Here is a 112,690-nt window from a genome sequence, read left to right as displayed (position 1 = left end):
ATTCTGCTCATCTCCTCGAGTTCTCTATTCCCTGAATTGACGGGGATTACACGGATGATATACTTTTGGGTAACAACGCAACCAGGCACATAAGGAGGGTACGTATGCCGCTGCTTCATCCTCTGTTTATCGATCTGGCCGAACGAACCGCAACCCTTGTCGTTCTGGCCTTCTTTCTCTCTCGCTTTCGTTTCTTCCGTCGCATGCTGCGGCGTACAGATGGACCGCGTGATAAAATTATTACAATCATAGTATGTACACTTATCGGAATTTACGGCACCTATGCAGCCATTCCGATCGAAGGCGCACTTGCAAACTCGCGTGTCATCGGTCCGATTATGGCGGGGCTTCTCGGAGGCCCGCTCGTCGGTACTGTGACCGGACTCTTGGCCGGATTACACCGGTATTCGCTCGGTGGATTTACCGATTTGGCCTGCGCGGTATCCACGACGACAGAAGGACTGCTGGCCGGACTGGTCTATCTCAGATATCATCAGCGCTCTATGCATTGGGGTACAGCCTGGATGGTCGGCTTCATTGCCGAAGGAATACAAATGCTCCTTATTCTCGCCATCGCCACACCTTTTACAGATGCGCTCCGCCTTGTCGAAATTATTGCACTCCCGATGATGCTCGTCAATGCTTCGGCTATCGCTCTGTTTATTATGATCGTACAAGTGGCCAAAGCCGAGGAAGAAAGAATAGGGTCCATGCAGGCGCAGCGCGCGCTGCAAATCGCGGACATTACCCTCCCTATCCTGCGCCAAGGACTCAATGAACAATCCGCCGAAAAAACGGCACAAGTAATCTATAACCAAACAGAAACAGCAGCCGTCGCCATTACCGATAAAGAACGTATTCTCGCACATATCGGAGCCGGCAGCAGCCATCACTACAAAGGCACTCCCCTACAGACGGAAGCAACGCTTGAAGTGCTGCAAACCCAGCGAATGCTATGGGCTCATAATAAGGAAGAAATTGGATGCAGCAGCAAAGACTGCTCGCTTCATTCCGCTATCATTGTGCCTCTAACCAAAAAAGAAGCCACTGTTGGTACCTTAAAGCTTTATTTTGAGCGGCAGCATGAAGTATCCATCGTCCATTGGGAACTGGCACGCGGGCTCGCCCAATTATTCTCTACCCAGCTTGAGATCGCAGATTTAGAACAGCAAGCATCCCTTCTGGCCGATGCGGAAATTCGAGCGCTGCATGCACAGATCAATCCGCATTTTTTGTTTAATGCGCTTAACACTATTTCTTCTTTTATCCGTACAAAACCTGAAACCGCCCGCAGACTGATTGTGAATCTCGCTGAGTTCTTCAGGCGCAATCTTCATCAGGGGGATAGGATGATTACAGTAGAAGAAGAGATGAAGCATGTAGAAGCTTACTTAGAGATCGAGCAGGCCCGGTTTGGCAATAAACTATTGGTAGAAACAGACATTCAACCGGATGCATGGAAACAAGTCATTCCCGGCCTTATTTTGCAGCCTATTGTCGAGAACGCTATTAAACACGGCCTGCTGCCCAAAAAAGAGGGTGGAACCGTACAAATCTATATTGGCAAAGAAAACAACGCTCTTACGATTCGGGTATCTGATAACGGGGTGGGACTCGCATCTCAATCCCCGCCACGTCCTCTATCCGGAATTGGCCTTGCCAACGTCCGGAGCCGCCTTCATGCGCTATATGGCAAGCCATATGACTTAATGATTGGTCCAGGCACGGATGGCGGCACTGTTTGTACGCTTACTATGCCATGGGAAGAAAGGAATGTGTCATAACCTATGCTACGAGTAGTCATTGTGGACGACGAAGCACCAGCTCGCTCTGAGCTGCGTTATTTGCTTGAACAATACGAAGATATTGAAGTAACAGGGGAAGCCACAAATGGTGAGGAAGCATTAGAGATCATCACGGACTTGCAGCCTGATGTCGTATTCCTTGATATTCACCTTCATGATATGGAAGGCATCACCGTTGCCCAGCAATTACAACAAGCAAGCATATCAGCATCGATCGTATATGCTACCGCTTATGATTCATACGCCCTGCAAGCATTCGAGACGGAGGCGACAGATTATCTGCTTAAACCATTCAATGAAGAACGATTGGACAAAACGATCGAACGCCTGCGCAAACGAATCAAAGAAGAGAAGAGTGCATCTCTGTCCCCTTCTCTTCCGCTTGAATCTACGCTGCGCCAAATCGCTGAGACAATAGGGCCTGTGGCCAGATCATTTTCAGCATATACCCGCATTCCTGTGGAAAAAGCAACGAGCGTGGCCTTTGTCAACATCGAAGAAATCGTGTACGCATCGGCTGAGGGCCGTACGGCAAGAATTTTTACCAAGCATGAGAATTATGTAACATCCTTTTCACTGCAGGATTTAGAGAAGAAATTGCCAAGCGACCGCTTTTATCGGATTCATCGTACATACATTGTTAATTTGCATCGTATCATTGAATTTATTCCCTGGTTCAAAGGTGCGGTTCAAGTGCGGATTGATGATGAAGAAGAAACGGTACTCCCTGTAAGTCGTACGCTTGTCAAAGAATTAAAAATTCGTCTTGGATTTTAGACTATCCGGCCGAGAGCGTACCCGATCGCTGTATGCTCTCGGACATATAATGACTCATTTTTAACTGTTCATGTAGTTTTTACTACCGCTTATGTAGAATCACTGGTAGATCATCACCTCACACGGTAGAATAAGTTAAAATTTTAGAAAATTTAAAATGATAAAATTTTAAAACCGTGAAAGAGGGGATTCAATGATGAAAAACCGTATGCTCTCCATACTTATTTGGGGTGCGATTGCAGTTGTCGGCGGGGTATGCTGGGGCTGGCTCGCACTGGTTCGCGGCGAGGAAATTAACGCTGCGTGGCTCTTATTTGCTGCCGTAGCAAGCTACGCCGTCGCTTACCGCTTCTATAGTCGCTTCATCGCTCACAAGGTTTTCAATCTGAACGATAAACGGGCCACACCCGCTGAAGTTCACAATGACGGAAAAGATTATATTCCAACAAACAAATGGGTTGTATTCGGCCATCACTTTGCTGCGATCGCGGGTGCAGGTCCACTGGTCGGCCCAACGCTTGCGGCACAGATGGGGTATCTCCCAAGTACCATCTGGATTGTTGTAGGGGTTATTCTGGCAGGGGCCGTACAGGACTTCATCATTCTTATTGGCTCCATGCGCCGCGATGGAAAAAGTCTCGGGCAAATCGCGAAGGAAGAAATCGGTCCAGTTGGCGGTCTGATTGCCATGGTCGGAATTCTTGCTATTATGATTATTCTTATTGCCGTGCTGGCACTCGTTGTCGTCAACGCACTGGCCGAAAGCCCATGGGGCACCTTCACGATTGCCATGACGATTCCTATCGCAATATTTATGGGTTTCTACATGCGCTATATCCGGCCAGGCCGTGTTGGAGAGACATCCCTTATCGGTTTTGCTCTCATGATGCTTGCTCTCGTGGCCGGACAATGGGTAGCAGAATCACCAACGCTTGCGCCAATGTTTACGTTTAGTCCGGAAGCCTTGGCTATTCTAATGATTATTTACGGCTTTATCGCATCTATTCTTCCTGTGTGGATGCTGCTTGCACCGCGTGACTATCTAAGCTCGTTCCTGAAAATCGGAACCATCGGTCTGCTTGGTATCGGCATTATTCTTACGCTGCCCGATCTGCAAATGCCTGCGGTAACCAAATTCATTGATGGAAGCGGTCCGGTATTTACCGGCAACCTATTCCCGTTCTTATTTATTACAATTGCCTGCGGCTCAATATCCGGCTTCCATGCGCTTGTTTCTAGCGGAACAACACCTAAGCTGATCGCCAAAGAAAGCCACAGCCGCGCGATCGGCTATGGCGGAATGCTGATGGAATCATTCGTAGCCATTATGGCATTGATCGCAGCATCGATCCTAACACCTGGCACGTACTTTGCGATCAACAGTCCGGCCGCTGCCATCGGTGCAGATGCCATGACCGCTGCACGAACGATTACAGAGTGGGGCTTCACCGTTTCCGCTGCCGAATTAACACAGTTGGCAGAGGATGTGGGAGAGAATTCAATTTTATCTCGTACAGGCGGTGCGCCATCACTTGCCGTAGGGATGTCAGTCATCTTCTCTACCATTCTTGGTGGTAAAGCGCTAATGGCGTTCTGGTATCATTTTGCCATTCTCTTTGAAGCCGTCTTTATTCTGACAACCATTGACGCCGGTACGCGTGTTGGTCGTTTCATGGTTAGCGAACTGGTAGGAAACTTCGCTCCGAAGTTCAAAGATACAACCTGGCTGCCGGGCAACATCATCTCTAGTGCCGTTATCAGCCTTGGCTGGGGGTACTTCCTATATGCCGGGGTTATCGATCCGCTCGGCGGGATCAAGACGCTGTGGCCGCTGTTCGGTATCGCCAACCAGATGCTGGCCGCTATTGCACTCGCTGTTGGAACCACCATCATTTTGAAAATGGGCAAAAAAGCGTACGCTTGGGTAACGCTCGTGCCGCTTAGCTGGCTGCTTACGGTTACGATGACAGCCGCCTGGCAGAAGCTGTTTGATCCAGATCCAAAAATCGGCTTCCTCTCCCATGCTTCTGCTTTCTCAAAAGCTGTAGAGCAAGGACAACTGCCTAAAGGCGTAAAAACGATGGAAGCTGCAAAACAAATGATTTTCAACGACCGCGTAGATGCGGTTATGACGGCTATCTTTGTTGGTATTGTTCTTCTGTTGATGCTTGATTGTCTGCGAGTATGGATCAGCATTCTGCGTGGTACGTACCGCGGCTCCCTGCAGGAGGCTCCATTCGTTGAATCCAAAGGCGATGCTTCGGTCTATAGCGGAGGACAATCGCACTCGGCATAATATGTAAGGTAATAAGGAGGGATGAATCATGTGGCGCGACGAAACATGCCCACAGCGCACGTACGTTCCGCCGGAAAAAATCAAGGAAGTGGCTGCTACTCACTCATTAATGCGTCGAGTCCGCTCTACCTTTCGAATGGTATTCGGGATTCCGGATTATGAACGATACCTTGATTACTGGCATGCTGCCCCGCCCAAAGGCGAGCTCACCCCACTGTCAGAAAAGGAATTCTTCCGACAGGCGATCGAGCAACGGTACGGTAGCGGCAAGCCTACACGCTGCTGCTAAGATGTAAACACAAAGAAGACCTGCTACTCTCTTCAAAGATAGCAGGTCTTCTTCATTATACAAGTTCTTCGCTTTTGTGTTCCTCTTTTTCTAATTCCTCCATATGCTTGAGTTCACGGCTGAATTTCCGCTCAATCACATGCCGATCTCCATACACAAGCAGCTTATCTCCATCCTGTACCTTGGCTTCACTCAGACTTCTTCGCACCACCTCATCTCCCCGCTTAATGAACAATACATTCATATCGACTTCATCTTCGAGACAATCCTTGATACTCTTCCCGATTAATTTCGAGTCTTTAAATATATGTATCTCGGTAAACAAATCATCGTCACCGATAAATAGTACGTCCTCAATCGGAAGTTCATGTGTGACATGCACCTTCCGCATATTGGCCTCCATTCTTTTATACAGACGTCTCTCTACACTCTTCAGCTTCATTAGCCCCCATATAACAAGCAGCACTGCGATCACGGTGCCGAGTTGCGGCAAACCTGACCGATTCGCCAGCAGTGCACTGATTGCCGAAATAATGACCGCAAGCGAGAAGGCGCCAAACAGAATGAGAAATGTCCCCAACCGTCGACGAATCGGGTGACGGGCCACCAGTTCTGATTCGCCTGTTGTAAATCCGGTTCCGGTCAGCATAGAAATCGCCTGAAAGCGTGCTATATCCTTATCCAGCCCTGTCATCTTTAATAAAATGGTAGAGATCTCAATAACAAGTGCAATAATAATAAAATACATAAGAATAAAAGCAATGCCCAGCATACTAACCATCTCCGTTTCCTATAACATCCACTGTTTTACCTTTCCCTCATACAATGTTTTAAAACAAAAAAAAGACGGATAGTCCGCCTTATTCTGCATTGATTTTAAGATGCTGCTTATATGGTGCAAAATCGATCTGCTTCTCCGTGAGATGGGCAACCAGAAACTTATGGTCACGGGCTGGCGTCGCCAATATATAGCCCTTAATGACAAGATCGACCGTGATCTGCTGCTCCCCTTCTTCAAGTGCCAACTTACCGATGCGGGCGGCAATACTGCGCCTTGCTACATCACGAAACAGCTGCGGTACAGGGTTAACCAGCTCTTCTAACAGCTCTGTTGTCTCTTTTGTCCACATATGGCGTGTCTCGTTAATATAATGATCCTGCCAGTCCAGATCCGACATGCCATCCTTCTTCGGCATCGATTTCAAAAACTTGCGGAACATAAAAAAGCCGCCAATAAACATTAGAGATATAAGGAGAATCGTCCAGACAACAATAAAAGAACCAAACCATGCTGACATTTCTATAAATCCCCGCTTCCCTTTTTGGCAGTACTTATGATACGATATAATATCGTAATATAAACAACATAGATAAGTTATTTATAGCGCATTATGTTTCGAAAGTAATCCGCCAAAATATACAGATACATCCAGTATAGCATAAAGTATTTCATCCTTACTATATTAGTATCTACAACGTCTACAAGGGAGGAATGTTCCCATGCAATCGCAGCATTTGGAGCACAAAAAGCCGTATCTCGTGCTTTTATTCTATAAATATGTTCACATCGAAAACGCCGAAGAATTTGCCGCTGAACACCTTGCTTTCTGCAAAGAGCTTGGGGTAAAAGGACGCATTATTGTCGCCGAAGAAGGCATCAACGGAACGCTGTCCGGCACAAAAGAACAAACAGACACCTACATGGAAACATTGCGGAAGGATCCGCGTTTTGCTGATGTGTTCTTCAAAATCGACGAATCCGATGAACATACATTTAAAAAAATCTTCGTTCGTCATAAAAAGGAAATCGTAACATGGCGCTTTGATGAGGATGTAAATCCAAACGAAACAACTGGAAACTATCTTAGTCCAAAGGAATTCTATGAACATCTACAACACGACGATGTAGTTGTCATTGACGGACGCAATGATTATGAATATGAACTCGGCCATTTCCGTGGAGCGATTCGTCCTGGCGTGAAGACCTCACGCGAATTCCCACAATGGATTCGCGAGAATTTAAGCCAGTACAAAGATAAAAAGATCCTTACGTATTGTACAGGGGGCATCCGCTGTGAGAAGCTGTCAGGCTTCCTTCTGCAAGAGGGCTTTGAAGACGTGTCTCAGCTTCACGGCGGCATCGTTACCTACGGCAAAGATCCTGAGGTACAAGGTCGTCTGTTCGATGGTAAGTGCTATGTATTCGACGAGCGAATTTCAGTGCCGATTAACCGAACAGAAGAAGACGTGATTATTTCTGAATGTAAACATTGTGGCAAGCCGAGTGACCGTTATATCAATTGTGCAAATCCATGGTGCAATGTACAGCATTTCTGCTGTGAAGAATGCGAGGATGCGCACAAGCGTTCATGTTCTGCAGAATGCGCAGAGCATAAAGACAATCGTTATATAAAAGAGCAGCTTGCCAAACAAGAAACGGCACATGCCGGGTAGTTCATAAGCATAAGAAAGACAGCTCCGCGTGTGAGTCTGTCTTTTTTTGTACAGAAAAATATGAGCGGGACTTTTTCCTTATGATGGCAAGTTTTTGTAATTCTTTATTCTCTTCTACCATGTTTTGGTTTATGATGAATATAGAACATAAGATACAGGCGAAGCACAAAAATATCATTTTTATAGGATGGGAGTGTATTCCCTATGATGATGGGAACCGAAAAGATGCAGGGTCTGCATGATGAATTAATCTCGTTGCATAAAGGATGTCAGCACCTTTATGAAATGTTTAATGAAGAACATACATTGGTTTTAACCAACACTGAAAAAATTGTTGGCTATTGGGAAGGAAAATATGTAAAATTCGGCTTTCGTATCGGTAGCCCGATCCCACATAATACAAATATTTCGCGTACCCTTGACCAAAAGCGAAAAATCAACCGCACTGTAGACCACAAAGATTCGCCATTCGGTTTCGGCTATGCCGCCAATACGATTCCACTCTTTGATGAAAACCATCGTATAATCGGCACGCTTGCCATCGCTATGCCGATTCAAAAACAGGAAATGCTAAAGAGCATGGCATCTGAGCTGATGCAGACAACCGAGCAGACTACCCAGGCTACCGAAGATATTGCAGCAGGGGCAACCGGAATGGCCGATGCAGTAGGTGCTCTATCTGTTAATTCGCAGAAAGCTCAAAACGCTCTGAGTACGGTAGGAAAAGTAATCAATCTGATCAAGCAGGTTGCTGACCAGACCAATCTCCTCGCCTTAAATGCAGCCATTGAAGCGGCTCGTGCAGGCGATGCAGGACGCGGCTTCGCAGTAGTTGCCGATGAGGTTCGCAAGCTTGCTTCAAGTACGCGGGAGAATGTAGAAGAGATCTCGAAGAATCTGTTGGAGATGTCAGGGACAATCGAAGAAATCGTTAAGGAAGTTAAAAACCTCGATAGCTTAGCACAGCAACAGGCAGCCGCTACCGAGCAGATCAGCGCTTCGATGGCTTCTCTTGAAGAAAATTCTCGCAAAGTATCTGAAGTATCTGATTCTCTTACGCCATAGTTGCTATCTTCATCATCATTAAAAAGAGCAGGCCGGATCATACTCCGCCTGCTCTTCTGCTTATCTGCTAGCTGCTTTATTATCTATTTAGATAAAGAGTGAATACCGTGTCCAAGTGCAGCCTCTGCCGCCTCCATCGTGACTTCAGCCAGCGTCGGATGCGCGTGGATGGTTAATGCAATGTCTTCGAGCGTTGCGCCCATCTCAATTGCAAGCCCTGCTTCTGCGATAAGATCAGACGCTTCCGGACCTACGATCTGCACGCCCAGCACACGGCCATCCTCTTCATTGGCTATCACCTTAACGAAGCCGTCTGTTTCATTGACGCTGAGCGCGCGGCCGTTTGCAGCAAAGGAGAAGCGGCCCATTTTTACCTTGTAGCCTTCTTCTTTTGCCTGCTGCTCACTTAAGCCTACACTAGCCATCTCCGGATCCGAGAACACAACTGCCGGAATAGCCATGTAGTCAATCTCACTCGACTGACCCGCAATGACTTCTGCAGCTACCTTGCCTTCATACGAAGCTTTGTGAGCCAGCGCAGGGCCTTCGACAATATCACCGATTGCATACACATTCGGGATACTTGTCTTACACTGCTTGTCAATTTCGATCAGACCGCGGTCTGTCAGCTTCATATCAATCGCTTCTAGACCAAGTTCATCCGTATTCGGGCGACGCCCTACCGTTACCAGGCAGTAATCAGCTTCAAATACTTCTTCTTTATCCTTGATTTTCGCTGTGACCTTCACACCGTTTTCTGTTACTTCGCTTGATTGGGCCATTGCTTCTGTATGGATTTCTACCCCAAGCTTTTTGAGCTTTTTGCGTACCATCTGTACCATCGGCTTCTCAAAGCCCGGCAGAATACTGGCCATACCTTCAAGCACAGTTACTTTCGTACCCAGCTTAGCAAATACGGTACCAAGCTCGATACCGATATAACCGCCGCCAACAACCAGCATTTTTTGCGGAATGTGGTCAAGCATCAACGCTTCAGTAGAAGAAAGAATCCGCTCACCGAATGGCAGGGCTGGAATCTCAATCGGACGGGAGCCGGTTGCGATAATGCAGTGGTTGAACTTGTAGCGATTCACATCGTATCCATGGAACACGCGCACTTCATTCTCGCTTACAAAAAGCGCTTCACCAGAAAGAACCTCAACACCGTTTCCCTTAAGAAGCTGGCCTACACCACCAGTGAGCTTATTGACAACGCCTTGCTTCCATTCCTGCACTTTCTTCATATCAACTGATACGCCTTCGACGTTAATACCAATCGTACTTCCTTCTTTTGCCTGCTCATACTGCTTTGCAGCCGAGATCAAAGACTTAGAAGGGATGCAGCCGCGATTTAAGCAAACGCCGCCAACTTCATCTTTATCTACAATGACTACTTTTTTACCGAGCTGAGCAGCACGGATTGCCGCTACATATCCACCCGGTCCTGCTCCGATAACCAGCACGTCAATTTCAGTTGTAAATTCTCCTACTACCATGCCTTACACCTCCATGACAAGCATTTCTGGATTTTGCAACAGGCCTTTGATGTAGTTCATATACAATTGTGCCATTTCACCGTCAATCAGGCGGTGGTCAAAGCTTAAGGACAATGCCATAACCGGTGCTGCCACAATCTCGTCATTTTCGTTTACAATCGGCTTTTTCGCAATACGGCCTACGCCAAGAATCGCTACTTCCGGATAATTGATGACCGGTGTAAAGAACATACCGCCGGCAGAACCAATATTCGTAATCGAGAATGTGCTTCCTTTGAGTTCATCAGCTGACGCTTTGCGGTCACGCGCCTTTGTGGCAAGCTCAGAGATTTCCCCGGCAATTTTCCACAGTGGTTTGCGATCTGCTTCTTTAATGACCGGTACGAGAAGCCCTTCATCCGTAGCTGCAGCAATACCGATATTGTAGTATTTCTTCAGCACAACTTCATTTTTCTCGTCATCAATGCTTGCGTTCAGTTCAGGGAACTCACGCAGACCGGCAATCGCTGCTTTGACGATAAACGGAAGATACGTGAGCTTTACTTCTTTTTTCTCTGCAAGCGGCTTAAAGCGTGTACGCATCTCTACGAGCTTAGTTACGTCTACCTCGTCCATGATCGTAACGTGTGGAGCCGTGTACATTGACTTCGTCATTGCCGCTGCGATGGCTTTGCGGATACCTTTAAGCGGCTTGCGCTCTTCAAGGCCGCCTGGGGCTGTTTGTGCGGCTGCCGGAGCTGTTTGTTTCTCTTCTTGTGCTGCCGGTGCGGCTGCCTCGTCAACCTGCTGTGCCTGCTCCGCCTGCGGTGCCGCCTGTGCTCTGCCGCCACCCTGTGCAAATTGCTCGACGTCTTCCCGCGTTACGCGTCCATTCTTGCCTGTTCCCTGCACCTGACGGATGTTGATCCCTTTTTCACGCGCAAGCTTTCGTACAGCTGGTGTCGCGTATACACGCTTGCTATCGTCTACCGGTTCTGCATCCTGCTGCGCAGGAGCGCTTCCTTCAGTCATCGGTGTTTTTTCTACACTTGCCTGTTCCGATTTTTCTTTCAGTTCTTCTCCAACGTCGCGGCCTGTCGCATCCACCGTCTCACTTTCCGGTTGGGAAGTACCTTCACCGTCAGCCGCTTCTGCACCCTCCGCATCAAACTCAACCAGCACATCACCGACAACCGCAACCGTTCCCTCATCCACTTTAATGGAGAGAACCTTACCGTTTACTGGAGAGGGAATTTCAACGACTGCTTTATCGTTCTGCACTTCCATAATGATCTGATCTTCTTCGACCTGATCGCCTTCTTTAATATGCCATTTTACGATCTCACCTTCGTGAATTCCTTCACCGATATCCGGCATCTTAAATTGGAACGCCATGAATGGAACCTCCTCTTTCATATTATTGCTATATATTCACACATTGACTCTACGCAAATTTAGAAATCCAATACTTTGTTGAGTGCTTCAATAACGCGACCCGGATCTGGCAGCCATACATCTTCCGCCGCTGCAAACGGGAATACGGTATCTGGAGACGTAACACGCAGCACAGGAGCTTCAAGAGAAAGAATCGCCTTCTCATTGATTTGAGCGATGACTTCTGCAGCCACACCTGCCTGTTTCTGTGCTTCTTGCACTACGATTGCACGGTTCGTTTTCTCAACGGATGCAATGATCGTCTCTACATCGAGCGGGCTAATCGTACGCAAGTCAATAACTTCCACAGACACATTCCGCTCTTTTTCGATTTGTTCTGCCGCTTTTAGAGACGTCTGTACCATCGCACCGTATGTAATGATGGTAACGTCTTTTCCTTCTTTGACAACATTGGCCTTGCCAAGCGGTACTGTATAGGATTCTTCTGGTACTTCACCTCGGAATGAACGGTACAGCTTCATATGCTCTAAGAAGATAACCGGATCATTGTCACGAATTGCAGAAATCAACAGACCTTTTGCATCGTATGGATTTGATGGAATGACCACTTTTACACCAGGTGTTTGCAGGAACAGACCCTCTAAGCTGTCCGCATGCAGTTCAGGTGTTTTTACGCCGCCACCAAACGGAGCGCGGAAAGTGATGGGAGAATTGTACTTACCGCCGGAACGATAGCGCATGCGAGCCGCCTGTGATGCAATCGCATCAAATGTCTCAAACACGAAGCCGAAGAATTGGATTTCAGCAACTGGTCGGAAGCCTTGAAGACCAAGACCGACAGCCATGCCGCCGATCGCAGACTCAGCAAGCGGCGTATCAAATACGCGATCTTCACCGAATTCTTTCTGAAGTCCTTCCGTTGCGCGGAATACCCCGCCGTTTACGCCTACATCCTCACCGAATACAAGAACATTCGGATCAGCTTTCATCTCCGTACGCATCGCATCAGTAATGGCTTGAATCATCGTCATTTGTGCCATTGTCTACTTCATCTCCTTCTGCTTGTACTCATCGTATTGCTCCTGCAGAGCTGGAGTCTTCTCTTCGAACATAATATCGATCAGGTCGGTTACTTTTTGCTTCGGCTGTGCATCCGCTTTCTTAATCGCTTCAGCAATCTCGCTCTTCGCCTGTTCAATTGTTTTATCTTCATCCTCTTTTGACCAGAGGTTCTTGCTTTCAAGGTAGGAACGGAAACGAACCAATGGATCTTTTTGCTCCCATTCAGTCATCTCTTCTTTTCCACGATAGCGAGTCGGATCATCGCCGGCCATTGTATGCGGGCCGTAGCGGAACGTCAGCGCTTCAATTAAGGTAGGACCTTCACCAGCGAGCGCACGCTCTCTTGCTTCACGGACAGTCTCATATACAGCGAGTGCATCCATACCGTCAATCTGTACACCTTTAATGCCGGCTGCCTGCGCTTTAGCTGCAACAGATTCTGCCGCTGTTTGTTTGGAGAACGGTGTAGAAATCGCATAGCGGTTATTCTGTACAAAGAAGATCGCTGGCACTTTATATACACCGGCAAAGTTCAATCCTTCGTAGAAGTCACCTTGCGACGTACCACCATCTCCAATGTATGTAATGGCTACACGCTTTTCTTTCTTCAGCTTAAAGCCCATGGCAACGCCCATTGCCTGCGTGATTTGTGCGGCAATAATAATTTGCGGCATTAAAACGTTTACATCATCAGGAATCTGACCGCCATGAAAATGACCGCGGGAATATAAAAACGCTTGATGCAGCGGAAGTCCGTGCCATACAATTTGCGGAATGTCGCGATAGCTTGGTAGAATAAAATCTTCCTTAGCAAGTGCGCTTTGACTCCCGATCATGCACGCTTCCTGTCCGGCAACCGGTGCATAGAAGCCCAGACGTCCTTGGCGATTCAAACTAATTGCACGTTGATCCCATACGCGAGTATAGACCATCTTGCGCATTAATTCTTTCAAAGTGGCGTCATCGACTTGAGGCATTTGTTTTTGATCCGCTACCTTGCCTTCAGGCGAAAGAATTTGTAACATCATGACAACTCCTTTTTTTTGATAAAATATAAAAAAGAATATTTACACTACTGTAATAGAACAATCGAACGATGAAACACACCTTGTTGCACAACAAGTACAGTTCCATGTTTTCGGATTCGCGATGAGTATAGCACTTCCCTTTTATCATGTCCAATTTTTTTCACACATACATACAAAAGCATGGAGGTTTAATTGTGATGAATGAGAATTTGCGCAAGCGGACAATTGTACGCCGCGAGCTTGAGAGTGTACACCTTGGAGAGACACGCTCCTACAAGGTGTATCTGCCGCCAAACTATGATCCTACCCGCTCCTATCCGGCGCTCTACGCACAGGATGGAGAGCAATTCCTTAACTTCGGACGGGGAGCTACAGCCGCCCAGGAAATGATTCTTGACAACAAACTGTTACCGTTTATCATCGTAGCTGTTACAGTATCACGCGAAAATCGCACCGCAGAATACGGCACTGGACGCAGTCGCAACCATCTATATAAATCTTTCTTCCTTGAGGAATTACTTCCTGCTGTGGAAAAGGAATTCGCCATAGAAGAACGCGTTCTGGTCGGCGACTCGCTTGGTGCAACCGTCAGCCTTGATCTGGCGATGGATCGACCTGAATGGTTTACTAAAGTCATCTCGCTCTCCGGAGCCTTTTATCCTGAAGTGATGAAAGGCGTACTGCGCAAGCCGAAGCTCTCCCAGTTGACGATCTATATGCTTGTTGGCCTAAAGGAAACTGCTGTACCGATTGGAGACAGTACAGCGGACTTTCTTGCCTATAACCGAGAAATGCGGCAGCTTCTTGAACAGCGCGGCGCTTCCGTCACATATATTGAAGAAGATGGCGGCCATGACTGGGGTTTTTGGCAAAATCAACTTCCCCGTGCACTTTCCTTCTTTTTTGGTGTAAAATGAACCTATGAACTGGACAGAGTTAAAGGCCTATTTTTCTGAAGAAAACTTAATAGCGCTGTTTGCCAAATATGAATCATTCGGGCCGCTGCCGGGAATTCTGATGACATTTATTGAATCATTCTTCCCGCCGCTGCCTCTGGTTGCTATCGTTGCAGGTAACGCCGCAGCCTATGGTCTCTGGCTCGGCTTTTTGTATTCATGGATCGGTGTGGCCTCAGGATCAATTACCGTATTCACAATTTGCCGCAAGCTTGGACAACACCGTTTCTTACATTTTCTCACCCGTCACCCTAAAGTGAACGATGCGATGAACTGGATGAATCGGCATGGATTTACCGCCATTCTCCTGCTCTCCTGCTTTCCTTTCACACCATCATCGCTTGTGAATGTTGTAGCCGGGCTCTCCAGCATTCCAACCAGTCACTTTGTCGCTGCCATTATTCTTGGTAAAGCGATTATGATTTTTGCCGTCTCCTTTATCGGTCACGACTTAATGTCTTTTATCGAAAGCCCATGGAAGCTTGTGCTTGTTGGATTAGCTATCTTTGCACTCTGGTTCATCAGCAAAAGAGTCGAAGCCAGACTTACACGAATCAAACACAGATAAAACGTACAAAAGTGGTAAGCCTTCTAGTAAGGCTTACCACTTTTCTTTTCATCAAAATCGTGTTCTTAGCATTTTTCTTATAAATAGCTGTCTACGTCATCACGGTAATCTTTGACGACCAGCAGTACTTTTCCTTGATCGAGACGCTCTTCATATTGATTAGCTTCAGCCTGGCTAAAGCCAAGGTTTTTAAATTCGTTGCGCAGCTCATCGCCACGACTCTTAAACATATTGGCCACAGTATCCATCACGCCTTTTTCCGCTACACCCATATTCTCGGTATTCGTCCGATCTGTCAGGTCTTTGGAGACGCTTTTGTCATGAGCAAACAGATACATATGATCTTTGCCGTACCCTGCATTCTGCAGGTTATTGACCGCCTGATATGCTTGCACCGTGTTGTCATATTCCTGTACTTTGCAATTTGTATTCATTGTGTATCCTCGCTCCTTTTCATTTGTGAAATGGTGACATGTATTCCTTTCCACAAGGAGCGAGATTCAAACATTTATATATAATAATGCAAGAGATTTCACACGCTAATTTGGCCGATCACACGGAGGGCGCGTGGGAGCAGTGTCACCTTCACCGGCGTCTGTCCATGCTTCTCACCATCGGTATCAATGAGCTGCGGAGGCGTACATTCTAAAGTAAAGGAAGCGGTTTTGTAACGAGAAATCGCTTCATGTTCGAAAGGCTCTCGGCGCAGATAGGATGACATGACACTCACGATTTCAGAGAGCCCTACATTCTCCACTACAATCACTTCGAATGTACCGTTATTGAGTTCATTATTTGTAAATAGTTCCATCCCTGCAATCGACTGTCCATTCGCTACATATACCATCACTGCTTCTTTTTCAATTTTTTCGGTTTCTGTGGTAAGCACAACATTGAATAAATTATCGCCTTGGAAATGCTGGAGTGATTTTAAGTAATAAGTAAAGTGCCTAAGATAGGTTTTTGTTTCATTCTTCACTTCATTGGAGACTGTAGAAATTAAACCAACACCAAGAAAATTAACGAAGTGCCGTTTACCATAGCGTCCAATATCTATAGCACACGCTTCGGTCTGCTTCATGAATTGACAGGCCGCAAGCAAGTCAAGCGGAATTCGAAGTGTGCGGGCAATGTCATTAGCCGTACCGGCAGGCAGAATGCCAAGCGTTGGGCGATGGTCAAGCCGCATTAGACCATTCACCACTTCATGAATCGTTCCGTCGCCTCCGGCTGCAACGACAACGGCGTAGCCTGCCCCTTCCTCATACGCAATTTTTTCTGCATGCGCCTTACATAGTGTAGGACGAAGCGTAATGTCCCACTTCTCCTGTAGTGACATGGCGACTTCTCCTAACGCTTGACTGATAATCTCTTGCCCCGCCACCGGATTGTAGATAACAAGCATTTTCCCTCTATTCATTACATTGCCCATGGCTTACACCGCCCTTTTCATCTCATTTCCTGACAACCGATATCTTCCTACTCAAATTATTCCCTGAAAAAAGGGAAACGTAACACCTCACAATACGCACCCTTGGTATGAACGTAAAAAGCTGACGAACCAGGGGATCTCCTTCATTCGTCAGCTTTATTTTACATGGACTGCATATCGGTAAATGGATAAAAGCGAAATCTGGCTTTTCCTTCGATGGCACTAATATCAACAAACGGATCAGGCCATAGATGTGAGTCATAGCTTTCATTGCGGTTATCCCCAAGGAAGAAGAACTTGCCTTTCGGAACGACAACAGGCCCGAAATCGTATGTCATCGGCTCTTTAATATAAGGCTCATCCACCTTTTTCCCATTGCGATACAGTACACCATCTTTAATCTCAATTGTATCTCCGCCAACACCAATCAGCCGCTTGATAAATCGCTCATCCTTCTTATCTGGCAGCGGCGGATAGAACACCACAATATCACCGTGCGTCAGCTCTTCTGCCCCTGTCATCTTATCCACTGCTAATCTGTCATTAATATGAATCGTCGGGAGCATAGAACCGCTCGGCACGACAACCGCTTCCCCAATGTATGTGCGAATGGTCATGCTCAGCACGATTGCCAATAAAATGACAGGCACCCATTCCTTTATCCACTTGATCATGCGTTTGTATCCCTCTGCTTTCTCCCAATAGTAAAAACGCCTGTTTATTTCTTCTATTTTAATGCAAAACCAACAGAATGTAACGATATTTTTTATGTAGAGAAGAACAGTCTATCGAGGGGGACAATCTCATAGAATAGTAAAGAATCCAATGAAATCGGGGTGATGGCTACGAACGCAGCCGCGCAGCCGACCCGGTGGTTTGCCGCACTTCAGGTCGGTTTCACGTATATCGGAACAATTGTCGGAGCGGGCTTTGCAAGCGGGCAGGAAATCTTTCACTTCGTTACACGCTACGGAAATAAAAGTATCATTATTATTCTCGTTAGCGTACTGCTCTTTACTCTTGCAGGCGCACAAATTATGCTGCTTGCAAGTCGTATCCAGGCTTCTTCCTACCATCAATTCAATGAATATGTATTCGGTAAAAAGGCGGGCGTATGGGTTAATGGCTTTACATTGCTGACATTATTATGTACCACCGGCGTTATGCTGGCCGGAAGCGGCGCTTTATTTACCCAGCAATGGGGAGGATTCTATCAGGTCGGAATCCTTGGCACTGCATTGCTCGTCTATCTTATTACTTCGCGGGGCATGCATGCTATTATGTCCATCAATATGCTTGTCGTTCCTATTATGCTCGGCTTTACGATCTTGATTGGAATGTACACATTCGCAGAGAACGGAATGAACCTGCCCGTATCACCTACTCCCTCTCCTGCAGGGTGGACCCTCTCCCCGTTTCTCTATGTGGCCTTTAATCTTTCACTTGCTTTAGCTGTGCTTGTACCACTCGGCAATGAAGTACAGGATCGGCGAACCTTAATCAACGGGAGCATGATTGGAGGCGCAGGGCTGGGAATTCTGCTTTTGCTAAGCAATTATGCCCTTCTCACCTACAAAAATGATATTGCCCAAGCGGAAGTACCGATGGCAATGGTTGTCGCCTCTTTGGGTCCCTTTATACAATGGATGTTTAGCCTTGTCATTCTAGGTGAGATCTTTACGACGCTGGTCGGTAATGTATTTGGCCTTACCCGTCAGCTTCAACTCTTTGCACCCTTTGCTTCCCATCCACGTCTGTTGATTGTCGGTCTACTAATGATCTGCTATCTTATCAGTCAGTTCGGTTTCTCTACACTGGTTCACCACTTGTATCCGATATTCGGATACCTTGGAGCAGGAACCATGCTGATGATTTTTCTTGCCCGCTATAAAACGGTTTAATACAAAAAACGCGAGATAATCTCCTATATCTCGCGTTTTACAAGTCCATCTATTATGGGGTGAAAGAAGTTAGAAAAGATGCGGGACCTTGGAGAATGAAAGGTGATTTGTCTGGGTCAAGCCATCTGAGTACGGCAAGCAAATTAGTCTCAGACAAAGCGACACAGCCTGCCGTATAGCTGGCAGGCCCGCGCCATATATGCATAAAAATGGCGCTTCCCTTCCCTGGCAGCACAGGTTCATCATTATATCGGATAACTAACGCGTATTTATAAAGAGGGATGGCAAGCCGCTCAAATGTCTTCCATCGCTTCCGCGGATCTCCCTCATGATGTACCCATGTATTATAATCAGGTGACGATTTATCATCGATCCAGTAATCCTGGCGCGTAACTGGACGGTACGGTATTCGCACGCCCGTTGGCTTCGGGGCTGTTCCGAATGCTGTACCCAGCTTATACATACCGGCTGGGGAGGAAGCATCTCCTTCTTTTTTATCGGAAGACAATGCATAGCCATTTTTGCCAACCACAGCAGGCATCGAATGAAGCGCAGGCAGCCATGTTCCATTCACCTTCTCAAACGTCTCAAGACGTGCCTGACGGCTCTGCCAATCCGCTGTCGACACGATGATAACCTGGTGGATGCTATCGTTCCATCCCGCCCATTTGGTCCAGCTCGTCATCCTTTCATGCCATTGCTCCAAGACAAGTTCCCCTTCCTTCTCAATTATACGATTTGCTTGAGGAATTTCTGCGTCCGTTCATGTTTTGGCGCAGTAAATACATCCGCAGGATGCCCATCTTCGATAATAACACCATCTGCCAGCATAATCACACGATCTGCCACTTCTCTAGCAAAGCCCATTTCATGTGTTACAACTACCATCGTCATTCCGTCTTTAGCAAGGTCTTTCATTACCTGCAATACCTCTCCTACCAATTCCGGGTCAAGCGCTGACGTGGGCTCATCGAATAGCATCACTTTCGGTTCCATAGCCAATGCCCTTGCAATCGCCACTCGCTGCTTCTGCCCCCCTGATAATTGCTCAGGATACGCATCCGCTTTATCCGATAATCCAACTTTCCTTAATAACTCCATTGCTTTTTGTCTTGCTTCTGCTTTGCTTACCTTTTTTACATGGACAGGTGCTTCAATCACATTCTCGATTACCGACATATGAGGAAATAAGTTAAAATGCTGAAATACCATGCCGACTTCCTGTCGAATACGATTCAGGTCGGTTTTCTTCGCATCAATCTGCTCTCCGTCAATCCAGATCTCCCCGTTATCAGCAATTTCTAAAAAGTTCAAGCAGCGCAGCAGCGTACTTTTCCCAGAGCCGCTTGCCCCTATCAATACGACCACTTCGCTTTTGTTAATATCAATGCTAATATCCCGCAGTACCTGCAGCTCTCCAAACGACTTATTCATATGCTTGATCGTAATCATGCCGCCTTCACCTCGCTCTGTACATTCTTACTTTTACCCTGCCGTATGTCCAGCCTCGCCTCGATCTTATTTAGAATAAAGGTAAAAATAAGCACGAGAATGAGATAGTACATCCCAACAACAAAATATGTCTCAAACGGCATATAGTTCTCACCTTGAGCCGATAGGGCGGTGTTGAACAATTCTGTCGCTCCGATGTACGCAACCAATGCCGAATCCTTCAGCCCGATAATAAATTGGTTGCCAAGGGGAGGAATGGCTCGCTTAAGCGCCTGCGGGAATATAATTCGCCGCATAGCAAGTGGATACGGCATTCCCAGAGAACGCGCCGCCTCCATCTGTCCTTTGTCAATTGATTGAATGGCTCCACGGAAAATCTCGGCGATATAAGCTCCGGAGTGTATCCCTAACGCAAGTGCACCTGCTGTGAAATCATTGAGTGTAATTACACTTGAAATCCCATAGTACAAAAACATCAACTGAACAATGAGGGGTGTTCCTCTTATTAGTGTAATATATGCGTCAGCAATGCGGTGCAGCAGTTTGCTATCTGAAATCTTAAAAAAAGCAAAAATAAGGCCGATGACTACAGCAAAGATCAGCGATATCGCTGTAATCTGAATAGTTAACAAGGAAGCTTGCAGAAAAGCAAGACCATGCGTTTGGAATATTTGTGTAATATTTGTGATAAATGTGCCCATTGGTACCCTCCCTTTAGCAAAAATGATGCGCTGGCTGCCAGCGCATCATCTCATTTTCTTACTTATTTCAAGATGTTGCGGTTGAACCATTTCATGCTGATTTTTTCATACGTACCATCTTGAATCATATCTGCGAGCGCCTTATTCATTTGCTTCAGCAGCTCATCGTTTCCTTTGTTGACAGCCATACCGATTTTATCTTCATACAGCAGATCGCCAACCGTCTTGATCTTAACCTTCTGTTCATTGATCGCACTGATTCCTACCATTTTATCTGTAATGACGGCATCTAAGCGGCCAGGTGGCAAATCCTGCAGTGCATACACATCACTTGGAAAGCTTTTAATTTTCTTTGTATATTCTTGTGCAATATCTTTGAATGTACTGGATTGCACAACACCAATGGTCTTATCTTTTAAATCATCTTTTGACTTAATGCTATTATTTGATTCAGCCACAAAAATCTGAGCACCGGATATGTAGTACGGATCTGTAAAATCCACCTGAGCGGCCCGCTCTGGAGTAATGGACATGCTACCAATAATGGCATCGAATTTATTTCCCTTCAGCCCTTGAATCAGCGTCTCCCACGGATTGGTTACAGGCTTTGCCTTCAGTCCCATCCGCTTTGCTATTTCATTCCCAACTTCCACGTCAAAGCCGGTAAGCTGCCCATCCTTTTTGAAGTTAAACGGCTTGTACAATCCGCTTGCCGCAAACATGAGCGTGCCATCTTCCACCAGCTTGAGTTCCGCCTTCTGCTCCGCTCCCTTTTCCTGTGGTTTACTCGCTGTCTCTTTCGCTTCCTTGGGTGATCCACAGCCTACGAGCAGAAGTGTCATCAACATCCCCAACGTAGCCAGCATTGCAATGATCCGTTTCATAGTTGCCCCCCTTGTTTTGTGTTTTATTTATGTTTGTTCTATTTTACATGAAATATCTAAATTTTATAATAATATAAATAAACAAAAAAGTTAGCCCACTTTTATACATTGTGTATAAATTTAAATCTTTCGCAATTTTCCCTTGATTTTTCATCCAGAGTAGGATTATAAAGAGGAAGATAAGCACTGTTTTATGCCAGATAAAGAAAAAGGGGGTACCTATCCAATGCTGCATTGTGTAGATGAAGTTCTTTCTCTAACAAAGGAGTTGGTTCATACAGAAAGTATTGTTAACTCAGAAGGCGAACAAGTACTAGCGAAGCAGATATACAATCAAGTAAAGGCGTGGCCATACTTCGCACAGCATCCGCAGCAGGTACGCTGCATCCAAACAGTACATGACAATGTAACTCGTTCCAATGTGCTCGCATGTGTCCGAGGTACAAAAACGAAAAGCCAACGTACGATTATCTTAATGGGCCATATCGATACGGTCGGCATCGATGACTACGGACAACTAAAGGATGTAGCCTGCAATCCGGATGCTCTAATGACAGCGTTACGAAAAGAATCACTTCCCTCTTCCATTCAAGCACAGCTTGAATCGAATGAGTGGCTGTTCGGGCGTGGGGTGCTCGATATGAAAAGCGGAGTGGCAAGCAACCTATACCTGCTCCGATATTATGCCGAGCATCCGGAAGAATTGGCCGGCAATCTTGTCCTGGTAGCGGAGTGTGATGAAGAAGACAGCTCGCACGGTATTCTTTCCGCGCTGTATCCGCTTAAGGAATGGGAAGAACAATACGGATTCGACTATATTGCTGCCATCAACTCTGATCTTGTATCGCCGCGCTATGAAGGGGATACAAATCGGTATGTATACAAAGGCACTGTGGGAAAGCTTCTCCCCTCTTTTTATATTACAGGAGCGGAAACGCATGTTGGCGCCTGCTTTGAAGGACTTGATCCGAACTTTATCGCCTCTGAACTCACTAGACTTATTGATTATAATCCGGAACTATGCGATGAAGCATACGGAGAAATTACAGCACCGCCTGTTTCGTTAAAACAGATGGATTTAAAGCCGTCCTATACGGTACAGACTGCACTAGCGGCCTATGTGTATTATAATTTCCTCGTATATTCATGGTCGCCAAAAGAAGTGCTCGAAAAGCTAAAAAGTTATGCCACACAAGCCTTTGATCATGCGCTCGAACTCTTCGATCAACGATATCGAACCTATTGTGAGCGCAGCGGGGAGCCCTATCAAAAAGCACCGTGGACGACACGCGTATATACATATGAAGAGCTACATGAACAACTGACAGATGAATGGGGAGAAAGATACACGACCCATATGACGGCGTACCGACAGGAGCTGGCCGAAGATCCAAGTCTCGACAGCAGAATGTATGCGGCGCGCGTCGTGGAGGAGGCATGGAAGTGGATGAAAGATAAGCGTCCTGCTATTATCGTCTTCTACTCTTCGATTTACTCACCGCGTGTAGAGTTAACAGATCAGACAGAGAAAGAACGAAATTTGAGCGCAGCACTTGAGGAGGCTGTAGCATATGTGCAGCCGCATTACGAGCATCCGATTCAGATCCGGCATTTTTTCCCTTATATTTCAGATATGAGCTTTGTAGCGCTCAGCGATGATGAAGAAAGCATCCAAAGCGAAGCCGCCAATAACCCTTCCTTTGGCTATAAATACAACGTAGACTATGATGCTATTCGCGCACTCAATGTTCCGGTTATTAACGTCGGGCCTTATGGCTATGATGCGCATAAGAAATATGAACGAACAGAAATTAAATTTTCGCTTGAGATTGTGCCAAACATTACGAACCGTATGATACGTTCTCTGCTCGGCTCATAATACGAACGGCGCCTGCAAATCATTTTGCAGACGCCGTTTTATTTATTCCCACTCTAGCTTGATGAGAATTTTATGCTTGAATAAAGATAGCAGAAAATCTGTATAATAATCCGCCCGTACAATCACATGATACTCATTGTTTTTGTGCGTATAAAACAAAGCGTCCGTATACACCGTATCGTTCGTAAAATACGCACGTACCTTGCGAAGTCCGGGCAAATATTGCTCCGGATTCTTCACTTTAATAATAAACTCTTTATCCTTGTCGTTCTCCCGTTCCTGGATATCCAGGCCCCCTTGGTCGTATTCGTAGCGAATCATACGGCCTCCCTCTTATTCATTACATTAAATACCGTACATATACATACACGGTTGAAATAATAATTGAGATGATCATCAGCGGAAAGCCGATGAACATAAATTTTACGAAAGAAATATGGTGTCCTTCCTTCGCCGCCATTCCGGCTACGATGACGTTAGCACTTGCACCGATGAGCGTCCCGTTTCCACCGAGGCAGGCTCCCAGAGCAAGCGACCACCAGAGCGGCTCCAGATCAGAAATCCCGATTTTACCCATCTCCTGAATCATCGGAATCATCGTCGCTACAAATGGAATATTATCCACAAAAGCGGACGCAATTGCGCTCATCCAAAGAATCAGCAGCGAGGTCGCCGTCACATCCCCTCCTGTCAGTGAAATGGCTTCCTGTGCCAGCTTTGCAATGACACCGGTCTCTACCAATCCCGACACAAGAATGAACAAGCCGACGAAGAAAAAGATGGTTGTCCACTCAACACGAGTCAGGGCTTCTTCCAAATAATGCTCACCTGTAATCAGAAGCAACAGGAAGGCACCTGTTAAAGCAACGGTTGCCGATTCGATATGAAGCGCTTGGTGCGCAAAGAATCCCGCAATTGTTAGCGCAAGAATAGCAAGACACTTTTTAAGCAGCGTCGGATCAGTTAGCTCGTCCTCTGCGCTCATCTCCATTAATTCTTGTGTAAGTTCCGGCGTTGTTTTAAGCTGTTTGCGATACCAAAGAGCAAGAATTCCTACAGTCACCAGTAAAATAATGATAGCGATTGGGGCTAGATTTGTAATAAATGCGGCAAACGTTAGCTCTTTGACTGCGCTTCCAATCATGATGTTCGGTGGATCCCCGATTAATGTAGCCGTCCCTCCAATGTTCGAGGTAAAAATCTGTGTCAGCAGATACGGCATAGGTGATACGCGTAATTGACGCGTAATGCTAAACGTAACCGGTACCATCAATAGTACGGTTGTTACATTGTCTAGAAAAGCGGAAGCGGCGGCGGTAATCAATCCCAGTGCAACCAAGATTCGCACCGGATCACCCTTCGCCTTCTTCGCTGCCCAGATTGCTATGTACTTAAACAGACCCGTTTGCGCAGTAACGGTGACGATGATCATCATTCCGGTCAATAATCCCAGCGTATTGAAATCGACATGATGCAGTGCTGTCTCCTGATTGACGATTCCAAATACGACCATTAAAGCGGCTCCAAGCATCGCTACAATGGTACGATGGATTTTCTCCGAAATAATAAGCGCGTACGTAATTAGAAAAATAACTATGGCGTAAATTGCTTGCTGTTCCATGCGTTCCTCCCAAACATTCGGTGACAAACTTTTTTTCCCTAACTAATAATTTATTATACTCCCTTCACAACGTAGAATAAATACGTTTCTTTTGAAAGAGAAACACGATTTCAAAAAAAAAGAACAGTCGTTATTATCTAATTACTGTCCTTTGATGAACGTTTTCTTTTTTTTGTCATAGTTTGTTCGTAAATTATAGTATAGTAAAGAATAGGTTCTCATCTTCTAGTTATTGTCGGAGGGGTAGTATGGAGCAAATAAGTACAGAGATGCTGCTATTCATTATGGCAGCCGGTTTTCTTGCATCATTCATTGATTCGGTAGTTGGAGGCGGCGGCTTGATCTCCATTCCGGCACTTCTTTTGACGGGGCTTCCGTCAACCGTTGTGCTTGGAACCAATAAGCTTGCCAGTACCATGTCCTCATGTACAAGCACAATCTCTTTCATGCGTTCAGGAAAAATCAATCTTCGACTGGTAGCCTTTCTCTTCCCGCTTTCTCTCATCGGTTCTGCCCTTGGCGCTTATACGGTCACAAAGGTTCCGCCCGAATTTCTCAAACCGCTTGTTGTCGTCTTACTTATTCTTGTCACCATTTATACGCTGTTTAAGAAAGACTGGGGCAGTACCTCTACATACAAAGGCGCTACGAAGCGAATTGTATTCTTTGCGGTCATGACTGCACTCATTATCGGTTATTATGACGGATTCTTCGGACCTGGCACCGGCTCTTTTCTCTTGTTTGCTTTTCTTCTGATGGGATTTGACTTTGTCGGCGCTGCCGGAAACGCCAAGGTGCTTAACTTCGCCAGCAACATTGCAGGCGTCGCTGTATTCATGGCATTAGGTGCCGTCAACTATGCGTACGGCATTCCGATGGGGATCGCTATGATCGCCGGGGCGCTGCTCGGCTCACAGGTTGCCATCCGCAAAGGGGCTAGCTACGTTAAACCACTGTTTGTCAGCGTAACCGCTTTGCTGATCGGAAAACAGCTTTGGGATATGCTGCACTAACCATGCATGTACCTCTCAAACAGCAATGGTGCTTCAAGTAAGATGCCCAGGTTCTGGCTATAAATGCTGTCAAACTGAGCCAGAGGAACGGGATTGACACCAATACCAACCTCAACTGTATAGCCGGGACGGCGATATTGTTGAATAAACCAATCCTTATATCCGGCGAAGCTGTCCGCAGTATGTATGGGAGTATATGTGCTTACTCTCTGCATCCGGCGGACAATGTCTTCGCTGCCTGCAGGCTCCATATGCTGAAACCCCCAGAAAATAACCTGTCCTTGTGCATGATATGCCAGCACCCCAAGGAAATCATGCCGCATGGTAAAGTCATATATCGCGCGCGTTTCCGGCTCAGAAAGCGGCTTTATCCCCCCATAGTGACGCGGCGACGGCACGATTGGACTCGTTTGTGCTTCCTCTTCCCACAGCGCAGGCCATTGATGATTCAAATCCACGCCGCGAACGTTGGCTGTCCATCCTACAAAGCTGCGTGAACCATGATTAATCGCAAGCACATCCTGATAGTATGGATGGGACGGATGAATGCCAAGCACAGAAAGCTCAATCCCATCAGGATTCACCATCGGTACGATCCAGATGCTGAATCTGCGCCATATTTCTTCTATATGATAGCCTCCAAGTGTTCCTTTGTGCATATATGAATCCGCTGTTTCCTCTATGAACTTCATTAATACGGATGCTGTAATCCATTCATTAGCATGCCAAGCGCCACTGTAGAACACTTCATGTGGTCCACGTCCAAGCCGGATAGCATACAACGGCTGACCCATTACAGAATATCCGATCGTCTCTACTTCAAGAAATGGATATCTTTTCTTCAGTGCAGCTATATCACGGATTAAATCATACGGTGTATACTCTTCGTTCGTTCTTACAATCTGCTCCTTACAACCTCGTGGAATGATGAATGACGCACCGGTAGCGATGAGTGTATCTTCCTTCCACGGCATATACGCTGGATTCGCGGTGCGTAATTCCTCTAGTGATACGTTAAAGGCCTGAGCAATACAATAGAGAGTATCACCAGATTGCGCCTCATACAGCATCACACCTTCCGGCACATTCAGCACCTGACCCGGCATTACATATAAACAGCGCCCAAGCGAAGGATTGACCGCAGATAGCGCACACACACCAATCCCAAACCGATTCGCGATCTTGGTCAGCGTATCTCCTTTTCGTACTACATATTGCATCGCATACGCCCCCTTATTTGCGTACTCCAATCAAAATGCACACGACACCTATACAAATCCATAGAATCTTGGCCGGATTGATCCGATCCGCCATACCGGCAAGTCCAATCGCCGTCGTCATCAGTAAAACCGGCGGACCAATGAGTGCAAGGCTAGAATTAATCAGCAGCGCTTTTTCCACTTCATTTACTTTAATAATCATAAGTGCGGCCAGAATTTCAAGTGAGCCTGAGATCAACCGAAGCGAGGCCATCCCCATAATCGCTTTTTCAAGCATAATCATCCCCCCTCCTTCCAACGATATGCATGTACAAAAAGGAATATATCTATTTAAGAAGCAGGGCTGACACAATCAAGATGGGGGGAACGCCCAAATTTGATTTGGCATACTATGAAGACAGAAGATTTAAGGGATAAGGGGAGAAGGACATATGAAGATTGAAGTCGTGCAGACAGTAGAAGAAATTCGGCAGGAACACCTTACCGGACGAACTGTCATTGTTATTGATGTATTAAAGGCTGCCAGTACAATTGTCGCCGCACTCAGCGCAGGCTTTGCATCCGTTCTCCCTGTAGAAACGATCGGGCAGGCACAGGCGCTGCGCTCGGAACATACCGTATGCGCAGGGGAGAGGCACGGGAAAAAGGTGGCGGAATTTGAATATGGTAACTCTCCCACCGCCTTTCATACAGTCTGCTCGCCCAAACAACATGTAGTGCTAACAACTACCGATGGAACGATCGCGATCAGCAAAGCGGCACGCGCCGCACACGTGCTTATCGGGTGCTTCCTCAATGCCGAGGCTTGCATCAAAGAGGCGGTACAGCGACAGTTGGATATTACATTATATTGTGCCGGCACGCGCCATGAATTCGCCTTAGAAGACGGGCTCGCCGCCGGGCTTATGGTTGGATATATACGCACGCTTGCCCCCGGCAGCAAAATTTGCGACTTGGGCAGAGCTTTAGAGGCCAGCTACACGCAGCTTCGCCCCACTCTGCCGAAGCTCCTGCTCGAAACAGCAGCAGGCAAGCGCCTCGTGCAACAGCAGGGTGAAGAAGATATCCTCTATTGTGCGCAGCTTAATCGATTCACAATTGTCCCTGTATTAGTAAATAAATGCTTAATCGATGCGGCAGCGAAGAATAAGGATGCTTAGAACATCGATTGAATGACAAATTAAAAATATGATAAGATCGTAATACTCCACACCATCAGCTTACAACGAGCATAGCATCTCTGATGCATGCTCGGTTTTTATGTTTGGCTGTGTCATACTGTAAAGAGTTATTGAAGAGAAAAGAGGGTAAACGTGTTGAGAAAACAGAAAAAATGGCTGACTGCGTTCCTGCTTTCCGCATCTGTTGCGACCGGCTGTTCAACTATGCCGACGGATCAAAAGCCTGCGGAGAATCCTAGTACGAACCAGCCCGCCAATCAGGAGAGCCAGGAGAAACCCGCTAAGCAAGAACAAGCAGAAAGCAAGAAACCAGAAGCTCGCGCAGCTCTTTCTGCTACCATTGCTCCGGGCAAAGACGGCGTAATGGAAGTAACGAACATGCATGATATATTGGTGGTCGTCAATAAAAAGCGCAATCTCAAAGCCGAGTATGAACCAACGGACCTTGTACAGCCCAATGTGCCATTTTCTTTTGAGGGAAAAAGCCCGAAGAAGTTAATGCGTAAAGAAGCGGCGCAAGCATTAGAGAGCTTATTTGCACAAGCAAAGCAAGAAAACATTGCCATTCTAGGACAATCCGCATATCGCAGCTACCAAACACAGGAATCGATCTTCAAGCGCCTGAGCCAAAAATACGGTAGTAAAGAGGAAGCTAATAAAGTCAGTGCCTATCCAGGGCAAAGCGAACACCAGACCGGCCTTGCGATTGACATTACAAGCAAACGCGTCGGCTATACGCTTGAAGAAAACTTCGGGGAGACACCGGAAGGGAAATGGCTTGCTGAAAATGCGGCCGCACACGGATTTATCATCCGTTACCAAAAAGGAAAGGAAGATATTACGGGATATTCCTATGAGCCGTGGCACATCCGTTACGTAGGCAAAGAGATCGCACAAGAAATCGTACAACGCGGCATTACGCTTGAAGAGTACTTGTCACAATAACTCCTTATCTTTGGCAAGCAAGTTATGCTATCGTACAATAGGGAAGGTTTTTATCGTTTTTATGTTTATGGAGAGGAAAGGTGTGGCAAAATGAGCACAAAGCCCTTTAATGATAATTTCTTAAGAGCCTGTCGTGGCGAAGCCCACACGCATGTACCTGTATGGTATATGCGACAAGCAGGTCGTTACCAGGCGGAATACCGTAAAATTCGTGAAAAATATTCACTTTTTGAAATTACCCATCGCCCAGAAGTATGCGCGGAAGTGACCATGCTGCCGATTCAGCAATTGGATGTTGATGCAGCTATTTTATTTGCGGATATTATGACACCAATGCCTGCCATGGGTGTAAACGTTGAGATTAAATCCAATATCGGGCCGGTCATCGACAATCCGATCACAACTAAAGAAGATGTTGAGAAATTGCAACCGCTTCAACCGCAAGAAGACGTTCCATATATTCTTGATACGATTACACTGCTGCGCGAACAGCTTTCAGTACCGCTTATCGGTTTTGCAGGGGCTCCGTTTACATTGGCGAGTTATCTAATTGAAGGCGGACCATCACGCAACTATTATAAAACAAAAGCCTTTATGCATTCTAATCCGGAAGCATGGCACCTGCTGATGGACAAGCTTGGTGAGATGACCATTACGTATCTACAAGCACAGATTCGGGCAGGTGCACAGGCGGTGCAGGTATTCGATTCCTGGGTTGGCGCATTGAATGCACAGGATTACAGAACATTTGTCGCGCCTATTATGAATCGCATCTTCTCCGCACTAGAGGAAGAGAGCGCACCGAAAATTATGTTTGGTGTTGGAGCAGGCCATCTGCTGCAGGAGTGGAATCAGCTTCCGCTTGACGTAATCGGTCTCGATTGGAGAACAAGCATTACTTCTGCCCGCAAACAAGGGGTAACCCGTACTGTTCAGGGTAATCTTGATCCGGGTCTGCTCTTGGCCGACTGGCCTGAGCTTGAGAAAAAAGCAAAGGAAATTCTTGATGAAGGCATGGAGACACCGGGCTTCATCTTCAATCTCGGCCACGGCGTATATCCGCAGGTAAAAGTAGAAACGATGCAGCGTCTGACTGCATTTATTCACGAATATTCTTCTAAAAAATAACAACTGGCAACCAGTGTGACATTCTCATAAAAAACGGGGTATGAACATGACAGACAAACGCATGGGACTTCTCGTGATGGCGTATGGCACGCCACGGAGCACCGAAGAGATCGAGCCCTATTATACGCACATTCGACGCGGACGCAAACCGACACCTGAACTGCTTCAAGATCTGATGGACCGCTATGAGAAAATTGGCGGCATCTCTCCTCTCTCCCGCATTACGGAAGAGCAGGCGGCTGCACTTGAAGCGATGCTGAATCGGATGCAGAACGAATATGAATTTAAAGCATATCTTGGCTTGAAGCATATTACGCCTTTTATTGAAGACGGAGTGCAGCAGATGCAGCAGGATGGGATAGAAGAAGCGGTTAGTATTGTGCTGGCTCCCCACTTCTCTACATTCAGTGCCAAGTCGTATAATAGCCGCGCACTTGAAGAAAGCAAGAAAATAGGCGGTCCGATCATCCACTCAATTGACAGTTGGCATGAGGAACCCGCTTTTCTACGGTATTGGACAGAGCGGTTGAAAGAAACGTACGCGCTCATTCCGACAGAGGAGAAGGATAAAGCGATTGCCATCTTCTCTGCGCATAGTCTACCGGAGAAGATCAGCCAAATGAACGATCCATATCCAGAGCAAATTGCAAGCAATGCCCGAACTATAGCTGAAATGGCCAATATCCCCCACTATACAACCGCTTGGCAGAGCGCAGGACGCACGCCAGAGCCGTGGCTTGGACCGGATGTGCTGGATAAAATGCGCGAGCTTCACGAACAAGGCTATACAACCATGGTGTTCTGTCCGATTGGTTTTGTCTCTGACCATCTCGAAGTGTTGTATGATAATGATCAGGAATGTAAGAATCTTGCAGATGAACTGGGTGTCCGTTATCTGCGCCCGCCTATGCCGAATGCAAACGAAACATTTATCGAAGGGCTGGCATCTGCCGTTCTTGCGAAGCTAGAAGAAAGAAAGTGATGAACATATGAGCACGCAAGCTTTGACAGTCGCAATCGTCGGCGGTGGGATTACCGGGCTGACGGCTGCGTATTACCTTCAAAAAGCGATTCGTGAACAGAAGTTGGGCATCAATTATGTCGTACTTGAAGCAGCCGATCGTCTCGGCGGTCAAGTACAGACAGAATACACGAATGGATTCGTCATTGAGCGAGGACCCGATTCCTTTCTTGCACGCAAAACAAGCGCTTCCCGCCTAGCTAAAGAGGTAGGACTCGAAGGAGACCTGGTACGCAATCAGACAGGACAGTCCTATATTCTAAACAACGATCATCTTTATCCGATTCCAGGCGGTTCCATTATGGGGATTCCCACCAAGCTAGCACCGTTCGTAACCACGTCTCTGTTCTCTCCTGTGGGCAAATTACGCGCTGCACTTGATTTGGTGCTGCCGCGCGGCGGAAACGGAGAAGAGGATCGCTCCTTGGGCGAGTTTTTCCGTCATCGTCTCGGTGATGAAGTGGTAGAGAATTTAATTGAGCCGTTGCTGTCGGGCGTATATGCGGGTAACATCGATGATTTAAGCCTCATGTCTACCTTCCCGCAGTTTTATCATGTAGAACGCAAATACCGCAGCCTCATCCTTGGAATGCGTTCTTCTACACCAAAGCAGCCAAAAGCCGCAGGGGACAAAAAGTCACCCAGCGCGTTTTTAACATTTAAAAATGGCCTTCAATCGTTGGTGGAAGCCATTGAGAAACGATTAGACCCTAGCTGCGTCCGTAAAAACACCGCTGTGGAGCATATCGATAAAACTGAAGAAGGCTATGCGCTTCGGTTATCTGACGGTAGCGTTATAGCCGCAGATAGCATCATTATGACAACACCGGCACAGGTCACCAGCCAAGCATTGTCCGATTACTCATTTATCAAATTGCTTGAAGAGATGCCCACCACATCGGTAGCTACTGTTGGACTCGGATTTTCTGAATCAGCCATTAAGCAGGACATTAATGGTACAGGCTTTATCGTATCGCGCAATGCAAACTACAGCATGACAGCTTGTACGTGGCTGCATAAGAAGTGGCCGCATACTACACCGAAGGGGAAAGCATTGCTGCGTTGCTTTGTAGGACGTGCAGGAGAAGAAGAAATTGTATATCAATCAGATGAAGACATTATTCAAGCTGTCATCAGTGATTTGAATAAAATCATGAAAATCGAGCAAAAACCTGAGTTTTATCACATTACCCGCTGGAAACAAATTCGTCCACAATATGTGGTCGGTCATCAACAGCGAATAGCAAAGCTTGAATCTGAAATGCACGCTCAATTACCGGGTATCTTTCTTGCAGGTGCTCCTTATCACGGAGCTGGATTACCGGATTGCATGGATCAGGGAGAAGCGGCTGTAAAAGAGGCGCTTGCCTTCCTGCGTATTCCTGAATTGATTACACAATAACGACACTAAGCGGCAGACCTTGCATCTGCCGCTTTTTTGTATGATCCATATATATTTTTATTTGCCGCTGAGCTGCTGCTGCGACATTTGTACCAAACGCTTTGTAATCTCGCCCCCTACTGAACCGTTTGAACGGGATTGCGTATCAGCGCCGAGCTGTACGCCAAATTCAGATGCGATCTCATATTTATATTGGTCAAGCAGCTGTGCCGCCTGTGGAATAAGCAGTTTATTTTTGCTCTGTGCCATGATTATTCACCTCCTCGTTGTATATCGTTAGTGTGTGTTCGAGGAGGTATTTTATGAAGTCAACATGTTTCCAAGGTTAGAAAACTGGGGTAAAAACGCATCGTTTCAACAGCATTAATCGTCATCCTCTTTATCGTCATCTTTATCTTTATCTTTATCTTTCTTCTTATCTTTTCCATGGCCTTTGTGCTTTCCATTGTCTTCATGCTTCTGCTTCGGTTTATCCTTTTCTTTACTATTTTTCTTTTTCGCTTCTTTTTCATGCGCCAGCACCTTGGCAATGTCACGCTCGCCCTTTTCATCAAGCGCTTCAATAAGCCCATCTAACGAAGCTCCGGAAGCAACCAAACGTTCAATTTTGGCAATTTGTTCTGGCGTCAACCCTGTATTAGTAAGTTCTCTTCGTGTCGCCTCCTGCATCCGCTCATCTGCGCCCTCATCCGATGACGATTTTACTGCTGTAACCGTCGATGGAGCAGATGATTGCGCGATATCTGTACCACCTTGTGTTGATCTGGATACAGGCTGTGCGGAAGCTGTTGCACGATTCGTTTTCTCCTGTTCAGATAAAAACTCATCTAGCGTCTTATCAAGCGGAACACGCTCAATAGACTGCGCTGCATGCACTTGTCCTTCTGCGGTCTGATTAGGAATAGGATTGGCTGTAACTTTGTGTATATCCTTCGCTTCTGCAACGGCTGTAGCCGGTGTTTTCACTGCATTCTCTGCCTGTTCTCCTTCTTTCAACGAGGCAGCCAGCACAGGTGTGCCAATAACTCCGAAGATAATTAACCCCAGTATTCCTTTTTGTTTGGCCGTATATGTCTTCATCTCGGTTCCTTTCTGTTCCTTCTTTCTACGGTGCTTTATATCATTCGTGACGCCCCCCGTTTTTCTGTTCGGAACTTTTTTCTTTTTTTACACCATTTTCTATGATCATAAACCGTATGTGACGCATTACTATTTAGTATCTACATGAAAAAAGAGAGAGCCTATGGCCCCCCCTTTCATCGCATGCAATATGGATTAATCTTTAAACAACAGCGAAGCACCGGAAATGCCAGGATCAGTCATCTCATACGGATCAAGGATCAAATCCAGTTCTTCTTCCGTCAATACATTGTAATACAGGCAGAGTTCACGTACCGATTTGCCGGTAAGAATCGCTTCACGGGCGATCCGAGCGGCTGTCTCATAACCAAGATGCGGATTGACGGCCGTAATAACGCCTACGCTCTTCTCCACATATTCTTTGAGACGCTCTTCATTGGCTGTAATGCCTTCCACACAATATTCACGGAAGACACGGAAGCCGTTATTCATAATGCTGATGGATTGCAGCAGGTTAAAGACAAGAACCGGCTCCATTACATTCAGCTCAAGCTGACCCGCTTCAGAAGCAAGACAAATGGTGTTGTCATTGCCGATAACCTGGAACGCGATCTGGTTAATCACCTCTGCCATAACCGGATTCACTTTGCCCGGCATGATAGAAGAGCCCGGCTGGCGAGCAGGCAGTGTGATTTCGGTAAGTCCTACACGCGGACCTGACGCCATGAGGCGCAGATCATTCGCCACCTTGGACATATTCATCATACATACTTTCAATGCGGCGGATACTTCTGTATATGCATCCGTATTCTGTGTTGCATCCACCAGATGCTCTGCTCCTACAATCGGGAAGCCGCTGATTTCAGCTAAATGCTTCACAACACTCTTAATATAGCGCGGGTCCGCATTCAGACCTGTTCCGACAGCCGTTGCACCCATATTAACCTCATATAGGTGTTGGCGGGATTGCTTGATGCGCTTCATATCACGATCTAACACACGACGGTATGCTTCGAACTCTTGTCCAAGCCGAATTGGTACAGCGTCCTGAAGATGGGTACGACCCATTTTTACGATATGATCGAATTCTTTCGCTTTTTTCGCAAAAGCATCATGCAGCTCCTGCATTGTGACCAGCAGCTTGTCAAGCATCGACAATGTTGACAGATGAATTGCGGTTGGGAAGGCATCATTGGTTGACTGTGCCATATTCACATGCGTATTCGGGCTTAACTGAAAATAATTTCCCTTTGTTTCCCCGATAATCTCAAGTCCCCGGTTCGCAATGACTTCATTGGTATTCATATTGATGGACGTTCCGGCGCCCCCTTGAATTGGATCGACGATGAATTGATCATGCAGCTTGCCTTCAATAATCTCCTGAGCTGCCTCTACGATCGCGTTTCCAAGCCGTGCATTCAACTGACCTGTCTCCATATTGGCAAGTGCAGCCGCTTTTTTGACGATAGCCATTGCTACAATCAGCGAATCGTGGATACGATAACCCGTAATCGGGAAGTTCTCCACCGCCCGCATTGTCTGCACACCATAATAAGCTTCAAGCGGAACTTCTTTTTCGCCTAGAAAATCTTTCTCTACACGATATTGTTTGTCTTTCATGTCCGGTAACATCTCCTATTACGTAATATAAAGCATCTAAAATTTAGAAAAGAAACTGAATCAGCAAAAAACCTAGTACCACAGCAGATACGGTAGAGACAAGCCCCGGAATCATGAAGCTATGATTTAAGATGTACTTTCCGATGCGTGTCGTACCCGTGCGGTCAAAATTGATTGCTGCGATTATCGTACCATAATTCGGAATGAAGAAGTAGCCATTTACTGCCGGAAACATAGCAATCAGCGAATACGGCGGAATACCGAGTGCAATACCAAGCGGCATTAGAGCACGTACGGTTGCAGCCTGACTGTATAAAAGAATGGACAACACGAACAGCGCAAACGCAAATAACCAAGGAGCACTTGTCACCATTCCTTTAATCGAACCACTTAACAACTCCATATTACCTGCAAAGAACGTATCCCCCATCCAGGCAATACCGAAAATCCCGATGACAGCCTGTGCTCCTGCAATAAATACATTTCCTTTTACCACATCGTCAACATTTACTTTGCCCAATAAAATAATCAGTGCAGCTGTTGTCAGCATAACAATCTCGATAGCGACCGGCATCGCCATACGCTCCATCTTTCCATCCACATTCCATGCAGGACGAAGTTCAGGAAAGGTGCCGAGCAGCACAACAACAAACGCAGCAGCAAGAAATAGGAATACAGATGTCTTCGCCGCCTTATTCACAGTATGATGCTCCACATGCTCGGTAACCGGTGGGACAAGTCCCTGCTCCACACGATCTAAATACTCTGAATCATCATCTAGGTTTTTGCCCATCCGACTCGCAGCTACGGCTCCGATCATACAGCCAAGGAAAGTAGCTGGAATACTTACCATTAGGATATCGATTAGTTGAATATTATATCCACCAAGCATCCCTAATAAAGCTACTGTCGCAGCCGAAATTGGACTTGCTGTAATGGCCTGCTGCGAAGCAATAACAGCTATGGACATCGGACGCTCGGGACGAACGCCAGACTCCCGTGCTACTTCAGCGATAACAGGCAAAACCGAATACGCTACATGCCCTGTCCCAGCACAAAATGTAAATAAATACGTAACGATTGGTCCCATAAATGTAATACGGTCCGGATTTCGACGCAGCATTCTCTCAGCAACCTGAACGAGATAATCCATACCACCTGCAGCTTGCAGTGCGCCTGCTGCCGTAATAACAGCAACAATCATCAGCATTACATCAATAGGTGGAGTAGTTGGCTGCAATTGAAATCCGAAAGTCAAAATTGCAAGGCCGACACCTCCCATAACCCCAAGGCCTACTCCTCCGAGACGCGCACCAATGAAGATGCAGACAAGCACGACAAGGAACTCAAGCCAGAACATAATAATCACTCCATCATTATGATAAAATTACAAAAATAAAAACAGAGAATGAAAGCAAGAAAATCCATGTATTTCCTACTTCGTCCTCATTATACTACCCCCTTTCTTTTACACATGAATCACTTGTTACTATAACGTGAACACGTTTTTTTTCATAAAAATCAAAATAATAATGGCTCATTCACGCCCCAAAAAATAAAAACCTGCCCTTTCTTCAGGCAGGTTGAATTGATTTCTTCTTATTTTGTTATCGGCATCTGCTTCTGCGTTGCCGTGATTGGTTTGTCAATCGGTTTGTCTCCAGCTGTTTCATTATACTGCTGAACTTTAACCGCACCGAATGCGAATACGCTAAAGAAAACAGCGGCAAATAAGAGGCCGAACAAGCTATTCAACAGACTGCCCCTTCTCGTAAAAATAGCCAAAAGCGAGAGCAGCGAAAAACCAAGGAACACAATCATACAGAAAAACCCCATTAAACTAACTGGTCCCCAGAGCATCTGTACCACCCCTTCTCCATCATGCCAATCATAATTTACACATCTCCACGTATCAAATGCAATATTGTAAGACAATTGTCTTATTCGTCTATCTCTATAATTCAATTATAGGTATTTTTACACAACAAACAATAGGTCTAGCTGAGAAAAAAGTGGAATTTCTTCGAATAAACAAGCATAGACTCTTCGCTACGTTGCACTTTTCCGATACAATGAAGGTGCTAACCTGAGACCTTGAGTAAGCGAACATAAGGAGGAACTAACTGTTGGAACTCGCGCAATGCATTCGGGATGTTCACGCAAGAGCAGCCGAAGATTATGTAGAGATAATCTCCGCCCCCCTGTTATTTAAGAAAGGCCATATCTATCCTGTATTTAAAGATGAAGCCAACAACTGGCTGACAACAGATGAAGAAGGATTTCAGCATATTGTAGCTTCAGGGGTTGAGCGCATACTCGAAGACTATTGGTTCTCCCGCCATTTTACACTGCTCTGAGAGTATCACAACTTCTTTCCCTGCCTATCTTATCCTCAGTATATTGTCGCTGCGCCCTTTAGCAACTGCCTTAGTAATACATAGCGGCGCAGCTCATTAAAATCCGTTTTTGTAATCGACATAATCTCGCAGCCATATCGGTATCCATCATCAGCCAGCTTTTCATGCCGGATGATTGTCTTGGTTTTAATGGATAAATCCGGTGCATCAAATAACAAATAATAGGAGTGATTGACTTTTAATGGCTCATGGGAAGCAAACCCGAATCCCTGAATACTCAAATCGAGCACTTGAATCCGAAGGTCAGGCGGGATTTCATAGATTTTCTCGCTCACATAATCATTGATAAATGCTGTTAAATCGACGCCAACCCGCGGCCATTTGCGGCGGTTATTCGGAAAATTCATCTCAAATAAGGGAATGAATAAGCTGATATGCTGCTCTTCTTTTTTGATAATTTTCACTGAAAATTTCTTTCCCTGATAAAAAAGAGCAACCATATCCCCTACTTTATATATATCGGGATTTTTTACTTCCAAGCTTAGAAGCTCTCCCTCTGTCGTTTCCATTTTACCGAGGTCCAATTTCCCTTTGTATTCAAATTGCACAATTTCCATGACTTTCACCCTACCTCACCCAATAAGTATGTATCTACTTATCACTCTATTAGAGAAATTTTACCTTATTATTAGGCTTTTAGAAATGAATCTTTTTTCCTTATGATTTGAATAAATATTGAACATTCCTATAAAAAAGCGAAGAGCCATCATACAGATCTGGTTCCTCGCTTTTATCATTATATTAACTTGATATATGAGACACCTGCGATGTACGCCGCACGCCACCAAGATACGGAGCAAGCGGCGTAAAGCTAATAAGGTACGTTGCTACCATCGTACCTATCGTCACCACAAGAAACAGAAGAACAAGCCCCATATTCGTTCCAAAAAATGCTGTAAGGCCCAGCTCTTTAGACAGAAAAGCAGTCAATACAAACGGGTGAAGTAAAAAAATCAAAAACGATTGTTGCGAAAGCCAATCTACCCATACGCTTATTTTCCCGCGCAATTCTTTTGCTTTGATTGCGACACTATAAAAGAAAAAATAGGAGGCAAAGCAATACAGCAGTACGGTAGGCTTTATGGATGAATCAAATGTCCCGCTCCATTTACTATCTATAAGCAGTAATAGAAAGGTCAGCACGTACAATAAGCCAAGCCGCCCCTTCTTCCCGCTAATCCAAGGCTCCCACTTTTCTCTGCGCTGCGCCAGATACATCCCCATCGAAAAATAGAAGATCCACAGCGGCAGCATAATTACATAAGGAACCGTAAGACGCGGCACCTTCCATATGCCCAGAGAATGAAAATAAAGGATGAATTCTGCCGTCAGCGTCAGCATGAGCGTCACAGCGAGAAAGCTGCCTGCATGCCTTTTAAGCCATACATAGAGAAGCGGATAAATCAGGTATAGCTGTACCATAATGATTAGGAAATATAAATGCACAAAACCTGTACCGTATAATAAATGATCACCAAGGGAAGAAAGAAACGTCCCGTATTCCTCAGCAAGCAGCACGTCCCAATGCTTATAGGCGGCATACAGAACCGTCCAGATCACATAAGGGATAAGAATTTTACTAAACCTTCGTTTATAGAAAGAACCATACGGCACACTCGTTTTATTCCGGTCGCTATAATATAACAGAAACCCGGATAAAATAATAAATAAGGGAACCGCATAGCGCATAGCCTGGTTCCAAATATACGCTGTATCGCTTTTCATGACGTATGTTGATGTCGTATGAATGGAAATCACAGAGAGTGCCGCAAACGCGCGGAGCCAATCTAACTCATAAATCCGTTGCTTCATCCTATCTAATCCTTTCCTGCTGCAAAACATTGTACGTACCATAAAAACCAGTTTATGTTTCATCATACCATAGATGGCTTCATTCGTATTTTGCTATGATGGCCCCAAGCGTTGCTGCTTTAATAAAAGACAATCCTTCAAGATTTAATTTTGGATTCATTCCCTGTCTTGTACGTCCATCTCTTCCCACTCTCGTATCTAAAACGATTCAAAAGGTAAAAAGTATACAACAAAAAAAGCCGCTCTACAAAAGAACGATGAACCCGCTTTCTTTATGTTAAAATACTGATAAAGAAATCCCGCTGACCACAGCTTCCATATCGCTGCTTTTTGAGATGATTTTGAAGAAACTTTTTTGTATGCTCATACGTATGAAAGGTATGTATCCAATAAGGAGGAAATAGCATGATTAAACTATTGCTTGGAGGCATCATCTTCATTGTGTTGCTTGTACTCGTATTCGGTCTCCTGCTTGTTGGCGGATTGGCAAAGGGCGCTCGCAAACTTATGGGCAGAGGACGCGGCGGCTACTCTACCCGTTCCTATGGACACAGGCACTATAAGAAGCATAAATATTCTAGCATGAGCTTTTTCAGCAGCTAATAAGTGCAGGCAGACTGCCCGATAAATAGTCAAGCCCCTGTTTTTCTTTCTTGAAAAACAGGGGCTTATCCTATCTATTCAGCTCTTTCCACTCTTGTTTCTTCTTCCTCTACTAGAGCAATATCCGGTGCCTGGCGGCTCGCTGTCCAGTCTTTTTCAAGCAAGAGCCAGAGTACAACACCGATGCCAAGTCCCCAGGCGGCACCTTTTGTTGCGAGAACGGCTCCAATCAGCACTGCGATCCCTTTCTGCAAGTTCCCTTCATCCTTAAGAATCTCCATAGCCAAATATCCACATAGATAACCTTGTATCAGCATGGTCAGTGCCATACCGATGTGTACACCGGGCTGGAACAATGAAACAATAGGCCCTAACAGAAGCGCAATGCTCATCCCCCAGAAAATCCCTGTCGCACCACCCCAATAGCTATCTACTTGACCACGGCCGCTATTCATATAGCGATTGAGTACGAGTACCTGTCCGGCCGTCCACTGCGGACCCGATAACGGCAGATACGGCATAAATATGCCTTGAATGAAATTACGCAGAGAGACGATGAGGCTGTTTCTGCTTGGACTAAATGAGATTTTCTCATCTGGTCGTGCTTGGTCCGCGCTTTTTAACAGAGAGCTGACGACCAAAATATCGCCGAACGCAATAATATAGGCCGCAACAGCCAATGGCAGTGCTTTTACAAAATGATCGATCGGGGGAAATCCAATCCCGAATATGCTGTATTTGGCTACAATCTCTCCAATCGGTAACGCGACAAAGCTCCAATCCAACACAGGCATCTTCACTTCGCCAATCAGAATGCCGAATCCGTAGGCCAACGCGAAAGGTATGGCAATCCCAAACTGAGCAATATAACGGAACAAGCTGTACTTTTTACGGAGCGGCTCTGCTGATGTGGAAAACATCATGAAGAAACCGAGCGCAGCACCGACAAGAATCGTTACAGGCATCTTCCATACACGACCCGTTGCTGCAAATTCACCGAGAATGGCAGCCATAGCTGCACCTAATAAGATCCCCGCCTTCAACGACACGGGTACCCGCTTTACCAATGCATCCGCGCCCTTAAACAATCCCATCAACAAAAAGATCAAGGCGACCATAAGCTGCAGCGCAATCAGCGCTTGAATACGTTCATCTCCGGCCGGAAATCCATTCAAAAATCCGACGTACAGCGGGATTCCGGCTGTAATCCATCCGGCAATGGCGGGGTCTCCAAAATGCGTATGAATCAAGTACATAAAGTTGTTGATGATCACAAAAGCAATGGCCAGCTCAAACGGTATGCCCAACGTATCCATCATGATAGCCGTAACGCCCATTGGCACTACACAAAGAATCGCCCCTTGAATCCAATCTGGGTATTCGATTCCATAATGGACAAACGGCAGCCGTACCTTCCACCTACCTAGTGCCGCTGGCTGTTCCGCACCATCTTCACGCCTCTTTCCGAAATATCCGCGCATTGCATTCATGCCCCCGCTTCCTATTCATTTGTGTTTACAGCACTTCCTTGATCTGCTTCTCTAACACGAACTTTTGAATTTTACCGCTCGGCGTTTTTGGTAGCGCTTCCACAAAATGATACGCACGTGGCCGTTTATATTTGGCAAGGCGGCCCCCCTGCAGAAGAAAGGCATCAAGTTCTTCTCCTGTTACCGTACTAGTTGGCTTTATAACAATGTATGCTGTTACAATCTGGCCCCATGTCGGATCCGGCTTGCCGATGACTGCCGCCTCCAATACCTCTGGATGTTCGACTAACTGATCCTCCACTTCTCTTGGATAAATGTTTTCTGCTCCTGACACAATCATATGGTTGAGCCTGTCATGAATCCATATATAGCCGTCTTCATCATAGGATGCCATGTCACCTGTATGGTACCAGCCATAAGCAAGCGCCTCCTCTGTCGCCTCCGGCCGATTGTAGTATTCCTGCATCATGCAGGGTCCTTTAACAATAATCTCGCCAACCTCACCTACTGCGCACTCATCATCCGGATGGGATGGGGTACCATCATCTGCAAGGCGCACAATTTTCACTTCATGTGTAAGAATGGCTTTGCCCGCGGCCCCAGCTCGCGATAATTGTTCATCTGCATGCAGCACTGCCATAACCGGTCCCATCTCTGTCGTACCGTACATCTGTACAAGATCCGCTCCCACTTTTTGCTGGAATTGCTGAATCAGTATCGGTGCCATAGACGCGCCACCGTACCCAAGCAGTCGAAGGGAAGAGAGATCATGCGTACCAAACGAAGGATCATGCAGCATCATATTTACCATAGTAGGAGCTGCAAACATATGGGTGACCTGCTCTTTTTCAATCGTTGCTAACACGTCTTCAGCCCGGAAGGAGTGAAGAAGCACATTGGTTGCACCGACATGCAGCCGCGGCAGAAACGATGTATGAAGTTCTGCGGTATGATTAAGCGGTGCTGCGGTAAGCCCAATGTCATTTTTGGTTAGACCCATGCACTGCATCATCAAAAAGTTATGATGAACCATATCTCGATGCTTATGCAGCACCCCTTTGGGACGCCCCGTCGTTCCACTTGTATACATCATGATATACAAATCATCTTCTGTTACGGCAACCTGTGGTCTACGATTTTCTCCTTGCTTCATCCACTCATAAAACGATGCATCACCATCCGGTACCGATTCATCAACATATACATATTGAGCTACCTGTGTCCCTAATTCACGCGCCTGCTTTACAACATCCGCTAATGCTGCTTCATACACCAACACCTGACTATTCGCATCGTTTACGATATACTGAAGCTCATAAGCGGTAAGTCGATAATTAATCGGATTGAATACCGCACCGATTTTGGCTGCCGCAAATAAGGTAACAACGAATTCGCTTGTATTGTACAAAAAAGCAGATACAACATCTCCTTTGCGTATTCCCTTATTCCACAACATACTCGCAAATCGATTTACATTCTCATCCAATTGCTTAAATGTCCATTCCTGTTCTTTACGTCGATACACAAGTCCTGCTTTCTCTGGATAATTACGTGCTGCCCATTCGACGAGATCTCCCACCGTCATGCTCATTCCATCACCTCTATATCATTAATTGTCATTGTAACTGAATATCACCTTATATTCTAACTTTTGCAAAAATTGTGCCGACATCTGTAATAAGGAAACAAGCGGGATTTTCTTTATTTTTGTTTCTTATTGTATAGCATAAAGAAACAATGTATTTCTAATCGAAACATAGTGTATATAAAAGAAACGGCTCTTTTACTTTCCGAAAAAGAGCCGTCTTTCTCTGTACTTTCTGCTATGGTTGCCGCAAATACCGCTTATCTTTCATAAACATACGCCAAAAGTAGATAAATCCAGGAGTAAGAATGGCAAACCCTACAATGTAGGAGACAAACAAAGCCCGAAACATATTCGGGTGGGTAAACGATGACTCAATCGTTACATGCGGATAGACGATATAGGGAAGATGCGCCTTCCCGTACGCATAACTTGCAATCAAATACTGAATGACAATTCCAATCATCGCAATACGGGGTCGTCCCGGAATGGAATCTCCCTTCCCTGTTGGCCACCATAAGGCCGTATATCCGATGAAGAAGGCAGCAGCAGAAGCGATCAAAAGCGGAATCTCACTCAATAAATTGTCATACAGCCAGGGAGCTTCGCTGCGTATCGAAGCGACGAGCAACAGAGCAATAAAAAAGGTCAGCGGTCCATTCAAAATGGCATCCCGCCGATACAGACGATAGGCCTCCAGCTCGTTCGACACGCGCGAATAATCGGCCAGCAGCAGTGAGGAGAGAAAAAATGTACTGCTGATCGCAAACGCTGCAAACGACAAACCGCTCGGGCTCGTCAGCAGCTTACCAAGCATAAGTTCCTCGTATCCCCTGCTCATATCAATGAATCCGCCATGTGTGACCGGAAGCACAAGAATGAGCAGGGCAGGGATAAACAGGCCGCTGATGCCTGAAATGATAACCAACTGCTTTTCGTATTTTTCTACGGAATGCGAGTAGACCAGAAAAGCGCTGCGGATGGACAACAGGAGCAGGATTAAGCTGCCGGGAACGAGCAGCACCGTTCCCAGCGTAAAGGTCGCCCCAGGGAAAAAGGATACCAGGCCGATCACAATCAATACGACAAACACATTGGTCACTTCCCAAGAAGGAGACAGATAGCGGTTGGCAATGTTGGTCGCACGGCTCCGCTCTTGATTCCGGTACACCATCGACCAAAAGCCGGTACCGAAGTCAATGGATGCGGCGACCGAATAAACGAATACAAACAGCCAGAGCATCCCGATCGCAATCAGTTCGTTACTCACCCTCTGTCCCCTCGCTTCCTAACCATTCAATGCTTTTCATGAGCTAACCGCACTTCCTTTCAGTTCATTCTCTAGAGGATGACGTCTGAAGTAATGAAGCAAGACAATAATTGTTGCGATACCTAATATCAAATACACCGTAACGAACAGAATAAACAGAAGACCGATATTTCCCGTCTGTGTAACGGAATCAGCGGTCAGCATCGTACGATACAACACCCAAGGTTGTCGTCCGGTGCAGGCAAAAATCCATCCGAATTCAATGCCAATCATCGCAAGCGGCCCGGAAGCGATAAACGGCCACATGAGCCAGCGCGGAAAGCCTTCCCGCTTCAGCAGATGGCGCCATACGAATCCTATGATCGATAGCAGGATCAACAGGGAACCGATACCAACCATCGCATTAAACAGCGTATGCACATACAAAGGAGGCCAATATTCCCTTGGAAAATCATTTAAACCTTTGACAACTTCATCAAAACGGTTGCCTGCAAGGAAGCTGAGCGCCCACGGAATCTCAATCCCGTACTTGACACTCTGCGTCGCTTCATCCGTAACACCACCAATCGCAAGCGGAGCATAGGCTTGCGTCTCAAATAGACCTTCTGCTGCCGCAAGCTTCTCCGGTTGGTATTGATGGAGCGACTGGGCTGATTCATGCCCATTAAGTGCCGTACCTACGGAGAAAAGACCACCGATAGCGAGCGAGAGCATCAATGCCTTACGGTGAAACAAAAACTCTTTATCACCGGTTTTTCGCTTCAGCATCTTAAATGCTGCAATGGAGGCAATCGCAAACGCTCCGGTCATATATGCAGAAAGCCCGACATGAATCGCCGATACAGCGAAGCTCGGATTAAAAAAACCCGCCCACGGATCTACGTCTACGATCTGACCGTCCACGATACGAAATCCGGCAGGCGTTCCTTCAAACGCATGCACATTCGTAATCAAGACAGCTGACGCCAACGCGCCGAGCGCTACTAGGCTAACGCTTAGAATCCGCATTCCAGCCGAGAGCCGATCTGCCGCATATACATAAATCGACATGAATAATGCTTCCAACAAAAAGGCAAAAATCTCAATTTGAAACGGAAGAGCAATGACCTTTCCCACCACTTCCATAAATCCAGGCCATAACAACGAAAGCTGTACTCCAGCAATGGTTCCAGACGGGATGGCAACGCCAAGCAGCACCGCAAACCCTTTCGTCCAGCGCTGGGCCATAATGTGATAATCCCTATCTTTTTTCCATTGATATAAAATCTCTGCTGCAAGAATCATTAGCGGCAATCCTACACCAAGCGTAGCGAAAATAATGTGGAACCCCATCGTGGTTCCAAACATAGCTCTGGCAAGCTGCAAATCATCCACCTTGTTCCGCTCCTCTCATCAAGTATGATGTCGGGTTTAGTATTGTTTTTCCAATGGATAAATATTCTTACCATCAGTGAGTGAAAAAGAAAAACACCCATATAGAATAGACAGCCCTATTCTAACGGGTGTTTCCTCCTGCTCTATACCGCTATACGTGAAACTCCTTCTCCGCCTTCAAACTCAAATCATTCTGTCTGTATTCTAGATTTATAATTGATCGTTCGCTGTATCCCGCGGAAGCAGCAGCGTTACCTTCGTTCCTTTACCAAGGACACTCTCTATTTTTAGTTCTGTGTTGTACTCATATTTCAATCGTTTGGAAATATTCTTCAAGCCAACCCCTTGTGAAGCATCCAATTCCGGCCTTAGCAATTGCTCAAGCCGCTCACTTTCGATTCCAACACCATTATCTTCAATTTCGATACGATAATAATCATCAGCTTCATACGCAGTAATCGTAACAACTCCACCTTCTATCCGCTCGCCAATACCGTGACGAATCGCATTCTCCACCAATGGTTGAATAAGAAGCGGTGGAATCCCGACACCGTACATCGCTGCCGCAATATCATACTCGACCTGTATACGATCTTTAAATCTCGCCCGTTCAATCTCCACATATGATTGAACAAGGAGTAGCTCCTGACCAAAGGATATTCGCTTCTGAAGGTTGCTGAATTGGAAGCTGCCCCGTAGATAATCAGCCAAATCCGTCGTTAGTTTTCTCGATTTTTCCACATCGGTATAACTTAAGCTAACAATCGTATGCAAGACGTTATACAAAAAATGCGGCCGAATCTGCGATTGTAAAAATGCTACCTCTAAGTCAATCGCTTTGCTAACGGACTCTTTCATCACAAGCAGGCTTTTAACTCTAGCCCGCAGTTCCGTTGTATCGAACGGCTTCGATAAAAAGTCATTTACTCCGACCTCAAATGCAGTAAGCTTATCTCCCGGCTGAATGGCAGTTGTGACCATAATAATAGGCAGCTCAAGCAAAGCATATTTTCTACGAATCGTCTGACACACTTCATATCCTGACATTCCCGGCAGCATTAAATCCAAAATGACTAAATCGATCGTATTTGGCTTTGTAATCTGCTCAATGGCCTCCATGCCATTTTTTACGGCGATTACATTACAGCCAAGCGGTTGTAAGGCATCTATTAATATTTTTAAGTTTGAAAAGTGATCATCTACAAGTAGAATCGTGTGGGTTCCATTTTTTTCTGAATAATAGGGTGTTGAGAATGAATACTCCGGTACTTTGACGTAGCTGTTATATACCGAACGCTCCACTCTTGGAACGCTGTCTTTTTTGGCAACAGGAAGCCAAAAAGTAAAGGTTGTTCCTTCACCTTTTCTCGAATATACAGAAATGTCCCCGTCCTGAAGATGGATTAACTGTTTTACGATGGACAATCCCAATCCGAAACTTTGATATTCCGCAGTATCAAATGAGGTAAACGGCTCAAAAATGCGGTCTACATCCTGCTGCTCAATCCCATCCCCCGTATCTGTGATTGAAATCTCGACGTTTCCCTTACTTTCCTCCGCTGATATGATAATACTCCCCTGTGTAGTATGCTTAACCGCATTATCTAATAGGTTATTGAGGATTTGAATGAATCGATTCTCATCAGCCCACACACATGGTATATCCTGTGGAACACGATTTATAATCTCGACTTGTCTGCCAACCGTTAGAAATGAAAAAATGCGTACGACAACCTCTACTGTGGAGCGAACGTCAACTGAAACAGGGTGTATGGCTATATCCCCCTGCTTAAGCTTGGAGAAATCCAAGATATCGTATACAAGCTGGGAGAGCTTTTTTGTGATACTCATAATAAGCGCTACTTTTTCCTGCTGCTTTTCAGGCAATGTATGGGGCGTATCGTCTAACATGGATTGTGAAATCGTCATAACGCTATGCAAAGGTGTTTTAAACTCGTGCGACGTTCGCAGCAGAAATTCATCCTTTAGCTTATCTGCTTTCAGCAACTGTACAGAGAGCTCCTCAATCTGCTTAAAGGCATTGGAAAAACGAAGCGACATCAGCAAGGCGATCATCAAGAGAAAAAGAAACGGTTCAAACGGCACGATTGAATAAACCGGCACATCAAAATACACATACAGATTTTGAACAATCGTATGCGCATTCAATGCAATGGCAGCTACAATTAAATAGAGACTGCCCTCCACCTTATGAAAAGCGGCCAATACGAACACATACGTTACATACAGAAAGGGAAAGGTGCCGTATAAGGAAGTAATGAAAGGAATGATTCCATCATAGACAAACCTGATAAACCCAAGCATTACTACAATTAACACAAATCCAATCAGGAAACCTATGTGAATCAGCCATCGAGAACAAAATGGTCGAAATGCGGTATAGGCATACAGGAATATCATCATGCCCGCACCGTAAACGGAAATGATCTGAATTCGAATATAAAGCCAAAAAGGAATGGCATCAAACAGAGTAAGCAGAATCTTCTCACCGCTTGTAGCCGAATAGACAGAAATAAAAATACATAGGAACCCGAAGGCGATAAGTGAATAATCATTCGTACGCTGTGTATATAAACCAATAAAGTATAGGCCCATCATCAAAAAACAACCAACTATGATCCAATCATGTGCCAGTGCTCGATCATGCAAAGTTGAAACTTGTTCTGCAAAACCTACATATATAGGGTTATTAATCCCGCTGCTCGCTAAAAAATCATGGTTGGCAACATGAACGATAATCTCGTTCCATCCGGGCTGTAGTGTAAAATATGCTACATACGGCTTGTTCTTCGCCTCGTACGATGAATCGCTTGCTGGATGACCGCTTGAGCCAACTGTTTTGCCATTCACAATAATACGATTCGACATCTGAATCGATAGTGTCTTCAAGCCATACACTTGACCTGTATCACCCACATTGATCCGTAATCGATACGTAGCCACCCCAAGCTTATGCATCGAAGGTGACCATGATCCGGGAACTATGATGGTGGCCAGAGACTTCGTATATCGATTGGCAATGGACATCTCTTCATGGTTAAGCAGCTTGTCCGGATAGAACTCCCATTCTCCATCTAGTGGAAGAACCCCATCTTCGGCAAAATGCCAACTTGTCAGGTCCAGCATCCCGTTAACCGCACGCGGTGCCTGATCATCACGCATGTTAAATAGCAAAAAGAACGCTCCGTATGTCGCTGCCAATATCCCAATTGTCACAAGTACAGCCGCAAGCTTTCTACTCATCTACAATCAGTTCTTTATAGAGCTTTACGGTTTCTTCTTCCAATCCCGCATCTAAGTGCAGGCGAACCGCATGATCAAGCTGACGATATACTTTTAAAGCATCGCTGCGATATCCCGTATTGAGATACAACTTGATCAATTCTCGACCATCCTGCTCCGAATCAGGAGAAAGTCTCAAAATCCGCTGTAGGCTATCCACCGCAAGCGATATATTCCCACGCTTCATAAAGTGCCGATACATATGGCGCAATACATGGATATACTTCTCCAACAGATACGTTCGTTTCCATGCGGCCCAAGAGAAATCACAGTCCTTCATATATTCGCCTTTATATAACACATTTATCTTATCGTATATCTGCTTATGCGGCTCTTCCGTCACCGCTCTCTCCAGCATTTCTTCGAATTCGATCCGGTCATTCATCAAGCCCTCGGCGTGTATCGCATACCCCTTTCCAACCTTACTGACGGTTGCTTGAATACCGTTTGCCTGAAAATTCTTTCGGAGAAGCGAAATGCATGTATACAAATAGCTTTTGGCCTTGTCCATATGATAGTCCGGCCATATGGCTTCAATAATACTTGCGATATCTACCGAATTAGCGCCATGATGAAACAGAAAAGCGCACAGCTCCTTTTCTTTGTTCGTTCTCCAAGAAAGCTGCCCTTTTTCGGTGTATATTTGAAATCCCCCTAAGCTTTGCACCCGTGTTTGTTGGTTCCTACTTACAACGTTCTCATGAGTAGATTGCGTCTTGGCAATCCGTAGCACTGTGCTTTGCAATCGCTCTTTTGTAAATGGCTTTAGTAAATAATCAGCAGAATGGATTTCAAACGCCTCAACCGCATACTCTGAATAGGCGGTTGTAAATACAATCTGCGTATGCGGCATTTTAGCCCGAATCTGTCTTGCTGCCTCCATGCCGGTCAAGCCCGGCATCTGGATATCTAGAAAAATAGCATCTACATGTTCAAATTCAAGGGCCTCTATCGCTTGCAACGGATTCATATAGCGCCCAACCACCGTTACATCACCAATTTCACGCAATAATATCTCAAGAATATCAAGCGCACTTTCCTCATCATCGACAACCATAACGCGAATCATTAAAACCCTCTTTTCCTTGCAGATGTTTTAACACAAAATGTAAGAAAAAAAATAATAGACTTTCATTATATGCGGACGTAAAGACTCATCACTAATGACTTATTACCTAATTATTATATTCATTTTATCGGGTGAAATCAGTATTTTGATGATACTATTTATTAATGATTACAGCATGTCAGTAAACCTTCAGCTATGATTTTATATCATTATGTGAGCTCATTTTTCTCCATACAAAAAACCCGAGCAACGGACTTTTTTTAAAATGTCCGTTATTCGGGTTACATTTTACATGCTCGCGGGAGGTTTTTGATGCTTTGACATAAGCTGATTCGTTGCTTACTAACGTGCATTGCTTAGCTTTTTATTGCGTTTTCATTCTTTCTGTAAAATTCATGAAACAATTTTAACAATGCCCGCTTCTCGATCCGTGATACATACGAGCGGGAAATCCCTAGCTCACGAGCAATTTCACGCTGGGTTCGTTCTTCTTCATTATCGAGACCGAATCGACCGATGATGACTTCTTTTTCCCGGTCATCAAGGATGTGAATGTGTTTGTAGATTTTCGTTTTTTCGATTTTAAGCTGGACTTTGTCTTCGACTTCGTTCGCTTCTGTGCCGAGAATGTCAATGAGCGATATTTCATTTCTACTAATGGCTTATCGGTTTTTCTAAGATTTATTCTCAAGAGATGCGTTTTTGTTATAAAACTGAATTAAAAAAAGGGGAGCAATCTCTTCATAATGTCTATGTTTAACAATGTAAGTGTTCCAAAAATTCTATTTTCTTGGTAACTTTGAATACATAACAAGCGTAAACTCGTCATTTCTCTGATGTTTTTCTTTTATATAAACAGCGCATTCTAACACAGACTTCAACATAGTATTCTTTTTCGCAGCATCATCCGTTTTCTCATACAAATCTAAAACATGCTTTACAGTAGGAATAATATCTTGTTTGGTTTTCCCTTGACTCTTTTTTGTTTCAATTTCTCCCTCAACCTCTTCAATATACCCCTTTATCTTTCCCATTCTATTTGCTACGTTTTGTGAACGTATGAGATACGTTTCTTCGTCATAAATCCCTCTCTCCAGAAAGTCATGAAGCTTATCCTTTTGCTGAATTAACCGCTTCAATTCCTGATACAGATTTAAAAGTGCCTGCTCCTTAATCGCTAATTCATTATCATTTCGACTGTTACTATCTTTTGGCTTCCGTTTATCCCACTCCGCTTCATATGTCTTAAGCCAGTATTTTAAGCCTTCCAGCAAACGTGCTTCCACATACGCAAACTGGCTGCTTTTGTTCTTACACGACTTGTTATAGCACATAATATGCGGCTTTTGCTTTCCATACGGTCGCAGAACCATAGAGGACCCACACATTCCACATGTAATTACACCTGCTAAGGGATTTTTAAGCCCGTTTACAAGCTGATATGGCACATGGTACCTCTTATTTAAAATTTCCTGCGCTTTCTCATATGTCTCTATAGACACCAGTGGTTCATGTTTTCCTTCCACATCAATCCATTCTTCACGTGGCCGGGTACGAACATCTTTTTTCTTCCCTGGTTCCTTCGATTTCTTTCCCTCTTTCTTTTTCCATTGAATACGACCGATATATACTGCGTTTTTAATGATATTAAGCACAGAATGACTCTTCCATTCTTGACCTGTTGAACTTTTATACCCAAGTCGGTTCAATGCATTGGCAATTTTATTACTGCCTAATCGAAACTTTGGATTCTCATGTGTATACCATTCAAAAATCATTTTTACAATAGGAGCCTGTTCAGAATCAGGAACCAGATAGCGTTCTTTATCTGTTTTTTTTATTTGATATCCATATGGAGGAGTGGTGGCAAGATAATTTCCTTCCTCAACAGATCGGATACGACCACTCTGCAGCCGACGAGTAATAATCTTTAATTCCTTACGCGCCATAAAAGCCTCAAACTCGCTATATTCCTCATCCCATTCATCCATTAGGTCATATATCTTTCTAGGTGTAATAATCTTCGTCTTTGATCGTTTAAATGTGTCAAGAATCAGTCCCTGTTCCTGCATATTTCCACGCCCCAGACGATCAAGGTCCATACACAGAACCGCTTCATATACACCGGCTTCCACTTCTTTCAGCAACTCCAGCATTTGCGGCCTATGTACCAAGCTTTCTCCTGACACAACTTCCTCATATATGTTAATGACACGTACATTCTTTTCTTTAGCCAGCTTTACTAACGCCTTTTTATGCTTGGCAAGTGTTTCTCCCTCACCACGTGCCTCTGCTTCTAGGTCAGCACGTGATTTTCTCAGATACATACAGACTCGCTCCATGACGAAACCTCCCTACAAACTCAAAAAATCAAACCCGTCCTCTGCTTCTCGCTGCATACACATCATATAGAGGTGATGTTTACATGGAAACGTATGACATGATCATAAAAGTGGGGAAAACTACTATCTGTTTTGTGGCTCCTGCCTCAGTAACGGACAGTGAAATCGAACAGATTTTAGATGAATTCCATTTCGCTGGCTGGGATATCCTTGAAGAATTGCAGAAGAAAGAAAACTGTGAAATTCTCTGATACATTACACGTTATGGTGAAACCCATATCCATAGACCTTATTCTAATTGCATAATCTTATCTATCTTTTTTAAAAAAGGAGGTAACCCATCAAATTAGGCTGTCTCCTTTTTACTGTTGATTTATTATAAATAGGAACAAAACAGGGCTATCCTCCAACGTTGAAAAGAACGCTTTGGAGGATAGCCCTTCTGTTTTAAATCAATTCAGATTTCTGGAGAAGCCCCTGAATAATAACGGCCACTTCTGCTCTTGTAATGTATGATTTTGGCGCTAGTTGCTTTCCATCTCTTCCGGATACAAGTCCTGCCTGCAGACAGTCAGCAATGTCATTCTTTGCCCACTCTGATGCCTCTTTCGCATCCTTAAATGGCTGCAGCAACGTTTCGACTTCTTTCATCTGAAGTTTTGCTTGAAGACCCGTTATTTTCATCGCTCTTGCGATGATGGCCATGGCCTGCTCTCGAGTAATTGTATCATTTGGACGGAAGGTTCCGTCTTCAAACCCACTGATTAGGTTGTACTTATAGGCAGTTTGCACAGCGCCATCATACCAATCTACCGGCTGTACATCCTTGAATAACTGGGAACCATTCTCTACTTTAAGTCCTAATCCCCGAACCATAATCGCCGCAAACTCCGCACGCGTAATATCTTGGTCAGGACTAAAATTCTCGTGTCCCACACCGCTGATAACCATGCGGGAGCCCATATCATTCACGGCTGTCTTCGCCCAGTGCTTCTCTACATCCTTAAATTCGATAGGATGCCAGATAACAGAATACGTACTGTTCGTGACACTATTGATTTTTGCAAAATACTTTCCATTAATCATTATCACTTTAGTTGGTACATGACGAACAACTCCATCCGGTTCAACAACAACGCCTGTTGTAATCTTATTCGGATCTATTCCGTCTGGAATCGCGATGGTTCGTTCTACGTACGCGTTGAATTTGGAGACTTCAATCGTTTTATCTCCATATGTTCCTTTTACCGTGAAATTAACGGGTGGGGCTACAATCGTAAATTCTCCTTTTGCTGCGGAGTTTTCCACGATCTTCACCGTTTCCGCTGTCGGTTTGGAGATCTCAATCCTTACTTTGATATCTTGTAAGCTCACGCTCTTTCCGATTTGCTCGGATACCGCATCAATGTTAATCTGCTGTGCAGGTAGCGTATACGATGCCTTATCGGTTTTGATTTCGACAACCGCCTGCTTTTGCTCCATGTTTTTGACCATTTGTCCGGTCAGTTCTCCAACAAGAATGTCAGCGTTCGTCTTCACCGGAATGGTAAGGATCGCATGCTGGCCTTCCGCTGCCAGCTTATCGTCCAGCTTCTTCGGGTCAACCGCAATCGTTGTTACCGTTTGACCATTCACCTTAGCTGTGGTGGCAATTCCCGCATTTTCAACCTTACCGTTGACCAAGACTTCTACCCCAGTATTTGAAGTACTTGGAGTGGACGGCTGTGCAGGTGTACTACTTCCGCCACCACCACCTCCTCCTGCAGTCTTCGCATTTACAACTTGCGTTAGTGGCGTAGATGTACTGCTGTTAAAATGACTATCTCCATTGTAAACAGCCGTAATCACATGGCTTCCCACACCTAAAGCATTTGTTGAATAGGCTGCGACGCCTGAAGCATTCACTGTAATCGTATCTAATATAGTTGCACCGTTTTTAAAGGTAACTGTTCCTGTTGGCGTTCCTCCAGGTAAAAGAGTCGTTCCTCCCGATACCGTTGCAGTAAACGTTACGGTTTGACTTTGATTAGATGGATTCAAATTACTCGTTACAACTGTATAGCTGTTCTGTAATGTCGTATTACTTACCGTCACCTTTGCTACACCGCTCGTGGCTGTGGTGGTCTGCTGACCTGTGGCACTGCTATCTGTGTTCGTCACCACCACATAATAGTACGTCGTTCCCGCTGTACCTGTCGGTGCTGCATACGTCGCACTCGTCGCGCCGCTGATCAACGTGCCTCCGCTATTGCTGTTTGTCGTGTTGCTGTACCACTGGTAGCTCAGTGAGGCGCCACCACTTGCGACTACACTCAAAGATGCGCTATCTCCCACATTCACCGTTTGATCTACCGGCTGTGTGTCGATATTCGGGGTTGCTGCGTTGCTTAACGCATTCACCTGTACCTCCGCTACACTGCTCGTGACTGTGGCGGTCTGCTGACCTGTGGCACTGGTATCCGTGTTCGTCACCACCACATAATAGTACGTCGTTCCCGCTGTACCTGTCGGTACTGCATACGTCGCACTCGTCGCGCCGCTGATCAACGTGCCTCCACTATTGCTGTTTGTTGTGTTGCTGTACCACTGGTAGCTCAGTGAGACGCCACCACTTGCGACTACACTCAAAGATGCGCTATCTCCCACATTCACCGTTTGATCTACCGGCTGTGTGTCGATATTCGGGGTTGCTGCGTTGGTTAACGCGTTCACCTGTACCTTCGCTACACCGCTCGTGGCTGTGGCGGTCTGCTGACCTGTGGCACTGCTATCTGTGTTCGTCACCACCACATAGTAGTACGTCGTTCCCGCTGTACCTGTCGGTGCTGCATACGTCGCACTCGTCGCGCCGCTGATCAACGTGCCTCCACTATTGCTGTTTGTTGTGTTGCTGTACCACTGGTAGCTCAGTGAGGCGCCACCACTCGCGACTACACTCAGAGACGCGCTACCTCCCACATTCACTGTTTGATCTGCCGGCTGTGTGTCGATATTCGGGGTTGCTGCGTTGGTTAACGCGTTCACCTGTACCTTCGCTACACCGCTCGTGGCTGTGGCGGTCTGCTGACCTGTGGCACTGCTATCTGTGTTCGTCACCACCACATAATAGTACGTCGTTCCCGCTGTACCTGTCGGTGCTGCATACGTCGCACTCGTCGCGCCGCTGATCAACGTGCCTCCGCTATTGCTGTTTGTCGTGTTGCTGTACCACTGGTAGCTCAGTGAGACGCCACCACTTGCGACTACACTCAAAGATGCGCTACCTCCCACATTCACCGTTTGATCTGCCGGCTGTGTGTCGATATTCGGGGTTGCTGCGTTGGTTAACGCGTTCACCTGTACCTTCGCTACACCGCTCGTGGCTGTGGCGGTCTGCTGACCCGTGGCACTGGTATCCGTGTTCGTCACCACCACATAATAGTACGTCGTTCCTGCGATACCTGTCGGGGCTGCATACGTCGCACTCGTCGCGCCGCTGATCAACGTGCCTCCACTATTGCTGTTTGTCGTGTTGCTGTACCACTGGTAGCTCAGTGAGGCGCCACCACTTGCGACTACACTCAAAGATGCGCTACCTCCCACATTCACCGTTTGATCTGCCGGCTGTGTGTCGATATTCGGGGTTGCTGCGTTGGTTAACGCGTTCACCTGTACCTTCGCTACACCGCTCGTGGCTGTGGCGGTCTGCTGACCTGTGGCACTGCTATCTGTGTTCGTCACCACCACATAATAGTACGTCGTTCCCGCTGTACCTGTCGGTGCTGCATACGTCGCACTCGTCGCGCCGCTGATCAACGTGCCTCCGCTATTGCTGTTTGTCGTGTTGCTGTACCACTGGTAGCTCAGTGAGACGCCACCACTCGCGACTACACTCAAAGATGCGCTACCTCCCACATTCACTGTTTGATCTGTCGGCTGTGTGTCGATATTCGGGGTTGTGGCATTAGCTGGCGCTGCTCGCGTTACTGTAACCGTGTACGTCCGCGTTGTCGTGCCATTCGCAGCCGTTACTATTACCGTAATCGGATTGGAACCCACACTCAGCGATACGGTCGTTGCCTCACTCGACGTTGCTGCATTCCCATTCACGGTAACTGTCGCCCCAGCGTCCGCTACGGTCGGCGTCACATCGATGCTGTTTACTGCATTTCCCACATTCACTGTGTAGCTTGCCGTGCCAGACGCAAATAATGGGGATAACGTGCCCTGGCTTACGCTCAAGTTGCTTAGGTCGGCATTTGTCGATAATGATGCGGCACGCGTTACCGTAATCGTGTACGTTTTCTTCGTCGTGCCATCCTGTGCCGTAACTTCTACCGTAATCGAGTTGCTTCCTTCGCTCAGGCTGATCGCCCCACTCGCGTTTCCACTAGTAACAGTTACACCATTCACTTTCACTGTAGCTGTGCTATCCGCTACGGTTGGTGTTACTGTCAGGCTGCTTACCGCATTCCCCACATTTACTGTATAGCCTGTCGTGCCCGAGGCAAACAATGGGGATAACGTGCCTTCACTCAGGCTCAGGTTACTTAAGTCGGCATTTGTGGATAACGGGGCAACGATGGGATCGGTAACCATAATATCGTCGATCTCCAACTTAATTGTGGTATTCGCAAAAATTCGAAACTCATCAATATTTTTCCAAGCAGAATCATTTGATACATCCACATCGTAAAAAGCAGCCGAAAGAGGAGTGAATGACTTTTCAGCTCCCGCTACCTGTGTTCCTTCAAGATACCCCACTACTCGATAATTATTTGCACTACTATTTCGCTCAATGACTCGAAAAGAAAGGAGCTTGAACGATCCTGTGTTTGATTGAACACGAGCATACTCATTCGCAGCAGCCTCAAACCCCCCCAAAAATAACAAGTCATTTGTCGTGTTAGGAGCTAGTTTTTTGACTTGGGTCTTGGGACTCCCCCCTGCAGTGCTAACCATGCTAAACGTCCAATCACCTATGATCTGTGGTGTTGTAAGTCCTGAGCCCGTTGGTTCATTATCAAAATTCTGATTCTGCGGTGTTGTTGCCGCGGAAGCCGCTTTCGGGTAAAAAATCAATTGTACTGGTGATACCAAAGTAAGCACCATGCAAAACAGAGCCAACCACGTCATCCCTTTTAGAGATGACCTTTGTTTTCCCATAACACTCTCCCCCTTTATTCGCATAGTGACACATGAAATACTCTCTTTGAACAAGTAAAAACTTCAGATTGAATCCTGCCGCCCTCTTCCCACTCCTCAAAAAAATCAGGGAATCCATTGCATTTCATAATACACTCCCTTGTCTTCAACCATTTCAAATCCAATTCGCTCGTAGAAAGCCCGCGCCAGCCCGTTATGCCAAGCAACTTGTAAACACACCTTTTTTTTGCTGGCTGTGGCCTCTTGCAGGATACCTTCTAGTAAACTACTTCCGATTCCCCTATTACGGAATTCAGGAAGGAGTGCAATCGCCAGAATTCGATACGCTTCCTGTCCTCTATACACATGTAATCTTCCAATCGGATATTCATTCCAAAAAATCACGCCTACATCAGCATCAGGAAAATGCGTCTTTAAAAAATGCTGCTCGGCCAGAAACTGTTGACGAATGAGTATATTTTTGGCATCGTCCGGGATTGGGATGTTCTGCAAGTCGGAGCTGCTGTTGAAAAAGAGATTCAAAAGAATTGCCTCGTCCACCTCTTCAACAGTTCGCAAGGTTACTACATGTTCAACCATTAGGGGCGATTTGGATACAAACCATTTACACAAATGATATAATTGATGACTTGGTACGGCTGTATGTTGCTGAACGGTTGGCCAACACCGGCCGCTCCCGTAGCTCCGCTGACCGTAGCTGTTGAACTCATGGTTGCTGTCATCATCGTAGGCGCATTCGTGTTATAAATATTCGCTACGTCACCTGTTGAGTCTTTGGCTACCGAAAGACTTGTGTTCGCAGCTGGTGTGTTGGTCGTCGGTGCATCTGTATTCGCAGGTGCTCCAATGTTTACATGTACGTTTCCAGAGAAAGTATGATTGTGTACCGGCAGTTGGGTGGTGGTAAGCGTTGTGTTCTCAGTACCTCCGTGACTACCAATGACAAAGTTAGTGCTGCCTGGTTGCTGCCCCATCCCAACAGGAACCCGGCCGCGCAAATCCGGCAAATTAAAAGTAGTGGTACCATTGCCGCCGTACGTGACACCAATCAAAGAATACAAGGCTTGATATTCGTTTATGTTCAACGCTCGACCATCACACGGCAACCAATACCTTGGTGCCCAACTTATTGCCCATGGCAAAATTGTCCCAATAAAAGCATCCATTCTTATACATCTCCTTTTCAATTTACCTACCGTAATCATACGACCCAAAAGAAATAATTATAGAATTCAAAAAATATACATTTTTTTATGTTATTCTACTATTGAGTTGTGTTTAACTATAGAGACTCTCTCTATCCTCTTGGGACTACTTTTTCATCTTATCAGACCGCTCTTAACAAATTCTAAACATCCACCTTACGATAAAGAAACTACTCATCTAGATGCCGGCACAGTATGCTTGTCATAATCTATATCACCCTATATATTTTTATAGATGCATGCATCTATAAACGAATAGGCAAATGAAGCAACAGATAAAGATGTAGGGGAAACTCATTTCCTTCTTTGTCTGTTCCAATTGGGTCGTGCAGTGAAACGTCCTTCTTCGTTTTTTTTAATGATCGTAAATGCATTAAAATCTCGATTCTTAAGTCAGTAGTATTGCTTAGTATGTGAATATCTCAATATGGTCCTCATAAAGAATGATCTCGCGCACCAGTTGGCGAATCAGTTGCTGTTTATCCTCAAACGTCAGTTCATCATGCCGCCTGGTCAAATAGTATTCAGCTGCTTCGCTCAACAGGTTTTGATTAAATCGAGCTTCCTTTACTTCCTTAAATCGCAGCTTCAACTCTTCCAATTGTTTTGTAGCCACTTCTTCCTTTTCCTTTAAGGACCGCATTTCTTCCCTGATCTCTTCTTCTCCTATATCCATACCAGCAGCAAATAAAGAGAGAAGACGTTTCCGACCAGCCTTAGCTTTTTCAATCTCTTTTTCCAGGCGAGCAATCTCTACTTGTTCAAATGGAATGTCTTCACGCTCTCCACTCTCTGCGTCTGCTGCCGCAGCCACTTCATCAGGATTCTCTAACCAGGTACGGATTGTCTCCCATACTTCATGATCCAGCTCTTCAACCTTCACTTTTCTACCGCATCCTCTGACCTTGGCACCAGCCGTATTCTTTATGTCGCTATACTCGTAGACATACTTTCCCCAGTTCTTTGCGCGCCGGCCGGTCAATGTGTTTCCGCAATCAGCACAGCGAAGCAACCCACTAAGCAAATACTTGTTTAGGCTTTTTTTAGCCCAGCGACGCCGTGAATCCTGCAGCAGCTTCTGCGCGTATTCGAACTGCTCATTATTAATAATGGGTGGACAAGGGACATGGATCCATTCTTCTCTTGGACGTTCTTTCATTCGTACACGCTCATCCGGATCTTTATGCTTATTTCCAAGCATTCCTTCTGTATTCCAACGATTCTGATAAAACTCCCCAATGTACGCCTCATTCATTAAAATCTGACGCACTACTTGTCGATGCCATACACCCTTTCCCTTTTTTGTCGGAATGCCTTCTTTTGTGAGATAAAGGGCGATTCCGTTCATTCCCTGTACCTTCCCAGGCTTCGTAAACAAATCAAAAATGAGCCGAACAACTGCAGCTTCTTCTTCGTTAATAACCATCTGCTCCGTTTCTTTATCATAGCTGTAGCCATATACTTGGAAGTCACGTAGCACTTTCCCCTGGCGTGCCTTCTCTTTACGCCCTCGACTCATTCGCTCATTAATCTTGGCTTTTTCAAATTCTGCAATCGCACCGCGCATGCTGTAAAAAAGCTGACCTTCAGGTGTGCGTGCATATTCCCCGTTAACAAAAACCAGTTCCACGCTGCGCCGGTCGAATTCTTCTGTGATAAGCAGCTGGTTCATAAGCTTACGTGACAACCGATCCGGATCAAAGCAAACGATCTTAGTAATAAGACCATCACGAACATCCTGACGTAAGCGTGATAAAGCCGGCCGATCTAAAAACTCACCAGAGATTCCTTCATCTATATATTCTTTACATTCACTACTCCCGGCCTTCTTCCGACACTCCCTGACCTGGCTCTCCAGACTGAATCCACTCTTGGCCTGTTCTTCTGTGCTCACCCTTGCATAGATACCGATCACGCAGCTTTTCCCTCCTATACTTGTCTTTGAGATAAATATAGCAGGCGAGCATATGTTTGTCAGTAGAACTGCCTTTAATGATTTTAATATGCATCTGCGCATCCCCTCCGTTAGTGAAAGGTATGCAGATGCTGCTTGTTTACATGTACATATAAAAAGAACCAGCGCTCAGCCGGTTCCTTGTTAAATCGCTCTCTTTACTTTTACCGGTCTTTTTCTTAATATACGTTCCGGTACATTCCAATCATCTTGCCTAAAATCGTAACATCTGGCAGCAGGGTCAGTCTCACGGTAAGATTCTCTAGCAGCAGACGATCACATAATTACCATCTAAGATGCCTGCTTCAATCATGTAGCATATACACCGTGTTGCTTCTCACAGTACTTTCCAGGAGCACAAAATACTTTTCAATATACTCATAACAGGCGCACTGTCCGTTCTTACATTCTAAAGGATAGAACTACTAACTCTACTTTCAACAAAACTTCTACGGGTCGAGTTTAATTCATAATGACAGTTCTGATTTTGCGAGACAATCAGAACTTAATTTAAAATATTAAATCTTTGTTTATCTATAGTAAGTATACAAAAAGCAAAATAATACTAGTCATACTATATGATTAAACAAACAATTACTTCAAATGATAAAAAATTGAAATAATGTCGAAATTTGATGTTTTTTTTTTGCTTTGAAGAATCTTATTATCTATTAAAATAAGTATATCTTACAAAAAGCAGGTGGAATATATGACAAAAATCATATCCCTTTTTAATCACAAAGGAGGAGTTAGTAAAACTACAACAACTTTCAATTTAGCTTGGATGTTAGCTGAGTTAGGGAAAAAAGTTTTAATGGTGGATGCAGATTCTCAATGTAATTTGACAGGCCTATGTCTTAGTCTATCCGGTCATGAAGATTTTGAAGATTTTTATACAAATAGTGATATAGATAACATCAAATCAGCTTTGGATCCAGTCTTTGAGTCCAAGCCTGTCCCATTATCTCCTGTACGATGCTACCATATACCTAATAGAGAGAATTTATTTTTATTACCCGGTCATATCAACTTCTCCAACTTCGATGTTTCTATAGGAATTGCCCAAGAGTTAACAGGTAGTCTAAGATTTACACAAAATATACCTGGAGCTATTTCTCATTTATTAAGAATAACTGCACAAGAATACCGCTTTGATTATATTTTAATTGATATGAGTCCAAGCGTTAATGCAACAAACGCTAATCTCCTTATGCAAAGTAACTATTTTATCATTCCATGTTCTCCTGACTATTTTTGTAATATGGCAATCAACTCACTAACTCAAGTTTTACCGGAATGGTATCACACATATTCTTCCATAAGGAAAAATCCAATTTTTACCAAAGCGGATTATATTTTTCCTGAAACAACTCCAAAATTCATCGGGACTATTCTCCAAAGATACAGACCTAAGAATGGAGGTCCAGCCAAGTCCTTCCAAAGATGGATAGACAGAATTGTAGAAAATGTAGATCACAATCTAGTTCCAGTCTTAAAAGAATTAGACATGATTGTCAATAGAGAAGAGTTCTTAAATGCTCCTATAAAAGAAGAACCCTATAACTTGGTTAATATTTCTGACTTTAACAGTTTAATTGCTCAATCTCAAAAATATAACGTACCAATATTTGCTTTAACAGATGAGCAATTGGAACAAGGCGGTAATATTTTAACCAATATGCAAATTGCAAGAGCTGACTTTCATAAAACATTTTACGAACTTGCCAATAACGTTATACAATTGACTACTAATAAACCAACAATAGTTTAATTTCGTTAATAAAAAAGCACTATTGAACCTATTACCTTCTATAATTTAAAGTTATAGATTTAATATATTAAAGTGAGGGTAGGTAAATGTTAAATAAAGACTCTATTAAGTATGCAATTAGAATGATATACCCTGGGGAAGAAAACTATTCATATTTCGAAAAATGGAGTCATCACTCAGTAACGGTTACATTAAATATTAACCAAGCATATTTTTTTCATACCAAACAAAATGCAGAAGAGGCGTTACAGGAAATGATGTTTTATATTATTTTTCCATCAAGACCCGAAATCGTATCAGTTCAATGTGATATGTTTTAATGTAACCCCGCTATCCAAAATGGATAGTGGGTCTTTTTATTTCTTCCTCTCTTTATACCCAGATACCACGCCAACTCCGATACACAGATAGCTAACCGTATCCAACAGCATATCCCATGTCTCCTGCGGGATAACAACGCCTGCCTGATTCAATGCCTGATAGGCCAAACCACCAAGGCCAACCCACAGAAACGGGTCTCTCAATCGCTCCTTCATATCTTCTACCTCGCTCCCTTTGTCAGTTTTACCGTTCGTGTTTTACCATTCCAATCAACCAGGTAGCCGAGCACCATGCCTATCTCTCGCGCCTGTGCATACCCTGCTCCATCAATCACAATAGTTGTCTCAAGCGTCCCTTTGCCCAGCGTGGCCTTTCCGTTACAGAATTCAACACTAACCCCTGTCGCGTTGCCTACAGCCCGTACAGGCAAGTAGGAGAGGTCATTTCGAATGATGCCGAGTGCGTCCAGTTTTGCACCGTTCACAATGATTCGGCAGGTCGGCTCCTTACTGTCTGTCACCGCCCCGACTGCTGTAGGAGACTTAAAAACATTTTTACTTGATATTAACGCAGCGAAGTCACAATAGGACCAATTCATATCTACATTCCCAGAAATCCCGTTTACTTTCCCTTTATCCGTATACTGCCAAATATCTGCGCCGCGCCCCAGGAACGAATTATAACGGGCAATCCATTTAGCATAGGGGTTCAGACGCTTTTCATCTAATTGTGTTTCAAGAAAAGACTTTCCGGCGTAAATCATTGCAAAATATCCAGCTTTTTCGATAGCATCTAGGAAGGCAACAGCAGCATCTGTCAAAACGACTTTACTTGCTTTCTTCTTGTTCTCTTCCAGATCCAGTACAAGTGGGTATGTGATTTTCACACCGGAAACAGTACGCAAGAAATGTTGTACTTCTGCCTTTGCTTCCGCAACACTATCGAATTTCGCATAGTGATAGGCCCCTACATGAATCCCCGCAGCATTCGCTCGTGCGGCATTTGTTTTGAATGTTTTATCTACATAGCTCGTGCCTTCGCTTGCTTTTAAGAAAACAAACTTTACGCCATCAGCGGCAACTTTCTTCCAGTCAACTACTCCGTTCCAATGCGATACGTCGATCCCTTTAATTTGCATTTTCCTTCCCCCTCATTAATATTTTTTCTACCAGCATGTCCAGCAGCTGCTCGATTGTAATTATCCGCATTCTATTCTCCTCCTTATTGTGTTTTTGACCACCATGCCCAAAAAGCCAGTACAGCGCCGCTTACAGCCGTGCCAATCGCTCCGATCCACCCGAGCATTCTGCCTTTTGTTTGTTCCTCGCCAGCCTTGTCCGCATCAATGAAGCCGCGCATCCATTCACCATGCGCTGCCAGCTGCTTGTTCACGTCCTGTAGCAAGCTGAAGTTTTGAGCATGCGAGGTAACCAGCTTTTCATCCAGCGCCTTTACACGGGTCTGCATCTCAATCATCTGCTCGCTTGACTTAGCGAACTGGCCGGATACTTGCTCCGAATTCTTGGTGAATTGTCGCGCTACCTCAACGGCTCCGGCCTCCTGCTTCTGTTCAAGCGAACTCATACGCTGCTCTAGGCGCTGCATGCCCGCATAAATTTGCTTCTCAGTCCGAACGATATCTTCAGTAAAACGTTTCTCAAGACGGCCAACTTCTTCGTTGAGCTGCTTCTCCAAACGCTCGACGTTACGGCTGAGTGCTTCGATCTTGGCTTCCAAGACTTCCTGATTTGTATTCACCTACATCCTCCTCACCGCCCTTTCTGGGCAAAAGTAGAGGGAGCCGACCAGCAGCTCCCAAAATAAAAACGCCTTAAGGCGTTTGAGATTAAGAGACACCACCAGCAGCACGGATTTTCCCCGTTGCATACACGTCTCCGTTTATATAAAATTCCCCTGCTACATCTAAGGAAACACCGCCTGCACTGGAAAGCTTTAATGTATTACCGCCAGCTGAAATTACAATACCATTTGATTCAGAAGGCGCTATAAAGCCAGCGTATATAAGATTGTTTATTTGAAATCTACTTATGCTTGCTAAACGGGTGCCGTTATTGTCATAGATGTTGATACGTGGCTCTGCTGCACCGGCGTCGATACTAATAATCTTTTTCCCGTCTTTATAACACACAAGTGAAGTAGGTGGTTCCAGTGCCACATAGGTTGTTGCTCCTTCCTCACTTGTTTGAAAGCGAGAAGCGTATACTTCACCGCCAGAAAACTTAGCCCCATAGCTTCCCTTTTTGAATTCTCCAAGCCGCACGCGCTCTTTTCCCTGTGGATCGATCACGTGCAGACCCGTTCCGTCCATATACACAGCGTTACTTGCTAGAATTTTTACAAGCGCAGCATCTAAAACGCCCGTTACAATTTCATCTGCTGTAAACCCGGCACCGGTTCCAAACGCGCGCCAGTCCCATTGCCCACCTATTTTCCGGTCGGCAATTGCTAAAAGTCCGGGACCGAGATAAAGAGCACCGTAGTCGGGAGAGTTGACATCCGTATTTTCGAATACAATGCCTTTATCCTCCATAACCTCAGCTTTCGCCATCGCTGTACTGCCGGTGATTCTCGTCTTTAATGTATTAATGATTCCTTCTAAGCGCGAGGCGCTTACCCGGCCATTTGGCATCACTTTTTGCACGGTATCCTTCGCATCCTGTAGCTCAGAAAGGAAGTCTGTCAGCCCTGATCGAAAGTTAGCCAGAACGACTTTTCCCCGCCACGGTTCATACGGGTATCGTTCATACTCTACAATCCGTGCAGATACATCGATGCCGAGCTCTTCGTCTATCACTCGGACCGTATCACCAAGCTCTTTCTGTTCATCCTCCAGTTCCATTACGTCCACTTCATACGTCAGTTGAGGCGTATCTACAGTAGCTAGGTGCTTCAATCCTGCTTCGTATAATTCATCCGGATCTTCAATATCGTTGAATGTGACAGGTCCCTTTTTTGGATGTCGATACATACCGATATGGGGACTGTCGATATATGAAAGGCCGCCAGTGTTTTTGAGAGCTCCTTCGATCCCCAGCCCGTCTTTTCCGTAGACATATAAACGAGTAATCACGCTTCGACTGTCTACTGTTCGTTTGATGGATTTGAGGTTCTTTCGGTAGCGAATCTGTGCGCCCCGATCCACTCCACGTTCAGGGAGTAGTGTTACCTTGAATCGCCCGTCTGCTCCCGGCAGGCCGGCACACATCACTTCTGCATTCCATTCCTTCAGCATCAGATTGATAGCTGTAATCGGTGTGCCATCCTCAACCTCTAAATCTCGATTTCCTGTCAGTCGGGTTGCATCTGGATGGAAGCGAGTTCCGTTCAGAAACCGCTCTAGAGCAAAGGGGGGTGTTACGTTGATTAGCTCTTCGTACTGGATATATTCATCCAGCAGTTCAGTAAAGATATGCTCACATTGGATATTGGAAAGCAGCCTGCCGTTATTATCCCGCTGTTCTTCGGTAGTCCGGATAATGAATAAATGTCCGTCTGCCTTGATGAAGTTCTCAGCTTCGATATACTGCCACTTCGGATCGTTTCGTGGAAGTACAAATTCAAGTGTATGCTCACCGTTTAGTTTCTCGTAGACTCGGACATCTTTTGCGTGTTCGAGCACAGCCAAGCCATACCCCTCGTATTGGTCTTCGAATTTGCTGTATACAACTGGATACAACCCCTCACCCCCTAATAAAAGCGTCCGCGATGACGCAAAATCATGTCAATATTTCGTGCGCTTTCCTTGTCAGCATAAGTTACTGTGTTTGCGCCTGGTTGAAGATCAAAAAACGATCCCGTTATTTGATTCAGTGCATTCTGCCCGTTGATTGTTGCTGTGATTTTCTCTGTATCAATCACCAACTGTTCACCTGGTTGTAAGGTGCCAGTAAATTGCAGGCGCTGCGTCACAAACTTCCGCCCGGTTCCTCCTAATCCACTGCTTCCAGATAATAAAGCAGTCCCAGGCGTACTGATGATAAACTCTGCACCACTCTCCCCAGATAAAAGGGCCGTGCTGAATGTTTCGATCCCTGCCGAAAAAGCATGTCCCACCGTTCCGGAAAGTGTGGTTTGCCCCGATGATTCTATAGCTCCTATCGAAGATGCACTCCCTGATCCTGATAGGGTCGCCGTTGAAAAAACCTCGCTGCTTTCTACTTGTCTATTAAAAGGCATTGTATTAAACATGCCGCGATTAAACATATCCCTCACCCCTTTTGGGGAGGGGTCTTAGTAGACCCCAAAATAAAAATGCCTTTCTCTTTGGAAAGACATCTCACACTACTTGTTCGGTTGTTGGATAACCCATGCTTTCAAGTTTTTTTCCTACCTCTTCTTTCAAGTTGGACAGGTTTGGGACTTGATCATAACGGTATGTTCCTGATACTACCGCAGAAAACCAGATTTTAACTAGCATACTGTCTTCGTTAAACATGTGTCTCACCTCCTTCCAAAGCTTCAGCAACAACGCTGCGAAGGTTAGAAAGATTAGGTACTTCTTCAATCGTTTTTCCCCCACTCTGAATGCCCCGTACCCACGCTTGAACAACAGGGCTTTCTTTTGTAAATATCATGTTACACCCCCTGTTGCATCGCGATTAACATCGTGAGTTCTCTAATGGCCTGATCGTAGTCATTTCGTATTTGTTCTATGTTTTGCTCTGTTGTTTTTGGCATCAAGTGACGTATGTCGCTTATGACGGAAAGATCAATAATATCTCCTGTTTGCAGATCACTTGATTCTACGATGACAAAATCAGCTTCCTTCGGATTAATACCATATATTGCTGATTCTTCACCAACAAGAGAAGTATCGCTGAAGGCTTGAATATCATCGATACGCTCGATCACTTCTTTTGATTGAATGTTATACATGATACCGATCATCTGATTTGCCCTCCTCCATATACTTGTTCGGCAGCCGTTGCTGAAGGTTGTGTGCCAGATTTTCCGATGGTAGCTCCTTGAGCAGCGTATAAACCTACCGAATTACCGCTTCCGGTGTTCGTATCAGATGATACGGTGGAAATTGTAGCTGTAATAGCATTGCTTCGATTGGAAATACTGCAATTTTGTATGATTCCGTTTGAGGCGAACAGAGAAATGCCGTTCTGAGAAGCCGCCACATCAATTTTACATTTAGCGAAAACTGCATGAACACACCGATTGGCCGTAAACCCAATTCCATCTGCTTTTGTGGCGTATAACCCAGTTGTGATGACAGGAACACCGCAATTATTTTTCGTGATAGATTTTATAGACCGGCTGTTGTCTGCGGTCGAACTGCCATTGATGAGAATTAACCCTTTTCCATAAAAGCCTTGAAGGGTCACGTCTTCGTTGTATGTTCCGGCTGCGATTGCGATAGTAAACGTATGATTCGCGATTTGAGGAATCTTTGAAACAGCCATAGCAATTGTTTTGAATGGTGTAGCTGCTGTTTTTCCATCATTGCTGTCATTTCCGATTGTAGAGTCCACATAAAACGTGCTGTCTTGTGTTGACATAATGGGTCGTGCGTTCATGTGCTCAATAAACGCATCATGGTCATATGCTGTGAAGAACCGTCCGATCTGTATCCCACTTGACCACGCTTGCGAAGTTCCTTGAAGCCCCCGTGTGACTCCGGATAATGCATTCCCGCTTTTACTTGTGTAGAGAATGGTTTCTGCGCTTTCTCCATTTCCTATTGTCGCCAGGTTTGGCGCTGCGGGAAGTTTGCTCCCGTCTACCACATCAATGGTAGTTTGTATCGCTGTAATAGCTGCTGCAAGAGAAGTTAGAGGCGAATTTGACATTGCCGGATATAATGTTTGCATAGCTGTTCACCTCTTAATCAATATCAAGCTTTAGATCGCCCGCAAAGAATTTAAACCGGTCATTTGTGCTGATTGTTTTTTCATTTGCTAACGGTCCGTAATACAACATGTTCCCACCTGTTGCTGCATCACGAAGGCCAACATGCGTGACGGTTCCCCAGTTGGCTGTTGCAAGTGGGAAAGTCACATCCGCTGTATTTTGAATGGTCGCTTTGCCTCCTACCTGCGTAGGAGCAGAGAAGGTCGCTGTCTGTCTTGCATACGCGCCGCCCGTTACCTCAGTACCTACATCTGCATCCGTAGGGTCATTTGTGTAGAGTGCAACATAAACAGCATCTGGTGCTGTGGATGCCGACCCTCTAAAGATGTGATTTAAAATTTTATTCTCCAAGTAATCTGACATAGGCATCTTGATCATTCCTCCACTTCATTTTCTACGGTCAATGTAAACCCAGATAAGGCGCTACCTCCGTTGTTTTTCACAGCAATAACTGGTTGTGTCGATCCTGTCCCTTCAACCTGTATAACAAATTGGGAACTAGCGGTTATAAACTGCCTGTCTACTTGTTCCTGTAGGGCATACGCGAACGGATCGCAACGGAACTGCAGCGTAAACCGACCGTGCCGGATAAGTGTCTCCATATCGATTTGATTGGCCAGTCGAGCCAAATAAAAAACGCCTGGTTCATCATCGAACATCAGGCGCTGCTTTTCTTTTGAGTACAACCAGAAGGCTAGTTGCCGGGCACGGGAACGCAGATCCATTCGGCTATCAGCTGAGAGCCAGCACGCTACCTCAATCACCGTATCTTCCAGTGTGCCATCGGTAAAAGAGTAGCTTCCATGTCGGCCGGCAATTTCCTCATGCTGCTGTCGCATATTGGCGAGCAGGGGGCGTTTGATTGATTCGATACGAACGCCCTGGGAGAGGGCTGAAGTGCCTTTGTATGTGAGGTCGCTCATCTGTCCCTCCTTTCAAAACAAAAGAAAAAGCAGTTTAGCTAAAGCTTTAACTGCTTAATCCAGGATACTAAGTCAATGATCCATCTTCCCTTTTCCAATTTAACCGGCACCAAAAAACCTGGCTTACTTACAGCTCCGACTTCAGGATACTCTTCTTTTTCTGGCACTTTTATTACTATTGGAACACGGGCGTTATGTTTATCAATATACTGCGTTTTCATAACAGCTGACCGCTCCATGTAATCTGAAGGAAGCGTTTTTATCAATGCATCTTCAATGTCTTTTCCGTAAACCAACCAATATTCTTTGCTTTCTCCGCTTAAAAGGTAGATTGACCGTTTATCTTTGTTATAAACGTAATTAATCCAATGAGTTGCAGCTTCTCCGGGTGCATCAACTTCCCAACTTCCTCCGTTCTTTCTTTTCATTCTACCCTCCCTTTTTCCCTTTTGAACGCAAAGCAGTCAATGTTTGATTAGCAATTTTATTTCCTACATCTCTTGCCAAGGATTCCTGATCGATTTTATCCATGTCATGAAAGTTAGCCCCATCAAACATCCCTCTGTTATTTATTTCTATTTTTATATCGTTACTTCCTGCAGCGACACCAGCTCTATTAATAGCTCCCAAAGAACCGAACGAAAGATTCGGATTCACCATCGCATTCATAGCTGAATTAATCGCCCGTGTATCCAAGCCCTCTAGAATTGTATCTGAGAAAGCGTTCCACCAAGTATCCAGCGTAGATAGCGGCCCTTCCTTCGCCGGAGAGTTAAGTTTCAACTTATTTGAGACAGCCTGGGCTACTCTATTTGCCGCTTCCCTTACGCGTGACATGCTGCTCTCCAAGCCATAGGCGAACATATTCCCCAACGTCTGGCCGCTTTGATAGTAGTCACGGTTCTTGTTTTGGAGCGTGTTGATGATCTGCTGTTGGCCGCTCTCAACGACATTCAAATTCTCCCGCGCTTTGATTCTGGCATCCTCAAGCATGCGATTGCGTGTGTTCTCCGCATCAATCTTCTGCTGCTCAAGCTGTGCCTGCTGCCGCCTCGTGCTCTCTTCTAGTGCCCGGAGCTCCGCATCGAATGCCGCCTTCAACTGCGTTTCTCGCTGTTGATAGTAGGACTGGCGCTGTTGCTTCTCCTGATCAAACCATTCCTTTTGACGATCAAATTCAACTTGCCACTGTTCTTTCTTTTGCTCAGCCGATTCTTTTATATCGTCAATCTGTCCCTTTAGTGCTTCTTTTTGCTGTTCCCGGCGTCGTGCCTGCTGGTCGCGCTCGATCTCTGTCTGTAGTTCCTGTATCTGCTTGAGAAGATCGGCCGCTTTCTTCTGTCCTTTCGCTGAAGCAGAGACCTTATACTTGTCATATTGTTTTTGTAAGTCGGCCATCTGCTGGCCTCGGTCAGCATCCTTGTAGGCGTTGTCCTCGTCTTTTCCCTGTCGATCAATGGCGTCGATCTGCGCTTGCAGCCCTTTTATGGCTCGGTTTGTTTCGTCGTCTAGCATCTTTAATCGATCTTGATGTGAACGCTCATAAGCCTTCTGGCGACGATCTAGGCTATCCATTTCCGCTTGTTCTTCTCGTTTGAGAGAATCAAGTGTAACATCACGACGGCTTTCAATCGCTTCCTTTTGTCGCTCGGTTCCTTCCTGAACCGCTTTGCTTGCTCGATCAATCGCATCTACAGCTGCCTTGTACTCGTCTTCGATGGACTTATTCATCATTTCAAGACGTACGCGATAGATTTCCCGGTCCGCTTCCTTGCGCTCAGCAGTACCTGATTTATAACGTGCTTGTACCCGTTGCCACGCTGCTAACTCTTCCTCGATAGAGAGGTTGTTATAGTACTTCTGTTCATCAATCCAGCGCTTGGAGTTATCAAAGCTTGCTCGGTTGAGTTCCTGCTTTACCCGGTAGATTTCCCGCTCTGCTTCGATTCTTTCCTGTGTACCCTGTTGATAGCGAGCGGCCACTCTCTGCCATGCTGCCAACTCCTGTTCAAGAGAGAGCTCATTATAGTACTTGCGTTCGTCGATCCATTTTTTCGATGACTCAAATTTTTTCTTGTTGATCTCATCTAACTGTTTAGCCAGATCGGTCTCTGCTTTTTTAATGGTTAAATTTACCTTTTGAATCTGTTCTGTTGTCTTTGCTTGTTTCGCTCGAATGTCTTCTAGTGATTTGATATAACCAGATAGATCTACTTTACCTATCTTGAAATTGTATTCTGCTGTCTTCATTGATGTATCAAATGATTTCTTTTGCTTGGCTGCTGCGTCTTTAGCTGCTTTTTCTGCTTGCTTTGCTAGTTTTTCTGATGACTTCTTAACCGCACTCTCTTTCTGAGAGATCCCTAATGCCAAACCGTCACCGACATCGTGACCAACTTTTTGCATAACGCGCGAAGGAGAGTGGGTATCCAATGCACCGCGAATAGTGGATTCAATTCGATTGGCAATTTCCTTCGCTCTTTGGTACAACTCTCCGGCCTTGCCCATTATCCCAGCGATTAATCCCTGGATAATATCACGACCTACAGAAACCAAGTTGATCCCTTTAAAAAAGGCAACAACATTTTTCCAAATGTTTTCTATAGTCGTTTTTACTTCCTTCATGGTCGAGGCAACAGCCTCTTTCATTGCTTTAAATTGAGTTGTAACAGCCTGCCATACACTTTTTGCGGCATTGATAACGCTATTTTTTATACCGTTCCAAGCAGCTGTTACAGCGTTTCGCATGCCATTTGCTGCAGAAGTAACAAATGAGGATATCCCTTTCCAAATGGAAGAAAGCGTAGATTTTACCGCGTTCATAATCGTATTGCTAATAGAGTTGATCGCGTTCCATCCCTTTGTTACTGCGCCCTGCACTGCACTGATAGAGCTCGTAAACACACTTTTGATGGATGTCCATCCTGCTGTGATCGCCGCCTTGAAACCTGAAACAAACACCTTGGTCGCACTCAATACCTTACCGAACAGCGTAAGTTGAATGGCGTTCCAGAGAAACTGTACAGCACCGATGGTTGCCTGCTTCACGCCTTCCCAGACTTTAGACCATTCGCCTGTAAACAAGCCAGTAAACACCTTGATAATACCTTGAATAACATTCATCGCACCAGAAATAACACCCTTAATCGATTCCCAGACTGATTGAATAATGACCTTAATTACTGTCCATCCTGCTGATACGATCGGTGCCAATACGGTCATAACACCAGAAATCGTTGCTACAATCCCATTCCAAACCGCCGATACAGCCTGCATGATCTGTGACCCGTTTTGATCCCAGAACGCTTTCATCTCTTGGAGTTTCGCGCTGACAAAAGGTACGATTGCGCCCAGCGCTTGCATAACAGCTTCCTTCACAGAATTGAATGCTGTTGATACTGTCGGGCCATATGAAACCCAAAACTGAGCCAGTCCATTAAAGGCTTCAATCACAATATTTACTACAGCGACAACCACAGCAGAAATCCCTTCAAATGCTGCCTTAATGACAGGCAAGGTAGTTCCTAAACTTGAATTGATAAAGGCACCTATGGCATCCCCTATCTTTTTAAAAGCCCCATCCGTTGTTGTAGCGCCGCCGGTAATGGCGTACATGAGCGAACCGAATGCGCCTTTTAGCTGGTCAAACACAGGAACAATCGGTGCTAACGCACTCATAATCGTAGAGGAGATTTGTTTCCATCCGTTTGTAATCGCATTTCGAAACACTTCACTGTTTTTCCATGCCCCGATGAGAGTTGCTCCAAGGGCGACAATGGCTCCTACCACAAGACCAATCGGACCGGTAACAACTCGCAATGCTGTGGCTAGAATACTGGTCACTCCACCTGCCTCGCCAATAACGCCAGCCATGGTACCAAAAGCAGAAATGAAAGAACCGATTCCCGCTGCAACCAGACCCAATGCCGCTACAAGTCCAATCAATACAGTAGAAATCGCACCGCCAATCGCAAGAAATTGCTTCATAGGCTCTGGAAGATTATTAAACCCATCTATCAACACCTGTAGACTTTCAGCGATGGCGCGAATTGCCGGAGCTAAGGCATCACCAATGGAGATTTGAGCTGTCTCAAACGCGCCGCCCAACTCTTCAAGCGCTCCAGCTAAATTATCCTTCATTTGTCGCGCTGCTTCCGCTGAAGCGCCATTCGAATTTTCTAACGCATTCGCGAACTCGTTTATTTTTTCTGGACCTGCCTCAATTAGAGCAAGCATTCCGGATACGGCTTCCGTTCCAAAGATAGCCGATAGGGCTGCTGCCTTGGTTGCTGTTCCCATTCCCTCCGTTTTGTTGGCAACCTGACCAATAATGTTAGAGAAGGGAAGCATATTCCCCTTTGCATCTTCGATTTTAATGCCTAAATCCAAAAGTTGATTTGCTGCTTCTCGTGGAGGATCGGCCAGACGGAGAAGTGCTGCTCGAAGTGTTGTCCCTGCTTGCTCTCCTTTGATTCCGTTATTACTCATAATACCCGTGGCCGCAGCCAGTTCTTCCAGAGAAATTCCTAACTGCTTCGCCACGGGAGCTGCGTATTTGAATGCGTACTGCATATCTTCAATACCGGCTGCGGACCGATTCGCTGCCATAGCAAGTACATCAGCAACGTGCGTAGATTTAGAAGCCTCTAATCCAAATGCGTTCAGTGCAGATGAAACTGTATCAGCTACCAGTGCCATATCCTCGCCTGATGCTTCAGCAGCCGAAATCACACCGGGCATCGCTGCGATGACTTGCTGAGCATCATACCCTTTGGCTGCCATCATTTCCATGCCCTGCGCAACTTCTGTGGCTGATTTAGATGTACTGGCACCCAGTTCAAGCGCCTTTTCTTTCATCGCTTCAAGGTCAGCGCCCGTAGCCCCTGCAATAGCCCCTACACGCGACATTTGCGCCCCAAAGTCCATAGATTTTTTAACAGCCAGCCCTATCGCACCGCCGATGGCTGTTGCCGCTACTGCGAAAGGTTGTGCTATCTCAGAGCCTACACTTTGCATACGCTGCCCAACACCCTGCATCTTTTCGCCCATTTGATTGAAGATAGAGGCACTTTTCTTCGCCTCTTCGTTTACCTGTTTGAGCTCGTTTTGCATGTTGTTTAAGGCTGCTTCCGCTTGATTGGCCTGAATCTTGTTATTTTCTAGTGCTCGATTTGCATTTTCAACCGCTTGCACACTGCGGCGATACTCCTGCTCAAGCTGCTTCACTTCTTGTTCCAGCCGCTGTGTTTCCGCCGCGTTGTGACCCACAGAAGCCGCGCTCGCTTCATAAGCTGCCTTCGTCTGGTCTAGTCTTGTTTTTATTTCGGCTGTGGCTTGTGCATGTCGCTCAAGCTTTGTCGTCGAATTCTGAACGGCATTTCTATGTGCATCCAGTTTCTGGCGTTGCACATCAATTTTCTGAGATAGCGCCTCGGCATGCAGCCGTAATTGATCTGCCTCGCTTCCGAATCCACTTAATTGGGCGCTCGCAGCTTTAAATTCGCTGTCAATCAGCTTTAAAGACCGGTTCAGCTGCGAGATGCCGCGTGTAAATTCATCGCCATCAAGCCCAAATCGGACAATAATATCTTCAAATTCCGCCATCCTCTCGCCTCCTTACAGAACCTGGTCAATAAAGCCCATCGGCGCCTGTGATTTTTCTTCGCGTTTATAAAACAACAATTCAAAATAAAAAAGGATGTCCATGTCATCGATATCCCCCATGGTCCACCCTTGTTTCATTAAATTAAGATACAGTTCTTTAATAAAATCCGAAGGGTCTAGCCCTTCGCCACCTGGTTTGGGTCCGCGTTTGCCCCACCTGTAACCGTGTTAATTTTTCCGACCACCTGATTAATGCAGCTGATGATGGTAGGGATAAACTTTTCAGCTTCCATCCCGTCATACAGCTGTTCGCGAGTGAACTTCCCGCCAAACATATCAACGACATAATCAACGACCTCGTCCAGGTCTTCTCCCGAGGTAACCCCGCCAGTCATCTTTTTCTGCATCTCAATCGCGCGTCTGAACATGCGCGCAGAAATAAAGCCGGTTCCGAATCTTTTTTCTTCTCCGTTAATAAACAATGCGATTTCCATATGGTATTCCTCCTTAAAATGTAAAGAGAGAGCCTATAAGCCCTCTCCCTTTTGTTTGAAAATATACGCTAAATTAAGCCACCGGCGTCTCGTACACCTTGGTAAACCATGCTTGCGCTGTGGCTGCTGTAAAGCCTGTTGCGTCCTCATCACCAATCGCTTGCCAGTTTCCATCAAACTCCCGTTTTACGAACGTTCCTTCAATCGTAGGTGTCTGGAAGCTTGGGGAATCTTCTCTTGTTTGGTATTCTTCTTCATTTGGCTGGAATTTGCCCTTGAACAGCCAAACAAAACGGTCCTTTCCATTTGATTTTTTAGACCTAAAGCCAATTGCCACATACGGAGCCTGATCATCCGCGTTCTTCAAAAGAACTCCGTCAGAACCAAGCGTATGCCCAAGAAGTTCTGCTTGAGTTTCAAGCGGTAAGTCCTTTACGTTCAGCTCGACAGTAATCTCCCCCAGCGCTGTGGCTACATCAGACGGACCATCATCAGCGTAAAGCGTCTCTGTGTTTGTTGTTGGAGAGACATTCGCTGTAATCGCCCCGATAATTTTTTTAGGAGCACTGTACGTCACGCCGGTTGCATCGTCTTTTGTCAAAAGCGCATAATGTAAATCTTTTAAACCAACTCGTACGCCTGCCATTCTCTATTCCTCCTCAATGATTCGATTTGTTTTATACCGCATGCCTTTATGAAATACTTGCGTATCATCTTCGTATAAGTCCGCAGAAGCTGTACGCTTAAAGTCAATGGCCTTCATCGTTTTATCTACTTCACTCGCAATATCCGATGTAGATTTTTTACTCCACACATCAATTTGAACGCGAATCTCGCTTGAGAACGCCTGATCATCTGCAAACCTGTCATCGATGTTGTTCATCTCAAAAAACGTGATACGGGGAAACTCATTCGGATTAGGAGCTGTCAATTGATAGACGCGCTTTCCTCCTAGCAAAGAAACAAGCGCCTGATTGGACTCAAGCGCTTGAACAATTTTAGGTTTTATATTAATCATAGATTAAGTGCCCTCATAATAATTTCATGAACTTGACGAGCTGCCTCTGTTCGCTTCTCCTCAACAGCAGGTGCGATAAAGGGTTCAGCCGACATTTTGCTAGTCCCCCACTCTTTAAACTTCAAGTAAAAATAATGAGAGCGATCCCCCTTTTGGATACCGACCTCGATTATTTTTGCACCATCCGCTTGCTTGATACCGCTCATTTTAATGTTATCCGCAGCATGCTGTCCGGTCCGCCAGCTTTGCGATGGCGAGTCAGGTCCGCGAGGAGAGGAACTGCGAGGAGCCCGCGCCGCAATCTCACTTCGCAATACTTCAGCTCCGGCTCGCAGCGCCTGATTCTCCACCGTTTTCGCTTTGTTCCCTAACCGCTGCAGTTTATCCCGTAATTGCTGCAAGCCCTGCAAATCCACGTTAGCCCCCATCTCCATATACCTCCTCGGCCATTAGCTGGAGCTCCCGGTGTCGCTCGTTCACATCAATAACAGATTTAATATCGAATAGTCGGCCGCCATACACTACCCGCATCTCTGATGTAACGCCAGGTCTGTAGCGTATACGAAAGCGCACTATGTTCTCCTGGTTGACCGCTGCTGCGGCAAAGTATTCTCTTCCACGCAACGGCTCCGCAGAGGCCCAGACAGTAGCGACATCATTCCATGCTTCCGTTACAATCCCCTCACTGTCTTTCGTTTTCTCAAAACGCTGTAGCGTGATGCGCTTATTCAGCTTACCTGGGTTCATACTTCTTCATCGCTGCTTGTTGCTTCATCAAGTTTTTTCAATGCCTCCACAGCATTGTCCTTTCCTCGGATTTTTTCTCCATTTGGCAGTTCGTAATAGCCGCCACCTGTATGCTTCAGGCGTGTATCCAGCTCAGTCTCTTCGACTTTCTCGCCGAGGAAGTGGCCTTCTTGAAGCTCGGCTGCCCTTTCCTTGCTGTTCGTTACGTACAACGCTCCAACAGCGAAATACTCACGAGTGTTCTTGTCGATAAACTCTTTTTTCACTTCGTACTTTGCCATGCAGAATCATCACCTTTCTAAATAATAGGTGTATAGGATTTCAATTGCCAAATCATACTCTCCAAAGCGAAATTGAACTTTTCTACTTTCATGCTTGGATCACGATTCTCATAGTGCAATGCCACATACATCATGATCGCTAGCTTGTATAAAGCACTATTCGACTCCGGGACGCCAGCATTAAGCAGATATTCTTTCGCTGCTGAAAGCAAAAGAGTGAGGACCATATCATCCTCACTTCCATCAATCCTTAGATATGTTTTTAATTCTTCAAGCGTCGGCATTCACCACGCCCCCTTTATCACTAAGCTACTGGTGCTTGTGTTACCTTGGCAATCCGGAAGGCTGATTTCAGAAGGATTGCTTGGTCAAACCATGCTGTTAGCACGAACAGATAATCCCCGGTCTTTACGTCCTTATCAGTTTCGTAAATCAATTCCCCATCGTAGTTCAAACGAGCATAGTTGAAGTCACCAACAATTGGGTCAACTGCGGAGTCTGAAAAAACAACTGGCTTGCCCAGTACACGCTCTGGTGGGGCATCGTAGTACGAACCATTCGGACCAGATAATGACTCGATAATATCGGAGTAATCTGCATACGTCATTACAATTGTTGCGTTTTCCCGGTAATCTTCATGCAAGGCAGTCAGAGCCGCTTTAATCGCCTTGTATTTGTTTATGCCGCTGACTTGTGCGATACCATTTTGTGCAGAATAGAAACTCATGTGTTCTTCTCCTGCTTTCGGAGTGGTAGCAAAGGAAACCTTTTTTTCCTTGGCAGCTAATCCAGAACGCAGAGCGTTCTCTACATAGTTCACTAAATCTAAATCCGAGCCATGAATAACCGTGTCAGAAATAGCCGCAAAGATTTTAAATTTGTTTCGTCCAAAGGTTACCTTGTCACCGGTCAATTTTAATTCTTTGGCCGTTTGCTCGTCTGTGATAAAATCGTCGTCATCAATTGTGAAGGCGATTTTCGGCAACTCCAAGCCTTTGATGTTAGAAATCCGGACTACATCACGCAACGGATTTTTCACCAATGGCTCAGACAGGAGTTCATTAGACATGGTAGTCGGTAGGAACTTATCGCCCCCAGTAGGATGCGGACTTGGCAGGGCACGAAGAATATTCTGCGCATCCTGAGATACTGGTCGACCTTGAATAGCCGCACGAATAAACTCTGCCTTGGCCGCAATGATTTTATCTTTATCAGAGTGAGCTGCCGCAATGGGATTATCGTTCTTCAATTTGGCTTTCTGCTCTTGTTCTATCTTGTCATGTTGCTCTTTCAACAGGTTGAAGCGTTCCTGCAGGTCATTTTTCTGGTTTTTCAGATCCGTAATTTCGTTCATGGGTACAGCAGGATTCGCCAGCTTGTCCATAAGCTGATTCTCAATGTTTGTTAGTTGGGCGCCCACTGTTGCCATTTTCTCTTTTAAATCATAAAGCGTGCTTGCAGCGAAGAACTGAAGGTTCTTCATAGGTAAGTAGAGATTCTTTTTCACAATTACATTCCTCCCAAAATTTTATTTATTTTTTCGATGTTCCCCTTGGACTCAGCAATCATTTTTTGCCGTTCTTCCTCACCAATCAGCTCGTTTTCCGGCTTTTTCAGCGCGTTTTTTAGTGTTTCCGGTACGTTTTTGAATCGAGAAAGTAATTCCGTATTGGCGCTAGCCACGATTTCCTGAGCCTCAACAATTTCGTCGCAGAGGCCATAGTCAAAGCATTCCTGAGCACTGAGCCATGTTTCCGCATCCATGATTTCAGCAAGCTGCTCCCGACTCATCCTATCGCCTGTCTTGCTGAGGTACGCTTCAATAATGCTTTCACCAATCTTGTCGAGAGCATCCGCCTGTTTTCGGAGCTCCTGTGCATTTCCCATCGCAAACGTCCACGGATTGTGAATCATCATCATGGCATTTTTGGGCATATACACGGTATCTCCTGCCATAGCAATGACACTAGCGATAGAAGCAGCCACTCCATCGACATGAACATTTACATGCGCATTGTGACGCTTTAAAATCGTGTGAATAGCCTGTCCCTGGAACACAGAGCCCCCTGGAGAATTGATATAAACGTTTAGTGTCTTGATGTCACCTAACGCTTTCAAGTCATCCTTAAAACTCTGAGCTGTGGTGTCGCTGTCGTCCCATTGATAAGAGACAATGTCACCGTAAATATAAAGCTCTCCAGTGTCGTTTATAGCATTTTTGAACTCCCAAAATCGTTTTTTCACTCCACTTTCACCCCCTTCCGTTGTTCGATTGGTGTATCAATGGGATACAGATCACCACTGAGATAAAGCTTTTCGCCTCCTGGTTCCGGCGGCAGCTCCTCGAAGGCCCGAACCTCGTTTGGTTTGAACCAGCCGGAACGGATTCCCTTGAAGTAGAACTCGCCACGGGTTTGCGTATCACCACGCAAAAGAGCGTTCACATTGAACTTGAAGCCAAGTCCGCGTAAACGCTCCTCTGGAGTAAGTAATTTTCGATTAAATTCCTGTTCGTATTGCCTAACGATTGGAACGAGTGTACCTTGCACAAACTCCAAAGACATTTGCTCCATACTGGAATAACTGGCCCCCTCTGTTTCGCCAAGCATGTGCAACGGCATGTTATAGACAGCAGCTACACGGGAACGGGTAATTCGCTCAACCTCAAAGACCTTCGTATCAAGAAATTTACGATCAATAGGATTGATTTTCATACCGGCCTCTTGGATAAGAACTCCACCATTATCCTGATAAAATTCCTTGAAGTTGTTGAGAATCTCCTTTCGCTTATCCGTTCCAAGATGTGTAGCCATCTCTAGAATAAACGAAGCAGCGATTCTCGTATCCATCTGATCCAGACTAAACTGTCTGACCTTTCCATCGAAATCAACTGTATTCCTGAGTACTTCGATAGGATTGAGGCCCTTGTATCCTGTCCCGTGAATATGCTTGACGTGGATGATGTCCATGTTGTGTACGTAATAACGTCCTTTATCTCCATCGATTTCATACCAGAGTTCCCGGGTGTTCTTCTCGATGACAGGCTCCACACGAGCCGGATCTAGAAGAACAAGAGCCTCCACCTGAAATCTGTTGTCGTACTTCTTCATGGCATATCCGTTTCCGGTACTGTCCCGGAGCACTTCCAACGTTCGAATAAAATCAAAACTGGTCATATTCGGATTTGGAGCGTTAGCAATCAAGTCGGCTGTTTTCGAGTGTACTGGTCTAAAATCCTGATAAAGCTTTAACGGCAAGCTTGCCATTGCGTTTGATAACCTCGAAATCGCAGCAAATATTGTCTCGTTTGTTGCTAACGTTTCACCCGAACGACCAACAAAGATGTTCCGTGGCGAAAACCACTTCGTAAAATCATAACCTGGACCACTTACCTTATTTCGGAATACATCCCAAGCCAAGCGCGCTCTTTGTCTTAATTTCACAAATTTCCTCACCTCCTTAACAGGTCTTTCATGGATACAAACTCCACCTTTCCACTCGGTTGCGGAACCGCCATTCGTTTCATCACTTCAGTGTGAGAGTTCAACCAGGCAGCGAACCCGTCGATTTTGCGATATCGGTTCTGTTTGGTGGGCATCCAGTTACCATTTCTGTCATCCACCAACTTTACATTGTTCAGATACCAACGGAAAAGGCGGTTTCGGTTGTAGACCACCTTGCCATCGAGCAGCAGTTCCTTGATGTCTTTCAAGGCGGGGCTGAGCGTTAATGCTCCCTGCCGAACCTTCTCTGTTTGAAATCCATAAGTCTCCAAATCCTTCACAAGTCGGAAAGCATTCGCCGGGTCATAGGTAATCAAATCTATAGGAAAGTGCTGGGACTGTGCTACAAACCAATCGAAAACATACTCATGCTTCACATAATCTCCCGGAATGATAGTCAATAAGCCTTCTTCTTCCCATTCGCGGAAAGGGAGGTTGTCGTTGTCTTCTAACACCTTTTTTCTTGGTACCCAGGAATGAGATAGCACAAATATTCGCCCGTCATCAAGAATAAATTCCAAGTCGGCAGAGGTAAAATCCTCCGTTTGTGACAAGTCAAAACCGCCGATGCAGGTACGACCCTCCAACTCTTTCAGGTCAATTACAGCGTCATTCCGCTTGATAACCTCGAAATCAATGAAAGACTGCTCATCCGATTGAACAAATCGGTTCAACCTTTTGGTAATGAAGTCATTTCGCTCGGCCGGAATGTGTTTTCTCGTTTCCCATTCCTCAATTAACGTTTCAAGCTTCAAAGTCACCCCGAGGTTCGGATTCGCTTTTATCCAGTTCGCCGGATCCTCAATATCATCTTCTTCATCCAACTCGGCCATATAATAAAAAGACCGTTCGTCCTGAATGACCCCTTCCAAAACATCGGCAGCTTTTTCGTAATAATCCATAAGTGGACCGTCCAACTGATAGCCGGCCGTTGTGATGTACAAGAGTAATGGCTGTCGCCTGGCACCGGTACTGTTCTTGATTACGTTAATCAGCTTATAGTTTTTATACTCATGAATCTCGTCGAATACCCCAAAGGAACAGTTCTTTCCATCCAGCTTCTTACTGTCTGTAGCCAGCGGCATAATTTTTGACATTGTACGACCGAAACGGATCTCATGGAGTGTTTCATCAAAGTGCCGGTTCAAGAGCGTGGATGCCTTAACCATAGCCTTGCACTCATCAAACAGTTCCCTCGCCTGTTCCTTTGAATTGGCGAGCTGAAACACCCTCGCCCCGTTTTCTCCGTCTTTGGAAGCTGCATATAAAGAAAGACCGGAAATCTTCGTGGTTTTCCCGTTTTTCCTGCCAACAAAAATAAGCCCCTCACGAAAGCGGCGAAGACCGGTATCTTTATGAACCCATCCGTAAAGCGACCCGATGATAAAATGCTGCCACGGTTGCAGTTCTAACCGGTCATAATCCCCCTGTGACGGTTTGCAGAATCGTTGAATATAATCGATAGGTCTGAACGCTTTTTCCTCATCAAAAATGAAGGGAAAAGCATCTGTTCCCTGCCTTTTTAGATCGTTTATGTGTCGTTTACAGGCCATTTTGACCTTTTTTGAAGCAATAATTTTGCCAGAAAGCACATCCTCGGCATAGGCCGTAGCAAGAAGCTTAGAATCTATCAAACTCATCACCCTTGCCGCTATCGCCCTCACCATTGGAAAGTGGGCCAGACACTTTTCTATCGGAGGCAGGGGTGAGTTTCAGCTCTGCTTGAAGCTTGCGCTGTTGTTCTACGATCTTAAGGATTTTATCAACAGACTTGTTCTCACGCCACATTTTCTGGGAGCCATTTTCGAATAGCTCAACAGTACCACGCTCCTTGATGTCCCTCTGGTGCTCCTGTTTTAACTGTTCAAGCAGAACGATATTATCTACCAGCATGATGGTCCGCTCGCTCAAGTTCGCATCGATTCGTAGCTCCTCAACGAGAATTTCAAACAACTTTTTCGCTTCACGGTCCTTTATGATCTTCTTAGGCTTATACATGCTACCCCCCCTCACATAGAAAAATTGGTCCGCGCCGAAAACGAAGGGGCCCCGCCGGTCTGTGGCGCCTCGCCCCCCCAATTTCGAGGGTAGGGGGGCTACAGAGCGTTCTGACTCCTTCTGTGTCTCTAATTGCTATCGCCGCTCACAGATGCCTTTCTGTGCGTCTGAAAACGTGCCATTCAAAATAAAAAAAGCCACCCATTGAGTGACCACTACCATACTTCCCTATTCGCTTTTGCCTTTACCACTTTCGCCTTACACTTCTTCCTTGACTTAGCCCTGCCCTGTCCCTTCTCTGGATGCTCTTTGTTATGGCAGGAAGCGCAGATACTCTCCAGGTTGTCGGGATCCAGCGCAAGCTCTGGTGCTTCATCAAAGTGTTTAATATGATGCACCGTATCGGCTGGCTTCAGTTTCCTGCCTTGCTTGAGACATAGCTGACAAAGATAGTTGTCACGTTTTAGTACATAATCCCGGCATTTACGCCAAGCTGCACTATCATAAAATCGCTTGGCTTCTTTATTACGTTTGTACCTGTCATAGTACCGATCTTGCTCAGGATTCCTTGTCATCACTATCGCCTTCAATCTGTTTGCGCAGCAGCTCCATCTCTTGCTTATTATGCTTGGTCAGTGTTTCGATCTCTTCGTTATACTTGTCCTTCGTCTTGTCAGATTTTGCGTTATGCAGCTTCTCATTCAATTCATTAATCTCAGTCTGCCTCTCTCTTATTGCCTGGTTCGTGTAGTATGCTGTGTAATCTGCCTGGCAGTGAGGACAAGAGAAGTACACACGCTGGATTTCATTAACCGAGGGTGCATGCTTTAATTCACCGACAACAAAATCATTCTTGCATTGGTCGCATTTAATCACTGTTTCGCTCATTGTTAACTCCTCCATTACTTTTTATATTCGAATAAAAAAGAGGCGCCTGATTAAGCGCCTCCTCCTATACTACCTTTAATTGTTTCAGATGCTATTTTAACAACAACATCCTTAAACTGTTCTAAGCCCCATTGTGCCAGTTTTCCCGTTACGGCTTTGACCTTTTCAACTCCAGAAAGAGTAGGTTCGATTTCAAGCTTACTCTCCACATAGTCGATACCATCCCTGGTTAGCTTGCAGTTATCCAATCTATAAGCATCAATCATTTTTCCGGCTCTTGGTATCGCCCAGGCGTCTGTAATATATCCCTCAGTGAGCAACTTCGAGATAGCGACATAGAACACATCAGATTCTAATTCCAGTGCTTTATAATTCACACTGCTCATATTTGGTAAATCTTTTTGATACTCTGTATACAACGCCAACAGTACTTTTTGTTTAGTATCCAATTCCATATTTATCCCTCCTAACTAACCTAATTAGTTCGGCAAGAAGGAGTAATTTCCTTTCATCTACATCACCACCCACCTCCAAGGCAAAATAAAAAGCACCGGCTGACCGACGCTTACTTCTGCTGCTGTTTTCTACGTTTCCACTTCTCTTTTTCTTTCTGCCAATACTGCTGTACACTCTCTTCCCAATTACTACGTGGGTCTGGCATTATCACTCGTGCGTCCATATTCCCCCTCCTTTCTCGTTCTTTTATTGTGCAACAAAAAGCTCTGCTTTATGACTAACACTTGTCGTCAAATTCCGAGATAAAAATACTATTTCCACCGTTATTCACAAGTAATAGACAACAAAAAGACCGCTCTCCCGGAACGGCCCCTTCGCTTATCTTCTGACACTATCATCATACCATCTGTATCTTCAAACAGCGCGCCAACCTCACGCCAAAATGACGCCATTTTTACGCCAACTATTTAAGCTTGCCCCAAAAATAATTCTTTTGAATCAAAGCGAAAAGTATTACTATAAATTTTGTAATTATTTACACATAAAAGCAAAGGGGAGAAAAAATTGAGTAAACTGAACAAAGCTAAGTATTATGTCTCCGGTGTTCTAACTGGTGCTATTTTATTTTCAGGGATCGCACTTGCGGCAAGTCCTATCAAATTAATTGTTAATGGCGAACAAATTAATTCTGATGTTCCACCACAAGTTATTAATGGGCGCACAATGATTCCTGCAAGACCACTGGCTGAAGCACTCGGTGCTAAAGTAGAATGGGATGCTAAAGATAACGCTGTTGTGGTTACTAGCAATAATGCACCTACTAAAAATGTTAAAGCAATTGATTTAGTTAATACTCTTAAACCATATAAACTAGACAGAGCAACTAACGAGACCGTCGTAGTTACTGGTAAGAGCTTTGACAATGCATATCGTCTAAGCGCGTCAGGAGAAGTTAATTGGAACTTAGATGGTCAGTATAAAAAACTAACACTTTCAACCGGTGTTCCAGATAATACTACTTGGAGCCATGAAATTATAATATATGGCGATGGTAAAAAAATTAAAAGTGAAACACTAACTACCAAAGATGGATTAAAAGAACTTACTGTGAATGTGACAGGTATTAACATTTTAACCATTGAGGGCGGATACATACATCAAGGAATTATTATCAATCCACAGGTTCAGTAGAAAGCTGCTATTTGACAGATAGATATCTAAGTTATAAATTCGTTATAATTAATTTCAAAAAACATTTTTGTGTGCGATATATTATCTAGCATAAAAAGCCAAAAAACCGTTCTATTAAGGAACGGCTTTTTATTATATTGGTATCAAATCCTCAGACAATACTTCCAACTTCAACATAAAAGCCAATTTATAAAACGCTCTCGCCTTCATCCTGGTATATGTCCTTTCACTTAGCCCAACCTCTCCAGCAACGATATAATCAAAGCTCTCATCTTCCAGATAGCGCTTCTCAATAATCTCCCGTTCCTTCTTGCTCAACCGGCTCACAGCCCTTTCCACGCGCTCACACAGCGCTTCGATCTCCCGTTCCTTATCTACATTCCAGACAGCACATTCGGCTGCCATATCGGTCGTTTTGTTCGTCGGACCATGATACCTCGGTTCATAGGCAGGCGTGTTCTTCATCTCCCGGCGAACAAAGCCGATCTGCTTGTAGATACGCGCTGTCTCCAATGCTTCTTCGACTCTCTTTTGTGTAGCCTTCCGGTCAATTTTCGGCAAAAACGACATTTGCATGACGACTCCCCCTGCTCATGGTAAAATATTCTTGGGTAGCAAGAACAGGGAACCCCTCTCCGGATGGCCGTCCAGAGAGGGTGTTTTTTATTCGGAAGATAATTTTTGCATTCCTTTGTTATTCCTATCGCATATATCGTTTGCTAACTGTCTCACTTTTTGGGATTTAAGCATGGCATTTTCCTTCTGCAACCGTTCAATCTCCGCTGCTTGGCTATCAGTGTGTTCTAGTAACCTCCTTACATATTCAGGTGCCTTCTCTATGAACATCGCATCCTCTTGTTCGTGACATTCACAGACGGGTGTGTCGCACTTGTTTTCCTCATCCCAGGCTCCTACCCAACTTGTTTCATCGTTATAACGAAACCAGCGTCCTTTTGTAATAAGGCTTAGATCATTGCGTATCTCCTTCAGTTCCTGGTCAGTCATTATTCGCTACCTCCTTTTTCTCGCGCTGTTCAGCAATATATCCAAACCAAACTTCCTCAACGATTTTTTTTGTTACAGCGGCAACATCATGAACTTTTTCGCCTCGTTCTAACATTTGCAGAACGGCTACCGCAATCATTTGTTGTTGCAAATCAGTTTCTAAAGAAAGTTTCACTCTTTAGCACCCTCCCTTGCTTTATACTTGCTACAGCTCTGCCACTTCTTACGAAAGTCCGTTCCTGGTCCATTTGAATCCCTATACAATTCACATTTATAAAACGTTCGATTCCATTCTTTTTTATAGAGAAACCGGCATGTTTTACAAGTAGTTCCCTCTGGTCCTTCTCCAAACTGACGCACCATTCTGTTAGGATGATTTGATTCTGGAAGAGGCTCGAGATATGGCATGTCGGGGAACAGATCAAGTTGCTCCGATTCGTTCATACTCTCCCTCCTACATTTTCCTCATTTACCCATCTACCTAAAAATGGTATATTTCAGGTGAAGGGTTTTCTGGCAACCCTTCCCCCTATGAGCCGGCAATCGCCGGCATTTTTTATTACATAAATCGCTTAATCAACAATGTGCAGCAATTCATCCGATTCATCTGCCAACGCTTGAAAATCCATGTTTTCATAAAACCTTTCATCCATTACGGCATAATAAAGTTCAGAGCATACAGCTGTGGCATGCTTTTTATTCACCCACATATCACCATGCTCGCTTTGGAACGGTGACTCTATAATGCTGCCCAGAAGTTTTTCAAAGAACTGCGGATTTTCACTTATGGCTTTTAGAAAGCACTGCGTATAAAGAAGTCTTTCTTGACCCATTCCTTGGAGCCAATTGAGTATATCCTGCGATAATTCTTTGTTTTCTGTGGCTGCCGCATACATCATCAATGCTACTACTGCTGCTGGGTCACGATCAGGTCGTAATACAAAGCAATTTCCAATTAACTCACCGGTATCAGCTTTTGTAACGTTATATTTAACATGTAGGCCTTGTTCACTCATTTTTATCATCCTCTCTTCTCGCAATATCACCGTATTACAAGGCCGCCCACCGGGTTTTCCCGGCAGGCAACCGATTTATTAGGCTATATCTTCACCGCGCATTTGTCGGGCAATACGCTCCTTATACTCTCTCCACTGGCGTCTTACCTGTACAAGTGGTAAGTTCATTTCTGATGCAACCTTTGTCCAGCTTCCGCGCTTTCTCTTCTTATCCAGCAGCTGAGGGAAGTCAAACTCAATGTCCGGGAACTTTGGAGCGTGGCCGCCAAGAATATACTCCTCAATCTCTTCTTCTGATGGCTCCTGGCCGTCGCTGCCCAGGTTCTCGGTAGCTTGCCCCTTCAAAGAATCGGTGTCCTCTTCATCTTGCTCGGATTGGTCTGGCTCTCCTGTACCAGTTGCCACTTCCCCCGGATCCGCCGTGGTCTCCTGTTTCGATTGCTCTTTCTCTTGCCTCCATTCATCCCACTTGGCAGCCAGAGGGGCCAGACGCTTTCGATACTCATCGATCAGCTCCACGATTTTTCCTGAGGAGATATCCAGCTCAGAAGCAAGCTTCATGTATGTCTCACCCTCTAACCGGCGCTTCACGATATTAGCAAAGTCATAAGGCAGGTCCTCGTAGCTTGGTGCCAAGCCGCTGAGAATGAAATCGTCGATGATCTCTCGCTCCGTTTGCTCCTTCTCTTCCTTGGTCGGGATCTTCGCTTCTGGCAGTCCCAGGTTGGCCTCCAGTTGCTCTCCTTCCGGCTTTATTTCATGCACGATGCCTTTTTCATCCACACGGTAGGTTCTCATCGGTTCTTCTGTATTTGCATTGATCTCGACGGTATAATTGACGATCAAGGACTCGAGCGATACATCAACTCGGCAGCCAATCATTTCAGAGACAGAATCGAGTTTGCCTCGCATTTCATTTTCAGAGACAACAAGCAGGATTTCCTTTTCCCCGTTTGGCTTCAGATTCACCTTTTTGATCAGTCCTTTAAGCTCCATGTATGGCATGATTGTTTTCTCCCCTCGGTTTTAGATGATTGATAACTGTTGTATTTGCTCTTCCATTGCTTGAACTTTTACTTCGATGCGTGGCTTCTGGCTGTAGAATTTCTCGGCTACAATGCTGACGATCTGGCTGTCATCCTTCCAGATCACTTTGTTCAGCGCGTCCTTGATGCCTTTCACATAGTTGTCTACATCTGGCTTGCTGGTTGGTCGAATTTCCCTTGCCTCGGCCTGTACCGTTTTCTTTTTGCTGAAGCTCTTTGGTATGGACCGATAAATGCTTATCTTGAGCAGCAACGGTCCCACCAGAAGAACAGACGGTGCATGGTCAGCTGCTGCCAATCTGATGTACTCTTTGTAGTTCCGGGACTTGGCCGGATCATACAGCCGGGCCCGACCTGCAATGGTGGTCGCCCGGGGCCGTCCCTGTGCCACCGGCTCTCCGTAGATCGTAAACTCAATCATGCTTGTCCTCCTGCTTCCCATAGCGTCATCTGACCGTAATCGTAATTCTTGAACAGGATCTCTGTAGCCACCGGCCGTTCTACCCCTCTGGCCTGTGGCCGGGAGAATTTATGCGCGCTAATCTCTATGCGATCCCAATCATGGTATAGCCCTTCGATAAGTGGAGTGCTGTAATAAGAAACAATTGCCTTGCCTTGAATATTCCTGAGCATATCTGCTAAATCGCGATGATCTTTTTCCTTGAACTTGCCCTTATACCGGTTCTCGTTGCCATGATATGGGGGATCGATATAAAACAAGGTATCCGGTGAATCATATTTCGTGATGATGTCTCGAAAATCTAAGCATTCAATTTGAACAGCAGCCATTCGTTCGGCAAATGATGCCAGTAATCCGCATGCTGTGCGAAAACCGCGAGCTGGATTTTTTACCCCTGAGTGCTTCCAACCGGTTTTATGATTATTTCCGCCAGGAATAGCTGATCGATTGAGGTAAAACCACCGCACAGCTCGTTCAAACTTGCTCCGAGGCTTTTTGCCCCATTTCCATTCCTCAAATAGCTGGCGTGAGTATGGCAGTGTGCTTACCGCTTGCTGTATCCGGTCCGGATCCTTTCGAAGCTGCAGAAGAAAATTTACTACATCCCCGTCAATATCGTTATATATATCGCAGTTAACCGGTGCCTTGGCCGCTATTACCGATGCACCGCCGCCAAACGGTTCCACATAGCAGGTATGGGGAGGCATTAGACTGATAATGTCCTGGGCCAGCGTCTGCTTTCCCCCAAACCAAATAATCGGCGTCCTTGTCATGCTTTCTTCCTCCGTCTTGGCATTGTCATAGGCGCCTTTCCTTCAGCCTTTGGCAGCGCCCTGTACTTTGCCAGCTCCGCTTCGGAAAGCTGGTAGCTGATCACCTTTCCGGGCTCATTCCTCTCAAACCGTTCCCTGGGCACTAACGTCCGGCCGCGTCCACGATCATAAAAGCTTTTCATCCGGCATCTCCTCCGTTTCGACTTCGATGGCCCTCGCTTGTCCGTTGATCCGAAGTCCGGTAATTCTTAAGTCCAACTGCTCCGCTTTGTTCAACTGCCCAAGCAAGCTCTCCAGGCTTACAACGATGTGCCGCACCTTCGCTCTCTCCGGAATGACAACGGCGTGCTTCATGACACCCTCTGTCCTTGAGGCAAGGGCATCGAGTGGACCACGCTGCAGAACTCTGCAATGCCTTCCTCAATTTCCTCTTGCGTTACGCTGTTTTTAAATGCTGCTTTCACTTCACCGATTGTCATTTCCTGACCGGTTGCCATATATACCCGCTTCAAATGCTCAAACACATGCCATCTGTTCAGCTGCACTTGTCTGCACCTCCAAATTGAGAATCTTGCCGTACTCCCGCAGGAAAGCTAACTCCACCAGCCCGGTCGCGCCGTCCCGGTTCTTTGCCAGAATCACTTCGAGAATATTCCGCTTCTCGCTCTCCCGGTCGTAGTAATCATCCCGGTAGAGAAACATGATCTTGTCGGCTGTCTGCTCAATTTCGCCAGACTCCCGAAGGTCACTCATCATCGGGCGCTTATCGGCGCGCTGCTCTACCTGCCGGCCGACCTGGGCCAGGGCAACCACTGGCACTCCCAGCTCCTTTGCCATGTTCTTCAGTGCCTTGGTGTTGGCGCTGACTGCATCGGCCCGGCTCATGCCTTTTGCCGGTGGCTCGATGAACTGCAGGTAGTCGATAAAGATGGTCGCCAAACCCTTTTCCTTCTGCAGCCGCCGCGCTTTTGCCTTAATCTTGGCTACCGTCTGGCCGGCCTCGTCATCAATCGCAATGTTTCGGTTCGCCAGAAGTCCGACAGCCATCGTAAATTTGCTGTATTCCTCATCGTTCAGCTTTCGGGTGCCGAGTCCTGAAAGGTTCCCCAAGTTGCTTAACATGCGCTGTACAAGCGCCTCAGAAGACATTTCCAGCGAGAAGATGCCAATGGCCCCCTTGTCCGGATATAGCTGCGAAATATTGAGAATCTGTTGGTTCATGTAGGCCGTCTTGCCGATCGATGGCCGTGCTGCCACGATGATAAGTTCCGGTGCCTGGTAGCCGTTCGTCAGCTTGTCCAAATCCTCCAGGTCAGATAGCAGTCCCGGCGCCAGCTGCTCATTCTCTTCACCGTTGTCCCAGAGCGTTCGTTCCACTTTGTCGGTGTACTCCATCAGAATGTCATGCACGGAGCGCATCGTTTTCTTGACTTCGTTCTCCCCGATCTTTCCAAGTGCTTCGCCGGCATCGGCAATAACCTTCTCCATTGCCTCTCGGTCCATCGTGTGCCACTGGTGGCCGGCCGTAATAAGCTGGTGACCGATCTTCATGGCCTGTCGCATGTCTGCCAGACGAATCAGTCGATCCGCACGCCGCCGATTGTCGTAGTAGGACGGAATCGATACGGCCACCTCACTGATTCGCTCGATGGTGATGTCCAACTGTTCAAGAAACGGGACCATATCCACTAGGTTCACCGAGTCGATGTTTTCTTCCCAGCGCTCCAAGATGCCCTGATAGAGCTTTTTGAATTTCGGGTTGTAAAAGTGCTCCGGCTTCAGCATCTCTGCCGTCTCAGCAATCACGTCTTTTTCCATCAGCATGCTGACGACGACTTCTTCCTCCATGTCGATGTCTGCCGGGATAGGATAAGCATTCATGTCACTCATTGGCCTGCCCTCCTCAATTCCCGGCGCCGGTAGTCTTCTCCGACCACTTTCAGCCACTCTGTATCTTGCGATAAGCGTGACATGTTGCGTTCGCCAATTTGTTTTTCAAGCTGCCGACCGCTGAGGTTTGTTGTGTAAATTGTGTGTTTTCCCAACCGACTTTCCACGACTTCGAACACCTTTGAGGCCGTCCAGTCCGTGCCGTTCTCTGCCCCGATATCATCAAGCACCAGGCAATCTACCTGTTCGATCATCTCCAGCAACTCCAATTCGTTATGCTCGCTATCTCGGTTGTACGTGTCCCGGATCTTGGTGAGCAACTTCGGTGTCGAAATGTAGATGCAGGAGAAGCCAAGATGCATGAGACGTTTTTGGATCGATACGGCAATGTGTGACTTCCCCACACCATACGGCCCTGTCATGAGCAAATTACGGGATTCCTCAGTGTCAAAGTGATCGGCATACTCCATTCCCTTTTGCTTTGCGAGCGCCTGGCTCTCGTTTCCGGGTTGGTAGTTTTCAAAAGTGGCTGGCAGCAGCTTTTTCGGAATCAGGCTGTTCGTATCAAACACCTTTTGCAGCTTCGCCCGGCGTGCTGCAGCGTTCTCCTGCAGAATCTGCTGAACCATCGCCCTCTCTTCAGCCTCACGCTGCCGTCGGAAGGCTTCCAGGGCTTCAGTAGGGATATTCATATTGGGACGGTTGAGAAGGTCTCTGACGCTTTTCATCTCGCTCCTCCTTCGGTAATCGAACCAGCTTTTTTTCTTTCTCCGCAGCCGCTTCGGCCTTCTTCTGCTGGAACTGCTCTACAGTGCGTATGTTTTTATTCAGGCACTCCTGAAGAATTCTCTCCAGATAGGCCCAGGATCGCTTTTCATAAACAGCAGCCTCCTGAATGGCTGCAATCATAATGGCTTCCGGTTCGTCAAAGTAGCCGTTATCTAACCAGTCGATCATTTTGTCTCGAATGGTGTCTGTAAATCTCCCAATCTCCTGCTCATACACAGCAATCGGATTTTCTTTTGCGTGCGCATGTGTAGGAGGAGTAGGAGTAGTATTATTAAGTTCTTGTAATTCTTTATAATTCTTGTTTATATTGTCGGCCTGTCGTTGCTTTCGTGGTGCTTTCGCGGGGTCTTCGTCATCGTCTTCGGCGTTGCTTTCGTAGTTGCTCGATGTCTGATAAAAGCAGTAATTCTCTATGTTTACGAGCATACCGTGCGTTGCTTTCGTTGTTGTTATCATTGGTTGCCCCACGTTGCTTTCGTCGTTGCTTTCGCTTGCGCTTCGTAGCCAGTTTAAAATTTTGAAAATTTGATCCTTGGTTGGCCGTTCTGTTCGATATCCAACCTTCCAACTGCACGCCTCGATAATCTCAGGAATGGATGTAACCAACTGCCCTCGTTTGAGATTTTTATAGTTTCCATGCTGCGCTTTGGAAAGAAGGTAGATCCAAACTTTTAAGAACAAGGGTGGCTTCTCCCATATTTCACTTTCAATCATTTTTCTGGAAAGCAAGATATATCCGCCTTTGATTGGTGGTTTTGTCATGGTGTTCCAACCCCTACTCTTCCGCGTTCTTCTCAACGGCGTACATCTCAACCCAACTTCCGATACTTTCTATAAGTTCATCCTTGCTCATCTCATCATTTAAAAAGTTAAAAAACTCATCATCGAATTCGTCATGAACAAATAATGTCTCATCACCCATGACATTAAGGTGAATTTCATGGCGATCCATATGAGGATTTTCTTTTTGATACTTTTCAGTCAATTCGTGACTATTTTCATCAGGTATACCAACATTTTTTAAAATCGCTTTGAAAATGCTTGAGACTTCTTCGCACAAAAAGTTCAAATCGGTATCAAGTACAGTTTCTAACGATTTTTCTTTTTTATTTAAGCGATAAGCCACATCTAACAAACTTGAAATAACTTGCTTATCCAAGGTAGATCCCTCCCCATTACATTTATAAAATTTTCATTAACTAAAACAATCTATACCTATCCAACACACAACTAGTGAAGATGTATGTTTCTTAAAATGCTTTCTTTTATGGTCTCTACATCTTCTTTTGTGATATCTCTACATCGACCAATCTGGATAATCATTTTTGAAAACAAATTAGCTTCAGCTTCAAAATTTTCATTTGCAAAAACAGAAGAACCCCTTACCTCGAACGCCTTATCAGCTTTTGTTTTACGAAAATTATGTTCTAAAAAGTAATGCCCGAGTTCGTGTCCCAAAATAAACTCAGTTCGCCCCATTTCCATTCCGGCCTTTAACGCGATATATACATCTGTATTATCGAATACAATAAAACCATCAGGGAATCTATGGTCCATGCAAACCGCTATACCTTCCAACTCCGCCAGTTCAATCAACCTTTCAAAGCAATTCATCATTACCACCCCCCAAAATAACTGTTAGCGTTATTATAATAACGAAAAGAGATAAAGTAAAGTTAATTTATAACTTTTTTAGTTATTTAAAAACTATTTGTGCTATAATAACTACTATCAAAGTTATTTTCGGAGGTTGATAGGGTGATTCGTATAAAGTTATCTCAACTGTTAGGCGCTAATAAGATGACTCAAAAAAACTTATCAGAACTAACAAAAATTCGACCGAACACAATAGGAGCTTTATACCATGAAGAAGCAAAAGAAATTAGTTTTGCGAATCTAAATGCTTTATGCCGTGCTCTCAACTGTCGCGTTGAAGATATTTTGGAATACATCCCTGATACAGAAACAGATGACAATATCTCGGTGTTTATAGATAGTGACAACGACTTAACAGAAAGCGAGAAGCAACAAGTTGCCGATTTTATAAAAAATTTAAGATTAAAGTAATTCTTAGCCAGACTCTAAAAATATAGAGTCTGGTTATTTTTATCACTCAGAGCATAAATCGCTCAGCCCCTATGCCGATATGATCCGTTCCCGGCCCGTTTCCCTGTGTACCAAGTGAAGCGTATCCGGCAGATTCTTGGTGACAAGCCAGTTCGCCGGGTTCAATCGTGCAGTTTGTATCGCCAGCTTTTGTTTGCGTGTCGGCCTCTTCCCCGATTTCATAGATTGTTCCCCCTTAACGTTTGATAGAGGGGCGCCGTAGCGCCCCGTGTTTTGTTATTTAAATTCCATGTTCATGGCGTCTTCCAGTTCCTTATCCGTGCCTTTTTGATCTGTCCCTGACTGCTTCTCTGCCGGTGCAGACTCAGCCATCGGGATATCCTCGGCTACAACACCCTCCGCCTCAATCGCGTCAGCATAGACGCTTTTTGGCTCGCTGGTGATGTTCTTACGCACCGTTTCGTCCCAGGCCGCCTTCTGCTGAATCTCAATGCTGATCGGCAGGTACTTCCACATATGACGAATCACTGTTTTCTTTGCCATTTCCTCATAATCGGTCACCCACGGACCATTTTTGTTGGCCTTGGAGCGTGCGCGGCGCCGTTCAATTTCTTCCATGTCCATCACTTCAAACTGGTAACCCCCATCTTTGAAATGGGCCACAGCATATACATAGGTCATAGCTCCCCGGCGTCCCGTGGCTGGTTTATGGTAGAGCTTCGGATGTAACCCCAGCTCATAGTCAAATTCATCAGCCTCATATACCGCGTGGGAATAAATGCTCTCGATGTTGCCGGACCGGCGTGCCAGGTCAATCATGCCTTTATAGCCGATGATGAACTGTGCTTCCTTTCCATACGGGATGATGTAGCAGTGACCGATCAGGCCCGGCTCCAGGCCAAGCTGTGCTGCCTGTACAATCGCTCCCATAAGGGATGGAATGCTGCACTCCATCAGCTTCGGTGTGGTTCGGATGGTCGTCAGCGCAACCCGAGCCAGGCGATCTGCATTCATATGTGCTGGAAGCGCCTTATCAAATTCAGGTTTCATTTTTTCCAGATAGGCTGCAACGGTTTGTTCCGGTGTTAAAGGCTTCTTAGCTGCCGCATTTTGACTACGCTGTGCTAATGCATTCTTTGCGTCTTTATTGGTTGCCATGCTTCGTGTCCTCCTAACCTAATCGCTTCACACTGAAGCGCCGGGAATGTGATTGCTTTGCAAACTTTTCGTAAATATCCGGGTGCTCGGCTTTAAGTGCTTTCGAGTCAATGCGCTGGCTGCTGACGTTCTTCCAGGTGACCTGATAGTACCGGGCCTGTCCGGTTTCATGTTCACCCAGCATCGCCTTGAGTCGGTTTTCAATCTCCTTCACCCGCTCTTCCGCTGCCTTTACTGCCTCCTTTGCAGGCATTAGTTGTTCAAGCAGCTCGTCTGCCTCGAGAGGAAGCTCTGTCTCCGTTCCCTCTTCGGCCATGGGGTGCATTTTCTTTAGCAGTTCCCCGGATGCTTCTGATCCGTCTAACATTGGTGGCACACCGGCCAGCACATGATTCTCCCAGAAGTCTTTTTCAATCTCGATCAACCGCGCAATCAATTCCTCGTCACGCTCAATACGCTTGTGAATGAATGTATTGCCGCCCACAAGAACAGCGATGTACCAAGCCTGATAGCCTGTGACGGCCATGTAATGCTGGCACTGAATCAGGTACTGCATCGGCACCTCATCGCCTTCCCATAGGTCTTTCAGGTAGGCAGAAGCCGTCTTACACTCCAACCCTACCTTTTGCCCGACCAGCTCCCGGTCAATGTTTGCCAGCATGAAGGTATGTTCCGGATGCTGCAGCAGGCTGTTTCTCCGGCGAACCTTTAGCCCCGTCCTCAGCGTGAATTCTTCGGCTACCAGCGCTTCTAACCTGTTTCCGAAGTAAGCAGCTTCCCCGGCTTCTTCTGGCCCAATCTGCCCTGTTTTTTCAAGGTAGACGGCGACAGGAGACTTATATTTGCTCAGACCGGCAATGGCTGCCGCATCAGAGCCGCCGATGCCTCTATTGCGCAACTCCAGCCAGGCTGCCCGGTCCATGTTCAGCGTGCGTGCAAGTACGTTTGCTTGCATGGTCATCCCCCCTATTTGATTTTCAAAGTGCATTCGTGGTACATTGATAAAAAGTGTTTGCTTTGCCAATGACCTGTTCCCGCAGGTCATTTTTCCGTTTACAGGACATCTCGCATGTACTCCTGCCCGCCCGCTTCCGTCTCGAACCAGTAACCAACCACAGAGCCACTCCATTCTGAGAAGTCCAGCTTGTCCACTTCGATGGTCGCCCGGATCACAGGGTCAACCAGGATCCGATCCAGCAGCTCCTCTGCCCGTTCCCAGCCAACTTCATCACGCAGCACCCGCTCGACAGTCCATTCTGTGATAGGAAGACCTCGGCCTTGCCGCTGCATTAAAACGTCTGTAACGGTGTCAATCACAGTGGTAATGCTTGTTGTTAGATTCATTTTTTCACCTGCCTTCTGTTATGTATTGCACTTCTCGGAAGTGCTGCCAGAGCCACAAGCGCCCGGGGTGACAGGCAACCTGCAGTCCTGGCAGCAAGCCCGAAAGCTTGCCACTTCATACGAACATGTGTTATGCTGTTTGTACATTGTTAGGTGTTAAGCTGTTTGAGTGTTCCCGCACTCGGCAGCTTTTTCTTTTGTGTACCAAAGAGATAATTCGTGATACCGTTGCAGGCTTAGTTTGTGATAGGACCAGGCTGCCTGATAGCCTTTTTCTTCTCCGGCCGCCTTATAAGACTCAGCCAGCTCCTCATACTCCTTCGCCTCTTGCTTGGCTTCTTCCATCTCCAGCGAGATTCGATTGAGTAGTAAGCGATGCTGGTACGCAGCATTCTGTTCCTCATCCATTAAGCTCATATCATAGCCCGCTGTCCTTTCGAGCACTTCCTGCAACCGCATGTTCCAGTTCATCTCAGCACCCTCCCCGGTAACAGCGCTAACTCTCCGCCCCACTCTTTCATCGTTTCAATCTCTGCTTTCAGCCAGCCGTAACGACGCCAGTATTTTTGTGCTTGCTCCATGTGGTACTCGACTTGCCCCATCGCATGTGGCTCGTCCAAGAATTTATAATCATCCGCCATAGATTGATGCCAGGCCGCCAGCTTTTCTAATCGCTCCAATTGTTCGTTCATCGTTTTCCCTCCCGTACTTCCTTCTCATATTTCGTAAGCAACTCTGATCTGCTTAGTCCGTAGACTTCCTCGATCACACCCAGCTTCACGGTAGCCGTATCCACTACATCCTTTAATTCCATCCAGAGCCGTTCGCCCTCCAGTTGCCGATTCGAAGAAGATTTCTTTGATACCACAGTAGCCTCCAATACTTTTTGTAGATCACGGATTTCCTTCAGCACCAACTCCTTCATTGCCGAAGGATGTGTATCGATGTCCGGGTCTAAGTCCAACAGGTTCGATATGTAGCCACCGGACCGTTCAGCCATAATAGCGACTGCAAATCGCCAATCCACCGCAGCAAGTGCCGGGTCATTTTCTTCCTGCCAGTTCCGCTTACCGTTCTTAATCTTGATGATGGTGGAACGCTCGTAACCGAGCTGCTCGGCAAGTACACCTGCTGATATGTTTTTCTCCTCCAGGTACTGTCCGATTTTGTCCGCAATGGACATGTTCTCATCTCCCTTTTGTCCCTGTTTAGTTGCAACCTCCATGCTATGCTTGTTTTAAGATAGAGTCTGGTGATTCACCCCCTTCCTCGCGTTCGATACGAGCAAGGACAGTATTGTGAAAGCACCAGTATTTATCCATTTCTCGCTGAGCTTCTTCTTTATCTGTCATCTCGCTAATACGATTCAGTTCAGTATTGCAGTAGTAGATCGCGTCCAGAACGGTAGGAAAATCATCGGCTGTGCGTACAGTGTTCATGCCTTGGCTCCTTTCTTCAGCTTCTCTTGATAGGCCGGAACAATTTGCCGGGCCAGATAACGCATTGCTTCTTTTTTGCACTGTTCAAAGCGTGGCCCGTAATGTACGATAGGTGCCTTTCTTTGCTCGGTTTGTTTGGCCATGTTTCTGCTCCTTTCCAAGTAAGGCCTAGTTTTAATTAGTAGGATTTTCCTTTCTCCTGTCGAATTATGGTATTCGGAAGAACGGTTACTTTGGCGAGTTGGCGTTCTTCCAGTTCAGATAGACAGGGGGTGAAAATATGAAGCTCATTAATTTGTCTGAAAAGCTACTGAGGTATATGGTTTCCGAGTACAAAAAACACGGGAAACAATATTTCGAGTTAGAAACATTTAAGATACTTTATCCAGAAGAAACGGACGACTTCATTTCAAAAGCGTTGTATCTACTACAACACGATGGTTTAGTTTCGATTCAATCAGCCGATGATGTAGCATTTGAAACTGCATTAAATCCAATGGGTATAGCAAATGTTGAAGAGAATACGATGATTAAAAAAGGCTACGCAGCAATCAAAGAAATCAAATCGCTACTCGTTTAATTCCGTTACAATCCAGTCATCAGCTAATAAGTCCGAGGCATCAGGATTCCACCTTTTGCCTGGGGCTAGCTTTCCACCATGCATTTGCTCTGCGTATTTTGTTTTGTAAACCATACAGCAATCAGATGTATCAGTCGGCTTTATCTTGCTGTATTTTCTAAAAGGTGAACTTTCACGAATGATATACAGGTCTTTCTCCAGTGCTAACTTTGTTGCATCTTGAATGTTCACATTCTCACCCCCTTTCGGTGTGGTTAGGCTGATTGTTCTTCTTCATCCAGCAGCTCAGCTATGCTTACGCCGAGGGCTTTGGCAAACATCGTGATTTCATCCGCAGTAACTTTGCGTTGATTACGTTCGATGCGACTTATAAGCGTTTGATCCAGACCCGTTAATTGCCCCAACTCGCTTTGTGACATCTTCTTACTTTTGCGAAAGGCGGCAATTCTAGTTGCAATCATTGGAAGCTCACCTCCTGACTATATCTTAGAACTATTTAGCATAAAAATCAATATAAATTATGATTATTTATTCTATTTATTATTTATTACACTTGCTCCCCTGTTCTAGTAGTAGAATATTTAGTACAAAACGTTCTAAAGGGTGATCGTATGCAAATTGGTGATAAACTCCGTTCCTTACGCAAATCCAAAGGTTTAACAACATCCGAACTGGCAGACATGGTTAGCGTTTCACAATCTTATATAAGCCGTTTTGAAAACAACCGCGCTGTCCCAGATGTGGACATGCTTGCCAGAATCTTAGAAGCTTTGGGAACAAATATAGCCTCCTTCTTTGCAAACGATGATTCTCTACCACCAGAGTTAGACAAGCTTTTGAAGACAGCTAAGAAATTGACGCCTTCCCAGATAAAAGCTGTACAACATTTACTGGATGAGATGGTTCATCCTAAGAACTAAAGAAAGAGCATTGCGCCAGCCATCCAGATTTCCTATTTGATAAGAAAGGTGGTGAAATAAGTGGACACAAAAGATATAGATACGCTAGTTGCTAAAATTACTGAAGATTTGTATCCAGAAATATTTCCGCAATTTCAGAATGAAGCATATAAATTCATGGAAGAAGTCGAGCAAAGTTTTGGCGAGCGTTACACCGACAAAGAAGCTCTCATGAACCTCATCGCATACATGAGTTACCGCAGTATGTTGACGGGAGTTAAAATTACGCTTACAACGTTAAAAAAGGTTGATATTAATCCTTACGATTAGCCGTAATTCTCTTGACCGCCAACTGTACACTCTTCTTTAAAATCACATCATCAGCTTGGTGGTCGAGGCTATTTTTGATTGAATCAACAATTTCTTTAACAACCATCTCAATGTTCATGCTCTCACCTCCTTCCATGGGTTAGGCTGAGTTAGTTCTCGAATTGAGAATTTCCTCCTCAAAAAAAAGCGCTGTGACTTCTACACCCAGTATTTCAGCAATTAAAGGTACTTTGTCTGCATCAACACCTTTCTTGCCTAATTCAATTTCACTGAGAATAGAAGGTGATTTATAGCCTAGTTTCTTGGAAAGATGAACTTGAGTCATCCCTTTCTCAATCCGGATTTTCCTAATCATCTTCCCAACAACCTTACTCATGTACTCACCGCCTTTATTCTCGTTTTGTGAACTTCATATTTTTATTATACGTTCTCGTTTCGAGAATTACAAGCGCTTATTTCTCTATTCGAGAAAAAATATTCTCTAATAGTGAATATGTGATAAATTAGGAGGTGAAATAAGAGGTGATAATGTTGGCGAAAATGACGATAGGTGAACGTCTTAAGTACCTACGCGAAAAGAATGGATACGCTCAGAAATTCGTCGCAGAAAAAATTGGTGTAAAAAACAATACACTTTCCAGTTATGAATCAGATAAGCGCCAACCTGATTATGATACTCTTCAAAAACTAGCTGATTTCTTTGAAGTATCTGTTGATTACCTCTTTGGACGTACAGATGACCCATCACTAAAAAAATCCGAGAAAGAAATGAGCCTCTTCTTCTACGATGGTCTGGAAGGATTCGAAGACCTTTCACCTGAAGAACAAAAAGCATTCCACGAACATATGCGCGAGGAAGCTAAACAAGCCCTTGATTTGGTTAAGAAGTTGAAAAAACAAGGCAAAAAGGGTGGCTGGGTATGAGTAATGAATTGCTAAAGCAAATTCTTACTGAGTTGCAAGGAGTCAGAAACGAAGTTAAGCAATTGAAAGCAGAGATGAACCAACGGTTTGATGAACTAAAGGACTCCGTTGATCGTAAACACATCGAGAACATCAAAGCCGATGAGCTTATTCTCCGATCTTTAGACGAGACAAGAGAAAGTGTACGATTTGTAAACCGCCGCATTGCGGACACAGAACTTGATTTGAATGTGGTGAAAAAGTCGTTACGCCAATAACCCTGCCTATCCATTGGACAAGCAGGGCATTATTTTACGGTTCTCAGAAAATATTTCTATAAATGTAAAAGTATATGAATTTATATTGCGAAAAAATTGAGGAGCCCAACAAATGTATAAAGAAAAATGGTACCACTCACCCTGGGTTACAGGGCTACTGTTTGCTTTATGGATTTTAATAATTCCACCGATTATAGCAATCTTCCTTATTGTTCAGCGTACAAAAGAAAAAAATGAATCTCAGAAGCAGTGGGAAGAAAGTGGAATTCCCGATTTAATTAAGGTGAGAGCAGAGATTGAAAAAGTAGAAAACGAATACAAACAGTTATCCCAAAAGAAAGAATCTTTAATGAATGACTTAAAAGAGTTTCATCCTATCATCGATCTTAATGAGACAAAACAACGATTAGAACATCAACTCAATGATTTAACAACAAAAAAAGAAACCGTGCTGCATGAACTAAAGGATATTGCGTCTATAGAAAATTTAATTGACGCAAAGAAACAACTTATTAATTATATTGATGACTTAACAAACAAAAAACAAGACCTTTCAAGTCAGATTATTGACCTTAACCAAAAGGTCATTGTCCTAGAAGATGAGGCGCTAATGCAATCATTTGGATTTTATGAACCAAAATATGATTTTGAATCCTCCGAACTTTATTCAGCAAAGCTTGACGATATTCGCACAGAACAAAAACGATTGGTAAAAGAAAAAAGCGCAACGCACCATTCTTTAGAGTGGACTATAGGTAATGATAAGAAAAAGGGACGAGAATTTATACTAGATACAATAAAGTTAACGTTAAGGGCTTTTAATAACGAATGTGATAATATTATTATGAAGGTTAAATTTAACAATATTGACGCCAGTGAAAAACGTATCAAAAAAGTATACGAGGACTTAAATAAACTTACTGATATGCAACAAGTTTCTATTACCAGGGGTTATTTAGATTTAAAACTGGTAGAACTTTATTTAAAATATGAATACGAACAGAAAAAACAGGAAGAAAAAGAAGAACAGCAAGCGATTAAAGAACGTATGCGTGAAGAAGCTAAAGTTTTAAAGGAAATTGAAAAAGCAAAAGAAAAAATACAGAAAGAAGAAAATCACTTCCTACAAGCAATTTCAAAGGCTCAAGAACAGCTTCTTAATACTAGCGATGATAAAAAATCTGACTTAGAAGCTAAAATCAAAGAATTAGAGGAGCAATTAGCAACTATTCAAAAACAAAAGGAAAACGTTGATCAGCGAGAACAGAATACCCGAGCTGGCTATGTGTATATTATTTCAAACATTGGTTCATTTGGTGAAAATGTTTATAAAATAGGCATGACTAGGCGATTGGAGCCAATGGACCGTGTTAGAGAACTAGGTGATGCTTCCGTCCCGTTTACTTTTGATGTGCATGCAATGATTTTTAGCGATGATGCCCCTGCTTTGGAAAACTCCCTACACAAAGCGTTCCACCATAAACGAGTTAACAAAGTAAACGAACGAAAAGAATACTTCTGTGTTTCATTAAAAGAAATCGAAGATGTTGTTAAACGAAATCATAATAGAGTTGTCGAATTCACCAAAATAGCAGAAGCTCAAGAATACAGACAAACATTAATGATGAATAAACAAACAGCATAATCACATGAAGCCCTTCTCGGGCTCTTCTTTTTACACAAAAAATCAAACATACGTTTCCATCAGGGAGAGAACAAAATGTTAGAATACTATAACCAGGGACCAACCGAAACATGGATTGAACAGCTATATAAACAGAATGGTATTTTAACACCTGAAGATTTGAGCATCCAGAACCTGACCAAAGCCTTTTCTATTTTCTTATTTCCTACCTACGGGCCGACACGCGGCGTTGAAGAAGATGGGATACGCTTTATCTTAATGCCAGTTAATCTAAATAAATTTGAAATTAAGAAACGATTCTTTCATGAACTATGCCATATTTTAAAACATGAAGGGGACCAATGTATGATGCCCAAAATATGGCGCGATTTTATCGAAATGGACGCCAGGCGTTTCACCAATCTAGCGATGATGCCTTTCTTTATGCTGTGTCAATTGGAACCGCATGAGTGGCATCCGGCCCGGCTTGCAACAAAGTTCGATGTCTCATATGAATATGCTTGCGACCGGCTTGCCTATATCCATAATCGAATCGAAGCTAACTACATTGCTGAACTTGATAGGCTTAAATTTTTTTATCGTTAAAACAGAACAAACATTCCTATTACACACAGTTTATCCACACTATTCACATAACAATCTTGCAAATGCCGAAATAAAAAAGAGAAGGCTGTGTATAACCCTCTCTTCTATCATATATATTCATGTTATAATCATCTCGTACAATTGGATACGGCTCTCTCAAGGGTGGTCGGCTCATCCCCTGACGAAAGGGGGTGAAGCCTCATGGTGTCATACGAAGCATTGAACCTAGCAATTAACTTCGGTGTATTGCTACTAACGTTAGTTGGTGTTATCGTAGCTATCATGACACTAAACAAAAATAAATAGACCCCCTTGAGCCTCGGAAACTGAAGGAGAGGTCTATTTCTTAAACAAACCTTTTGAGCCGATTCCCTTGGGGAACCGTCTATTTGTACATCGACCGTTTGGTGTTCCAGCACCGAGCGGTCTTTTTTTATTGTTTACCGCATTGTATTATTATTATACCACGTGTTGTATTTTGTTCAACAAGCAGGATTTTGCTCTTCTTTCATGCACCACTATTGACATTAAAATCTCATTTTCAATACAACGTGCTGCATATGTAGCCAGCTTGGTGCCTTTGTTTTTCTTATAACTCTCGATTGCTTTAATGAGTCCGATTGTTCCGATGGAGATAAGATCTTCACTGTCTTCCCCGGTATTCTCAAACTTTTTAACAATATGCGCAACTAATCGAAGATTGTGCTCAATCAGCATATTCCGTGCATGCTTATCCCCCTCCGCCATCCGCTCCAAATACTTGTTCTCATCCTCTTCACTTAATGGTTGTGGAAATGCGTTGTTCTTAATATACGAAACGAACAGCATGAGATCCTTGAAAAACATCGTTACTACCGCCAGCAAACCTGCCATTACGGTCACCCCCAGATGATTTTCGCCTTATCTTCAGCCTATGAGTGTACCGCCTACCTTGTGCCTGTACGGTTCCTTAAGATGAGCTATTTTTTTATTATCTAGAAAGGCATAAATGCTCCTGTTTTTTTGCGCTGCTTTTCTGATTATGCAAGAGGCTGCTAGCGTGTTTCTTCCTTATTCCAAGTAAATGGTTCTCAAATATATTGACGTAAAACAATAGATATGCTATTTAAATGATTAGCACTCCTTATAATCGAGTGCTAATCATGTATCAGATTTTCTTATGAATGTAGCACAAGGACATAGCCGAAGCGTCTCTTCTGCTCGCTATGTTCATGCATTTTATATTGAAAGGAGAACGTACGATGGTAAAACAACAATTCAAGGCAGAATCTAAAAGACTGCTGGACATGATGATCAACTCCATTTATTCGCACCGAGAAATATTCCTACGAGAGTTAATTTCCAACTCCAGCGATGCGATTGATAAAATTTATTACACAGCGTTAACCGATGATACGCTGGAATTTGATAAGGACAGCTATTACATTAAGGTGACGGCTGATAAGGAAGATAGAATCGTAACCATTTCTGATACCGGCATCGGCATGACAAAGGAAGAGCTCGAAAATAACCTTGGTGTAATCGCTAAAAGTGGATCGTTAGCATTTAAAAATGAAAATGAAGCAAAAGATGGACATGACATTATTGGTCAATTCGGGGTCGGCTTTTATTCAGCTTTTATGGTAGCCGATGTTGTCACTGTGATCAGCAAAGCATTACGAAGCGATACGGCTTACCGGTGGGAATCCGCAGGAGCTGACGGATATACCATTACTCCTTGTGAGAAAGATACCGTTGGCACAGAGATCATTTTGAAGATAAAGGAAAATACCGAGGATGAGAATTATGATGAATTCCTCGACGAGTACCGCCTGCGGGCCATCATCAAAAAATACTCTGATTTTATTCGCTATCCAATCAAAATGGATGTTACAGGACAGCGCCTGAAGGAAGGCAGCGAGGAAGAGTTCGAAGAATATAAGGAAGAACAAATCATCAACAGCATGGTTCCTATTTGGAGAAAGAATAAAAACGAGCTTACCGCTGAAGATTACGAGAACTTTTACCTAGAAAAACACTACGGCTTTGACAAGCCGCTAAAGCATATTCATATTCATGTGGATGGCGCGGTTCGATATCATGCGATTTTATTCATCCCGGAAAACATCCCTTTTGATTACTACACAAAGGAATATGAAAAAGGGTTAGAGCTCTATTCAAACGGCGTACTCATTATGAGCAAATGTTCGGATCTGCTTCCTGACTATTTCAGCTTTGTAAAGGGTATGGTGGATTCCGAAGATTTATCCCTTAACATATCCAGGGAGATGCTGCAGCACGATCGACAGTTAAAACTAATCGCTAAGAATATTAAGAGTAAAATCAAAAGCCAGTTACAAAGCCTGTTAAAGGATGAGCGGGAGAAATATGAAGCATTCTACAATTCATTCGGCAGACAATTAAAATACGGTGTGTATAGCGAATATGGAAGCAATAAAGAGTTATTACAGGACTTACTGCTGTTCTACTCTTCCAAAGAGAAGAAGTTGGTAACGCTAGACGAGTATGTGTCCAGAATGCCGGAAGAGCAAAAGTACATCTATTATGCGTCCGGAGAAACATATGAACGAATTGAAAAATTACCGCAAACAGAGCTGCTTACAGAGAAGGGATATGAAATTTTATATTTCACGGAAGATATTGATGAATTCGCAATCAAAATGATCATGACTTATAAAGATAAAGAATTCAAATCTGTATCCAGCGGTGATTTAGGCATTGAAATGGAAGAAAACGAAAATGCGGACGCAGAAGCCAGTGAAAATAAGGACCTTCTCGAGCACATGAAAACCATACTATCAGGCAAGGTAAAGGATGTCCGCGTATCGAAAAGATTAAAGACCCATCCGGTATGCTTATCCACTGATGGTGAAGTCACCATAGAAATGGAAAAAATATTAAAGGCCATGCCTGGCAGCCAAAATATCAACGCAGAAAAAATTCTAGAAATTAATGCACATCATGAAGTATTTGCAGCATTAAAGAATGCATTTGAAAAAGATAAGGAAAAAGCAAGCCTATACACGAACGTACTGTATAACCAGGCGCTTTTAATTGAAGGATTGCCAATTCAAGATCCGGTCGAATTTACCAACGACATTTGCAAAATCATGGTATAGTTCTGTATCCATTACTTGTTCATAAGATAGCAAAGAGAAAGAGGAATGAAAGTGCATTCCTCTTTCTCTTTATGTAGAAATATATAACAGCACATATTTTTAAGTGCTTATAGACCTATAAACTTTATCGCAGCTTCATATTTTCAACAATAAAACCGATTAATTCTGCTGCTACTTTGTCTATTTTTAAAAAATATAAAACAAAAGATAGGATAATAGTGAAACTAAAGATAGAGAAGCGAGTCTAATTAAATGGTAGAATACAAGACTCTTAGCAGCCAAAGGAGGAAGGAGTACAACCGTTTGTCTTTACTAGGTATTGTACGAAAAAAATATGTTTAAAAAAATCACATTCACAGCTGTCGTTTTCGGCCTTGTGTACACAGGAGGAGTTCTGACCACTTCTAATCAATATAGCGTAGCCGCTCAAACCATCACACCCACTCACACTTCTCTCTCTCCATCCGTTCCACAGTTGAAAGGAAAGCAGCCGATTCTCGGCGCATCCATAGCAACAGAAGAACAAATGCTTGCCTATGCCCGCTCTGTAAATCCATTCTTTCCCGCAGAACTGCCTGCATTGTACATAAAGATTGGGAATACATACGGAATACGAGGAGATATCGCTTTTTGCCAGATGCTTAAAGAAACCGGTTACCATCGTTTTGGCGGAATCGTAAAGGCCAACCAGTATAACTATGCGGGAATCGGTGCCGTAGGAAATAGTAAAACGAACAGAGGAAACTATTTCAAAACACCCGAAGAGGGCGTACGCGCACATATTCAGCATTTATATGCGTATGCCAGCAAGGACAAGCTGCCAGCGAATGAGAAGCTGGTCGATCCGCGATTTAAATATGTGGCAAGGGGCATTGCGCCAAATTGGCAGAATTTGAACGGGAGATGGGCCGTTCCCGGAAAAGGGTATGGAGAAGAGATTCTCAATATTCATTCCAGAATTTTGAATACCCGAGTTGTGGAATAATAAGCTCATATAAAAAGCCGACATCAATTGTAATGTCGGCTTTTTATATATTCATTTTTTATTAACTATTCATCTTTTTCATCCCTGCTGATACTCGTACCTGATCCGCCAGACGACCGATCTCTCTCTTTTCTTCCGGTGTTGTGGCTGCATGCCACGCATCCTGTAGATAGCGAATGATCTTGCGCGCATCCTCCTGCCCTAAACCTCTCCCTTTCCTATTCTCTTCTTTCTTCGCCTTCCCCGATGAAAAACCGATCTTTGACAGCACACTTTGTGTAAGCGTATCTGTTATTTCTTCGAACAACGATACTCCTTTATCATACTCATACAGCTTATATTGCTCAATGATCTTCATCAGCTTTTCTGGATATTTCGGATCTGTCGCATATCCTGCCCTCCAGACTTCCACACACGCTTCACGCCAATTCCTACCAACCACTTTAGCGTATCTGGGCTTTAGGAGAAGCTCGGTATGATCCCGAATCGATTCACTAAAATGATTATACTTTCGAAACCCGGATGTCTTCATATATCGCTGCCCGTGCTGATACTCGGCTGATTCAATATGATATGTACCTGCCGGACCCGTTCCTTTAATACCAAATAGATTTTTGGCCTCTCTTGTCAGCTTAGATCGCCCCCAGCCAGACTCCAAAATTGCCTGAGCTATGATTAGGGAAGCGGGAATACCGGAATACTTCTGTGCCTCTATCGCAGCAGTCCGAAGCGATGCAATGAATTGTTGCTGTTCCATACGTACGTCCCCCCGATAAACTAGATCATTCTATATCCTGCATGATACTTTTTTTTACTTGAATCGATGTGGATACTACTCTTATTCCACCTCTTCTCCTCAGAAAAACCAGAACAGACATTCGTTTATCCACAGACTTACTCACACTATTCACAGAAATCCTATCCTTTATACGAAAGAATACAGAGGAAAGCAGCATATGTGGATAAATAACAAAAAACCTGACCATATAAACGGTCAGGTTCTGTGTATAATTCAGTATTGAATTACAGTTTTACAACGTTTTCAGCTTGAGGGCCGCGATTTCCTTGCACGATTGTGAATTGAACGCGTTGACCTTCATCCAAAGATTTAAAACCATCACCTGTAATTGCGCTGAAATGAACGAAAACATCGTTGCCTTCTGCAACTTCGATGAATCCGAATCCCTTTTCCGCATTAAACCACTTAACAGTTCCTGTTGTTTGCATATAAAAAACCTCCAGAATCATTTTAATATGTCACTTCTATTTACTGAGCAAATAAAAAATTCACATATCACGAAGAATATTGGTAACGGAAGCAATAATTCTTAGTGATATGTGAATTATGAACTTCAATAGTGATATTAGTGTTAAGTTAGCAATCAAACCAAAACATACATGCTAAAATTTTTGAAACCCCAAAACAACGAAAGCCCTACCTCTCTTCCATCCTTACGGCTCCGATGACCGTGCCAGTGTGAATTGCGTTCATAAAATAACAGCCAGTAATCATTATCGTCATTTTCCTATGAGCTTATACGTGGAAATCGTGAGATGAGACATGATAAAGATTAGAATTTCACGTTTGGAGGGAAAAGGTTTCACACAATATGGAGGTTTATGTTTCTCAAACTGTTCCCATAGTATATAAAACTTTACATAGAAAGTCAAATTTGCTCATGATGAAAGGAATGATATACTGATAATACCGACAAGGGTATAACAAAGCGAATTACTATACAAAACCATCATGGCTACTGAGCCATAGCCCCGACATGAAAAGAGGGCGAGCAGGATTTCACTAAGGAAAAGGAGGATCAGCTTGGATACATTACAGATTGGGCCTTTTTTGTTGCAATGGTCATGGTTGCTTCTTTTTTTATCCGGAGGCACCGGCTTTTTATTGCTACACTTCCGTCTTAAAAACACAGGGGAAGCACGAAAAATCATAATGGATGCATTCATAAATGCGCTCATGATCGCAATTCTTACTTGGAAATTCAGCCATGTTCTTTTCGATCCCACAATCCTTCTCTCCAACCCCCTTGGCTTACTATATTTTAATGGAGGACAAAAAGGGGTATGGATAGCAGTACTTGCCGTGCTGTTCTATTTTTTCCGTCATATACGAAAGTCAGGAATTGCGCCTATTCTTTATGCATATAGCCTTTTTGCTGGTATTACAACAGCAGTTGCCGCTTATCAAATGCTGCTGGCTCTATATACAGGAGAGCAACGTATCATCCATCTTGCTTATAGCGTATTTTTTCTTGGTCTTTTTGTCTGGGGGGATCACAGATTCAAACAAGCCCGCTCACCTAAGGAGCGCATGGAGCGTATGAAAACCATTGCTGTTGCAGCGGTGCTGCTTTCGCTTATAAGCTTCGGAATCTATGAGCGGGTTGGGCAATCAGCTTCGATACAGGATACACAAGCAGGTACTACGGTAGGTCTTAAAAAAGGAGACATCGCTCCGAACTTCACCCTTACCACACTGGATGGACAGACGCTAGAGCTAACACAGCTACGCGGTAAGAAGGTACTGCTTAATTTCTGGGCAACCTGGTGTCCACCATGCCGTGCTGAAATGCCGGATATGCAGAAATTTTATCAGACATATCAAAACCAAGGTATTGAGGTCGTGGCAGTCAACGTAACAAAAACTGAGACGAGTACTGACAGTGTGCAAAATTTTGTGCAAGACTACGGTCTTACTTTTTCTATTCCGCTCGATGTGAAGGGGGAGGTTTCTTCTCTATTTGAAGCTCATACGTTTCCGACAAGCTATCTGCTTAATGAACAGGGAAGAATTGTAGAAAAGCGTGTAGGTCCAATGAATTACGATCAGATGAAACGGTTTGCAGAATAATCATCATAAAAAAATACGGCCGCCCTGGGTGAGGGACGGCCGCGTGGGGATGGGTTGTCTAGTTATTTACTACCCGAATGTTTCGATAATTAAACATGAATTGTCGGCATAGTTGCCGATGGAATTCGAAGGAGGAACCAACTTGGACATCCTGCATGTAACCCAGCATCGCCCATTTTCGCTGCCCACCAAACCGTGGGTTATGACGCAAACATGGAATCATCTTTTATTTGCCCATTGGCCGGTCTCTGTGTCATATATTAAAGAGTTCATTCCTTCTCCCTTGCATGTGGACACACTTGACGGATTCGCCTGGGTCGGTATCGTTCCCTTCGATATGAGTCATATTCGCTTGCGCGGCCTTCCTCCTATTCCCGGCACCAGCAGTTTTCCAGAGATTAATGTACGAACCTATGTCACCTACGATGGCAAACCCGGTGTTTTTTTCTTTAGCTTGGATGCTGCCCACCTGCTCGCTGTCATTGCTGCAAGAAAGCTATTGTCTCTTCCTTATTATCGAGCGCGTATTGATGTAAGGCTAACCGCAAAGGAGATCATCTACCATAGCCATCGCATACATCGACCTTCTTATCCAGCTTCTTTTCGAGCACACTATACACCAACATCAGATGTATTCTACGCTTCTCCCGGTTCTATGGAACAGTGGCTAACCGAGCGGTATTGTCTCTATACGTACGACGACCGCTATATATACAGAGGAGATATCCATCATACGCCTTGGGAGCTACAGCATGCTGGTGCAGATATTGTCCATAGTTCCATGCTTGCACCCCTACGCTTTCCTTTAGCGAAGGATCAGCCCATCCTGCATTATGCTAAAAAGAAAAAGGTAGTAATCTGGCCATTCGTGCGAGTTACTACGCTTGCATAAATCAAGCATGTTCATACAAAAAGAGCGCAGGTTGCTCTGCGCTCTCACTTCTAACGGCTTTGACGCTGCATGGCAAGTGCAGTGAGCTTATCCTTAAGCTCTTGCTGCATCTTATCAATCTCAGTTTCAGCAAGCCGACGCTTCTCACGTCCCTGCTGCTGAATGGCGAGCGTCTCTTCAAGTGTCTCCACCAGGTTCGCTTGCGTCTTCTTCAACGTACCTACATCTACAATCCCCCGCTCATTCTCTTTAGCGATACCAATGGAGTTCGTCTTAAGCAGCTCCGAATTCTTCAGCAGCAGTTCATTCGTCGTATCCGCCACA

At 45.0% G+C, this 112,690-nt stretch carries 129 protein-coding genes and 3 pseudogenes (2 of these 132 only partly in view); 34 read left to right on the top strand and 98 right to left on the bottom strand.

Annotated elements, in window-relative coordinates:
• A protein-coding gene (locus tag AB3351_RS13450) for a nicotinate phosphoribosyltransferase (RefSeq protein ID WP_371147646.1) crosses the window boundary here: on the bottom strand, window positions 1–2 show a 2-nt sliver of it. It extends 1,426 nt beyond the left edge of the window; just 2 of its 1,428 coding nucleotides fall inside the window; the start codon is cut by the window's left edge — 2 of its three bases fall inside, at window positions 1–2; its stop codon lies beyond the left edge, outside the window.
• Between the two features lie 102 nt (window positions 3–104).
• Between AB3351_RS13450 and AB3351_RS13445 the strand changes: the two genes are divergently transcribed.
• From AB3351_RS13445 to AB3351_RS13430, 4 genes are all read left to right on the top strand, one after another.
• Window positions 105–1,784, top strand: coding sequence for a LytS/YhcK type 5TM receptor domain-containing protein (locus AB3351_RS13445; protein WP_371147645.1), 1,680 nt, complete (start codon window positions 105–107; stop codon window positions 1,782–1,784).
• 21 nt (window positions 1,785–1,805) lie between these two features.
• On the top strand, window positions 1,806–2,582 hold the full coding sequence (locus AB3351_RS13440; RefSeq protein ID WP_373270234.1) for a LytR/AlgR family response regulator transcription factor: 777 nt from the start codon (window positions 1,806–1,808) through the stop codon (window positions 2,580–2,582).
• 196 nt (window positions 2,583–2,778) lie between these two features.
• Window positions 2,779–4,878, top strand: coding sequence for a carbon starvation CstA family protein (locus AB3351_RS13435; protein ID WP_371147746.1), 2,100 nt, complete (start codon window positions 2,779–2,781; stop codon window positions 4,876–4,878).
• A gap of 28 nt (window positions 4,879–4,906) precedes the next feature.
• Entirely contained in the window at window positions 4,907–5,167 is a 261-nt protein-coding gene (locus tag AB3351_RS13430) for a CstA-like transporter-associated (seleno)protein (protein ID WP_371147643.1), read from the top strand.
• Between the two features lie 55 nt (window positions 5,168–5,222).
• On the opposite strand, the gene AB3351_RS13425 is transcribed toward AB3351_RS13430, so the two are convergent.
• Window positions 5,223–5,948: a TrkA C-terminal domain-containing protein gene (locus AB3351_RS13425; RefSeq protein WP_371147642.1), complete on the bottom strand. Its 726-nt coding sequence runs from the start codon at window positions 5,946–5,948 to the stop codon at window positions 5,223–5,225.
• 79 nt (window positions 5,949–6,027) lie between these two features.
• Window positions 6,028–6,465 carry a DUF2621 family protein gene (locus tag AB3351_RS13420; protein ID WP_371147641.1) on the bottom strand — a complete coding sequence of 146 codons (438 nt, stop codon included), beginning with the start codon at window positions 6,463–6,465 and terminating at the stop codon, window positions 6,028–6,030.
• 217 nt (window positions 6,466–6,682) lie between these two features.
• Between AB3351_RS13420 and trhO the strand changes: the two genes are divergently transcribed.
• Window positions 6,683–7,621: an oxygen-dependent tRNA uridine(34) hydroxylase TrhO gene (trhO, locus tag AB3351_RS13415; protein ID WP_458306040.1), complete on the top strand. Its 939-nt coding sequence runs from the start codon at window positions 6,683–6,685 to the stop codon at window positions 7,619–7,621.
• Window positions 7,622–7,825: 204 nt separating this feature from the next.
• Window positions 7,826–8,686 carry a methyl-accepting chemotaxis protein gene (locus AB3351_RS13410; RefSeq protein WP_371147639.1) on the top strand — a complete coding sequence of 287 codons (861 nt, stop codon included), beginning with the start codon at window positions 7,826–7,828 and terminating at the stop codon, window positions 8,684–8,686.
• An 83-nt stretch (window positions 8,687–8,769) separates the two neighbouring features.
• Here the strand turns inward: AB3351_RS13410 and lpdA are convergent, their stop codons facing one another.
• From lpdA to pdhA, 4 genes are read right to left on the bottom strand one after another with little or no spacing between them, the layout of a single operon-like run.
• Window positions 8,770–10,182: a dihydrolipoyl dehydrogenase gene (gene lpdA / locus AB3351_RS13405; RefSeq protein ID WP_371147638.1), complete on the bottom strand. Its 1,413-nt coding sequence runs from the start codon at window positions 10,180–10,182 to the stop codon at window positions 8,770–8,772.
• Window positions 10,183–10,185: 3 nt separating this feature from the next.
• Window positions 10,186–11,556, bottom strand: a complete 1,371-nt coding sequence (locus tag AB3351_RS13400; RefSeq protein WP_371147637.1) for a dihydrolipoamide acetyltransferase family protein — start codon at window positions 11,554–11,556, stop codon at window positions 10,186–10,188.
• 59 nt (window positions 11,557–11,615) lie between these two features.
• Window positions 11,616–12,596: an alpha-ketoacid dehydrogenase subunit beta gene (locus AB3351_RS13395; protein ID WP_371147636.1), complete on the bottom strand. Its 981-nt coding sequence runs from the start codon at window positions 12,594–12,596 to the stop codon at window positions 11,616–11,618.
• 3 nt (window positions 12,597–12,599) lie between these two features.
• On the bottom strand, window positions 12,600–13,646 hold the full coding sequence (gene pdhA / locus AB3351_RS13390) for a pyruvate dehydrogenase (acetyl-transferring) E1 component subunit alpha (protein ID WP_371147635.1): 1,047 nt from the start codon (window positions 13,644–13,646) through the stop codon (window positions 12,600–12,602).
• A 197-nt stretch (window positions 13,647–13,843) separates the two neighbouring features.
• Between pdhA and AB3351_RS13385 the strand changes: the two genes are divergently transcribed.
• On the top strand, window positions 13,844–14,563 hold the full coding sequence (locus AB3351_RS13385) for an alpha/beta hydrolase (protein ID WP_371147634.1): 720 nt from the start codon (window positions 13,844–13,846) through the stop codon (window positions 14,561–14,563).
• 4 nt (window positions 14,564–14,567) lie between these two features.
• Window positions 14,568–15,170: a TVP38/TMEM64 family protein gene (locus tag AB3351_RS13380; protein WP_371147633.1), complete on the top strand. Its 603-nt coding sequence runs from the start codon at window positions 14,568–14,570 to the stop codon at window positions 15,168–15,170.
• A 77-nt stretch (window positions 15,171–15,247) separates the two neighbouring features.
• On the opposite strand, the gene AB3351_RS13375 is transcribed toward AB3351_RS13380, so the two are convergent.
• The 3 genes from AB3351_RS13375 to lepB all read right to left on the bottom strand — a co-directional run bounded on the left by AB3351_RS13375 (window position 15,248) and on the right by lepB (window position 17,276).
• Window positions 15,248–15,604: a general stress protein gene (locus tag AB3351_RS13375; protein WP_371147632.1), complete on the bottom strand. Its 357-nt coding sequence runs from the start codon at window positions 15,602–15,604 to the stop codon at window positions 15,248–15,250.
• A gap of 98 nt (window positions 15,605–15,702) precedes the next feature.
• Entirely contained in the window at window positions 15,703–16,602 is a 900-nt protein-coding gene (locus AB3351_RS13370) for a diacylglycerol/lipid kinase family protein (protein ID WP_371147631.1), read from the bottom strand.
• Between the two features lie 161 nt (window positions 16,603–16,763).
• Window positions 16,764–17,276 carry a signal peptidase I gene (gene lepB / locus AB3351_RS13365; RefSeq protein WP_371147630.1) on the bottom strand — a complete coding sequence of 171 codons (513 nt, stop codon included), beginning with the start codon at window positions 17,274–17,276 and terminating at the stop codon, window positions 16,764–16,766.
• 165 nt (window positions 17,277–17,441) lie between these two features.
• On the opposite strand from lepB, the gene AB3351_RS13360 reads away from it, so the two are divergent.
• Window positions 17,442–18,503: a YkvI family membrane protein gene (locus AB3351_RS13360; RefSeq protein WP_371147629.1), complete on the top strand. Its 1,062-nt coding sequence runs from the start codon at window positions 17,442–17,444 to the stop codon at window positions 18,501–18,503.
• A 52-nt stretch (window positions 18,504–18,555) separates the two neighbouring features.
• On the opposite strand, the gene AB3351_RS13355 is transcribed toward AB3351_RS13360, so the two are convergent.
• From AB3351_RS13355 to AB3351_RS13340, 4 genes are all read right to left on the bottom strand, one after another.
• Window positions 18,556–19,209: a L,D-transpeptidase family protein gene (locus tag AB3351_RS13355; protein ID WP_371147628.1), complete on the bottom strand. Its 654-nt coding sequence runs from the start codon at window positions 19,207–19,209 to the stop codon at window positions 18,556–18,558.
• A gap of 23 nt (window positions 19,210–19,232) precedes the next feature.
• Complete coding sequence (locus tag AB3351_RS13350) at window positions 19,233–19,955, bottom strand: amino acid ABC transporter ATP-binding protein (protein ID WP_371147627.1); 723 nt, start codon at window positions 19,953–19,955, stop codon at window positions 19,233–19,235.
• A complete protein-coding gene (locus AB3351_RS13345; protein WP_371147626.1) occupies window positions 19,952–20,656 on the bottom strand; it encodes an amino acid ABC transporter permease in 705 nt (234 codons plus the stop codon). The genes AB3351_RS13350 and AB3351_RS13345 overlap by 4 nt, the downstream gene beginning before the upstream one ends.
• A 62-nt stretch (window positions 20,657–20,718) precedes the next feature.
• On the bottom strand, window positions 20,719–21,540 hold the full coding sequence (locus AB3351_RS13340) for an ABC transporter substrate-binding protein (RefSeq protein ID WP_371147625.1): 822 nt from the start codon (window positions 21,538–21,540) through the stop codon (window positions 20,719–20,721).
• Window positions 21,541–21,766: 226 nt separating this feature from the next.
• Between AB3351_RS13340 and AB3351_RS13335 the strand changes: the two genes are divergently transcribed.
• On the top strand, window positions 21,767–23,419 hold the full coding sequence (locus AB3351_RS13335) for a M20/M25/M40 family metallo-hydrolase (RefSeq protein WP_371147624.1): 1,653 nt from the start codon (window positions 21,767–21,769) through the stop codon (window positions 23,417–23,419).
• A gap of 42 nt (window positions 23,420–23,461) precedes the next feature.
• Here the strand turns inward: AB3351_RS13335 and AB3351_RS13330 are convergent, their stop codons facing one another.
• Together AB3351_RS13330 and AB3351_RS13325 are read right to left on the bottom strand one after the other, a co-directional pair.
• On the bottom strand, window positions 23,462–23,740 hold the full coding sequence (locus tag AB3351_RS13330; RefSeq protein ID WP_371147623.1) for a hypothetical protein: 279 nt from the start codon (window positions 23,738–23,740) through the stop codon (window positions 23,462–23,464).
• Between the two features lie 19 nt (window positions 23,741–23,759).
• Window positions 23,760–25,040, bottom strand: coding sequence for an ArsB/NhaD family transporter (locus AB3351_RS13325; RefSeq protein WP_371147622.1), 1,281 nt, complete (start codon window positions 25,038–25,040; stop codon window positions 23,760–23,762).
• 248 nt (window positions 25,041–25,288) lie between these two features.
• Here AB3351_RS13325 and AB3351_RS13320 point away from each other — a divergent pair, with 248 nt between their 5' ends.
• On the top strand, window positions 25,289–26,053 hold the full coding sequence (locus tag AB3351_RS13320) for a TSUP family transporter (protein WP_371147621.1): 765 nt from the start codon (window positions 25,289–25,291) through the stop codon (window positions 26,051–26,053).
• On the opposite strand, the gene AB3351_RS13315 is transcribed toward AB3351_RS13320, so the two are convergent.
• Entirely contained in the window at window positions 26,050–27,273 is a 1,224-nt protein-coding gene (locus AB3351_RS13315) for a M14 family zinc carboxypeptidase (protein WP_371147620.1), read from the bottom strand. The two genes, AB3351_RS13320 and AB3351_RS13315, sit on opposite strands and share 4 nt — an antisense overlap.
• Window positions 27,274–27,286: 13 nt before the next feature.
• A complete protein-coding gene (locus AB3351_RS13310; RefSeq protein ID WP_371147745.1) occupies window positions 27,287–27,550 on the bottom strand; it encodes a YqhV family protein in 264 nt (87 codons plus the stop codon).
• A gap of 154 nt (window positions 27,551–27,704) precedes the next feature.
• On the opposite strand from AB3351_RS13310, the gene AB3351_RS13305 reads away from it, so the two are divergent.
• The 5 genes from AB3351_RS13305 (at window position 27,705) to hemY (ending at window position 32,950) form a co-directional block, all read left to right on the top strand.
• On the top strand, window positions 27,705–28,433 hold the full coding sequence (locus tag AB3351_RS13305) for a 2-phosphosulfolactate phosphatase (protein WP_371147619.1): 729 nt from the start codon (window positions 27,705–27,707) through the stop codon (window positions 28,431–28,433).
• 153 nt (window positions 28,434–28,586) lie between these two features.
• Window positions 28,587–29,399 carry a M15 family metallopeptidase gene (locus AB3351_RS13300; protein ID WP_371147618.1) on the top strand — a complete coding sequence of 271 codons (813 nt, stop codon included), beginning with the start codon at window positions 28,587–28,589 and terminating at the stop codon, window positions 29,397–29,399.
• Window positions 29,400–29,489: 90 nt separating this feature from the next.
• On the top strand, window positions 29,490–30,527 hold the full coding sequence (hemE, locus tag AB3351_RS13295; protein WP_371147617.1) for a uroporphyrinogen decarboxylase: 1,038 nt from the start codon (window positions 29,490–29,492) through the stop codon (window positions 30,525–30,527).
• Between the two features lie 46 nt (window positions 30,528–30,573).
• A complete protein-coding gene (hemH, locus tag AB3351_RS13290; RefSeq protein ID WP_371147616.1) occupies window positions 30,574–31,509 on the top strand; it encodes a ferrochelatase in 936 nt (311 codons plus the stop codon).
• A gap of 7 nt (window positions 31,510–31,516) precedes the next feature.
• Window positions 31,517–32,950: a protoporphyrinogen oxidase gene (hemY, locus tag AB3351_RS13285; protein ID WP_371147615.1), complete on the top strand. Its 1,434-nt coding sequence runs from the start codon at window positions 31,517–31,519 to the stop codon at window positions 32,948–32,950.
• Between the two features lie 57 nt (window positions 32,951–33,007).
• Here hemY and AB3351_RS13280 read toward each other — a convergent pair whose 3' ends face one another.
• From AB3351_RS13280 to AB3351_RS13260, 5 genes are all read right to left on the bottom strand, one after another.
• Complete coding sequence (locus tag AB3351_RS13280; RefSeq protein ID WP_371147614.1) at window positions 33,008–33,199, bottom strand: small, acid-soluble spore protein, alpha/beta type; 192 nt, start codon at window positions 33,197–33,199, stop codon at window positions 33,008–33,010.
• 114 nt (window positions 33,200–33,313) lie between these two features.
• Window positions 33,314–34,030, bottom strand: coding sequence for a hypothetical protein (locus tag AB3351_RS13275; RefSeq protein ID WP_371147613.1), 717 nt, complete (start codon window positions 34,028–34,030; stop codon window positions 33,314–33,316).
• Between the two features lie 195 nt (window positions 34,031–34,225).
• A complete protein-coding gene (aspA, locus tag AB3351_RS13270) occupies window positions 34,226–35,650 on the bottom strand; it encodes an aspartate ammonia-lyase (protein ID WP_371147612.1) in 1,425 nt (474 codons plus the stop codon).
• Window positions 35,651–35,693: 43 nt separating this feature from the next.
• The gene (locus tag AB3351_RS13265; protein ID WP_371147611.1) at window positions 35,694–37,010 is read right to left on the bottom strand and encodes an anaerobic C4-dicarboxylate transporter family protein; all 1,317 of its coding nucleotides are present in this window, start codon (window positions 37,008–37,010) and stop codon (window positions 35,694–35,696) included.
• Between the two features lie 239 nt (window positions 37,011–37,249).
• Window positions 37,250–37,510, bottom strand: a complete 261-nt coding sequence (locus AB3351_RS13260) for a hypothetical protein (protein ID WP_371147610.1) — start codon at window positions 37,508–37,510, stop codon at window positions 37,250–37,252.
• Window positions 37,511–37,776: 266 nt separating this feature from the next.
• On the opposite strand from AB3351_RS13260, the gene AB3351_RS13255 reads away from it, so the two are divergent.
• Window positions 37,777–38,007 (top strand): hypothetical protein, encoded by a 231-nt coding sequence (locus tag AB3351_RS13255; RefSeq protein WP_371147609.1) that lies wholly within the window; start codon window positions 37,777–37,779, stop codon window positions 38,005–38,007.
• A 35-nt stretch (window positions 38,008–38,042) separates the two neighbouring features.
• Here the strand turns inward: AB3351_RS13255 and AB3351_RS13250 are convergent, their stop codons facing one another.
• Complete coding sequence (locus AB3351_RS13250; protein ID WP_371147608.1) at window positions 38,043–38,624, bottom strand: PilZ domain-containing protein; 582 nt, start codon at window positions 38,622–38,624, stop codon at window positions 38,043–38,045.
• A gap of 184 nt (window positions 38,625–38,808) precedes the next feature.
• Complete coding sequence (locus tag AB3351_RS13245; RefSeq protein ID WP_371147607.1) at window positions 38,809–39,879, bottom strand: acyltransferase; 1,071 nt, start codon at window positions 39,877–39,879, stop codon at window positions 38,809–38,811.
• Window positions 39,880–40,284: 405 nt separating this feature from the next.
• Here AB3351_RS13245 and AB3351_RS13240 point away from each other — a divergent pair, with 405 nt between their 5' ends.
• A complete protein-coding gene (locus tag AB3351_RS13240; RefSeq protein WP_371147606.1) occupies window positions 40,285–40,482 on the top strand; it encodes a hypothetical protein in 198 nt (65 codons plus the stop codon).
• Between the two features lie 74 nt (window positions 40,483–40,556).
• Here AB3351_RS13240 and AB3351_RS13235 read toward each other — a convergent pair whose 3' ends face one another.
• The 8 genes and pseudogenes from AB3351_RS13235 to AB3351_RS13200 form a co-directional block, all read right to left on the bottom strand.
• A complete protein-coding gene (locus tag AB3351_RS13235) occupies window positions 40,557–41,972 on the bottom strand; it encodes a hypothetical protein (protein ID WP_371147605.1) in 1,416 nt (471 codons plus the stop codon).
• A gap of 25 nt (window positions 41,973–41,997) precedes the next feature.
• Window positions 41,998–43,563, bottom strand: a complete 1,566-nt coding sequence (locus tag AB3351_RS13230) for a long-chain-fatty-acid--CoA ligase (RefSeq protein WP_371147604.1) — start codon at window positions 43,561–43,563, stop codon at window positions 41,998–42,000.
• 232 nt (window positions 43,564–43,795) lie between these two features.
• Window positions 43,796–44,827 carry a cytochrome d ubiquinol oxidase subunit II gene (locus tag AB3351_RS13225; RefSeq protein WP_371147603.1) on the bottom strand — a complete coding sequence of 344 codons (1,032 nt, stop codon included), beginning with the start codon at window positions 44,825–44,827 and terminating at the stop codon, window positions 43,796–43,798.
• A 36-nt stretch (window positions 44,828–44,863) separates the two neighbouring features.
• Complete coding sequence (locus tag AB3351_RS13220; protein ID WP_371147602.1) at window positions 44,864–46,201, bottom strand: cytochrome ubiquinol oxidase subunit I; 1,338 nt, start codon at window positions 46,199–46,201, stop codon at window positions 44,864–44,866.
• A 210-nt stretch (window positions 46,202–46,411) separates the two neighbouring features.
• Window positions 46,412–49,465: an ATP-binding protein gene (locus AB3351_RS13215; protein WP_371147601.1), complete on the bottom strand. Its 3,054-nt coding sequence runs from the start codon at window positions 49,463–49,465 to the stop codon at window positions 46,412–46,414.
• A complete protein-coding gene (locus tag AB3351_RS13210; RefSeq protein WP_371147600.1) occupies window positions 49,458–50,573 on the bottom strand; it encodes a response regulator in 1,116 nt (371 codons plus the stop codon). The genes AB3351_RS13215 and AB3351_RS13210 overlap by 8 nt, the downstream gene beginning before the upstream one ends.
• Window positions 50,574–50,929: 356 nt before the next feature.
• A pseudogene (locus AB3351_RS13205) lies at window positions 50,930–51,223 on the bottom strand (sigma-70 family RNA polymerase sigma factor); the annotation flags it as partial.
• Between the two features lie 132 nt (window positions 51,224–51,355).
• Complete coding sequence (locus tag AB3351_RS13200) at window positions 51,356–52,915, bottom strand: recombinase family protein (RefSeq protein ID WP_371147599.1); 1,560 nt, start codon at window positions 52,913–52,915, stop codon at window positions 51,356–51,358.
• An 83-nt stretch (window positions 52,916–52,998) separates the two neighbouring features.
• On the opposite strand from AB3351_RS13200, the gene AB3351_RS13195 reads away from it, so the two are divergent.
• Window positions 52,999–53,166, top strand: a complete 168-nt coding sequence (locus AB3351_RS13195) for a hypothetical protein (protein WP_371147598.1) — start codon at window positions 52,999–53,001, stop codon at window positions 53,164–53,166.
• 196 nt (window positions 53,167–53,362) lie between these two features.
• On the opposite strand, the gene AB3351_RS13190 is transcribed toward AB3351_RS13195, so the two are convergent.
• The 5 genes and pseudogenes from AB3351_RS13190 to AB3351_RS13170 form a co-directional block, all read right to left on the bottom strand.
• Window positions 53,363–58,060: a cadherin-like beta sandwich domain-containing protein gene (locus tag AB3351_RS13190; protein WP_371147597.1), complete on the bottom strand. Its 4,698-nt coding sequence runs from the start codon at window positions 58,058–58,060 to the stop codon at window positions 53,363–53,365.
• A 105-nt stretch (window positions 58,061–58,165) separates the two neighbouring features.
• Window positions 58,166–58,582 (bottom strand): GNAT family N-acetyltransferase, encoded by a 417-nt coding sequence (locus tag AB3351_RS13185; protein ID WP_371147596.1) that lies wholly within the window; start codon window positions 58,580–58,582, stop codon window positions 58,166–58,168.
• A gap of 56 nt (window positions 58,583–58,638) precedes the next feature.
• Complete coding sequence (locus tag AB3351_RS13180) at window positions 58,639–59,226, bottom strand: phage tail protein (protein ID WP_371147744.1); 588 nt, start codon at window positions 59,224–59,226, stop codon at window positions 58,639–58,641.
• A 323-nt stretch (window positions 59,227–59,549) separates the two neighbouring features.
• A pseudogene (locus tag AB3351_RS13175) lies at window positions 59,550–59,648 on the bottom strand (RNA polymerase subunit sigma-70); the annotation flags it as partial.
• Window positions 59,649–59,671: 23 nt separating this feature from the next.
• The gene (locus tag AB3351_RS13170) at window positions 59,672–61,180 is read right to left on the bottom strand and encodes a recombinase family protein (RefSeq protein ID WP_371147595.1); all 1,509 of its coding nucleotides are present in this window, start codon (window positions 61,178–61,180) and stop codon (window positions 59,672–59,674) included.
• A gap of 748 nt (window positions 61,181–61,928) precedes the next feature.
• Here AB3351_RS13170 and AB3351_RS13165 point away from each other — a divergent pair.
• Window positions 61,929–62,990 carry a ParA family protein gene (locus tag AB3351_RS13165; RefSeq protein ID WP_371147594.1) on the top strand — a complete coding sequence of 354 codons (1,062 nt, stop codon included), beginning with the start codon at window positions 61,929–61,931 and terminating at the stop codon, window positions 62,988–62,990.
• A gap of 356 nt (window positions 62,991–63,346) precedes the next feature.
• Here the strand turns inward: AB3351_RS13165 and AB3351_RS13160 are convergent, their stop codons facing one another.
• From AB3351_RS13160 to AB3351_RS13025, 28 genes are all read right to left on the bottom strand, one after another.
• A complete protein-coding gene (locus tag AB3351_RS13160; protein WP_371147593.1) occupies window positions 63,347–63,526 on the bottom strand; it encodes a hypothetical protein in 180 nt (59 codons plus the stop codon).
• 5 nt (window positions 63,527–63,531) lie between these two features.
• Window positions 63,532–64,449, bottom strand: coding sequence for a GH25 family lysozyme (locus AB3351_RS13155; protein ID WP_371147592.1), 918 nt, complete (start codon window positions 64,447–64,449; stop codon window positions 63,532–63,534).
• Window positions 64,450–64,532: 83 nt separating this feature from the next.
• Complete coding sequence (locus tag AB3351_RS13150) at window positions 64,533–65,069, bottom strand: hypothetical protein (RefSeq protein WP_371147591.1); 537 nt, start codon at window positions 65,067–65,069, stop codon at window positions 64,533–64,535.
• A gap of 88 nt (window positions 65,070–65,157) precedes the next feature.
• Entirely contained in the window at window positions 65,158–67,008 is a 1,851-nt protein-coding gene (locus tag AB3351_RS13145; RefSeq protein WP_371147590.1) for a phage tail spike protein, read from the bottom strand.
• An 11-nt stretch (window positions 67,009–67,019) separates the two neighbouring features.
• A complete protein-coding gene (locus AB3351_RS13140) occupies window positions 67,020–67,535 on the bottom strand; it encodes a phage distal tail protein (protein ID WP_371147589.1) in 516 nt (171 codons plus the stop codon).
• 73 nt (window positions 67,536–67,608) lie between these two features.
• Complete coding sequence (locus tag AB3351_RS13135; protein WP_371147588.1) at window positions 67,609–67,767, bottom strand: hypothetical protein; 159 nt, start codon at window positions 67,765–67,767, stop codon at window positions 67,609–67,611.
• Window positions 67,760–67,906 carry a hypothetical protein gene (locus AB3351_RS13130; protein ID WP_371147587.1) on the bottom strand — a complete coding sequence of 49 codons (147 nt, stop codon included), beginning with the start codon at window positions 67,904–67,906 and terminating at the stop codon, window positions 67,760–67,762. Before AB3351_RS13130 ends, AB3351_RS13135 begins: the two co-directional genes overlap by 8 nt.
• A 1-nt stretch (window position 67,907) precedes the next feature.
• Window positions 67,908–68,219, bottom strand: a complete 312-nt coding sequence (locus AB3351_RS13125; RefSeq protein WP_371147586.1) for a hypothetical protein — start codon at window positions 68,217–68,219, stop codon at window positions 67,908–67,910.
• Window positions 68,216–69,151, bottom strand: coding sequence for a hypothetical protein (locus tag AB3351_RS13120; RefSeq protein WP_371147585.1), 936 nt, complete (start codon window positions 69,149–69,151; stop codon window positions 68,216–68,218). The genes AB3351_RS13125 and AB3351_RS13120 overlap by 4 nt, the downstream gene beginning before the upstream one ends.
• A 13-nt stretch (window positions 69,152–69,164) precedes the next feature.
• Window positions 69,165–69,560: a phage tail fiber protein gene (locus AB3351_RS13115; RefSeq protein WP_371147584.1), complete on the bottom strand. Its 396-nt coding sequence runs from the start codon at window positions 69,558–69,560 to the stop codon at window positions 69,165–69,167.
• 5 nt (window positions 69,561–69,565) lie between these two features.
• The gene (locus AB3351_RS13110; RefSeq protein ID WP_371147583.1) at window positions 69,566–70,114 is read right to left on the bottom strand and encodes a distal tail protein Dit; all 549 of its coding nucleotides are present in this window, start codon (window positions 70,112–70,114) and stop codon (window positions 69,566–69,568) included.
• Window positions 70,115–70,152: 38 nt separating this feature from the next.
• Window positions 70,153–70,542 (bottom strand): hypothetical protein, encoded by a 390-nt coding sequence (locus tag AB3351_RS13105; RefSeq protein WP_371147582.1) that lies wholly within the window; start codon window positions 70,540–70,542, stop codon window positions 70,153–70,155.
• Between the two features lies 1 nt (window position 70,543).
• Window positions 70,544–75,718, bottom strand: coding sequence for a phage tail tape measure protein (locus tag AB3351_RS13100; RefSeq protein WP_371147581.1), 5,175 nt, complete (start codon window positions 75,716–75,718; stop codon window positions 70,544–70,546).
• 176 nt (window positions 75,719–75,894) lie between these two features.
• Window positions 75,895–76,212 (bottom strand): phage tail assembly chaperone G, encoded by a 318-nt coding sequence (gene gpG / locus AB3351_RS13095; RefSeq protein ID WP_371147580.1) that lies wholly within the window; start codon window positions 76,210–76,212, stop codon window positions 75,895–75,897.
• A gap of 73 nt (window positions 76,213–76,285) precedes the next feature.
• The gene (locus AB3351_RS13090) at window positions 76,286–76,858 is read right to left on the bottom strand and encodes a major tail protein (protein WP_371147579.1); all 573 of its coding nucleotides are present in this window, start codon (window positions 76,856–76,858) and stop codon (window positions 76,286–76,288) included.
• Window positions 76,859–76,861: 3 nt separating this feature from the next.
• Window positions 76,862–77,230, bottom strand: a complete 369-nt coding sequence (locus tag AB3351_RS13085; protein WP_371147578.1) for a DUF3168 domain-containing protein — start codon at window positions 77,228–77,230, stop codon at window positions 76,862–76,864.
• The gene (locus AB3351_RS13080; RefSeq protein ID WP_371147577.1) at window positions 77,227–77,658 is read right to left on the bottom strand and encodes an HK97-gp10 family putative phage morphogenesis protein; all 432 of its coding nucleotides are present in this window, start codon (window positions 77,656–77,658) and stop codon (window positions 77,227–77,229) included. The genes AB3351_RS13085 and AB3351_RS13080 overlap by 4 nt, the downstream gene beginning before the upstream one ends.
• On the bottom strand, window positions 77,648–77,977 hold the full coding sequence (locus AB3351_RS13075; protein ID WP_371147576.1) for a phage head closure protein: 330 nt from the start codon (window positions 77,975–77,977) through the stop codon (window positions 77,648–77,650). Before AB3351_RS13075 ends, AB3351_RS13080 begins: the two co-directional genes overlap by 11 nt.
• Window positions 77,974–78,258 (bottom strand): hypothetical protein, encoded by a 285-nt coding sequence (locus tag AB3351_RS13070; RefSeq protein ID WP_371147575.1) that lies wholly within the window; start codon window positions 78,256–78,258, stop codon window positions 77,974–77,976. The genes AB3351_RS13075 and AB3351_RS13070 overlap by 4 nt, the downstream gene beginning before the upstream one ends.
• A gap of 17 nt (window positions 78,259–78,275) precedes the next feature.
• Complete coding sequence (locus AB3351_RS13065; protein WP_371147574.1) at window positions 78,276–78,542, bottom strand: head-tail connector protein; 267 nt, start codon at window positions 78,540–78,542, stop codon at window positions 78,276–78,278.
• A 20-nt stretch (window positions 78,543–78,562) separates the two neighbouring features.
• A complete protein-coding gene (locus tag AB3351_RS13060) occupies window positions 78,563–79,741 on the bottom strand; it encodes a phage major capsid protein (RefSeq protein ID WP_371147743.1) in 1,179 nt (392 codons plus the stop codon).
• Window positions 79,742–79,767: 26 nt separating this feature from the next.
• Window positions 79,768–80,502 carry a head maturation protease, ClpP-related gene (locus tag AB3351_RS13055; RefSeq protein ID WP_371147573.1) on the bottom strand — a complete coding sequence of 245 codons (735 nt, stop codon included), beginning with the start codon at window positions 80,500–80,502 and terminating at the stop codon, window positions 79,768–79,770.
• Window positions 80,499–81,677: a phage portal protein gene (locus AB3351_RS13050; RefSeq protein ID WP_371147742.1), complete on the bottom strand. Its 1,179-nt coding sequence runs from the start codon at window positions 81,675–81,677 to the stop codon at window positions 80,499–80,501. Before AB3351_RS13050 ends, AB3351_RS13055 begins: the two co-directional genes overlap by 4 nt.
• Window positions 81,678–81,709: 32 nt before the next feature.
• On the bottom strand, window positions 81,710–83,401 hold the full coding sequence (locus AB3351_RS13045) for a terminase large subunit (RefSeq protein ID WP_371147572.1): 1,692 nt from the start codon (window positions 83,399–83,401) through the stop codon (window positions 81,710–81,712).
• Entirely contained in the window at window positions 83,382–83,759 is a 378-nt protein-coding gene (locus AB3351_RS13040) for a P27 family phage terminase small subunit (RefSeq protein WP_371147571.1), read from the bottom strand. The genes AB3351_RS13045 and AB3351_RS13040 overlap by 20 nt, the downstream gene beginning before the upstream one ends.
• Before the next feature lie 215 nt (window positions 83,760–83,974).
• A complete protein-coding gene (locus AB3351_RS13035) occupies window positions 83,975–84,334 on the bottom strand; it encodes an HNH endonuclease (protein ID WP_371147570.1) in 360 nt (119 codons plus the stop codon).
• Window positions 84,318–84,647, bottom strand: coding sequence for a hypothetical protein (locus AB3351_RS13030; protein WP_371147569.1), 330 nt, complete (start codon window positions 84,645–84,647; stop codon window positions 84,318–84,320). The genes AB3351_RS13035 and AB3351_RS13030 overlap by 17 nt, the downstream gene beginning before the upstream one ends.
• A gap of 50 nt (window positions 84,648–84,697) precedes the next feature.
• The gene (locus AB3351_RS13025; protein ID WP_371147568.1) at window positions 84,698–85,102 is read right to left on the bottom strand and encodes a hypothetical protein; all 405 of its coding nucleotides are present in this window, start codon (window positions 85,100–85,102) and stop codon (window positions 84,698–84,700) included.
• 565 nt (window positions 85,103–85,667) lie between these two features.
• Between AB3351_RS13025 and AB3351_RS13020 the strand changes: the two genes are divergently transcribed.
• Window positions 85,668–86,294, top strand: a complete 627-nt coding sequence (locus AB3351_RS13020; protein ID WP_371147567.1) for a copper amine oxidase N-terminal domain-containing protein — start codon at window positions 85,668–85,670, stop codon at window positions 86,292–86,294.
• A gap of 132 nt (window positions 86,295–86,426) precedes the next feature.
• On the opposite strand, the gene AB3351_RS13015 is transcribed toward AB3351_RS13020, so the two are convergent.
• The 15 genes from AB3351_RS13015 to AB3351_RS12945 all read right to left on the bottom strand — a co-directional run bounded on the left by AB3351_RS13015 (window position 86,427) and on the right by AB3351_RS12945 (window position 94,890).
• On the bottom strand, window positions 86,427–86,870 hold the full coding sequence (locus AB3351_RS13015) for an ArpU family phage packaging/lysis transcriptional regulator (RefSeq protein WP_371147566.1): 444 nt from the start codon (window positions 86,868–86,870) through the stop codon (window positions 86,427–86,429).
• A gap of 87 nt (window positions 86,871–86,957) precedes the next feature.
• Entirely contained in the window at window positions 86,958–87,299 is a 342-nt protein-coding gene (locus AB3351_RS13010; RefSeq protein ID WP_371147565.1) for a hypothetical protein, read from the bottom strand.
• Window positions 87,292–87,474 (bottom strand): hypothetical protein, encoded by a 183-nt coding sequence (locus AB3351_RS13005; protein WP_371147564.1) that lies wholly within the window; start codon window positions 87,472–87,474, stop codon window positions 87,292–87,294. Before AB3351_RS13005 ends, AB3351_RS13010 begins: the two co-directional genes overlap by 8 nt.
• Window positions 87,471–87,743 carry a hypothetical protein gene (locus AB3351_RS13000; protein ID WP_371147563.1) on the bottom strand — a complete coding sequence of 91 codons (273 nt, stop codon included), beginning with the start codon at window positions 87,741–87,743 and terminating at the stop codon, window positions 87,471–87,473. The genes AB3351_RS13005 and AB3351_RS13000 overlap by 4 nt, the downstream gene beginning before the upstream one ends.
• A gap of 128 nt (window positions 87,744–87,871) precedes the next feature.
• Window positions 87,872–88,315 (bottom strand): hypothetical protein, encoded by a 444-nt coding sequence (locus tag AB3351_RS12995; RefSeq protein WP_371147562.1) that lies wholly within the window; start codon window positions 88,313–88,315, stop codon window positions 87,872–87,874.
• Window positions 88,316–88,393: 78 nt separating this feature from the next.
• A complete protein-coding gene (locus AB3351_RS12990) occupies window positions 88,394–89,320 on the bottom strand; it encodes a 2-methylcitrate dehydratase (protein WP_371147561.1) in 927 nt (308 codons plus the stop codon).
• Window positions 89,321–89,341: 21 nt separating this feature from the next.
• Window positions 89,342–89,782 carry a RusA family crossover junction endodeoxyribonuclease gene (locus tag AB3351_RS12985; protein WP_371147741.1) on the bottom strand — a complete coding sequence of 147 codons (441 nt, stop codon included), beginning with the start codon at window positions 89,780–89,782 and terminating at the stop codon, window positions 89,342–89,344.
• Window positions 89,779–90,594 (bottom strand): DNA adenine methylase, encoded by an 816-nt coding sequence (locus AB3351_RS12980; protein WP_371147560.1) that lies wholly within the window; start codon window positions 90,592–90,594, stop codon window positions 89,779–89,781. Before AB3351_RS12980 ends, AB3351_RS12985 begins: the two co-directional genes overlap by 4 nt.
• A 165-nt stretch (window positions 90,595–90,759) precedes the next feature.
• On the bottom strand, window positions 90,760–90,948 hold the full coding sequence (locus tag AB3351_RS12975; protein WP_206247240.1) for a hypothetical protein: 189 nt from the start codon (window positions 90,946–90,948) through the stop codon (window positions 90,760–90,762).
• Window positions 90,945–91,139, bottom strand: coding sequence for a hypothetical protein (locus AB3351_RS12970; RefSeq protein ID WP_371147559.1), 195 nt, complete (start codon window positions 91,137–91,139; stop codon window positions 90,945–90,947). Before AB3351_RS12970 ends, AB3351_RS12975 begins: the two co-directional genes overlap by 4 nt.
• On the bottom strand, window positions 91,111–92,484 hold the full coding sequence (locus AB3351_RS12965; protein ID WP_371147558.1) for a replicative DNA helicase: 1,374 nt from the start codon (window positions 92,482–92,484) through the stop codon (window positions 91,111–91,113). The genes AB3351_RS12970 and AB3351_RS12965 overlap by 29 nt, the downstream gene beginning before the upstream one ends.
• Window positions 92,481–93,176: an ATP-binding protein gene (locus AB3351_RS12960; RefSeq protein ID WP_371147740.1), complete on the bottom strand. Its 696-nt coding sequence runs from the start codon at window positions 93,174–93,176 to the stop codon at window positions 92,481–92,483. Before AB3351_RS12960 ends, AB3351_RS12965 begins: the two co-directional genes overlap by 4 nt.
• Entirely contained in the window at window positions 93,160–94,035 is an 876-nt protein-coding gene (locus tag AB3351_RS12955; protein WP_371147557.1) for a DnaD domain-containing protein, read from the bottom strand. The genes AB3351_RS12960 and AB3351_RS12955 overlap by 17 nt, the downstream gene beginning before the upstream one ends.
• Before the next feature lie 13 nt (window positions 94,036–94,048).
• Window positions 94,049–94,432 carry a hypothetical protein gene (locus AB3351_RS12950; RefSeq protein WP_371147556.1) on the bottom strand — a complete coding sequence of 128 codons (384 nt, stop codon included), beginning with the start codon at window positions 94,430–94,432 and terminating at the stop codon, window positions 94,049–94,051.
• 71 nt (window positions 94,433–94,503) lie between these two features.
• The gene (locus AB3351_RS12945) at window positions 94,504–94,890 is read right to left on the bottom strand and encodes a hypothetical protein (RefSeq protein WP_371147555.1); all 387 of its coding nucleotides are present in this window, start codon (window positions 94,888–94,890) and stop codon (window positions 94,504–94,506) included.
• A gap of 141 nt (window positions 94,891–95,031) precedes the next feature.
• On the opposite strand from AB3351_RS12945, the gene AB3351_RS12940 reads away from it, so the two are divergent.
• The gene (locus AB3351_RS12940; RefSeq protein ID WP_371147554.1) at window positions 95,032–95,340 is read left to right on the top strand and encodes a helix-turn-helix domain-containing protein; all 309 of its coding nucleotides are present in this window, start codon (window positions 95,032–95,034) and stop codon (window positions 95,338–95,340) included.
• A 69-nt stretch (window positions 95,341–95,409) separates the two neighbouring features.
• Here AB3351_RS12940 and AB3351_RS12935 read toward each other — a convergent pair whose 3' ends face one another.
• The 9 genes from AB3351_RS12935 to AB3351_RS12895 form a co-directional block, all read right to left on the bottom strand.
• Window positions 95,410–95,562 carry a DUF6906 family protein gene (locus AB3351_RS12935; RefSeq protein WP_371147553.1) on the bottom strand — a complete coding sequence of 51 codons (153 nt, stop codon included), beginning with the start codon at window positions 95,560–95,562 and terminating at the stop codon, window positions 95,410–95,412.
• 54 nt (window positions 95,563–95,616) lie between these two features.
• Window positions 95,617–96,498, bottom strand: a complete 882-nt coding sequence (gene recT, locus AB3351_RS12930) for a recombination protein RecT (RefSeq protein WP_371147552.1) — start codon at window positions 96,496–96,498, stop codon at window positions 95,617–95,619.
• A 13-nt stretch (window positions 96,499–96,511) separates the two neighbouring features.
• Entirely contained in the window at window positions 96,512–97,453 is a 942-nt protein-coding gene (locus tag AB3351_RS12925; protein ID WP_371147551.1) for a YqaJ viral recombinase family nuclease, read from the bottom strand.
• A gap of 98 nt (window positions 97,454–97,551) precedes the next feature.
• On the bottom strand, window positions 97,552–97,842 hold the full coding sequence (locus AB3351_RS12920; RefSeq protein ID WP_371147550.1) for a hypothetical protein: 291 nt from the start codon (window positions 97,840–97,842) through the stop codon (window positions 97,552–97,554).
• Window positions 97,843–97,998: 156 nt separating this feature from the next.
• Window positions 97,999–98,313 carry a hypothetical protein gene (locus AB3351_RS12915; protein ID WP_371147549.1) on the bottom strand — a complete coding sequence of 105 codons (315 nt, stop codon included), beginning with the start codon at window positions 98,311–98,313 and terminating at the stop codon, window positions 97,999–98,001.
• Window positions 98,310–98,534: a hypothetical protein gene (locus AB3351_RS12910; RefSeq protein WP_371147548.1), complete on the bottom strand. Its 225-nt coding sequence runs from the start codon at window positions 98,532–98,534 to the stop codon at window positions 98,310–98,312. The genes AB3351_RS12915 and AB3351_RS12910 overlap by 4 nt, the downstream gene beginning before the upstream one ends.
• On the bottom strand, window positions 98,531–99,025 hold the full coding sequence (locus AB3351_RS12905) for a hypothetical protein (RefSeq protein WP_371147547.1): 495 nt from the start codon (window positions 99,023–99,025) through the stop codon (window positions 98,531–98,533). Before AB3351_RS12905 ends, AB3351_RS12910 begins: the two co-directional genes overlap by 4 nt.
• Window positions 99,026–99,068: 43 nt before the next feature.
• Complete coding sequence (locus AB3351_RS12900; RefSeq protein WP_371147546.1) at window positions 99,069–99,281, bottom strand: hypothetical protein; 213 nt, start codon at window positions 99,279–99,281, stop codon at window positions 99,069–99,071.
• On the bottom strand, window positions 99,278–99,424 hold the full coding sequence (locus tag AB3351_RS12895; RefSeq protein ID WP_371147545.1) for a hypothetical protein: 147 nt from the start codon (window positions 99,422–99,424) through the stop codon (window positions 99,278–99,280). Before AB3351_RS12895 ends, AB3351_RS12900 begins: the two co-directional genes overlap by 4 nt.
• Before the next feature lie 137 nt (window positions 99,425–99,561).
• On the opposite strand from AB3351_RS12895, the gene AB3351_RS12890 reads away from it, so the two are divergent.
• Entirely contained in the window at window positions 99,562–99,861 is a 300-nt protein-coding gene (locus AB3351_RS12890; protein ID WP_371147544.1) for a lactate permease, read from the top strand.
• Here the strand turns inward: AB3351_RS12890 and AB3351_RS12885 are convergent.
• Complete coding sequence (locus AB3351_RS12885) at window positions 99,850–100,092, bottom strand: Thoeris anti-defense Tad2 family protein (protein ID WP_327881225.1); 243 nt, start codon at window positions 100,090–100,092, stop codon at window positions 99,850–99,852. The two genes, AB3351_RS12890 and AB3351_RS12885, sit on opposite strands and share 12 nt — an antisense overlap.
• Before the next feature lie 23 nt (window positions 100,093–100,115).
• Window positions 100,116–100,322 (bottom strand): helix-turn-helix domain-containing protein, encoded by a 207-nt coding sequence (locus AB3351_RS12880; protein ID WP_371147543.1) that lies wholly within the window; start codon window positions 100,320–100,322, stop codon window positions 100,116–100,118.
• 150 nt (window positions 100,323–100,472) lie between these two features.
• Here AB3351_RS12880 and AB3351_RS12875 point away from each other — a divergent pair, with 150 nt between their 5' ends.
• Entirely contained in the window at window positions 100,473–100,781 is a 309-nt protein-coding gene (locus tag AB3351_RS12875) for a helix-turn-helix domain-containing protein (RefSeq protein ID WP_371147542.1), read from the top strand.
• Between the two features lie 60 nt (window positions 100,782–100,841).
• Window positions 100,842–101,090, top strand: a complete 249-nt coding sequence (locus AB3351_RS12870; protein ID WP_371147541.1) for a hypothetical protein — start codon at window positions 100,842–100,844, stop codon at window positions 101,088–101,090.
• On the opposite strand, the gene AB3351_RS12865 is transcribed toward AB3351_RS12870, so the two are convergent.
• Together AB3351_RS12865 and AB3351_RS12860 are read right to left on the bottom strand one after the other, a co-directional pair.
• Window positions 101,074–101,208: a hypothetical protein gene (locus AB3351_RS12865; RefSeq protein WP_371147540.1), complete on the bottom strand. Its 135-nt coding sequence runs from the start codon at window positions 101,206–101,208 to the stop codon at window positions 101,074–101,076. The genes AB3351_RS12870 and AB3351_RS12865 overlap by 17 nt on opposite strands.
• A gap of 21 nt (window positions 101,209–101,229) precedes the next feature.
• The gene (locus AB3351_RS12860; protein ID WP_371147539.1) at window positions 101,230–101,466 is read right to left on the bottom strand and encodes a helix-turn-helix domain-containing protein; all 237 of its coding nucleotides are present in this window, start codon (window positions 101,464–101,466) and stop codon (window positions 101,230–101,232) included.
• Between the two features lie 152 nt (window positions 101,467–101,618).
• Between AB3351_RS12860 and AB3351_RS12855 the strand changes: the two genes are divergently transcribed.
• The 5 genes from AB3351_RS12855 to AB3351_RS12835 all read left to right on the top strand — a co-directional run bounded on the left by AB3351_RS12855 (window position 101,619) and on the right by AB3351_RS12835 (window position 104,807).
• Window positions 101,619–102,014: a helix-turn-helix domain-containing protein gene (locus tag AB3351_RS12855; protein ID WP_371147538.1), complete on the top strand. Its 396-nt coding sequence runs from the start codon at window positions 101,619–101,621 to the stop codon at window positions 102,012–102,014.
• Entirely contained in the window at window positions 102,011–102,271 is a 261-nt protein-coding gene (locus tag AB3351_RS12850; RefSeq protein ID WP_371147537.1) for a hypothetical protein, read from the top strand. The genes AB3351_RS12855 and AB3351_RS12850 overlap by 4 nt, the downstream gene beginning before the upstream one ends.
• Before the next feature lie 112 nt (window positions 102,272–102,383).
• The gene (locus AB3351_RS12845; RefSeq protein WP_371147536.1) at window positions 102,384–103,916 is read left to right on the top strand and encodes a DUF4041 domain-containing protein; all 1,533 of its coding nucleotides are present in this window, start codon (window positions 102,384–102,386) and stop codon (window positions 103,914–103,916) included.
• Between the two features lie 75 nt (window positions 103,917–103,991).
• Window positions 103,992–104,501 (top strand): ImmA/IrrE family metallo-endopeptidase, encoded by a 510-nt coding sequence (locus tag AB3351_RS12840; protein ID WP_371147535.1) that lies wholly within the window; start codon window positions 103,992–103,994, stop codon window positions 104,499–104,501.
• Window positions 104,502–104,702: 201 nt separating this feature from the next.
• Entirely contained in the window at window positions 104,703–104,807 is a 105-nt protein-coding gene (locus AB3351_RS12835; RefSeq protein WP_371147534.1) for a putative holin-like toxin, read from the top strand.
• 174 nt (window positions 104,808–104,981) lie between these two features.
• Here the strand turns inward: AB3351_RS12835 and AB3351_RS12830 are convergent.
• Window positions 104,982–105,374: pseudogene (locus tag AB3351_RS12830) on the bottom strand (sigma-70 family RNA polymerase sigma factor); the annotation flags it as partial.
• Window positions 105,375–105,742: 368 nt separating this feature from the next.
• Between AB3351_RS12830 and htpG the strand changes: the two are divergent.
• Entirely contained in the window at window positions 105,743–107,620 is a 1,878-nt protein-coding gene (gene htpG, locus AB3351_RS12825) for a molecular chaperone HtpG (RefSeq protein ID WP_371147533.1), read from the top strand.
• A gap of 334 nt (window positions 107,621–107,954) precedes the next feature.
• Window positions 107,955–108,605 carry a glucosaminidase domain-containing protein gene (locus tag AB3351_RS12820; RefSeq protein WP_371147532.1) on the top strand — a complete coding sequence of 217 codons (651 nt, stop codon included), beginning with the start codon at window positions 107,955–107,957 and terminating at the stop codon, window positions 108,603–108,605.
• 61 nt (window positions 108,606–108,666) lie between these two features.
• Here AB3351_RS12820 and AB3351_RS12815 read toward each other — a convergent pair whose 3' ends face one another.
• Window positions 108,667–109,362: a glycoside hydrolase family 73 protein gene (locus AB3351_RS12815; protein WP_371147531.1), complete on the bottom strand. Its 696-nt coding sequence runs from the start codon at window positions 109,360–109,362 to the stop codon at window positions 108,667–108,669.
• A gap of 266 nt (window positions 109,363–109,628) precedes the next feature.
• Window positions 109,629–109,832, bottom strand: coding sequence for a cold shock domain-containing protein (locus tag AB3351_RS12810; RefSeq protein ID WP_371147530.1), 204 nt, complete (start codon window positions 109,830–109,832; stop codon window positions 109,629–109,631).
• Window positions 109,833–110,427: 595 nt separating this feature from the next.
• Between AB3351_RS12810 and AB3351_RS12805 the strand changes: the two genes are divergently transcribed.
• Together AB3351_RS12805 and AB3351_RS12800 are read left to right on the top strand one after the other, a co-directional pair.
• Entirely contained in the window at window positions 110,428–111,474 is a 1,047-nt protein-coding gene (locus tag AB3351_RS12805; protein WP_371147529.1) for a redoxin domain-containing protein, read from the top strand.
• A gap of 142 nt (window positions 111,475–111,616) precedes the next feature.
• The gene (locus AB3351_RS12800) at window positions 111,617–112,366 is read left to right on the top strand and encodes a YqjF family protein (RefSeq protein ID WP_371147528.1); all 750 of its coding nucleotides are present in this window, start codon (window positions 111,617–111,619) and stop codon (window positions 112,364–112,366) included.
• Window positions 112,367–112,416: 50 nt separating this feature from the next.
• Here the strand turns inward: AB3351_RS12800 and AB3351_RS12795 are convergent, their stop codons facing one another.
• On the bottom strand, window positions 112,417–112,690 hold the 3' portion of the coding sequence (locus AB3351_RS12795) for a toxic anion resistance protein (protein ID WP_371147527.1). Its footprint extends 869 nt past the window's final position; 274 of the gene's 1,143 nt are visible here — the last part of the coding sequence; its start codon lies off the right edge, out of view — the gene reads right to left on this strand; the stop codon is at window positions 112,417–112,419.

Origin of the sequence: Aneurinibacillus sp. REN35, from assembly GCF_041379945.2 — a bacterium.
GTDB lineage: Bacteria > Bacillota > Bacilli > Aneurinibacillales > Aneurinibacillaceae > Aneurinibacillus.
Note: the sequence above shows the minus strand (reverse complement) of the source record. Positions and strands in the feature narration are given on the sequence as shown.

Excerpts from the sequence above, each read along its gene's own strand:
- AB3351_RS13445 (WP_371147645.1), top strand. The coding sequence starts at position 105 with ATGCCGCTGCTTCATCCTCTGTTTATCGATCTGGCCGAACGAACCGCA.
- AB3351_RS13435 (WP_371147746.1), top strand. The coding sequence starts at position 2,779 with ATGAAAAACCGTATGCTCTCCATACTTATTTGGGGTGCGATTGCAGTT.
- AB3351_RS13430 (WP_371147643.1), top strand. The coding sequence starts at position 4,907 with ATGTGGCGCGACGAAACATGCCCACAGCGCACGTACGTTCCGCCGGAA.
- AB3351_RS13425 (WP_371147642.1), bottom strand. The coding sequence starts at position 5,948 with ATGGTTAGTATGCTGGGCATTGCTTTTATTCTTATGTATTTTATTATT.
- AB3351_RS13420 (WP_371147641.1), bottom strand. The coding sequence starts at position 6,465 with ATGTCAGCATGGTTTGGTTCTTTTATTGTTGTCTGGACGATTCTCCTT.
- AB3351_RS13410 (WP_371147639.1), top strand. The coding sequence starts at position 7,826 with ATGATGATGGGAACCGAAAAGATGCAGGGTCTGCATGATGAATTAATC.
- lpdA (WP_371147638.1), bottom strand. The coding sequence starts at position 10,182 with ATGGTAGTAGGAGAATTTACAACTGAAATTGACGTGCTGGTTATCGGA.
- AB3351_RS13400 (WP_371147637.1), bottom strand. The coding sequence starts at position 11,556 with ATGGCGTTCCAATTTAAGATGCCGGATATCGGTGAAGGAATTCACGAA.
- AB3351_RS13395 (WP_371147636.1), bottom strand. The coding sequence starts at position 12,596 with ATGGCACAAATGACGATGATTCAAGCCATTACTGATGCGATGCGTACG.
- pdhA (WP_371147635.1), bottom strand. The coding sequence starts at position 13,646 with ATGATGTTACAAATTCTTTCGCCTGAAGGCAAGGTAGCGGATCAAAAA.
- AB3351_RS13385 (WP_371147634.1), top strand. The coding sequence starts at position 13,844 with ATGAATGAGAATTTGCGCAAGCGGACAATTGTACGCCGCGAGCTTGAG.
- AB3351_RS13380 (WP_371147633.1), top strand. The coding sequence starts at position 14,568 with ATGAACTGGACAGAGTTAAAGGCCTATTTTTCTGAAGAAAACTTAATA.
- AB3351_RS13375 (WP_371147632.1), bottom strand. The coding sequence starts at position 15,604 with ATGAATACAAATTGCAAAGTACAGGAATATGACAACACGGTGCAAGCA.
- AB3351_RS13370 (WP_371147631.1), bottom strand. The coding sequence starts at position 16,602 with ATGGGCAATGTAATGAATAGAGGGAAAATGCTTGTTATCTACAATCCG.
- lepB (WP_371147630.1), bottom strand. The coding sequence starts at position 17,276 with ATGATCAAGTGGATAAAGGAATGGGTGCCTGTCATTTTATTGGCAATC.
- AB3351_RS13360 (WP_371147629.1), top strand. The coding sequence starts at position 17,442 with ATGGCTACGAACGCAGCCGCGCAGCCGACCCGGTGGTTTGCCGCACTT.
- AB3351_RS13350 (WP_371147627.1), bottom strand. The coding sequence starts at position 19,955 with ATGATTACGATCAAGCATATGAATAAGTCGTTTGGAGAGCTGCAGGTA.
- AB3351_RS13345 (WP_371147626.1), bottom strand. The coding sequence starts at position 20,656 with ATGGGCACATTTATCACAAATATTACACAAATATTCCAAACGCATGGT.
- AB3351_RS13340 (WP_371147625.1), bottom strand. The coding sequence starts at position 21,540 with ATGAAACGGATCATTGCAATGCTGGCTACGTTGGGGATGTTGATGACA.
- AB3351_RS13335 (WP_371147624.1), top strand. The coding sequence starts at position 21,767 with ATGCTGCATTGTGTAGATGAAGTTCTTTCTCTAACAAAGGAGTTGGTT.
- AB3351_RS13330 (WP_371147623.1), bottom strand. The coding sequence starts at position 23,740 with ATGATTCGCTACGAATACGACCAAGGGGGCCTGGATATCCAGGAACGG.
- AB3351_RS13325 (WP_371147622.1), bottom strand. The coding sequence starts at position 25,040 with ATGGAACAGCAAGCAATTTACGCCATAGTTATTTTTCTAATTACGTAC.
- AB3351_RS13320 (WP_371147621.1), top strand. The coding sequence starts at position 25,289 with ATGGAGCAAATAAGTACAGAGATGCTGCTATTCATTATGGCAGCCGGT.
- AB3351_RS13315 (WP_371147620.1), bottom strand. The coding sequence starts at position 27,273 with ATGCAATATGTAGTACGAAAAGGAGATACGCTGACCAAGATCGCGAAT.
- AB3351_RS13310 (WP_371147745.1), bottom strand. The coding sequence starts at position 27,550 with ATGCTTGAAAAAGCGATTATGGGGATGGCCTCGCTTCGGTTGATCTCA.
- AB3351_RS13305 (WP_371147619.1), top strand. The coding sequence starts at position 27,705 with ATGAAGATTGAAGTCGTGCAGACAGTAGAAGAAATTCGGCAGGAACAC.
- hemE (WP_371147617.1), top strand. The coding sequence starts at position 29,490 with ATGAGCACAAAGCCCTTTAATGATAATTTCTTAAGAGCCTGTCGTGGC.
- hemH (WP_371147616.1), top strand. The coding sequence starts at position 30,574 with ATGACAGACAAACGCATGGGACTTCTCGTGATGGCGTATGGCACGCCA.
- hemY (WP_371147615.1), top strand. The coding sequence starts at position 31,517 with ATGAGCACGCAAGCTTTGACAGTCGCAATCGTCGGCGGTGGGATTACC.
- AB3351_RS13280 (WP_371147614.1), bottom strand. The coding sequence starts at position 33,199 with ATGGCACAGAGCAAAAATAAACTGCTTATTCCACAGGCGGCACAGCTG.
- AB3351_RS13275 (WP_371147613.1), bottom strand. The coding sequence starts at position 34,030 with ATGAAGACATATACGGCCAAACAAAAAGGAATACTGGGGTTAATTATC.
- aspA (WP_371147612.1), bottom strand. The coding sequence starts at position 35,650 with ATGAAAGACAAACAATATCGTGTAGAGAAAGATTTTCTAGGCGAAAAA.
- AB3351_RS13265 (WP_371147611.1), bottom strand. The coding sequence starts at position 37,010 with ATGTTCTGGCTTGAGTTCCTTGTCGTGCTTGTCTGCATCTTCATTGGT.
- AB3351_RS13260 (WP_371147610.1), bottom strand. The coding sequence starts at position 37,510 with ATGCTCTGGGGACCAGTTAGTTTAATGGGGTTTTTCTGTATGATTGTG.
- AB3351_RS13250 (WP_371147608.1), bottom strand. The coding sequence starts at position 38,624 with ATGGAAATTGTGCAATTTGAATACAAAGGGAAATTGGACCTCGGTAAA.
- AB3351_RS13245 (WP_371147607.1), bottom strand. The coding sequence starts at position 39,879 with ATGAAGCAACGGATTTATGAGTTAGATTGGCTCCGCGCGTTTGCGGCA.
- AB3351_RS13240 (WP_371147606.1), top strand. The coding sequence starts at position 40,285 with ATGATTAAACTATTGCTTGGAGGCATCATCTTCATTGTGTTGCTTGTA.
- AB3351_RS13235 (WP_371147605.1), bottom strand. The coding sequence starts at position 41,972 with ATGAATGCAATGCGCGGATATTTCGGAAAGAGGCGTGAAGATGGTGCG.
- AB3351_RS13230 (WP_371147604.1), bottom strand. The coding sequence starts at position 43,563 with ATGAGCATGACGGTGGGAGATCTCGTCGAATGGGCAGCACGTAATTAT.
- AB3351_RS13215 (WP_371147601.1), bottom strand. The coding sequence starts at position 49,465 with ATGAGTAGAAAGCTTGCGGCTGTACTTGTGACAATTGGGATATTGGCA.
- AB3351_RS13210 (WP_371147600.1), bottom strand. The coding sequence starts at position 50,573 with ATGATTCGCGTTATGGTTGTCGATGATGAGGAAAGTGCGCTTGATATT.
- AB3351_RS13200 (WP_371147599.1), bottom strand. The coding sequence starts at position 52,915 with ATGGAGCGAGTCTGTATGTATCTGAGAAAATCACGTGCTGACCTAGAA.
- AB3351_RS13195 (WP_371147598.1), top strand. The coding sequence starts at position 52,999 with ATGGAAACGTATGACATGATCATAAAAGTGGGGAAAACTACTATCTGT.
- AB3351_RS13190 (WP_371147597.1), bottom strand. The coding sequence starts at position 58,060 with ATGGGAAAACAAAGGTCATCTCTAAAAGGGATGACGTGGTTGGCTCTG.
- AB3351_RS13180 (WP_371147744.1), bottom strand. The coding sequence starts at position 59,226 with ATGGATGCTTTTATTGGGACAATTTTGCCATGGGCAATAAGTTGGGCA.
- AB3351_RS13165 (WP_371147594.1), top strand. The coding sequence starts at position 61,929 with ATGACAAAAATCATATCCCTTTTTAATCACAAAGGAGGAGTTAGTAAA.
- AB3351_RS13160 (WP_371147593.1), bottom strand. The coding sequence starts at position 63,526 with ATGAAGGAGCGATTGAGAGACCCGTTTCTGTGGGTTGGCCTTGGTGGT.
- AB3351_RS13155 (WP_371147592.1), bottom strand. The coding sequence starts at position 64,449 with ATGCAAATTAAAGGGATCGACGTATCGCATTGGAACGGAGTAGTTGAC.
- AB3351_RS13140 (WP_371147589.1), bottom strand. The coding sequence starts at position 67,535 with ATGTTTAATCGCGGCATGTTTAATACAATGCCTTTTAATAGACAAGTA.
- AB3351_RS13135 (WP_371147588.1), bottom strand. The coding sequence starts at position 67,767 with ATGTTTAACGAAGACAGTATGCTAGTTAAAATCTGGTTTTCTGCGGTA.
- AB3351_RS13130 (WP_371147587.1), bottom strand. The coding sequence starts at position 67,906 with ATGATATTTACAAAAGAAAGCCCTGTTGTTCAAGCGTGGGTACGGGGC.
- AB3351_RS13125 (WP_371147586.1), bottom strand. The coding sequence starts at position 68,219 with ATGATCGGTATCATGTATAACATTCAATCAAAAGAAGTGATCGAGCGT.
- AB3351_RS13120 (WP_371147585.1), bottom strand. The coding sequence starts at position 69,151 with ATGCAAACATTATATCCGGCAATGTCAAATTCGCCTCTAACTTCTCTT.
- AB3351_RS13115 (WP_371147584.1), bottom strand. The coding sequence starts at position 69,560 with ATGCCTATGTCAGATTACTTGGAGAATAAAATTTTAAATCACATCTTT.
- AB3351_RS13110 (WP_371147583.1), bottom strand. The coding sequence starts at position 70,114 with ATGAGCGACCTCACATACAAAGGCACTTCAGCCCTCTCCCAGGGCGTT.
- AB3351_RS13105 (WP_371147582.1), bottom strand. The coding sequence starts at position 70,542 with ATGAAAAGAAAGAACGGAGGAAGTTGGGAAGTTGATGCACCCGGAGAA.
- AB3351_RS13100 (WP_371147581.1), bottom strand. The coding sequence starts at position 75,718 with ATGGCGGAATTTGAAGATATTATTGTCCGATTTGGGCTTGATGGCGAT.
- gpG (WP_371147580.1), bottom strand. The coding sequence starts at position 76,212 with ATGGAAATCGCATTGTTTATTAACGGAGAAGAAAAAAGATTCGGAACC.
- AB3351_RS13090 (WP_371147579.1), bottom strand. The coding sequence starts at position 76,858 with ATGGCAGGCGTACGAGTTGGTTTAAAAGATTTACATTATGCGCTTTTG.
- AB3351_RS13085 (WP_371147578.1), bottom strand. The coding sequence starts at position 77,230 with ATGATTAATATAAAACCTAAAATTGTTCAAGCGCTTGAGTCCAATCAG.
- AB3351_RS13080 (WP_371147577.1), bottom strand. The coding sequence starts at position 77,658 with ATGGGGGCTAACGTGGATTTGCAGGGCTTGCAGCAATTACGGGATAAA.
- AB3351_RS13075 (WP_371147576.1), bottom strand. The coding sequence starts at position 77,977 with ATGAACCCAGGTAAGCTGAATAAGCGCATCACGCTACAGCGTTTTGAG.
- AB3351_RS13070 (WP_371147575.1), bottom strand. The coding sequence starts at position 78,258 with ATGGCAAAGTACGAAGTGAAAAAAGAGTTTATCGACAAGAACACTCGT.
- AB3351_RS13065 (WP_371147574.1), bottom strand. The coding sequence starts at position 78,542 with ATGCCGACGCTTGAAGAATTAAAAACATATCTAAGGATTGATGGAAGT.
- AB3351_RS13060 (WP_371147743.1), bottom strand. The coding sequence starts at position 79,741 with ATGAAGAACCTTCAGTTCTTCGCTGCAAGCACGCTTTATGATTTAAAA.
- AB3351_RS13045 (WP_371147572.1), bottom strand. The coding sequence starts at position 83,401 with ATGAGTTTGATAGATTCTAAGCTTCTTGCTACGGCCTATGCCGAGGAT.
- AB3351_RS13040 (WP_371147571.1), bottom strand. The coding sequence starts at position 83,759 with ATGTATAAGCCTAAGAAGATCATAAAGGACCGTGAAGCGAAAAAGTTG.
- AB3351_RS13035 (WP_371147570.1), bottom strand. The coding sequence starts at position 84,334 with ATGACAAGGAATCCTGAGCAAGATCGGTACTATGACAGGTACAAACGT.
- AB3351_RS13030 (WP_371147569.1), bottom strand. The coding sequence starts at position 84,647 with ATGAGCGAAACAGTGATTAAATGCGACCAATGCAAGAATGATTTTGTT.
- AB3351_RS13025 (WP_371147568.1), bottom strand. The coding sequence starts at position 85,102 with ATGGAATTGGATACTAAACAAAAAGTACTGTTGGCGTTGTATACAGAG.
- AB3351_RS13015 (WP_371147566.1), bottom strand. The coding sequence starts at position 86,870 with ATGCAAATGTCGTTTTTGCCGAAAATTGACCGGAAGGCTACACAAAAG.
- AB3351_RS13010 (WP_371147565.1), bottom strand. The coding sequence starts at position 87,299 with ATGACTGACCAGGAACTGAAGGAGATACGCAATGATCTAAGCCTTATT.
- AB3351_RS13000 (WP_371147563.1), bottom strand. The coding sequence starts at position 87,743 with ATGAACGAATCGGAGCAACTTGATCTGTTCCCCGACATGCCATATCTC.
- AB3351_RS12995 (WP_371147562.1), bottom strand. The coding sequence starts at position 88,315 with ATGAGTGAACAAGGCCTACATGTTAAATATAACGTTACAAAAGCTGAT.
- AB3351_RS12990 (WP_371147561.1), bottom strand. The coding sequence starts at position 89,320 with ATGCCATACATGGAGCTTAAAGGACTGATCAAAAAGGTGAATCTGAAG.
- AB3351_RS12985 (WP_371147741.1), bottom strand. The coding sequence starts at position 89,782 with ATGATTGAGTTTACGATCTACGGAGAGCCGGTGGCACAGGGACGGCCC.
- AB3351_RS12980 (WP_371147560.1), bottom strand. The coding sequence starts at position 90,594 with ATGACAAGGACGCCGATTATTTGGTTTGGGGGAAAGCAGACGCTGGCC.
- AB3351_RS12975 (WP_206247240.1), bottom strand. The coding sequence starts at position 90,948 with ATGAAGCACGCCGTTGTCATTCCGGAGAGAGCGAAGGTGCGGCACATC.
- AB3351_RS12965 (WP_371147558.1), bottom strand. The coding sequence starts at position 92,484 with ATGAGTGACATGAATGCTTATCCTATCCCGGCAGACATCGACATGGAG.
- AB3351_RS12960 (WP_371147740.1), bottom strand. The coding sequence starts at position 93,176 with ATGAATATCCCTACTGAAGCCCTGGAAGCCTTCCGACGGCAGCGTGAG.
- AB3351_RS12955 (WP_371147557.1), bottom strand. The coding sequence starts at position 94,035 with ATGACAAAACCACCAATCAAAGGCGGATATATCTTGCTTTCCAGAAAA.
- AB3351_RS12945 (WP_371147555.1), bottom strand. The coding sequence starts at position 94,890 with ATGATGAATTGCTTTGAAAGGTTGATTGAACTGGCGGAGTTGGAAGGT.
- AB3351_RS12935 (WP_371147553.1), bottom strand. The coding sequence starts at position 95,562 with ATGAAATCGGGGAAGAGGCCGACACGCAAACAAAAGCTGGCGATACAA.
- recT (WP_371147552.1), bottom strand. The coding sequence starts at position 96,498 with ATGGCAACCAATAAAGACGCAAAGAATGCATTAGCACAGCGTAGTCAA.
- AB3351_RS12925 (WP_371147551.1), bottom strand. The coding sequence starts at position 97,453 with ATGCAAGCAAACGTACTTGCACGCACGCTGAACATGGACCGGGCAGCC.
- AB3351_RS12920 (WP_371147550.1), bottom strand. The coding sequence starts at position 97,842 with ATGAATCTAACAACAAGCATTACCACTGTGATTGACACCGTTACAGAC.
- AB3351_RS12915 (WP_371147549.1), bottom strand. The coding sequence starts at position 98,313 with ATGAACTGGAACATGCGGTTGCAGGAAGTGCTCGAAAGGACAGCGGGC.
- AB3351_RS12910 (WP_371147548.1), bottom strand. The coding sequence starts at position 98,534 with ATGAACGAACAATTGGAGCGATTAGAAAAGCTGGCGGCCTGGCATCAA.
- AB3351_RS12905 (WP_371147547.1), bottom strand. The coding sequence starts at position 99,025 with ATGTCCATTGCGGACAAAATCGGACAGTACCTGGAGGAGAAAAACATA.
- AB3351_RS12900 (WP_371147546.1), bottom strand. The coding sequence starts at position 99,281 with ATGAACACTGTACGCACAGCCGATGATTTTCCTACCGTTCTGGACGCG.
- AB3351_RS12895 (WP_371147545.1), bottom strand. The coding sequence starts at position 99,424 with ATGGCCAAACAAACCGAGCAAAGAAAGGCACCTATCGTACATTACGGG.
- AB3351_RS12890 (WP_371147544.1), top strand. The coding sequence starts at position 99,562 with ATGAAGCTCATTAATTTGTCTGAAAAGCTACTGAGGTATATGGTTTCC.
- AB3351_RS12880 (WP_371147543.1), bottom strand. The coding sequence starts at position 100,322 with ATGATTGCAACTAGAATTGCCGCCTTTCGCAAAAGTAAGAAGATGTCA.
- AB3351_RS12875 (WP_371147542.1), top strand. The coding sequence starts at position 100,473 with ATGCAAATTGGTGATAAACTCCGTTCCTTACGCAAATCCAAAGGTTTA.
- AB3351_RS12865 (WP_371147540.1), bottom strand. The coding sequence starts at position 101,208 with ATGAACATTGAGATGGTTGTTAAAGAAATTGTTGATTCAATCAAAAAT.
- AB3351_RS12860 (WP_371147539.1), bottom strand. The coding sequence starts at position 101,466 with ATGAGTAAGGTTGTTGGGAAGATGATTAGGAAAATCCGGATTGAGAAA.
- AB3351_RS12855 (WP_371147538.1), top strand. The coding sequence starts at position 101,619 with ATGTTGGCGAAAATGACGATAGGTGAACGTCTTAAGTACCTACGCGAA.
- AB3351_RS12850 (WP_371147537.1), top strand. The coding sequence starts at position 102,011 with ATGAGTAATGAATTGCTAAAGCAAATTCTTACTGAGTTGCAAGGAGTC.
- AB3351_RS12845 (WP_371147536.1), top strand. The coding sequence starts at position 102,384 with ATGTATAAAGAAAAATGGTACCACTCACCCTGGGTTACAGGGCTACTG.
- AB3351_RS12840 (WP_371147535.1), top strand. The coding sequence starts at position 103,992 with ATGTTAGAATACTATAACCAGGGACCAACCGAAACATGGATTGAACAG.
- AB3351_RS12835 (WP_371147534.1), top strand. The coding sequence starts at position 104,703 with ATGGTGTCATACGAAGCATTGAACCTAGCAATTAACTTCGGTGTATTG.
- htpG (WP_371147533.1), top strand. The coding sequence starts at position 105,743 with ATGGTAAAACAACAATTCAAGGCAGAATCTAAAAGACTGCTGGACATG.
- AB3351_RS12820 (WP_371147532.1), top strand. The coding sequence starts at position 107,955 with ATGTTTAAAAAAATCACATTCACAGCTGTCGTTTTCGGCCTTGTGTAC.
- AB3351_RS12815 (WP_371147531.1), bottom strand. The coding sequence starts at position 109,362 with ATGGAACAGCAACAATTCATTGCATCGCTTCGGACTGCTGCGATAGAG.
- AB3351_RS12810 (WP_371147530.1), bottom strand. The coding sequence starts at position 109,832 with ATGCAAACAACAGGAACTGTTAAGTGGTTTAATGCGGAAAAGGGATTC.